Source organism: Brevibacillus sp. FW306-2-1A-C05A (assembly GCF_058781555.1).
Map to the genome: position 1 here is coordinate 1 of NZ_JBYSWV010000018.1, position 87979 is coordinate 87979.

At 54.9% G+C, this 87979-nt stretch carries 87 protein-coding genes, 1 rRNA gene, 1 riboswitch and 1 other annotated feature; of the genes, 13 read left to right on the top strand and 75 right to left on the bottom strand.

The window, feature by feature from the left end:
- A 16S ribosomal RNA gene (locus AC3WJN_RS12785) occupies positions 1-74 on the bottom strand; the annotation flags it as partial.
- Positions 75-376: 302 nt separating this feature from the next.
- On the opposite strand from AC3WJN_RS12785, the gene AC3WJN_RS12790 reads away from it, so the two are divergent.
- Positions 377-1036 (top strand): endonuclease/exonuclease/phosphatase family protein, encoded by a 660-nt coding sequence (locus AC3WJN_RS12790; protein WP_007777617.1) that lies wholly within the window; start codon positions 377-379, stop codon positions 1034-1036.
- Here the strand turns inward: AC3WJN_RS12790 and AC3WJN_RS12795 are convergent.
- The 31 genes from AC3WJN_RS12795 to AC3WJN_RS12945 form a co-directional block, all read right to left on the bottom strand.
- Positions 1011-2495: an alkaline phosphatase family protein gene (locus tag AC3WJN_RS12795; protein ID WP_007777614.1), complete on the bottom strand. Its 1485-nt coding sequence runs from the start codon at positions 2493-2495 to the stop codon at positions 1011-1013. The genes AC3WJN_RS12790 and AC3WJN_RS12795 overlap by 26 nt on opposite strands.
- A gap of 254 nt (positions 2496-2749) precedes the next feature.
- Positions 2750-4249: a S41 family peptidase gene (locus AC3WJN_RS12800; RefSeq protein WP_005833027.1), complete on the bottom strand. Its 1500-nt coding sequence runs from the start codon at positions 4247-4249 to the stop codon at positions 2750-2752.
- The gene (locus AC3WJN_RS12805; RefSeq protein WP_007777610.1) at positions 4246-6246 is read right to left on the bottom strand and encodes an S-layer homology domain-containing protein; all 2001 of its coding nucleotides are present in this window, start codon (positions 6244-6246) and stop codon (positions 4246-4248) included. Before AC3WJN_RS12805 ends, AC3WJN_RS12800 begins: the two co-directional genes overlap by 4 nt.
- 58 nt (positions 6247-6304) lie before the next feature.
- Entirely contained in the window at positions 6305-7420 is a 1116-nt protein-coding gene (locus tag AC3WJN_RS12810) for a Nif3-like dinuclear metal center hexameric protein (protein ID WP_005833031.1), read from the bottom strand.
- Positions 7396-8130 (bottom strand): tRNA (adenine(22)-N(1))-methyltransferase, encoded by a 735-nt coding sequence (locus AC3WJN_RS12815; protein ID WP_035316720.1) that lies wholly within the window; start codon positions 8128-8130, stop codon positions 7396-7398. Before AC3WJN_RS12815 ends, AC3WJN_RS12810 begins: the two co-directional genes overlap by 25 nt.
- Before the next feature lie 141 nt (positions 8131-8271).
- Positions 8272-9411: an acyl-CoA dehydrogenase gene (locus tag AC3WJN_RS12820; protein ID WP_005833035.1), complete on the bottom strand. Its 1140-nt coding sequence runs from the start codon at positions 9409-9411 to the stop codon at positions 8272-8274.
- 139 nt (positions 9412-9550) lie between these two features.
- On the bottom strand, positions 9551-9715 hold the full coding sequence (locus AC3WJN_RS12825; RefSeq protein WP_005833036.1) for a hypothetical protein: 165 nt from the start codon (positions 9713-9715) through the stop codon (positions 9551-9553).
- Between the two features lie 68 nt (positions 9716-9783).
- Entirely contained in the window at positions 9784-10716 is a 933-nt protein-coding gene (locus AC3WJN_RS12830; RefSeq protein ID WP_005833038.1) for a hypothetical protein, read from the bottom strand.
- Positions 10717-10807: 91 nt separating this feature from the next.
- Positions 10808-11935, bottom strand: coding sequence for an RNA polymerase sigma factor RpoD (gene rpoD / locus AC3WJN_RS12835; protein WP_007777605.1), 1128 nt, complete (start codon positions 11933-11935; stop codon positions 10808-10810).
- 34 nt (positions 11936-11969) lie between these two features.
- Positions 11970-13832 (bottom strand): DNA primase, encoded by a 1863-nt coding sequence (dnaG, locus tag AC3WJN_RS12840; protein WP_007777603.1) that lies wholly within the window; start codon positions 13830-13832, stop codon positions 11970-11972.
- Positions 13833-14033: 201 nt separating this feature from the next.
- Complete coding sequence (locus tag AC3WJN_RS12845) at positions 14034-14870, bottom strand: pyruvate, water dikinase regulatory protein (RefSeq protein WP_005833044.1); 837 nt, start codon at positions 14868-14870, stop codon at positions 14034-14036.
- Between the two features lie 11 nt (positions 14871-14881).
- Entirely contained in the window at positions 14882-15526 is a 645-nt protein-coding gene (ccpN, locus tag AC3WJN_RS12850; RefSeq protein ID WP_005833046.1) for a transcriptional regulator CcpN, read from the bottom strand.
- A gap of 123 nt (positions 15527-15649) precedes the next feature.
- The gene (gene glyS / locus AC3WJN_RS12855) at positions 15650-17719 is read right to left on the bottom strand and encodes a glycine--tRNA ligase subunit beta (RefSeq protein WP_007777600.1); all 2070 of its coding nucleotides are present in this window, start codon (positions 17717-17719) and stop codon (positions 15650-15652) included.
- On the bottom strand, positions 17712-18641 hold the full coding sequence (glyQ, locus tag AC3WJN_RS12860; protein WP_005833048.1) for a glycine--tRNA ligase subunit alpha: 930 nt from the start codon (positions 18639-18641) through the stop codon (positions 17712-17714). Before glyQ ends, glyS begins: the two co-directional genes overlap by 8 nt.
- A 37-nt stretch (positions 18642-18678) precedes the next feature.
- Complete coding sequence (locus tag AC3WJN_RS12865; protein WP_157179490.1) at positions 18679-18846, bottom strand: hypothetical protein; 168 nt, start codon at positions 18844-18846, stop codon at positions 18679-18681.
- A gap of 85 nt (positions 18847-18931) precedes the next feature.
- Positions 18932-19705 carry a DNA repair protein RecO gene (gene recO / locus AC3WJN_RS12870; RefSeq protein WP_005833050.1) on the bottom strand — a complete coding sequence of 258 codons (774 nt, stop codon included), beginning with the start codon at positions 19703-19705 and terminating at the stop codon, positions 18932-18934.
- Positions 19696-19851, bottom strand: coding sequence for a YqzL family protein (locus AC3WJN_RS12875; protein WP_005833052.1), 156 nt, complete (start codon positions 19849-19851; stop codon positions 19696-19698). The genes recO and AC3WJN_RS12875 overlap by 10 nt, the downstream gene beginning before the upstream one ends.
- A gap of 119 nt (positions 19852-19970) precedes the next feature.
- The gene (era, locus tag AC3WJN_RS12880) at positions 19971-20888 is read right to left on the bottom strand and encodes a GTPase Era (protein ID WP_005833053.1); all 918 of its coding nucleotides are present in this window, start codon (positions 20886-20888) and stop codon (positions 19971-19973) included.
- Complete coding sequence (gene cdd / locus AC3WJN_RS12885) at positions 20881-21279, bottom strand: cytidine deaminase (RefSeq protein ID WP_005833055.1); 399 nt, start codon at positions 21277-21279, stop codon at positions 20881-20883. The genes era and cdd overlap by 8 nt, the downstream gene beginning before the upstream one ends.
- 177 nt (positions 21280-21456) lie before the next feature.
- Positions 21457-21828 carry a diacylglycerol kinase family protein gene (locus tag AC3WJN_RS12890; protein WP_007777594.1) on the bottom strand — a complete coding sequence of 124 codons (372 nt, stop codon included), beginning with the start codon at positions 21826-21828 and terminating at the stop codon, positions 21457-21459.
- A 9-nt stretch (positions 21829-21837) separates the two neighbouring features.
- Complete coding sequence (gene ybeY / locus AC3WJN_RS12895; protein WP_005833060.1) at positions 21838-22317, bottom strand: rRNA maturation RNase YbeY; 480 nt, start codon at positions 22315-22317, stop codon at positions 21838-21840.
- Positions 22318-22354: 37 nt separating this feature from the next.
- Positions 22355-23326 (bottom strand): PhoH family protein, encoded by a 972-nt coding sequence (locus AC3WJN_RS12900; RefSeq protein ID WP_005833062.1) that lies wholly within the window; start codon positions 23324-23326, stop codon positions 22355-22357.
- A 41-nt stretch (positions 23327-23367) separates the two neighbouring features.
- Positions 23368-24576, bottom strand: coding sequence for a sporulation protein YqfD (yqfD, locus tag AC3WJN_RS12905; RefSeq protein ID WP_007777588.1), 1209 nt, complete (start codon positions 24574-24576; stop codon positions 23368-23370).
- 26 nt (positions 24577-24602) lie between these two features.
- Entirely contained in the window at positions 24603-24899 is a 297-nt protein-coding gene (gene yqfC, locus AC3WJN_RS12910) for a sporulation protein YqfC (protein ID WP_007777585.1), read from the bottom strand.
- 241 nt (positions 24900-25140) lie between these two features.
- Positions 25141-25347 (bottom strand): hypothetical protein, encoded by a 207-nt coding sequence (locus tag AC3WJN_RS12915; RefSeq protein WP_005833066.1) that lies wholly within the window; start codon positions 25345-25347, stop codon positions 25141-25143.
- Positions 25348-25577: 230 nt separating this feature from the next.
- Positions 25578-26090 (bottom strand): hypothetical protein, encoded by a 513-nt coding sequence (locus tag AC3WJN_RS12920; protein ID WP_005833069.1) that lies wholly within the window; start codon positions 26088-26090, stop codon positions 25578-25580.
- Positions 26091-26101: 11 nt separating this feature from the next.
- Positions 26102-27106: a flotillin-like protein FloA gene (gene floA, locus AC3WJN_RS12925; protein WP_007777578.1), complete on the bottom strand. Its 1005-nt coding sequence runs from the start codon at positions 27104-27106 to the stop codon at positions 26102-26104.
- Positions 27107-27121: 15 nt separating this feature from the next.
- Positions 27122-28456: an NfeD family protein gene (locus AC3WJN_RS12930; protein WP_007777576.1), complete on the bottom strand. Its 1335-nt coding sequence runs from the start codon at positions 28454-28456 to the stop codon at positions 27122-27124.
- Between the two features lie 219 nt (positions 28457-28675).
- Positions 28676-29122: a GatB/YqeY domain-containing protein gene (locus tag AC3WJN_RS12935; RefSeq protein ID WP_005833074.1), complete on the bottom strand. Its 447-nt coding sequence runs from the start codon at positions 29120-29122 to the stop codon at positions 28676-28678.
- A 17-nt stretch (positions 29123-29139) separates the two neighbouring features.
- Positions 29140-29313, bottom strand: coding sequence for a 30S ribosomal protein S21 (gene rpsU, locus AC3WJN_RS12940; RefSeq protein ID WP_005833076.1), 174 nt, complete (start codon positions 29311-29313; stop codon positions 29140-29142).
- Between the two features lie 112 nt (positions 29314-29425).
- Complete coding sequence (locus tag AC3WJN_RS12945) at positions 29426-29749, bottom strand: histidine triad nucleotide-binding protein (RefSeq protein ID WP_005833078.1); 324 nt, start codon at positions 29747-29749, stop codon at positions 29426-29428.
- Positions 29750-30004: 255 nt separating this feature from the next.
- On the opposite strand from AC3WJN_RS12945, the gene AC3WJN_RS12950 reads away from it, so the two are divergent.
- The gene (locus AC3WJN_RS12950) at positions 30005-31387 is read left to right on the top strand and encodes a UDP-N-acetylmuramoyl-tripeptide--D-alanyl-D-alanine ligase (protein ID WP_007777573.1); all 1383 of its coding nucleotides are present in this window, start codon (positions 30005-30007) and stop codon (positions 31385-31387) included.
- Positions 31388-31579: 192 nt separating this feature from the next.
- Here the strand turns inward: AC3WJN_RS12950 and AC3WJN_RS12955 are convergent, their stop codons facing one another.
- A complete protein-coding gene (locus AC3WJN_RS12955) occupies positions 31580-32707 on the bottom strand; it encodes a D-alanine--D-alanine ligase (protein ID WP_005833082.1) in 1128 nt (375 codons plus the stop codon).
- A 234-nt stretch (positions 32708-32941) separates the two neighbouring features.
- On the opposite strand from AC3WJN_RS12955, the gene AC3WJN_RS12960 reads away from it, so the two are divergent.
- A complete protein-coding gene (locus AC3WJN_RS12960; protein ID WP_007777570.1) occupies positions 32942-33436 on the top strand; it encodes a hypothetical protein in 495 nt (164 codons plus the stop codon).
- Positions 33437-33552: 116 nt separating this feature from the next.
- Here the strand turns inward: AC3WJN_RS12960 and AC3WJN_RS12965 are convergent, their stop codons facing one another.
- On the bottom strand, positions 33553-34848 hold the full coding sequence (locus AC3WJN_RS12965; protein WP_005833084.1) for a class I SAM-dependent rRNA methyltransferase: 1296 nt from the start codon (positions 34846-34848) through the stop codon (positions 33553-33555).
- Positions 34849-34981: 133 nt separating this feature from the next.
- Here AC3WJN_RS12965 and AC3WJN_RS12970 point away from each other — a divergent pair, with 133 nt between their 5' ends.
- Complete coding sequence (locus tag AC3WJN_RS12970; RefSeq protein ID WP_007777562.1) at positions 34982-35956, top strand: Na/Pi cotransporter family protein; 975 nt, start codon at positions 34982-34984, stop codon at positions 35954-35956.
- Here the strand turns inward: AC3WJN_RS12970 and AC3WJN_RS12975 are convergent.
- From AC3WJN_RS12975 to lepA, 13 genes are all read right to left on the bottom strand, one after another.
- On the bottom strand, positions 35937-36602 hold the full coding sequence (locus AC3WJN_RS12975; RefSeq protein WP_005833089.1) for an LrgB family protein: 666 nt from the start codon (positions 36600-36602) through the stop codon (positions 35937-35939). The genes AC3WJN_RS12970 and AC3WJN_RS12975 overlap by 20 nt on opposite strands.
- On the bottom strand, positions 36595-36993 hold the full coding sequence (locus AC3WJN_RS12980; RefSeq protein WP_005833091.1) for a CidA/LrgA family protein: 399 nt from the start codon (positions 36991-36993) through the stop codon (positions 36595-36597). Before AC3WJN_RS12980 ends, AC3WJN_RS12975 begins: the two co-directional genes overlap by 8 nt.
- 112 nt (positions 36994-37105) lie before the next feature.
- The gene (gene deoC, locus AC3WJN_RS12985) at positions 37106-37771 is read right to left on the bottom strand and encodes a deoxyribose-phosphate aldolase (protein ID WP_005833092.1); all 666 of its coding nucleotides are present in this window, start codon (positions 37769-37771) and stop codon (positions 37106-37108) included.
- Between the two features lie 3 nt (positions 37772-37774).
- The gene (locus AC3WJN_RS12990) at positions 37775-38203 is read right to left on the bottom strand and encodes an NUDIX hydrolase (RefSeq protein ID WP_005833094.1); all 429 of its coding nucleotides are present in this window, start codon (positions 38201-38203) and stop codon (positions 37775-37777) included.
- Positions 38200-39558: a tRNA (N(6)-L-threonylcarbamoyladenosine(37)-C(2))-methylthiotransferase MtaB gene (gene mtaB, locus AC3WJN_RS12995; RefSeq protein ID WP_005833096.1), complete on the bottom strand. Its 1359-nt coding sequence runs from the start codon at positions 39556-39558 to the stop codon at positions 38200-38202. The genes AC3WJN_RS12990 and mtaB overlap by 4 nt, the downstream gene beginning before the upstream one ends.
- 24 nt (positions 39559-39582) lie before the next feature.
- Entirely contained in the window at positions 39583-40341 is a 759-nt protein-coding gene (locus AC3WJN_RS13000; protein WP_005833098.1) for a 16S rRNA (uracil(1498)-N(3))-methyltransferase, read from the bottom strand.
- Between the two features lie 18 nt (positions 40342-40359).
- The gene (prmA, locus tag AC3WJN_RS13005) at positions 40360-41301 is read right to left on the bottom strand and encodes a 50S ribosomal protein L11 methyltransferase (RefSeq protein ID WP_005833100.1); all 942 of its coding nucleotides are present in this window, start codon (positions 41299-41301) and stop codon (positions 40360-40362) included.
- Positions 41302-41372: 71 nt separating this feature from the next.
- Positions 41373-42506: a molecular chaperone DnaJ gene (dnaJ, locus tag AC3WJN_RS13010; RefSeq protein WP_005833102.1), complete on the bottom strand. Its 1134-nt coding sequence runs from the start codon at positions 42504-42506 to the stop codon at positions 41373-41375.
- A gap of 155 nt (positions 42507-42661) precedes the next feature.
- Positions 42662-44491: a molecular chaperone DnaK gene (gene dnaK, locus AC3WJN_RS13015; RefSeq protein ID WP_007777552.1), complete on the bottom strand. Its 1830-nt coding sequence runs from the start codon at positions 44489-44491 to the stop codon at positions 42662-42664.
- Between the two features lie 51 nt (positions 44492-44542).
- The gene (grpE, locus tag AC3WJN_RS13020) at positions 44543-45085 is read right to left on the bottom strand and encodes a nucleotide exchange factor GrpE (protein WP_007777550.1); all 543 of its coding nucleotides are present in this window, start codon (positions 45083-45085) and stop codon (positions 44543-44545) included.
- A gap of 62 nt (positions 45086-45147) precedes the next feature.
- The gene (gene hrcA, locus AC3WJN_RS13025) at positions 45148-46173 is read right to left on the bottom strand and encodes a heat-inducible transcriptional repressor HrcA (RefSeq protein WP_005833107.1); all 1026 of its coding nucleotides are present in this window, start codon (positions 46171-46173) and stop codon (positions 45148-45150) included.
- Between the two features lie 194 nt (positions 46174-46367).
- Positions 46368-47510 carry a radical SAM family heme chaperone HemW gene (gene hemW, locus AC3WJN_RS13030; RefSeq protein WP_005833109.1) on the bottom strand — a complete coding sequence of 381 codons (1143 nt, stop codon included), beginning with the start codon at positions 47508-47510 and terminating at the stop codon, positions 46368-46370.
- Positions 47511-47611: 101 nt separating this feature from the next.
- Positions 47612-49429 (bottom strand): translation elongation factor 4, encoded by a 1818-nt coding sequence (gene lepA, locus AC3WJN_RS13035; RefSeq protein WP_007777542.1) that lies wholly within the window; start codon positions 49427-49429, stop codon positions 47612-47614.
- Between the two features lie 188 nt (positions 49430-49617).
- On the opposite strand from lepA, the gene AC3WJN_RS13040 reads away from it, so the two are divergent.
- A complete protein-coding gene (locus AC3WJN_RS13040; protein ID WP_007777540.1) occupies positions 49618-50094 on the top strand; it encodes an HIT family protein in 477 nt (158 codons plus the stop codon).
- Positions 50095-50100: 6 nt separating this feature from the next.
- On the top strand, positions 50101-50967 hold the full coding sequence (locus tag AC3WJN_RS13045) for a GNAT family N-acetyltransferase (RefSeq protein WP_007777538.1): 867 nt from the start codon (positions 50101-50103) through the stop codon (positions 50965-50967).
- A gap of 119 nt (positions 50968-51086) precedes the next feature.
- On the opposite strand, the gene AC3WJN_RS13050 is transcribed toward AC3WJN_RS13045, so the two are convergent.
- From AC3WJN_RS13050 to AC3WJN_RS13080, 7 genes are all read right to left on the bottom strand, one after another.
- The gene (locus AC3WJN_RS13050) at positions 51087-52070 is read right to left on the bottom strand and encodes a hypothetical protein (protein WP_007777536.1); all 984 of its coding nucleotides are present in this window, start codon (positions 52068-52070) and stop codon (positions 51087-51089) included.
- On the bottom strand, positions 52040-52588 hold the full coding sequence (locus AC3WJN_RS13055; protein ID WP_007777533.1) for a sigma-70 family RNA polymerase sigma factor: 549 nt from the start codon (positions 52586-52588) through the stop codon (positions 52040-52042). The genes AC3WJN_RS13050 and AC3WJN_RS13055 overlap by 31 nt, the downstream gene beginning before the upstream one ends.
- Positions 52589-52646: 58 nt before the next feature.
- A complete protein-coding gene (locus tag AC3WJN_RS13060; protein ID WP_007777530.1) occupies positions 52647-53657 on the bottom strand; it encodes a methyltransferase domain-containing protein in 1011 nt (336 codons plus the stop codon).
- On the bottom strand, positions 53654-54460 hold the full coding sequence (locus AC3WJN_RS13065) for a heme ABC transporter ATP-binding protein (RefSeq protein WP_007777527.1): 807 nt from the start codon (positions 54458-54460) through the stop codon (positions 53654-53656). The genes AC3WJN_RS13060 and AC3WJN_RS13065 overlap by 4 nt, the downstream gene beginning before the upstream one ends.
- Complete coding sequence (locus AC3WJN_RS13070) at positions 54457-55494, bottom strand: FecCD family ABC transporter permease (protein ID WP_007777522.1); 1038 nt, start codon at positions 55492-55494, stop codon at positions 54457-54459. The genes AC3WJN_RS13065 and AC3WJN_RS13070 overlap by 4 nt, the downstream gene beginning before the upstream one ends.
- Positions 55495-55541: 47 nt before the next feature.
- The gene (locus AC3WJN_RS13075) at positions 55542-56576 is read right to left on the bottom strand and encodes an ABC transporter substrate-binding protein (protein ID WP_005833126.1); all 1035 of its coding nucleotides are present in this window, start codon (positions 56574-56576) and stop codon (positions 55542-55544) included.
- Positions 56577-56867: 291 nt separating this feature from the next.
- Positions 56868-57074: riboswitch (cobalamin riboswitch) on the bottom strand.
- A gap of 15 nt (positions 57075-57089) precedes the next feature.
- Complete coding sequence (locus AC3WJN_RS13080) at positions 57090-58181, bottom strand: M24 family metallopeptidase (protein WP_369750380.1); 1092 nt, start codon at positions 58179-58181, stop codon at positions 57090-57092.
- A gap of 125 nt (positions 58182-58306) precedes the next feature.
- On the opposite strand from AC3WJN_RS13080, the gene AC3WJN_RS13085 reads away from it, so the two are divergent.
- Positions 58307-59071: an alpha/beta fold hydrolase gene (locus AC3WJN_RS13085; RefSeq protein ID WP_005833129.1), complete on the top strand. Its 765-nt coding sequence runs from the start codon at positions 58307-58309 to the stop codon at positions 59069-59071.
- 57 nt (positions 59072-59128) lie between these two features.
- Here the strand turns inward: AC3WJN_RS13085 and AC3WJN_RS13090 are convergent, their stop codons facing one another.
- The 8 genes from AC3WJN_RS13090 to gpr all read right to left on the bottom strand — a co-directional run bounded on the left by AC3WJN_RS13090 (position 59129) and on the right by gpr (position 67960).
- Positions 59129-60022 (bottom strand): ABC transporter permease, encoded by an 894-nt coding sequence (locus tag AC3WJN_RS13090; RefSeq protein WP_005833132.1) that lies wholly within the window; start codon positions 60020-60022, stop codon positions 59129-59131.
- 17 nt (positions 60023-60039) lie between these two features.
- A complete protein-coding gene (locus tag AC3WJN_RS13095) occupies positions 60040-61050 on the bottom strand; it encodes an ABC transporter permease (protein WP_007777512.1) in 1011 nt (336 codons plus the stop codon).
- 103 nt (positions 61051-61153) lie between these two features.
- Positions 61154-62815 carry an ABC transporter substrate-binding protein gene (locus AC3WJN_RS13100; RefSeq protein WP_007777510.1) on the bottom strand — a complete coding sequence of 554 codons (1662 nt, stop codon included), beginning with the start codon at positions 62813-62815 and terminating at the stop codon, positions 61154-61156.
- A gap of 126 nt (positions 62816-62941) precedes the next feature.
- Entirely contained in the window at positions 62942-63913 is a 972-nt protein-coding gene (locus tag AC3WJN_RS13105; protein WP_005833137.1) for an ABC transporter ATP-binding protein, read from the bottom strand.
- Positions 63914-63932: 19 nt separating this feature from the next.
- Positions 63933-64901, bottom strand: a complete 969-nt coding sequence (locus tag AC3WJN_RS13110; RefSeq protein WP_005833139.1) for an ABC transporter ATP-binding protein — start codon at positions 64899-64901, stop codon at positions 63933-63935.
- Between the two features lie 313 nt (positions 64902-65214).
- The gene (locus AC3WJN_RS13115) at positions 65215-65523 is read right to left on the bottom strand and encodes a DUF3679 domain-containing protein (protein WP_007777498.1); all 309 of its coding nucleotides are present in this window, start codon (positions 65521-65523) and stop codon (positions 65215-65217) included.
- A gap of 5 nt (positions 65524-65528) precedes the next feature.
- Entirely contained in the window at positions 65529-66710 is a 1182-nt protein-coding gene (gene spoIIP / locus AC3WJN_RS13120) for a stage II sporulation protein P (protein ID WP_007777495.1), read from the bottom strand.
- 149 nt (positions 66711-66859) lie between these two features.
- Positions 66860-67960 (bottom strand): GPR endopeptidase, encoded by a 1101-nt coding sequence (gene gpr / locus AC3WJN_RS13125; RefSeq protein WP_007777491.1) that lies wholly within the window; start codon positions 67958-67960, stop codon positions 66860-66862.
- A gap of 177 nt (positions 67961-68137) precedes the next feature.
- On the opposite strand from gpr, the gene rpsT reads away from it, so the two are divergent.
- The gene (rpsT, locus tag AC3WJN_RS13130; RefSeq protein ID WP_005833151.1) at positions 68138-68413 is read left to right on the top strand and encodes a 30S ribosomal protein S20; all 276 of its coding nucleotides are present in this window, start codon (positions 68138-68140) and stop codon (positions 68411-68413) included.
- A gap of 59 nt (positions 68414-68472) precedes the next feature.
- Here the strand turns inward: rpsT and holA are convergent, their stop codons facing one another.
- From holA to AC3WJN_RS13150, 4 genes are all read right to left on the bottom strand, one after another.
- The gene (holA, locus tag AC3WJN_RS13135; RefSeq protein ID WP_005833153.1) at positions 68473-69513 is read right to left on the bottom strand and encodes a DNA polymerase III subunit delta; all 1041 of its coding nucleotides are present in this window, start codon (positions 69511-69513) and stop codon (positions 68473-68475) included.
- 297 nt (positions 69514-69810) lie between these two features.
- Complete coding sequence (locus tag AC3WJN_RS13140) at positions 69811-70668, bottom strand: hypothetical protein (protein ID WP_005833155.1); 858 nt, start codon at positions 70666-70668, stop codon at positions 69811-69813.
- On the bottom strand, positions 70668-71213 hold the full coding sequence (locus tag AC3WJN_RS13145; RefSeq protein ID WP_005833157.1) for an RNA polymerase sigma factor: 546 nt from the start codon (positions 71211-71213) through the stop codon (positions 70668-70670). The genes AC3WJN_RS13140 and AC3WJN_RS13145 overlap by 1 nt, the downstream gene beginning before the upstream one ends.
- A gap of 53 nt (positions 71214-71266) precedes the next feature.
- Entirely contained in the window at positions 71267-73642 is a 2376-nt protein-coding gene (locus AC3WJN_RS13150; protein WP_007777479.1) for a DNA internalization-related competence protein ComEC/Rec2, read from the bottom strand.
- 215 nt (positions 73643-73857) lie between these two features.
- On the opposite strand from AC3WJN_RS13150, the gene asnB reads away from it, so the two are divergent.
- From asnB to comER, 3 genes are all read left to right on the top strand, one after another.
- Positions 73858-75783 (top strand): asparagine synthase (glutamine-hydrolyzing), encoded by a 1926-nt coding sequence (gene asnB / locus AC3WJN_RS13155; RefSeq protein ID WP_005833159.1) that lies wholly within the window; start codon positions 73858-73860, stop codon positions 75781-75783.
- A 123-nt stretch (positions 75784-75906) separates the two neighbouring features.
- Positions 75907-76659 carry a helix-hairpin-helix domain-containing protein gene (locus AC3WJN_RS13160; RefSeq protein ID WP_005833161.1) on the top strand — a complete coding sequence of 251 codons (753 nt, stop codon included), beginning with the start codon at positions 75907-75909 and terminating at the stop codon, positions 76657-76659.
- A gap of 71 nt (positions 76660-76730) precedes the next feature.
- A complete protein-coding gene (gene comER / locus AC3WJN_RS13165; protein WP_005833164.1) occupies positions 76731-77564 on the top strand; it encodes a late competence protein ComER in 834 nt (277 codons plus the stop codon).
- A gap of 256 nt (positions 77565-77820) precedes the next feature.
- Here the strand turns inward: comER and leuS are convergent, their stop codons facing one another.
- The 9 genes from leuS to AC3WJN_RS13210 all read right to left on the bottom strand — a co-directional run bounded on the left by leuS (position 77821) and on the right by AC3WJN_RS13210 (position 85865).
- Positions 77821-80238: a leucine--tRNA ligase gene (gene leuS / locus AC3WJN_RS13170; RefSeq protein ID WP_005833166.1), complete on the bottom strand. Its 2418-nt coding sequence runs from the start codon at positions 80236-80238 to the stop codon at positions 77821-77823.
- Positions 80239-80386: 148 nt separating this feature from the next.
- Positions 80387-80628, bottom strand: a binding site (T-box leader).
- Positions 80629-80679: 51 nt separating this feature from the next.
- Positions 80680-81417, bottom strand: a complete 738-nt coding sequence (locus AC3WJN_RS13175) for a class I SAM-dependent DNA methyltransferase (RefSeq protein ID WP_007777469.1) — start codon at positions 81415-81417, stop codon at positions 80680-80682.
- A 6-nt stretch (positions 81418-81423) separates the two neighbouring features.
- On the bottom strand, positions 81424-81780 hold the full coding sequence (gene rsfS, locus AC3WJN_RS13180) for a ribosome silencing factor (protein WP_005833170.1): 357 nt from the start codon (positions 81778-81780) through the stop codon (positions 81424-81426).
- Positions 81780-82370, bottom strand: a complete 591-nt coding sequence (gene yqeK, locus AC3WJN_RS13185; RefSeq protein ID WP_221842078.1) for a bis(5'-nucleosyl)-tetraphosphatase (symmetrical) YqeK — start codon at positions 82368-82370, stop codon at positions 81780-81782. Before yqeK ends, rsfS begins: the two co-directional genes overlap by 1 nt.
- Entirely contained in the window at positions 82354-82947 is a 594-nt protein-coding gene (locus AC3WJN_RS13190; protein WP_005833174.1) for a nicotinate-nucleotide adenylyltransferase, read from the bottom strand. Before AC3WJN_RS13190 ends, yqeK begins: the two co-directional genes overlap by 17 nt.
- 13 nt (positions 82948-82960) lie before the next feature.
- Complete coding sequence (gene yhbY, locus AC3WJN_RS13195) at positions 82961-83251, bottom strand: ribosome assembly RNA-binding protein YhbY (protein ID WP_005833176.1); 291 nt, start codon at positions 83249-83251, stop codon at positions 82961-82963.
- Positions 83252-83287: 36 nt separating this feature from the next.
- Positions 83288-84139 carry a shikimate dehydrogenase gene (locus tag AC3WJN_RS13200; protein WP_026558452.1) on the bottom strand — a complete coding sequence of 284 codons (852 nt, stop codon included), beginning with the start codon at positions 84137-84139 and terminating at the stop codon, positions 83288-83290.
- An 83-nt stretch (positions 84140-84222) separates the two neighbouring features.
- Positions 84223-85344, bottom strand: a complete 1122-nt coding sequence (gene yqeH, locus AC3WJN_RS13205) for a ribosome biogenesis GTPase YqeH (RefSeq protein WP_005833179.1) — start codon at positions 85342-85344, stop codon at positions 84223-84225.
- Complete coding sequence (locus AC3WJN_RS13210; protein WP_005833181.1) at positions 85341-85865, bottom strand: YqeG family HAD IIIA-type phosphatase; 525 nt, start codon at positions 85863-85865, stop codon at positions 85341-85343. Before AC3WJN_RS13210 ends, yqeH begins: the two co-directional genes overlap by 4 nt.
- 198 nt (positions 85866-86063) lie before the next feature.
- On the opposite strand from AC3WJN_RS13210, the gene AC3WJN_RS13215 reads away from it, so the two are divergent.
- Positions 86064-86627: a TetR/AcrR family transcriptional regulator gene (locus AC3WJN_RS13215; RefSeq protein ID WP_492329279.1), complete on the top strand. Its 564-nt coding sequence runs from the start codon at positions 86064-86066 to the stop codon at positions 86625-86627.
- A 78-nt stretch (positions 86628-86705) separates the two neighbouring features.
- On the top strand, positions 86706-87926 hold the full coding sequence (locus tag AC3WJN_RS13220) for an MFS transporter (protein WP_197186771.1): 1221 nt from the start codon (positions 86706-86708) through the stop codon (positions 87924-87926).
- Positions 87927-87979 lie beyond the last annotated feature (53 nt).

The window sequence follows — 87979 nt, forward strand, 5'->3', positions numbered from 1 at the left end:
GGGACTCGCTCGACTTGCATGTATTAGGCACGCCGCCAGCGTTCGTCCTGAGCCAGGATCAAACTCTCCAATAAAGTAGAAAGTGAATCTGACATCAAATAAAACACAAGCTTATTTTTCACAGATGATTCTATCCGGTTTTCAAGGTGCATCTTTTTCCATTTTCGCTTCAAGTAGAGGCGACGTTTTTTAATATAGCATAGGCTAAAATCAAATGCAACAGGAAATTATAAATAAGTTGATTAAAAAATGTTTTTCCTCTCCTCTTGAAAAAGGAGGGTTTTTCAATGTACCACAATCCCTCCGACTAGACCACTGGAAAGATCGTCCATACTAGAAAAAGAAAAGCCCAAGTCACACCGAAACGGGAGCCAGCATGCTGCGAGCAGTAAGTTATAACATTCACAGTGGCCGCGATCTCTGGTGGCGCAAACGTCTTGTCCAAATGGCTGACACGCTGTCCTACTTGCAACCAGACATCGTAGGCTTGCAGGAAGTCCACCAAAACTCCAAATACGGCTATCAAGCGAGCTTTTTGGCAGAGCAATTGCAGTATCACCTCGCTTTTGCGCCATCAATCCCGCACGGCGACGGACACTACGGAAACGCGCTGCTCTCGAAATATCCGCTCGAAAACATCCAGACCGTCGCACTCCCTGCGAAGCGCGAGCAACGGACGCTGTTGCAGGCTGCTTTCCAGTGGAGCGGAAAAACCATCACCGCCTGGGTAACGCATTGCAGCTTGAATCAAACAAGCCGTACAGCGCAACTACAGTTCCTCTCCGAACTCCTTTCCCGCCATCAGGGCCCTGTTCTGCTCATGGGGGACTTCAACGCTGCCAACGTGTCCTTCGCCCCTGTCCTGCAAGACTGCGCTCTCGTCTGCGGACAGGAGAAGAAGCACACCCTCCCGGCCTTTCGCCGCCGTCTGGATTACGTGTTTGCCTCAAGCCATTGGGACATTCAGCAGTATGCCGTCTCTAACGTCACCTGGTCAGATCACGTGCCGATCATTGTGGATGCGCGCCTGAAATGACGCCCAGCTCGCGTAAAATAAAATCTTTGACGTCCACCAGCCGCGCCGGCAACGGAAACGATTGAGCCGCGCCCGCGATTACCAAAGGAATCAGCGAATCGCGTTTGTGCAAAGAACCGTGGCTTCCCCCTCCGAGATGGGTAGGTGCGCATTCTGACAAAAATTCGTACCCCGGCGCCGCAGTCAAAATGACAGCCGGACCTTGCTGCGCAAACGCCGCTCCGTACAGCCGGGAAAAAGCATCGGGGTACGTGTCAAAGGTCAGCGTCTCGCCATCGTACTGCACATCGAGCACGGACGGATCGCCAGCCATTCCCCACGAGCGTCCATAAGCGTCGGAATACTCCGCACCGCGCCAAAAACTCAGCTCCTGCTTTGAGCCCCCGCGGCGAACAATCATTTTCTCGCCATCCTTCCAGGCGATCAAGTCAATCCGTTTATCAACGCTGACCGCTTCGACAATCGCCGCCTGCTCTGTCCCGTTCACCGGATACAAAAAGGTCATCCGCTCATTGTTGCAAATGACTACCTCGACTTCGCTGGTCACTTCCTTCCCCAGCGCATGAATGGAAAACCCCTTCAGGAGAGCATCCAATGAAATATTGTGCTCTTCGCCTTCCCCGATTACCGTCTGGCCATGGTCCGAGATCAGGATGCAGACGTTTCGCTCCAGCATTTGCTCCCAGGAGGCGAAGCTGTCCAAAAAGCGCACGAGCTGCTTGTCTACATCGGCGAGGTGCTGGATAGCATTTTGCGGCGAAGCGTGGAGCTTGTGATCGTTTTCCGGGAGGTAGACCAAGGTAAAATGAGGCTGTTTGCCACTGCGAATGACTTCGATCAGGACGTCGATAGCGTACGTGTCGTTGATTCCGTAGCCTTCGAACACGGTCTGCGCCATATTCCACGTCACCGGACGGAATATGTCTGGCCGCACCAGCGTGCCTATGCTCATGATCGTCGGGCCGCTTACCGTCTCGCGAAGCTGAAAAGAGGTGATGGCGTCGAGCAGAGGCGGCATGTGCACCTTGTGCTGCTTATGGCCACGGTGGGCAATGACATTGATCGACCCCGACACGAGCTGGTGCTCTTCCAGCACCTCATGGATCGTCTTCACGTCTTTGCTAAGGTGGCGCTCGTTCAAGTCAAACAGCACGTTGGTTGCACATTGGGCAATGCCCAGCTTGCGCACCGGAACCGCGCCGTTAATGTAATTCACTATTTTTTTCTGCTCCGAATCGTACCAAACCAGTCCCGGAACTTTGTGCTGATCCGGGTACACGCCCGTTATCAGAGAGCAGTCGATCGAAGCCGTCATCGTCGGAAACACGGTCACGCAGTCCGGGATGTACTGGCTATGTTCCAGCAAAAAGCGCAAGCCCGGCGCTTTGTTTGCCGCAATGCAACGCTCCAGCACGTCCGGCATCATGGAGTCGATCAAAAAAAGAAGTACCTTTTTCATCGGTCTGCCATCCTTCGTTCTTCATTAGTATCACCTGATAGTGTTCGGCTTCCAGCAGTCGACTATACTCCAAGCGAAAGAAAACTTCCCCCCTGGCTTTCCGCAAGCCCCGCTCGTATGCGAAAACGAAAGGCTTCGACCGTGTTTTTGGCGAAGCATCTTTGGAGGATAGCCCATGTCAAACAAAAAAGCCTCTGCCGGCACGTGGAATGGACAAATCCCACGGACAGCAGAGGCCTTCTCTTCTCTTTTCGTTAGGAAGTATAAGTCAGGACATGGAATCCATTTTTGCTTTGCACTTTCAAGGCAGAATGCTTATGCAAATAAGGCGAAAGCTCCACATACTCTTTTTCCCCGATCTCAGGATCTTTCAACAAGTGCGACAGGACAGCCGCCCTGATTTGCAATCCGTTGGTTCCTTGCTTGAAAAGCGGTTCCACGGTAGGAAACGGAATGCCGTTGATAACCGTATCGCCATCCTCATCGCTCAATTCCCACTGGCGAACATTCAGGGAGTGGAGAGCTTCGATCACTTGCGCCCCGTAATCCTCTACCAGTATGTCCGGCGTGAGTCCGATGTGATTGACGATCGTATGCTTGGGCGTGAAATACTCGTTCAGCGTCAGCTTCAACGCATCTCCCGCCGATAGCGGGATGACTTGCTGCGCGCTTCCTTTTCCGTACGTTTTAGTGCCGATCAGCTTGGCAATGCCGTGGTCGCGCAAGGCGCCAGACAAAAGCTCAGAGGCGGAGGCTGTTCCTCCATTCACCAAAATCCGCACCGGAACGTTGATATCCCGTCCGTTTCTCACCCATGTCTCCACTTCCACGCCATTGCGGTTCGTCGTGTACATGAGCAGGCCCTCTTCCATAAACAGGCTCGCGATGTCTCGCGCAGTCGCCAAATAGCCCCCGCCGTTGTCGCGCAAATCGAGCACAAGCCCGGTCAACGGTTTTGGTGAGCGAGCAAATTCCAGCAGCTTGTCGCGCATTTGCAAAGCGCCCTCGGAGCCAAATGTTTCGAGGCTGATGTAGCCAATGGACCCATCGGAAAAAAGCTGTCCTTCAGCTTCCGGAAGGGTCATCATCGCCCGTTTCAGCTTGACCTGAAGCTCGCGTTTTTCAGCGGGACGATAGACGGTCAGGACCGCTTCCGTTCCTTCCGCCCCTTTCAGGTAGGCGTACGACTCCTCGAAGCTTTTGCCCACAAGCGAAACCTCATTGACCTTTTGCAACTGGTCGCCGCGCTTGAGGACTGAGGCCGCAGCCGGGGAGCCGGGAACGATTTCGCGAATAATCAAATGATCGTTTTGCATCCGCAGACGAAAGCCGAACCCGACGAACTGATTCTCCACATCGGACTGGAACAGCCGCAGTTCGTCTGCTGTAAAAAAGACGCTGTGCGGATCATCGAGGGTCGAGAGCATGCCGTCGATCGCCCATACGTTCATCGAAGCCGCATCGAAGCCGCCTTTGCTTTGCCATTCCACAAGCCGCTGCTCCAGCTCGTCCCATGTGTCGTCCTCAGGAGAGACGGCAAGCTGCAGCTTTTTGCGTTCCTTTGCCTGCTCGCTGACCGCTTGCAGCGCGCCTTTTACCAACTGCGCCGCTTGCGGCTTGCTCAGATGACTTTCCATGACGTGATAAAACACTTCTTCTGTTTCCACGTACGGATTTTCTGCTGCCTGGACTGGCGCTTGCCATGCCGATACTGCCAACAGGGCAGCCGCTAGCCATTGACTAAACCGCTTCATGGAGTCACCCCTTTTCGCACTTCATCAGGAATTGATAGTTTCACGTTTGCGGCGTAATCGTACCGATCCGTACCGGAATACGCGACATATTCATCGCTGCTGTAAATCTCTTCATAGCGCCACGTATGCTTGACGACGCGATCGCTCGCCCGGTCAATGTAATACTTGTTCATGAACAGCGGCACGTGTTTGACTTTGCCGCGCTCAAGCATGAGCGAAGCGGATTTTTCTTCGAGAGCGGCACCGGGTATCCACTCCGTAATCACGTCAATCTCCCCGAACGACTGCTTGAAGTAGCGGGCATGCAAAGTTTTGGCACGTTCCGCTACCGGAAGGGCACTGACCCATTCATGCAAAAAGTCGAGCTTGTCCGTCTTGTGCTGCTCCCATTTTTGCGATTCGGAGTCGTAGGAGTATTGGATATGTTTGCGACCGTCTGTATAGGTAGACAGCTTGTCGGACACGAGCTTTTGCGGCGATTGGTAAAATCCGTTGAGCTTGCTGATCTGGCTGCGCTGGTCGATCTCCTGCGTGTACTTGAAGGTGAACCCGCTGAGCACCGCTTCGCCCTTGACCTGATAGGACTCCGTGCTGTCCAGGCGGCGCAGCGAATAGCCGAGGTCGCTCACAATCGCCGTTTGCTCCTGCAAGGAAGCCAGCTCCTGCTGCAAAAGCTTGCCGAGCTGCACCATCCGGGTGTCTGCGGCGTTCGGCTTGACCGTTGCCAGCAGCGCTGCCGCTTCTTCCAGCCGTCCATCCTGATGCAAATAGTAGCAGGCGTTGAGCAGTGCTTCCGGATTGGCGGCGGCAAACTGCTTGTAGCGGCTCAGCGCTTTTTCCGTCTGTCCGCTCCTGATTTCCAGAGCCCCCAGGTAGATGGCAAGCGCCTCCCATTCTTTTGAATCCGGTTTGACTTTTGCTTCATACGTGCTCAAACGGTCCAGCACCTTGGCGAATTGCTGCGGGTCGTTTGCCCCGAGCTGCAGCGCCAGGTCATATACATTGGCGCTCAACAGCCGCAGCGTATCCGGCGCGATGACCTTGTCGGCGAAATAAGCGTCGATAGCACTCATCGCTTCATCGAGGTTGGCGGAAATCTCCGTCTCCGGGTCCCAGCTCAAATAAAAATGCAGCCCGATCCGGTTGTCAAACGAGGTCCCCAACAGCTTGCGCAGCACCTGAAACGTCTGATCCGTGTCTTCGTGGTTGCGAATCGCGTCCACGGCCTCCACGTACGCCTTTTCCTCTGTTGTTGACCAAATCGTATACGTTGCAAAATAAGGGAAAAGCTCCTCAATCTCCGGAACCATCGGAAACTTTTGACCATCGTAGTCCAACAGCGGCAGGATCGTGTCCTGCACCAAATACGTAATCATGCGATCGGCTGCTGCCGCCGCCTCGCCCCGCTTCAGCTTGTCTGAGCGTTCGCCTTCCAGCCAGCCCCAAGCCTTGACTTCTTCCCACGCTTTTGCGCTGTCCGGCGACATCGTGAACATTTGCATGAGCTTTGCCGCTTCTTCGCGGGTGATCGGCTGGTTCGGGTTCATCGCCTCGCCGGGAAATACTTCCTGGATGGCATTCGGGCCGTACAGCCTGTCCAAAATGACTGACACGCGCAACGTCGGGTTGTACATCCACGTCAGCCGATCGACGTCTTTATAAGGAAGGTACGGCTCATCGAACCCTTCTCCTTTTGACCATTCGGCATGTTCGGATAAAAACGTCAGCGGATACAACTGATACTGCCCGCCGTTGTACAAGCGATCCATCAAGGCCACAAATTCGGCGCGGGTCATCTCCCGATTCGGGTAAAACATCGGCGCATCCGCACCCGCTGCAAACAGCCCTGCCTGTACACCGCGAATAATGGATGCTTTCGCCCAATGCGTGCCAATGTCTTTGTAAGGCAGAAAGCCCCCAGCCGCTGAAGCGACGCCGGGGGTGAGCAGAGCAGCGACAAGCAGTCCGCTAGAGAGCGTTCGAATTAGTTTTTGCACACAAAATCCTCCTACACTTCAACTGGACGGCAACCGTTCTTTTTTGCCGACATGTTCCTTACACAAATTGAAACGGATCCGTGTGCACAGCAGAGGCGATGACTTCGGTTTCGTAGCCGTTTGCTTTCAACTGCTCCAGCAAGTATTCCGCCAGTTTTTGTTTCATGATCTTTTCGATATTGTGGCCCGCGTCAATGATGGAAAGCCCGTCGGCCTGCGCATCGTGTGCAGTATGGTAGCCGATGTCTCCCGTCAGGAACACATCTGCGCCTTTGAAAATCGCCTTGGAAGCGAACGAGCTGCCATCTCCGCCGACGACCGCTACTTTTTTGACCGTGGCATCCAGATCGCCTACCACGCGAAGCCCTTGCAGCGAAAAGCGCTCCTTGACCAACTCAGCCATTTCCCGCAGCGTCATGGGAGCAGGCAAATAGCCAATGCGCCCGATTCCGTAAGCCTGGCCGGACTGTTCCAGGCTGATGATATCGTAGGCAACTTCTTCGTACGGATGAGCCGCGAGCATCGCTTTCAGCACCGCCGTTTGCTTGGAAGCCGGAATCACCATTTCGATGCGAACTTCCTCGACCGTCTCCAGCTTGCCTTGCGAACCGATATGCGGGTTGGTGCCTGCGCCCGGCAAAAAGGTTCCGGTTCCCTCCACCTGGAAGGAGCAGTGACTGTAGTTGCCGACATGCCCGGCACCCGCCTCAGACATGGCCTGGAAAACAGCGTCCTTGTGCGTGGCCGGTACGAAGACGACGAGCTTTTTCCACGCTTCTCGCTGCAGCACATCCAGCACGTCCACATCGACCAGCCCGATCGCTTCTGCCAGCCAGTCGTTCATGCCGCCCACCGCGACATCCAGATTCGTATGTGCCGTATAGACGGCAATGTCGTGCTTTATCAGCTTTTCAAAAACCCGTCCTGCTGCCAGATCGGTCCGCAAATGCTTGAGCGGGCGATAAATGACGGCGTGGTGTGCGACGATCAGGTCGACGCCTTCGGCAATCGCCTCGTCGACCACCGGTTCGAGCACGTCGAGTGCGACCATCACTTTTTTCACTTTCTTTTGCAGCGTCCCGACATGAAGGCCGATTTTGTCGCCTTCCATCGCCAAAGCCTTTGGCGCCAAACGCTCTACGTGCTGGATTACGGTTTGTCCGTGCGCAAGCATGCTATCACCTCATTGATCCATTTCACTTCTCGTTCGATTTCCGCAATTCGCTGGGCAACTTCCGGCTTGTCCGAGCGCTGCAACTGGAGCAGGACCTTTTGCCATTTTTCAGCTTCGCTACTCCATTTTTCCAGGAGAATTTCTGATTTTTCTTCCCAGAGGAACGGACCGATCCTCAGGAGATCTTCTTGCGGACGATCTTTGTTTTCATAAGGAACAGTGGGAACGCCTCGTTCGGCCACCAAAATTTCGTAAATAATGCCGTCTTCCTTCAAAATGGTTTCGGCTACGAGCTGCCAGCCCTGATTCAACAGCCAGCGGCGCACCGCCTCTTCCCCGACATTCGGTTGCAGGATCAGGCGCTGTACGCCTTCCAGCTTGGACAGTCCCGCCTCCAAAATGGAGACGATCAACTGTCCGCCCATTCCGGCGATGCAGACGACGTCGGCTTCGCCCGGTTCCAGCACGGCCAGTCCGTTTCCTTTTCTGACGGACGCGCGGTCTTTCACCTGCAAAGTATGTATTTGCTTTTTCGCTGCCTGAAAAGGTCCTTCGTTCAGCTCGCCGGCAATGACGAAAGAGGCGATTCCTTTCACAAGCAAATAAGAAGCCAACAACGCATGATCCGACCCGATGTCGGCGACGCGGGCTCCTTCTGGACAGTAGCGGGCAATCGTTTGCAGCCGCTTGGAAATCGTTAATGATGTCATCTTTGTTTTCACCTTCCGTTGCCTCTATTCTACCCTATTTGGCAGCAATTGCGAAATGCAAATTACGTGACAACGCCCGCGCAAAGAACGACAAAATCCCCGCTGATCTGGCAGCGAGGATTCCAAATGTTCCAAAATTTGTTAGCAGCCGATTTCCCTGGCGATGACATTGCGCAAAATTTCCGAGGTGCCCTCGCCGATTTCCAAAAGACGCGCATCGCGGAAAAAGCGTTCCACCTGGTATTCGCGCATGTAGCCGTATCCGCCGTGGATTTGAATGGCCTGGTGGGTAGCGGACATGGCGACTTCCGAAGCGTACAGCTTCGCCATCGCGGCTTCTTTCGTAAATTTGCGCCCGTGGTCTTTGAGCCAGGCTGCCTTGTACACCATCGTCCGAGCCAGATCAATCTGCATGGCCATGTCAGCCAGCTTGTGCTGAATCGCCTGGAACTGACTCAAGGAATTGCCGAAAGCCGTGCGCTGCTTGGCGTATTGCAAGGCCTTGTCGTAAGCGGCCTGTGCGATTCCGACCGCCATCGCCCCGATGCCGATGCGCCCGCCATCGAGCGTAATGAGAAACTGCTTGAAGCCTTCGCCGCGTTTTCCGAGCATGTTTTCTTCCGGCACCCGGACATTTTCCAGCACCAGCTCTGTCGTATTGGAGCTGTGCAAGCCGAGCTTTTCGTAATTGGCCAGCACGGTAAAGCCCGGCGCATCGGTCGGGACGATAAAGGCGGAGATCCCTCTCGATCCTTTGTCTTTGTCCGTCACGGCGGTCAGGGCCAGAAACGACGCGTAAGAAGCGTTCGTAATAAAACATTTGGAGCCGTTGATGAGCCACTCCGAATCGGACAAGACGGCTGTCGTCTTCGTCCCGCCTGCATCCGAGCCGGCGTTTGGCTCCGTCAGGCCGAATGCCCCAAAGCTTTCACCGGAACAGATTTTGCTCAAATATTTTCGCTTTTGCTCTTCCGTGCCAAAAAGGTGCAGCGGAGCGCCGCCGAGCGAAATGTGCGCCGAATACGTAATGCCCGTCGAGCCGCAAGCACGGCTAAGCTCCTCGACAACGATGGCGAAGCTCGTGGAGTCAGATCCGCCGCCGCCGTACTCTTCCGGAAACGGCAAGCCCATCAGGTTCAGTTCGCTCATCTGCTTGAATATTTCGACAGGAAATTGCTTGGTGCGGTCACGTTCATCTGCGCCAGGTGCCACGACTTCATCGGCAAACTCCCGCATCATTTTTTTGAGCATTTGCTGCTCTACCGTCAGATCAAAATTCATCTTTTGCTACCCCCTTGAAAACGCTTTAGTAGTGAATAGGCAAGACTTGTACCGTTATGACTGAGCGTTTGTTCAGAATACTCCTTCCATTATACACCATGAAAGGCTTGTTTGTGTGATTTCCGCAAAAAAAACACGCCTAACGTTGGCGTGCTCCCACGAGGATCGCTCCCAAAAAGGCCAGAGCGCCCAGTATGTACCCGATGCTGTATGTTTTGACTCCCATAAGCTGTGCAGCCGTCTCTCCACCCAAAAAGACGACAGCCAGCAAGATTCCGATCAATACTTTCCACTTGCTCTCCATTTCCCTCACCTCTTTTTCTCTCTCCCCTCATTGTAGCAAATCGGACAGGCGAAAAAAATGGGGCTGCCTTACAGTCTGAGCCATGTGTACCAGTAGCCGCGCGTAAAGAAAAACAGCGCCGAGGCTAAAAACACCTTGATGAACAGCAGCAACTGGATCATGTCTCTTTTCGCTTCGGCAATATACAGCGCCTGAATCTCCGCGCCAAAAAAGGAGATGAGCCCGCACACTGCGAAAACCCCTGCCCACTTCGGGTTGCCGTTGTTCATTAAAAAGCCGAGTCCCGTCAAAAGGCAAGCGAGAGGCACCCAGTACAGCTCCGATTTCCACCACGTGTAGTCCTCCCCTACTCGCTGCACAGTCGCAAATCCGTACAGGAGCGCCAGGCCGAGCATCCCGCAATAAAGCAAGTAGGCGTAGCCAAACAGGAAAGCACTTACGCACAATAGCACGCAAATGAAGCCCAAATACAAGAGGACCAGCGGCATGGAACCGTTCAGCTTTTGAATGCAATATATTCCACCCGCAATTAACAGAATAAAGGAAATCATGAGAAACAAATGCGTCAATGGCGGGGCTTGGCGGCGAAAGCCGAGTCCTAGAATATAGAAAATGAGAGCGAAACAGGCAAAGATGGCAATTTGCATTGGGGTCGTAAAACGGTTAAAATGAAAAGCAAGTAAGATCAAACCAGCAATAACAAAGGCGCCAAGGAGCCAGGTCATCACCATTTTTCCCGTAATCGGAGCTACTTGTCTGGTTGCGTAGGCATAAGCGGTGGATGGTGACGAGTTGCCTGTCGCAACCCCTGCTCCCGTTCCCAACGTCGCATCCGTTCTCTTCTTTTCTCCCCTGCCCGCGGATGCCGTAGAACTCGTACTCGGCCGATCCCCTTCTGTGTACAGGTTTAACAGGAAAATGCAGTAATGTTCAGGCAGCAGGTGATTGCGCCGCCAGTTTTCAATTTCGGCTATGATGGTTCGCTTGCGCTGGTCGTCCAACGCGGCCCCTCCTTACTCGTGAAAGAAAATGATGGTGGAAAACGAAAAGCCTACGTCGGCTAAAACGTAGGCCTCATACTCCTTATATCGGCTATTCCAGGAAATCTTTTAAGCGTTTGCTTCGGCTTGGATGACGAAGTTTTCGCAGCGCTTTTGCTTCGATCTGACGAATGCGCTCGCGCGTTACGCCGAACACTTTGCCAACTTCTTCCAATGTGCGCGTGCGACCGTCGTCGAGGCCAAAACGCAGGCGAAGAACGTTTTCTTCCCGATCAGTCAAGGTGTCCAGAACGTCTTCGAGCTGCTCTTTCAACAGCTCATACGCCGCTGCATCCGAAGGCTCCAGCGCGTCCTGGTCCTCGATGAAATCGCCCAAGTGAGAGTCGTCTTCTTCCCCGATTGGCGTCTCCAAAGAAACAGGCTCTTGAGCAATCTTCATGATTTCTCGAACCTTTTCCGGGGTCAAATCCATTTTTTCCGCGATTTCCTCTGGCATCGGCTCACGTCCTAGCTCCTGGAGAAGCTGCCTGGAAACGCGTATCAGCTTGTTGATCGTTTCCACCATATGCACCGGAATCCGAATGGTCCGCGCCTGGTCCGCAATTGCACGGGTAATGGCCTGGCGAATCCACCATGTCGCGTACGTACTGAACTTGTAGCCTTTGCGGTAGTCAAACTTTTCCACCGCTTTAATCAGACCCATGTTCCCTTCTTGAATCAGGTCGAGGAACAGCATGCCGCGGCCTACATAGCGCTTGGCAATCGAAACAACCAGTCGCAGGTTGGCCTCAGCCAGTCTTCTTTTCGCTTCCTCGTCACCCTGTTCAATGCGCTGCGCCAATTTAATCTCCTCTTCAGCGGAGAGCAGAGGAACACGACCAATTTCTTTCAAGTACATCCGTACAGGGTCATTGATCTTAATTCCAGGCGGAACGGAGAGATCGTCAAAGTCGAATTCTTCGTTGTCCTCGTCCTTCATAATCATTTCGTCGACTTCATCGTCGTCGTCGTTCTCGTTGTTGTTGATCTCGATACCTTGATCGCCCAGGTATTCGAAAAACTCATCCATCTGATCCGAATCCTGCTCGAAACCTGCCAGGCGATCCGTAATTTCCTTGTACGACAAAACGCCGCGTTTCTTGCCTAATTCGACCAACTGCTCCTTCACTTGTTCGATGGACATTGCTTCCATGTCAGAAGTGATATTTTGCTTGTTCATCTACTTTCCCTCCTTCCCCGGGAATGATCTGAAGCTACCCTTCTTTTAAAGCATTTTCCAATTCAAGAATCTTCATCCCTGTTAAGGCAGCTTGAATTTCCAGTTGTTTGCGCGCATCCTCGCTGTCCGCTGCGGCCGCTTGGAGGTGTAAGCTCCGCTGCTCTTCGCGCAATCGTTCCAACTCGGCACGCTTCGGGTAGTTATTCACTTGTTTGATGTAGTCACCGATCTCTAAATCAGATACGTCTTCCTTGCACTCCATCATGGCCAATCCCGAGGCTAATTGCTTTAACAAATCGTCTTGCACGTAATGTATGAACCCTCCAGGGTCTTCCGGGTTTCCCTCTGCGTAGTAGGCGTACAGGTAGGCAGCCAGCGCGTCGTGTTCGTCCACTTGAAAGTGGGCGCTGCATTCCTCCTGGACGCGGGCGGCTATTTCTTGATTCCGCATCATGTAGTACAGCAGCATGCGCTCAGCCGTATGGTAAGCGGGCGGCAGTGTTTTCGCGAGCGTAACTTTGCCATTATTTATACTATTATTCCATGCTGGCGACACTTTATCCCTTTGCCGTTCACTTTTTTGCTGTTTGTAAACGCGCTTGGCCTCCCACTTGAGATCGCTGAGCGTCAGGGAGTATTCATCCGCCAATTGCCGCAAATACATATCCCGTTCGACCGGGCTTTCCAGCTCGTTGATGATTTCAACGGCCTTGGCAATCAAGCGGGCCTTGTCCGTCTCATCATTTATTACGATCTGGCTGCGTAAATGTTTCAAGCGAAAAGCCGTAACCGGCATCGCCTGCAGCAAAACCTGCTGAGAAAAGGCTTCAGCTCCGTACTGGCGGATGTAATCATCGGGGTCGACTCCCTGCGGCAAAGGAGCTACCCGAACGATGAGACCAGCCTGCTGCAGTATGTGGATCGCCTTGCTTGTCGCCTCCTGACCGGCAGCGTCTCCGTCATAGCAAAGCACAACCGAATCGACATTGCGCCGAATCATTCTGGCCTGCTGCTCCGTCAGGGCGGTGCCCAGCGTGGCGATTCCTTGGGGAAAACCCGCCTGCCATGCCGAGATGACATCGACATATCCTTCAAACAACAGTGCCTGCTTCCTCTTTCTAATATATGGACGGGCACGGTGAAGGTTGAACAGGGTAGCGCTTTTGTTAAACAAAAGGCTTTCCGGGCTGTTTAAATACTTGGGTTGAGACTTCGGCTTTGAGCCGTCCAACAGGCGGCCGCCGAATCCGATGACATTTCCCTGGGTGTCGTGGATGGGGAACATGATCCGTCCCCGAAAGCGATCGAATACTTTTCCTCCATCGCTTTTCGCCAAGAGTCCGGCCTCCACCATCAACTCCTGGGAAAACTCCCGCTTTTTTAAAAACTGCGTCACAAAATCCCAGGAATCGGGCGCAAAGCCGATCTGAAACTCGGCAATCGTCTGCATAGACACTCCGCGCCGTTCGAGGTACTTCATCGCCTCCACGCCATATGGCGTCTCCGTCAGCACGTAGTGGTACAGCTTTGACACAAGCTGATGCGCTTCCTGCATGGCTTGCTTGGCGCGTTTTTCAGGAGATTCCTCTACTTGCTGTGTCTTGGGCATCTCGATCCCGGCACGCTCCGCCAATTTGTGCAGTGCCTCTGGGAACGTCAGTTGCTCCAGTTTCATTAAAAAGGAAAAGACATCCCCACCTGCCCCGCAGCCAAAGCAATGGAAAAACTGTCGCTCTGCATTCACATTGAAGGAAGGGCTCTTTTCAGAGTGAAACGGACATAGACCGAGAAAGGCACGACCGCTTTTTCTCAGTTGAACGTACTCTCCTACAACGTCTACGATGTCGACAGCGGCACGCACTTGATTCACAAATTCATCTGAAGTGGGACCTGTCATGTCTTTCCACCTTTTTAGGAGAATCGCACGATGAGATTATTTAGTTCGTCAAAATTCGTCAAATTCCTTCTTTGTCTCGAACTTCTTTTCTTCTTTTCTACTTTTCCACATTTCCGCAAGCAATAAACGCTGTTGCGCTCCATGTATGAAAAGCTTTCGCTACTCGTTTTCTACAAAAGTCGCCAAATCCCTTCTTTTGGCCTATTTTCTTTCGTTGCGGAGGTTGTTTTTGCGAATCATCTCCAAAATGATGTTGGCCGTTTCCTCCACAGCCTTGTTCGACACGTCGATCACCTTACAGCCCAGACGGTCGATAATCCGCTTGGAGTAGGCCAGCTCTTCCGCAATCCGGTCGAGATTGGCGTAGTTGGCTTGCGCCGTCAATCCGAGCGCTTTCAGTCGCTCGGTGCGGATGCCGTTCAACTGCTCCGGATTAATGGTCAACCCGACACACCGTTCTGGCGGGAGCTGGAACAGCTCTTCCGGCGGCTCCACCTCCGGAACGAGGGGAACATTCGCCACTTTCAGGCGCTTGTTCGCCAAGTACATGGAGAGCGGTGTCTTGGAGGTGCGCGATACCCCGATCAAAACGACGTCCGCGCGCAAAAGCCCGCGCGGGTCGCGGCCGTCGTCGTATTTGACGGCGAACTCGATCGCGTCCACCTTGCGGAAGTACTCCTCGTCCAGTCGACGCACAAGCCCTGGCTTGCCTGTCGGCGGCTCCTTGAGCATGCCCTGTAGCGTGTGCATGAGCGGGCCCATCACATCAATCGCAGGAATGCCGTGCAGGGCCGCTTGCTGGGTAATGTACGCGTTCAGCTCCGGGATTACCAGAGTAAAGACGATCATCGCTTTCGATTCCTTGGCGGAAGCGATGATTTCGTCGATGGATTCCTTGTCTTCTATGTAGGGATACTTTTGCACATCAAACAAAAAACGGTCAAATTGGCTGGCTCCAGCGCGAACGACCAGCTCGGCCGTTTCGCCGATGGAGTCTGAGACCACGTAGATGAGCTGTCCTTGTTGGTTACCTTGCATCCATTCTCCTCCTACACTTTCGGCTCGCTGCCCAGTTCTACAAATGCTTTGGCGATCGTCGTCTTCGTAACCCGTCCCATCAACTCCATCTGCTTCGGATCTTCGTCACTGGGTCGCACGACAGGCAAGGAATCGATCTGGAAATCAATCAGCTTTTTCGCTGCCGCGTACAAGGTTTCCTCTGGCCCGCAGGTGATGATGTTCGGCATCCGCGACATGATGATGCTGACTGGCACATCCTCCAGCGTCTTGTTGCCGAGGGAAGCGCGCAAAAGGTCCTTGCGTGAGATGACGCCAGCTAAATACCCTTTTTGGTTGACAACGAACAACGTCCCGACATCCTCCAGAAAGAGGGTCACGATGGCATCGTAAGCGGAGGCGGACTCGGAAACTACGATTGGCACTGCCTTGTAGTCATTGACAATAAGCTTGTGAAGCCGTTCACTAATGACGGAGCTTGCAGGTCGGCCGGCATAAAAATACCCGACCCGAGGTCTGGCTTCTAAATATCCTGACATCGTGAGGATGGAAAGATCAGGGCGCAACGTAGCGCGAGTCAGATTGAGACGCTCCGCGATATGCTCCCCTGTAATCGGTCCGTCATCCTTCACTATCTGTAAGATCTGCTCTTGACGCTTGGTAAGCTCGATGACCAATCACCCCGGTTCTGTCTTTACCTCTTCCTAGTATTACTCTATTCGACCGGATATTCCTTCTTTCGCGCGGAAAAAAGGTGCCCCCGTCTCATTTTAAGACGGAGGCACCAGCCTATTTGTTTTTTACGCAAACACAATTTTTGCAAAGTCGGCGTAGCCGTTCAAAAGACGGGAGATGCGAAGCAGCAAGCCCAGGCGATTGGCGCGAACCGCCTGATCTTCCGCCATGACCATCACCTTGTCGAAAAAGCCTTGAATCGGCTCGCGCAGCGTGGAGAGCGTCGCCAAAATTTTCTCCTGATCGGCGAGTCCCTGCACTTCGCTTTCGACGGACTGGTAAGACTGATACAGGTTGCGCTCGGCTTCTTCGGCAAACAGCGCTTCGTCCACGCTGTCCGCTTCCGCTTTTTGCGCCAGGTTGTTCACCCGGTTAAACTGCTCGACGATCAGCTTGAAGTCTTCGGCCGAGACAGTCGCCATCAATGCCTTCGCTTTTGCCAGCACGTCAGGCACCCGCGTCAAATCTGCGCTCAGCACGGCATCCACCACATCGTAGCGGACTCCGTTTTCCTGCAGGACGTTTTTCAGGCGCAGAGCGAAGAAGTCGACCAAGTCCTTTTTCACTTCTTCCACGGTACGTTTGCTTACGCCCTGTGCCGCATAGCCTTCCAGCGCCGCATCCCACAGTTCGTCCAAAGACAGTTGCCAGTTGCGTTCCAGCAAAATGGCGACGATTCCCGCCGCCATCCGGCGCAGGCCGTACGGGTCTTGGGAGCCTGTCGGCACGATGCCGATGGAGAAGCAGCCGACGATCGTGTCGAGCTTGTCAGCCATGCTCGCGATCGCGCCTTGGGCAGAGGCAGGCATGAGGTCCCCGGCAAAGCGCGGCAAGTAGTGCTCGAACACGCCGCGCGCCACGAGGTCGGACTCGCCTGCCTTGCGGGCGTAATCTTCACCCATGATGCCTTGCAGCTCAGGAAACTCGCCGACCATGTTCGTCACGAGGTCAAACTTGGCGATTTCGGCGATGCGGTCTACTTGCTTGGCTTCTTCGGCAGTGACGCCGAGCTTGCTTGCGATCAGTCCCGCCGTCTTGCGGACGCGGCGCACCTTGTCGCCGATCGTTCCCAGCTCTTCATGGAACACGATCGTCTCCAGGCGCTTCAGGCAGCTTTCGATGGACAGCTTCTGGTCCTCTACATAGAAGAAGCGGGCGTCAGAGAGACGGGCACGCAACACTTTTTCGTTTCCTTTTGCGACGTTCTCCAGCGCGCGGCTGTCGCCGTTGCGCACGGTGACAAAGTGGTTGAGCAGTTGGCCTTGCGCGTTTTCCACCGGGAAGTAGCGCTGATGCTCGCGCATGGAGGTGACCAGAACCTCACGCGGAATCGTCAAAAACTCCGCTTCGAACGTGCCGTAGAGTGCGGTCGGATACTCCACGAGGTGAACGACTTCATCGAGCAGCCCCTCATCCATCGGAATCGTCCAGCCGTGCTCCTGCTCCATACGGCGGATTTGCTCCACGATCAACGCCCGGCGCTCTTCCGGATTGACAATGACGTGCTGCTCGGCCAGCTTGCTCACGTACTCGCCCGGGTTGTTCAACGTCACTTCTGTGCCCAGGAAGCGATGGCCGCGGGAGACGCGACCGCTTTTGACGCCTGCGATTTCCAGGTCAATCAGCTCTTCGCCAAACAGGGCAACGAGCCAGCGAATCGGACGAACGTATTTCAAATCTCTTGCGCCCCAGCGCATGTTTTTCGGGAAGCTCATGCCCGCGATCACATCGGCGAGCTGCGGCAAAATTTCCGTCGTCGCCTTGCCTGCCTCCGCTTTTCTTGCATGTACATACTCCACGCCGTTTACTTCCTTGAAGTACAGGTCGTTCGGGTCGACGTTGTTGCTGCGCGCAAAGCCGAGCGCTGCCTTGGTCCAGTTGCCCGCTTCGTCCTGGGCGATTTTTTTGGCCGGACCTTTCGCTTCATCGTTGCGATCCGGCTGCTTTTCCGCAAGGCCGTGGATCAGCAAGGCAAAGCGGCGCGGCGTTTCCAGCGCCGTAATCTGGTCAAATGGCACGCGTTCTGCCGTCAGCCATTTTTCCACTTTTTCCTTGAATTGCGATGCTGCCAGTGCCACAAACCGCGCTGGCATTTCTTCCAGACCAACTTCTACGAGCAAATCGCGTTTACTCATTTGTATCCTCTCCCTTCACCTGTGCCGTCTGTTCCTCTTGTCCGCCTGCTTTTTTCAGCAGCGGGAAGCCGAGACGCTCGCGCTCCGCGTAGTACGTTTGCGCTACTTCACGCGACAGATTGCGGACGCGGGCGATATAGCCTGTACGCTCGGTCACGCTGATCGCGCCGCGGGCGTCCAACAGATTGAACGTGTGCGAGCATTTCAGCACATAGTCGTACGCCGGGTAGACGAGACGCTCCTTCATCAGTCGTTTTGCCTCTGCTTCGTACGTGTTGTAGAGGGTAAACAGCATGTCTGTGTCAGACAGCTCGAACGTGTATTTGGAGTGTTCGTACTCCGGCTGCAGGAACACGTCTCCATACGTGAAGCCGTTGCACCATTCCAGGTCGAACACGTTTTCTTTTTCCTGAATGTAGGAAGCCAGCCGCTCCAAGCCGTACGTCAGCTCGACCGCTACCGGCTTGCACTCCAGGCCGCCCACTTGCTGGAAGTAGGTGAACTGGGTGATTTCCATGCCGTCCAGCCAAACTTCCCAGCCGAGCCCCCACGCGCCCAGACCCGGGTGCTCCCAGTTGTCCTCCACGAAGCGGATGTCGTGCTCCAGCGGCTCGATGCCGAGCTCACGCAGACTTTCCAGATACAGCTCCTGGATGTTGTCCGGCGACGGCTTCATGATGACCTGGAACTGGTGGTGCTGGTACAGGCGGTTCGGGTTTTCGCCGTAGCGGCCATCCGCCGGGCGACGGGAAGGCTCCACATAAGCGACATTCCACGGCTCAGGGCCGATGGAGCGCAAAAATGTCATCGGGTTGAGTGTCCCCGCCCCTTTTTCCACGTCGTACGGCTGCACGATCAGGCAATTTTGCTTCGCCCAAAAGTTTTGCAGCGTCAAAATGATGTCTTGAAATGTCATTTTCATGCTTTTTCCTCCTCCAAAAATAAAAACCTCCCGCCCGCTACACTGTCGCAAAAAGCAACAGTGTAGGGACGAGAGGATTCTCGCGGTTCCACCCTACTTGGCGAAAAAGTTCTTCGCCCACCTTGTCAAGATCAAATTGCTCCGGAACGCCCTTCATCAGCATGGTGACCGGGCTTGCACCGTCCCCGGTTCGCTTCTGGCACACAGTGGCCGACTACTCTTTTCCTTCATGGCAACATTCGGTATGTAAGTTTGCTACCTATCATAACGAAAAGAAAATCGGATGTCAATCAGTCACTGTCCGGCTGCGCCATCCTTTCCATTCGCTCAAGCTGTTCCAGAAAGGCGCGACTTTTCAGCCGCAGATCGAGGTGCTCATCCATGAAGCTGCGGATGACATGCTTGAGCTGGCTGCGCGTCGCCGGCTTCACCTCGATATCGCCGAGCCGCTCCAAATCAAAGACCTGGAACAGCCGCAAAAGCTTCCAGGTAGAGGGCGTAACCGCCAAAGCATACGGATCAAAAGGCTGACAGGACGGACACAACAGTCCCCCCTGCGACACGCTGATCGCGTACGGCTCCCGCTGCTGTCCGCAGTTCGCGCAAGCTGACAACTGCGGGGAGATTCCGGCCACGCTCAACATCTTCATCTCGAAAATGCGGCAAAGAATTTCCGGGTCCACCCCTTCATCCAAGTAGCGAAACGTCTGAAGGAGCAACTGGAACAAAAAAGGATTCGGCTCCCTCTCGTGTGTCAATCGATCCAAAAGCTCCGCTATGTAAGCGGCATAAGCCGTCGCCGTGAGGCCCTGCCGCATATCCCGAAACGAATCCAGTATGTCCCCCTGTGACAAATCAGGCATTCCTGCTCCGGGTCCTGCTTTGCACAGAAAGTAGCCGTGCGAAAACAACTGGGAGACGGCGGCAAGACGGCTCTTGGTCTTTTTTGCACCGCGCGCCATCACGCCAAGCTTGCCGTTCTCCCGGGTAAACAACGTCACCACTTTGCTGGACTCGCCGTAGTCCACGCTGCGAATGACAATCCCTTCCCACTTTACAAGCATGCCTGCGAGTCACCCAATTCTTCCTGGGCGAGATCAAGCAGCGCGTCTTCCGAGGAGCCGTCTGCCTGATGGTGATCGCGGTAGAGAAGGTAAGCATGGATGTCACCGGTTAAAGCGAAAACTCTCCAAGAAAAGTCACGAAGCATGGAGCATCATCCTTTCCTGTATCGGGTCTCTCCACTTCCTTCTTAGAATCACCTGCGCCCGTTATTCTATGCCTTGGAAAAATTAACACGAATGAAAACGAAGGACACTGACCCGGCTGTTATTCCTCGTCAAAAAAGCCGAAGTTGCGCAACATGCGCTCCTGGTTGCGCCAGTCCTTTTTCACCTTGATCCACAGCTCCAAAAACACTTGATCGCCCATCAAACGCTCGATGTCCTTACGCGCCCGTCGGCCGATCTCTTTGAGCATCTGGCCTTTTTGCCCGATCAAAATGCCGCGCTGCGAATCGCGCTCGACGTAGATCGCAGCGTAAATGTACAGCGTTTTCCCGTTTTCGCCGCGCTTCATTTCTTCCACGACGACGGCGATCGAGTGCGGCACTTCCTCGCGTGTCAGGTGCAGCACTTTTTCCCGAATCAGCTCCGCTACGACAAAGCGCTCCGGGTGATCGGTCACCTGGTCGGCCGGGTAGAACATCGGGCCTTCTTCCATTTCGCCCATGATCGCTTCGGTCAACGAACTGGTGTTGTTGCCCTGAAGCGCCGAGATCGGAACGATCTGCTTGAAATCGTACAGCTTGCGGTAGTCGTCGATGATCGGCAGCAAAGCTTCCGGATGCACCTTGTCGATTTTGTTGATGACCAAAAATACCGGGGTCTTGACTTGCTTCAGCCGCTCGATGATGTAGTCGTCACCTGCGCCGCGCTTTTCGGTCGCGTCGACGACAAACAGCACGAGATCGACTTCGTTCAGCGTGTTTTCCGCAACCGAAACCATGTAGTTACCGAGCTTGGATTGCGGCTTGTGAATGCCCGGCGTATCGAGGAAGATGATCTGCCCGTCTTCCGTCGTATGCACGGCGGTAATTTTGTTGCGCGTCGTTTGCGGCTTGTTCGACATGATCGCGATCTTGTGGCCGACGATGTGGTTCAAGAGCGTCGATTTGCCCACGTTCGGTCTGCCGACAATCGAGACGAACCCTGATTTGAATGACTTTTTGGTCTTGCGGTTATCCACGTAAATCCTCCTTGGAAAATGCCCCTGGCAACAGGGCAGATACTGTCGTTTCCTCCACGTCCCCTTTGAGGTTGGTCAAATACACCGGCATGTCCTGCGGGCACAGCTCGGCGATCACCTGACGGCAAGCGCCGCACGGAGACACCGGCCCTGGCGTATCTGCTGCCACCGCCAGCGCCTTGTAGGTGCGATCCCGCTCGGAAAACGCCTTGAACAGGGCGGTACGCTCCGCGCAGTTGCACAGCGAGTACGCCGCATTTTCGATATTGCCGCCGAGGTATACGTTGCCGCTCTCGCACAACAGCGCCGCTCCTACCTGAAACTTGGAGTACGGCACGTACGCCAGCTCCCTTGCTTCGATGGCTTTCGCCAGTAACGCTTGTTTATCCATTCTCATCATTCCTCTTATACGTAGTCTCTACCACGATTTTTCGCGAACCGGAAAAAACGCGCCTGCCCCCTGACGAAGAGACGCCAAGAGACCAGACTTCATGGCCTCCCAAAAAGGCTCGTCCGGTCAGTCGTCTATTCGGGGCCTGTCAAACGTCTGGCTGGGACATGCCGCAGGCTAGCCCGCTATTTTTTGCAGCAAAGGCGGCCCGAAGACAGCCATGCCGATAATGACAGACAAAATCGCCGCCACCAGCACAGCCCCTGCGCACGCGTCTTTGGCGATTTTCGCTTTTTCGTGCCAGTCTGGAGAGGCGAGGTCGACGACTGCCTCTACAGCCGTATTCGCCAGCTCCAGCGAAAAGACAAGGCCGATAGAAAAAAAGACCAGCAAAACATCGCTGCGCGGGATGTGCAGCCACCAGGCCGCCGCCAGTACGATTACAGCAGCGGCTACGTGGATTTGCATGTTTCGCTGTGTCTTTACGGTGTGCCCGATTCCTTGCAAGGCGTAGCCGAAGCTTTTCGCCATTCTCCGGAATTCCTTCAATGTGATCTCCTACCTCGTCAAGCCGATTTGCTCCAATACTTTTTCTTGACGGGAAAACATTTCTTTCTCCTCTTCCGGCGTACCGTGATCGTAGCCGAGCAGATGGAGAAAGCCATGCACAGCGAGAAAGCCCAGCTCTCTTTCGAAGGAGTGGCCGTAATCCTCAGCTTGCTCACGCGCTTTTTGCACGGAGATGATAATGTCTCCAAGCATATTTGGAACTTCGTCCGCTTCGCTCTCGTCGAAGAAGATTTCCATTTCGCCCTCACCCGGTTCGTTCATGGCGAAAGACAAAACGTCTGTCGGACGATCCACGCCGCGATAGTCGCGGTTCAGCTCGTGAATCCGCTCGTTGGTGACCAGCGTAACGACTACTTCTCCCTGTACGTCCTCCAGCTTTGCGCATGCTTCGAGACAGTCGGTCAGCAGTTTTTGCAGGCTTTCATCAAGCGGTTCGATTTCTTCATGGAGGATTTCTACAGATAGCACAGATGAACAATCTCCTTTTTTTTGCAAACGCGATTTATCAATAGCCGTGATCGGCTTCTTCCTTGGCATAGGCCGCGATAATTTTTTGCACCAGGCTGTGTCGCACGACATCCCCTTCTTGGAAATGGATGAAGGCTACGTCCGGTATCCGGTTCAAAATCCGCTCCGCTTCGCGCAGTCCGGACTTTTTGCCTTTGGGCAGGTCAACCTGTGTCACGTCACCCGTAATCACCATTTTGGACCCGAACCCAAGCCTGGTCAAAAACATTTTCATTTGCTCGGGAGTGGTGTTTTGCGCCTCGTCCAAAATGACGAACGAGTCTTCTAGAGTACGACCGCGCATGTACGCCAGCGGAGCGACTTCAATCAGTCCGCGCTCCATCATCTTGGCCACCTGCTCGGTGCCAAGCATGTCATACAAGGCGTCATAGAGCGGACGCAAATACGGGTCTACCTTTTCCTGCAGATCGCCAGGCAAAAATCCAAGGCTCTCTCCCGCTTCCACAGCCGGTCTGGTAAGAACGATCCGTTTGACACGTCCATTTTTCAACGCGGTCACTGCCGTAACCACCGCCAAATACGTTTTTCCCGTTCCGGCAGGCCCGATTCCGAAGACGATGTCGTGCTTCTTGATCGCCGACAAATAGTGCCGCTGGCCGAGCGTTTTGGCCCGGATCACCTTTCCGCGCTGGGTGCGTGCCACTTCCTCATCATAAACATCCAGCAGTTGCGCTGCTTCTCCCCGGCCGACGAGCATCATCGCATACGAAATGTCGCGCTCGGACAGTGCAATTCCTCTGCGGATTAGCTGCAGCAAAATGCCAATCAGCTCCGTCAGCTTATCCACTTCCGGCTTGTCGCCGCTAATGACCAGTTCGCCTTCGCGGGTCATGATTCGGGCAGGACTTTTTTCCTCGATCAGCTTTAGGTACGCGTCGTGCGGTCCAAACAACAACAAGGCCTCAGATGCGTCTGAAAACGGGATTCTTACCTCATCTTGTACGTGCAACAGGCTTCCATCTCCTTGCAACGGTTATCAGCAATATGACGTCACGGATTGCCATTGTTCACGGGTGCCTGGGGGATGATCGGCTGTTCAACGGCAATTTCTTCAATGACGGAAAAATGAATGCTTACGTAAACTTTACCATTCTCTGCGGTGACGTGCAAAACTTTTTCGTCCTGAATAAACGCATCTTTACCAGCTTTTTGCAAAATGTCTGCTCTGGCGAATTTTTTCGCTATCTCCGTCGCCTCTTCTGCGCTCAATTGCTTCGTAATCGGCTCGATTTGCGTGTACGTGACCGTTTTCCAGCCGATCGGCGACGTGTACCCGGCGTAAGAGGGGACGTACCGTTTTTCTTCGGTCTGGGCGTCGGCAAACCCTTCCTTGTTGAACGGCCACACCTGGATCGCGTACGGCCCCACCAGCAAGTACTGCTGCTCCTGGCGCTCTCCGGTCAAGCGGTAGAGCGTTTGCTTCAGCGGCACCGAGGTGTTGCTGACATACCAGACCTCCCCTTGCACCTTGCCGCGCGCCGAAACAGCCTGCTGGCGCTCTTCGTTGCCGATAATGCCCGAGATAAGCACCTGGCCTTTTTCGACGAGCTGGTTGTTCGTCACCTGGCTTTTGCCCACTTCGGGGAGAATTTTGTGGATGACCGCGCGCTTTTTCGCCACGAGATGGCGCGGCCCCGTCGCTAGCGGCTTGACAGGCGCTTCCTTCTCCACCACTTGCAGCCTGACCTTCGTGCCCTGGATGTCGATGCCGACCCAGGCCGCTTCCGGCAGCAGGCTCAGCAGCTCTTTTTGCAAAAGCAGCGGTTCCTTTAGTTTGACCTTCCAGGCCCCTTCTTTAATCCCGATCTGATCGGCGGCTTTAATCACCCGCGCCGGATCAATATGCTTGGTTCCGGTCACCTCGACGCTCCAGACAAACGAGGAGAGCATGTACAATCCGATAAAAAACAAAACCGCGCCAATAGCCAGTCCCGCGCGCCTGCGCACGCGCAAGAGCCAAAAAGGCAGGCCGTCCCTGTTTTCCACATGGCTGCGACAGCCTGTCTCCTTCAACAGCGGCCGCAGGCGAAAATAGTCGCGAATCAGTATATCGCAGCGGCTCACCTCCGAACCGACCCTGCGAATATTCCAGATTCGGATGCCATCCCGTACGGCCATATTCAGCAAACGCTCAAAACGCTTACCCCGTACGGTGATGGTGATGTGTCCATCTACCCATTCCTTGAGTCCGTTTCGCATATGTGCCGTCTCCACCTTTCTTTGTGCTACGAGCCCTGCGGCCCCGTCTCCAAAAATTTGACCCCGCCAATTCTTCCTTCGAGTAGCACTTCTTCCGGCAAAATCGCTCTTATGACAAGCTGTTCGCCTGAGACAATCATCTGCCCGTTTGTCAACAGCAAGCGCAGCTCATGTTCGCTGAAATGCAGAACACCGCGATGATTCTCTATGTACATTTGCAAGTGACCGATCATCGTAATGCGCGGGACTTCCAGGACCACATCTTGCGGCAGATCCAACACACCTCCGGCCAACTGGCGCAGACGGCGGCTCCAACGCTTCATGGATAAGCCCCCCTTCTACTGGCGCACGCGCCTTGTTTTCTACAACGGGTCATGCCAAAATCGCTTCCGGGCATCTGGTGCAATATCATTCTTACCTATGCGTATGCGAGCGAACTGTGCGGCATTCATACGAAAACCTGCGCTTTCGCATTTCCAAAGAGGGGGCAGATTTTTTTGCGAAAAGGGGCGTGGACAACCAAAAAAAGACCTCCGTCACTCGGGAGTCCCAAGTGCCAGAGGCCTATCGCTGCTGTTCTTTCTCAAGGAAGGCGGACAACTGTCGTTCGCTTCGTGTAAGCACCTTCCATTTTTTCAAGACGCGCTTTACTTTTTCCGCGGAGCACCCGCAAGCAATGGCCGTTTCGTAGATGGATTTCTTTTCAAAAATGGCAAGCCGAATCACTTTTTGGCGAAAGCGCCCCATTTGCTCAAAGATTTGCTGATTCATTGCTTGTCCACTACCCCTTATCTTTATTGGAACAAATTTCTATACTTTCAGGATAGTCAACCGCCTTGATGGACACAAGCCCAAGTTTTCGACAAACGCAATTAGAAAACTTGGCTGCGCCAATGGCTTGGCGCAGCCTTAGTTGCCCTTATACTGGATAAGAATCTTAGAAATTTTTATCTGTACAAAAAAACAGGCGAACATGACGTTCACCTGTTTTCGCTTGGCCGCTACTTGGCCGATTTGCGAGAGCGCTCGGCGAAGTATGGCGCTTTGGAGCGCGGCTCGCCGAAAATCAGCGCCCACTTCATGCCTTCACGCGGATCGACGGTGCTGGCAGGCTGCGGCTTCGCTCGCTGTGGAGCCGACTGTGCCGCCGCCGCGGACAGGCGAATCGCGGAGCCTGTCGAAGCGCGTACAGGTTCCGAAAATGCCCATTCCTGCTCCACTCCGACGCCTTCCATCGATTCTGTGTCTCGGTCCATCGGCTCGTATTTGGCGGAGGCTCGCACCGTTTTCCGCTCCTCCGTCACAGCAGGCTCTTGCCTAGCCCATGGCGTCTCGACAGGCGTAAGGGGGCGGTTCGGTCTCCCTTGCGACATCTTCTTCCCTTTGCCATTTCCTTTGCCGCCCAATCCAAGCAGCTTGTAGCCGATGTAGCCCAAAATGATAAACCAGTACTTTCCAATCAGAGGCAGAAGCCAGCCAAACAAGTCAAAGAGGAGATCCAAGAGATCGTCCATGGCGATCGCCCTTACTCTTTCTTGTCAGGCGAGGCAGGGTCCTGTTTGTCTCCTGGATGCCCGAACGATTGACGCATTTGCGTATCGGCTGCAATGTTTTGCAGGTTGTAGTAATCCATGACGCCCATTTTGCCGCTGGTCAGCGCTTCTGCCAAAGCAAGTGGAACCTGTGCCTCTGCCTCTACTACTTTCGCTTTCATTTCCTGTACGCGAGCGATCATTTCCTGCTCTTGGGCAACCGCCATCGCGCGGCGCTCCTCCGCTTTTGCCTGGGCGATGCGCTTGTCGGCTTCGGCCTGGTCGGTTTGCAGTTGCGCCCCGATGTTTTTGCCTACATCGACGTCCGCGATATCAATGGAGAGAATTTCGAATGCCGTTCCTGCATCCAGACCTTTGTTCAGTACGGTTTTGGAGATGAGGTCCGGATTTTCCAATACGTCCTTGTGGCTCGCGGACGAACCGATTGTCGAAACAATCCCTTCCCCGACGCGGGCGATGATCGTTTCTTCCCCCGCACCACCGACCAGACGGTCAATGTTGGCGCGTACCGTTACTTTTGCTTTTGTGCGCAGCTCGATACCGTCTTTGGCCATGGCTGCTACGACTGGCGTTTCGATAACTTTCGGGTTCACGCTCATTTGTACCGCTTCCAAGACGTCGCGCCCTGCCAGGTCAATCGCTGCGGCGCGCTCAAAGCCGAGCGGAATATCTGCGCGCTGCGCGGCTACCAATGCGTCCACGACACGGTCTACGTTATCGCCTGCCAAGTAGTGGCTCTCCAACTGGTTTGTATCCAACTGCAAGCCAGCTTTGCGCGCCTTGATGAGCGGATTTACGATGCGCGACGGAACGACGCGGCGAAGGCGCATGGCGACGAGCGTAATAATCCCGATGTTCACGCCCGAGGCGAGCGCGGAAATCCAGAGCATCACGGGAACAAACGAGAAGAAAATCGAGAGAGCTACGATGGCGACCGCCACCATAAATATGAGAGGTATCAATCCACTTTCCAACATGTGCAGTTCACTCCTTTATTCTTGTTCGGCTACGACGACGCGCGTGCCTTCCACTTGCACGACGACAATCGCCGTTCCGGCGTCGATAAAGCCTCCGGCCGAAACCGCATCGACGCGTTTTCCATCCACTTTCACGACACCAGCCGGACGCAAAGGCGTCAGGGCAACACCTGTTTTCCCTGCGAGGTCACGCTGGTCCTTCGGCGCCACATATCCTTCCTCGTTGCGCTGCGCGTCGCCGAGAACGAATTTGCCAAGCAGACCTTTGACGCCGTACCGTTTGATGAGCAGAAATGCCACCAGAGCCGTGACGATTGCCGCGAGCCCCAGCGAGGCGAGCCCTTGCTGCGTGTCGTAGGCAGCCATCACCAGGCCGGTCACGATGCTGATAAACCCGATCGCTCCGACGATACCGCCTGGCAGGAATATTTCCAAGATCATGAGTAAAATTCCGATGACAAACAGACCGATGTGCAGCCAGTTTGCAAAGCCTGCCACATAATGACCGAAGAAATACAGGCCGAAGGAAACCAAAGAGATCGTACCCGCGACCCCAAAGCCGGGTGCAAACAGCTCAACCACAATTCCTACCAGGCCGATGACCAACAGCAGGCTCATGACGTACGGGCTGGTCACCCAGCGCGCGACCTTTTCCCCGCCTGTCGGCTCGATCACCTGAAGGGAATCGCCCGGAACACCAAGGCTGGCCAGCAGCTCTTCCTTGCCGGAAACGACGCGGTCCGCGTAGCCCAACGTTTTGGCTTGCTGGGCGTCGAGCGAGAGCACCGTTCCTTTCGGCTTCAAGCCGGGAAACTCCGTATCCATTTCGACCATGGCCCGCGCCACATCAGGGTTGCGATTGTTCAAGCTGGCGGCCGCCGACATTTTTTTGCTCCATCCGGAGATGAACTTGATATCGGCTGCGTTGCCTGCCAGGTCAATCGGAGTCGCCGCCCCCATGCTGCTGCCTGGCGTCATAATGATTTCATTGGCATTCAAAGCGATGTAGGTACCCGCTGAAAAAGCTTGATTGTCAATGTAGGCAATGGTATGCATGGGAGATTGGCGGATGAGCTGCCCAATCTGGTCGGCAGCATCCACTTCGCCACCTGGCGTATTAATATGCAAGATGACAAGGTCTGCCTGCTGCTCCTGCGCGTCCGCGAAAGCTCTCTCCAAGAAGCTCTCCAGGCCGCGCTCAATCGTGTTGTCTACCGGAATCCAGACGGCTTTTTGATAAGACTGTGCAAACGTCCCTGGCGCTGCCAAAAACATCGAAAGCCCCATCATCAGGCAGAGAAACGAAAAGAGCAATCGCACACGGCGTAAAGCTGGCCTTGTTGCAGTCATTGCATTTACCTCCTTCCTCGTATCAGCTTCAACTTATGCCCAATAAGGTATACGAAGGAGAGGGAAGATTGTTTCAGATTTTTGTCAATAAGATGACCGCTCAAGCACCTTGACACGCCGCAAGCCGTATGTACCGCAAATTCCTCTGGGGGAAAAGAAAAAACCCAGCCATCATCTGGCTGAGTTTTCTCGTTCGTATCTATATGAGGTGTTGCTTGTCTACGATGGTAGTTCCTCAGATACAATCTTTTGCACGAGGGTTCCGTCTGCTCTGCCTTTCACTTTCGGCATGATTGCCCCCATCACTTTGCCCATCTCTTTTTTGGAGGCGGCATTTGTGGCGGCAATTGCTTCCCGAACGATATCGCGAATTTCGTCTTCGCTGAGCTGAGCGGGCAAGTAAGCGGAGAGCACGTCGATCTCTTCGCGCGATTTTAAGGCAAGTTCCTCACGGCCTGCCTTCTCGAATTCGTGGAGGGATTCACGGCGTTGTTTTAACTCACGAGTCAAGATGGTCAGCACTTCGTCTTCAGACAAAGTTCTGCCTTTGTTAATCTCTTCATTCTTTAAAGCGGCTTTCACCATGCGAATAACAGAGAGTTTTAGAGCAGCTTTGTCTTTCATTGCTTGCTTCATATCTTGATCGAGTCGCTCCATTACACTCATGATGGGCCCTCCGTCCATTAATACTTACGTTTGCGAGCTGCTTCGGATTTCTTTTTGCGCCTAATGCTAGGCTTCTCAAAGTGACGACGTTTACGCAGTTCCGCCATCACCCCGGATTTGGCGCTCTCACGCTTGAAGCGGCGAAGTGCGCTATCCAAAGACTCGTTTTTCTTGACTCGAATTTCTGCCATTTGTCTTCCCTCCCTCCGCTAAAACCGTGGGACGCCTGAATCGTGGTACGAACAGACTGTCACACTTCATTATAGGATAGATGACTAATGAAGGTCAACCTTTAGTTCATTTTTATTCGTGAAATCCTGACAAGAGGTGGTAATGAATGTGGAAAACTTCTTGTCCGCCTTCTTTTCCGCAGTTATTTACCAGGCGAAAACCGGACAGCTCCAGCTTTTTCGCCAACGTCTGCGCCACCCGGTGAATGTGGCCGATCAGCGGCAAATCTTCCTCCGTCACATCCATCAGTGTCGGAATCGGCTTGCGCGGGATAATCAGCAGATGGACGCGCGCCTTTGGTGCGATGTCATGAATGACGATGACCTGTTCGTCTTCGTATTCCACGCGGGCTGGAATTTCGCCCTCCATAATCCGGGTAAAAATGCTCTTCTCCATTTTGGCAACCCCTTTCAGCTATGTATATGGCTTCGACGATTTCAAGGCACAGACAGTATCATGATAGCGGACGGCACGCGGCAAATGCAACGGCCAGTCCCGCACTTTTGTCTTGCGGCCTTCCCGGGCGCGTGGTAGCATGACTTCGAGGATTCACGAGTTCGTGAACAACACGACTTCGCAGCTTCACGTTCGCGTTGTCGGCTTCCCGGTGGAGATAGATCCATGGATCAATAGAAAAAGGAGTTCGTGCACATGAAACCAATTGCACTGGAACAGGCCACAATCAATGCAGAAGGACTCTTGCTGGCAGGCTCCCCGCATCTTGTCTTGTCATCCGTTCACTTTGACACCCGCCAACTGAAAGCGGGTTCTTTATTCGTGGCGCTGACTGGCGGCGTTCGGGACGGCCACGACTTTTTGCTGCAAGCAGCCGAGCAAGGAGCAGTCGCGGCGCTCGTATCCAATCAGGAAAAAATTCCTGCGGGCTTGCCCGATGAGTTCGGGCTGATTCTCGTCAACGACACGTTGCGCGGTTTTCAAAAGCTGGCAGCCGCCTATCGGAAAGACTTTTCGATCCCGCATATCGCGATTACGGGCAGCATCGGGAAAACGACGGTGAAGGACATCGTAGCCCACGTACTCGAAGCGCGCTCCCCTGTCTACAAGACATATAAAAACTTGAACAATCATTTAGGCGTGCCGCTTTCCTTGCTACAAATGGAGCCGGAACATCAGGCCGCCGTCCTGGAGCTGGGGATGAACCACGCCGGGGAAATCGACTTGCTCGCCAGCCTGGTCAAGCCGCAAATCAGCGTGATTACGTACATTGGCGAATCGCATCTGGAGTTTTTCGGCACGCGGGAAAAAATTGCGCTCGCCAAGGCAGAGCTGCTGCCGCATACAGCCCCGGACGGCCTCGTCCTGCTGAACAAGGATTCGGAGTACTTGCCGCGCATTGCCCACCTGTATTCCGGCGAGATCATGTACTACTCGGTCAAGGAGCCTTGTGACCTGTGGGCAGAGCAAATCGAGCCGACCGACAGCGGGACGCAGTTTGACGTCTGCTTCGCTTCTGGGGAGCGCTTTTCCGCCTTCCTCCCGCTGCACGGCAAGCATAGCGTGCTGAACGCCCTGCCAGCTGTCGCCATCGCTAGACGCCTTGGCATGAGCGCCGAGCAGATCGTCGAAGCATTGTCGACTGTCAAGCTGTCCGCCATGCGCTTTGAGCAGGTGCCCTCCAGGCACGGCGCGCTGTACATCAGCGACGCCTACAACGCCAGCCCGTCGTCGATGGAAGCTGCTGCGCGCACGTTTGCCGAGCTGTTTTTCGCCCGCAAAAAAGTGCTCGTGCTCGGCGACATGTACGAGATGGGCCCGCAAAGCGCACAGATGCACGCGGGGGTCGGCCAAGCGCTCACAGACATTGCGGACCGCATCGAGCTGCTCGTCACCGTCGGCGAAGACAGCCGCCACCTGCACGATGCCTACGGCGGCCACAAGCTGCATGTTGCCACGAAGGCCGAGGCGCTTTCCGCTCTTTTGCCGCTGCGCGACGAGCGCCACGCCTTTTTGTTCAAAGCGTCAAAAGGCATGGAGCTGTGGACGCTGCTCTCCGATCTGGAAAATCGCGATTAAAAAACAGCGCCTCTCGTCCTGTACGGGAGGCGCTGTTTCATGTGCGGCAGCGGCTATGGCTCCTGCGGCTCGCAGCGTGCCGGGGGCGTGCTCGGGTCAAGAGCCCGGTGTGCCTGCTGTTCGCTTTTGGCTTTTTGCGGGCGGCGTGGCGAAAAAGAAAAAGGCGCTATTTGCTAGCACCTTTCCTTTTGCCTATTCCAACCCTTCCGCTTCGACGATGTTGCGCTGCTTGTCAGCGTGGCGCTCGAGCGCGAGCTGCACCAGGCGGTCAATCAGCTCGCTGTAGCTGACACCCGCTGCCTGAAACAGCATCGGGTACATGCTGAACGGCGTGAAGCCTGGCATCGTGTTCACTTCGTTGATGTACAGTTTGTCATTTTTCTCGTCCCAGAAAAAGTCGACGCGGGAGAGCCCGGAACCATCCAGCGCCTGGAACGCTTTTTTCGCAATGTCGGCGATCCCGTCTGCGACATGCTCGGGAATGACGGCAGGAATGGACAACTCTGTGCCCGCTCCCTTGTACTTGGCTTCGTAATCGTAAAATTCCTTGGCGGCGATGATCTCGCCCACCACAGACGTCACAAGCTCCTCGTTGCCGAGTACGCCAATTTCCAGCTCCCGCGCCTGGACAAACTCTTCCACGATCAGTCTGCGGTCAAAACGGGCAGCCAGATTGAGCGCTTGCACCAGCTCCGCACGGTTTTTCGCCTTGCTGATCCCGACGCTAGAGCCCATGTTCGCTGGCTTGACAAAGCACGGATAGCCGAGTTTGCGCTCGATGTTTTCCGCGACTTCCTCGGGGTTTTTCTCCCATTGCGAGCGCAAAAGACCGACGTACTTGACCTGCGGCAAACCTACTTGGGCGAAGACGGTTTTCATCATCCATTTGTCCATGCCGACCGCGGAGGCCATGACGCCCGTGCCGACATAAGGCAGGTTGGCAAGCTCGAGCATCCCCTGAATCGTGCCGTCCTCGCCGTTTGGGCCGTGGACGACCGGAAAGATCACATCTACCTGCTGGCCGATGGAAAACAACGATGCCGGCTTGCTCGCCGGGATGAGTTCCTGTCCCGATCCGGTTGCCTGGTTGATCGCCTGGTCGCCTGTCGTCAAGCGCAGCGCGTCGATTTTTTCCGGCAGTTGGCCTGCCAGCGCCTCTCCTTTTACCCAGGAGCCGTCCAATTGCACGTAAATTGGCGTTACCTCGTATTTATTCGCATCCACAGCCTTCATGATCGACAAGGCCGTCCGCAAAGAAACCTCGTGCTCCGAGGATTTTCCCCCATAAATAATTCCCAGACGGATTTTTTCTGTTCCCATCCGTGCCATGCTCCTTTCCTCTGTGGCAGGCAAAGAGTCTACCTTAGTTTCATCTCTCTCCTATGCTATGCACGCGCCCAGCATCTGCACTTTGTACCGTGCAAAAGCTCGTCATTTAGCATACACAAACCGACCGACAAATACAAGAGAAGCAAGTATCACCCACCGCGAAACTTCGTCATATCATGGGAAGTAAAAACCCTGTCATGGAGCTATTTTGCTGGAGGGATGTCCATGAGAGACTACTTGCTTTACTGTACGTATTGCTCCACGTACACGCTGCTGCACAGCTATGACAAAGACAACGGCGCCTTTTTGGGGGAGTACTCGCTCCTTCACAACGACTACACGCGGGACAGCATCGTCCTGAACAAATTTTTGCTCGCTCACCTCGGTCACACCATCCGGCCGATTCCCTCCCAGACGGATGACTATCGGCAAATTATTTGCAACGCCTCCCATTTTCTCGAGGATGACATCGACAAATATGTGGAGGAAAGCCAGCAACGGGCGAAGTTCCGGGAGCGGAACCGCAAGAGCGAGCGCGAAATCGGCCAGGTCCAGCTCTACCTCATCGAGCATTTGCTGACCCACGAGCTGCAAACATTAAGCCAGGCCCGCGCCGCTACCCCCGCCGAAGGACAAGTCTTGCTCGGAAAAGAGCTCGGCTTCAAAAAAGCTCTCGACCTCGTCCGGCAGGTGAAAAACGACAAGCAGTTTGCGCAATAAGCCTGGCAGGCTGGCGAAATCGGCGCGCGGATGTCAGCCAGCTAGCGCGAGCAGCGACCCCATTCCACGTGAACGCAAAAACAGCGCCAGATACGCTTCGGCGCTGTTTTCTTTTTCTACTTGCGATCGCGCACTTCAAAAATGGCGAACTTCAAGTAATGCGCTTCGTCGGCCCCGCTGATTTGCGGGTGGTCTTTCCCGGCTCCGCGCCACTCGATCAGCCGCAAGATTTTTTTCGCATCGACGGCCGCTTCCTGGATCGTTTCCAAAAACAGCTCCGGCGACATATGGTACGAGCAGGAGGCAGTGACCAAAAAACCGCCCGGACGGACGAGCTTCATCCCGTTCAGGTTGATATCCTTGTAACCGCGGCAGGCGCCTTTGACTGCGCCACGCGACTTGGCGAAAGCTGGCGGATCGAGAATGACCACGTCCCAGCTTTTGCCCGCCTCCACGTTTTCCCGCAAATAGTCAAACGCATTGGCTACGACAAACTCGACGCGGTGCAAAAAGCCGTTCAAGGTGATGTTGCGCTTCGCCGTTTCGATGGCGTGCTCGGAGATGTCGAGCGCCGTCACTTTTTTCGCCCCGTGCTTGCAGGCGTTCAGCGTGAACGAGCCTGTATGCGTGAAGCACTCCAGCACCTCTGCCCCGTCCCAGAACGGATTTTTGACTACTTTTCCCCGCTTGTCGACGGGCATGAGCTTTTGCTCGCCATCTGTTTCTACCTGCTGTAGTGTAATGCCGTGCTTTTCGCCCCAACCTTTCATCAATGGCGCGATCGAAGCGCGGTTTTCCCGCTGGTCGTAGAAAAATCCGGTTTTTTGCCCCTCGACGATATCCACATAGTACTTCAGACCGTTTTCCTCGATCAATACTTCACGCGGACATTCTCCGTACAGAACGCCTTTTCCTTCCGCCAGCCCTTCCAGCTTGCGCACAGGCACGTCGTTGCGCAAATAGATGCCCGTCGGCGCAAACACTTCCACGAGCGCATCGGAAATCCAGTCGATCCGCTTTTCCATGCCCAGCGAAAGAACTTGTACGACCAGCGTATCCTCGTAGCGGTCCACGATCAGCCCAGGCAAAAAATCGGCCTCGCCGTAAATGACGCGGCAGGCGCGAGGGTTGTCCACAAATCTGTCGCGAAACTGTGCAGCTTGTCTGATTTTGCGCAAGAAAAACGCATAGTCGATCGCTTCGTTCGGGTCGTAGCTCAAAATGCGCACGATCATTTGCGATGCTGGGTTGATGTAGCCTTTTGCCAAAAAGTGTCCTTTGTGGTTCGTCACTTCGACGATTTCACCCGGCACGACCTCGCCCTGAATTTCCAATACTTCCGACTGAAAAACCCACGGGTGGCCCGCTTCTAGCCGCTTTTTCCGATGCTGATTCAGTAGCACTCTCGCCATGCAGTCAGTCCTCTCCTTGTCATGCTTGCCCCTGTACAGGCATAGCGTTATAGTAACTTCCTTTACGGTTGGCCCCGCGTTTTTAACGGCCAGCCTCGCTTGCTATTGTAATCAAGAAGGAGGAACCCAACTTGTGATGTTCTCCATCCTCGCCCCGTTTACGCTCGGGCTCTGTTTTTTTCTGCTTGGTATGTATGCGATGCGGACCGGCTTTCAAAATCTGGCAGGCAAAAAAATGGAAGAATGGATGTCGCGCTTCACCCGCACGCCCTACCATAGCTTCTGGGTCGGACTGATCGCCACGTTTGTCCTGCAAAGCTCCAGCGCCGTAACCGTCCTGACCATCGGCCTGACCAATGCGGGCATCATCCAGTTCGCCCAGACAGTCGGCATCATCCTCGGGACCAATCTGGGCACAACGGTGACGACAGAGCTGGTCGCATTGAAACTGGAGTCGTTTGCCATCCCGATGTTGCTCGTCGGCGTGGCTCTCTGGCTGATGCCCCGCCCGAACGTTCGCTGCACAGGGCTTGTCATTGCGGGCTTCGGCCTGATCTTCCTCGGGATTGATACGTTGAAGCTGATGGCAAAGCCGTTGGAACAGTCCGAGACGTTCCGCTCCCTTTTCCTGGAAAGCAGCCACTCCATCTGGATCGGGCTTGTCACCGGGATCATTTTCACCGCGCTCATCCACAGCGGATCAGCGACGACCGTCATTACGATGGGGCTGCTCACCCATCAGATTTTGTCCATGGAGACAGCGCTTGCCATCGTGCTTGGGGCCAATATCGGCACATGCTTCACCGCTGTCATTGCCGCGATCGGAACGAATACGGCCTCGAAGCAGGTTGCCTGGTGCCATACGCTCTTCAACGTCGCAGGCGCGATTGTCTTTTTGCCTTTTTTATCCCAGCTTGCCCAGGTCAGCGCCTTTTTAACGGCAAGCCCTTCGATGCAAATCGCCCATTCGCAGACGCTCTTCAATCTGATCTGCTCCATGGCCGCCTTGCCGTTTGTGCCCCAGATTGCCCGCTTCATCCAGTGGATCATTCCAGATAAGCGGCAGCCGCCTACACCGACCGTATGGCTTAAAAAGAAAACGGGATGAGGTAGAGCGAGGTGACGACGCCCGCAACGATCATCGCGACGCTCGAAGCCGCTGTCTGGACAGGGGAAATCCGGTTCAAGCTGGCTGTTCCAATCGCATGCGCGCTCGTTCCCACGGCGATCCCGATTGCCCAGTCATCTGTAATCCGGCCCCATTTGAGGACAGGTCGCGCGATCATCACTCCGACCATGCCTGTCAGTGCGGTAAAAAAGGCAGCGAGAGCAGGCACTCCGCCAATCGAGGCAGCCAGCTCCAACGCAATCGGCGTCGTGACCGATTTGCTCAGCATGCTTTTCAGCAGCATATCGTCTGAGCCAAAGCACCAGTGGATCGCATACACAGACGCAATCGCCACGGCACACCCCGCGCAGACTCCGAGCAAAACGCCGCGCCAGATGTGGGCAAACTCTCTGATTTGTCTGGCGAGCGGAACCGCCAACGCGACGGTAGCCGGACCGAGCCAGAACGAAATCCACTGTCCTCCGGCAGAAAAAGCTTCCCAGTCACCGCTTGCGGCCCACCAGATGACCCAGACGAGCACGACCGCCACAATCAGCGGCTGCAAGCGGGGAAAGCGGGCGTTGACCAGCATCGCCCCGCGATAGCCCGCCAGCGTGACCAGGATCGCGAACCATTGGCTAAGCATCCAGCGTCCTCCTTCCTTCCGGCACGGAAGCTTGCGTCTTCTTCTGCTGCTGGCGGCGCAAATAGCTCTGGACGACACGGCCAGTCACGAGCATGACGAGCATCGGCGCTACAATCATCGACAGCGCAATCGACCATGGAGCCTGGGCAAACAAATTCAAATAGCTGGCCACCCCGACGATAATCGGAACGAAAAACAGCATCATGTGGCGAACGAGAAACGTGCTCGCCCGCTCTACCCACTCCATCCGAACCCAGCCCGTGACAAGCCCCAGCGTCAACAAGAGCATCCCGACCAGGTTGCCAGGCAAAGGGATATGCAGCCACTTGCTCGCAAGCACCCCCACTCCATAAAAAGCAAGAAGAATACCGATCCCCGTGACCATTTTCATCTGCCACACCCCTCTCCCGCTTTCTCCTCTCGTCTTCTTTTGTTTCGGTCGTTTCATGCAAAAAAAGTAGGAAAAAGCCCGGCCTTACTTGGCCAGGCTTTGCTTGTGCATGCTAGTATCCGCTGCCTGTTGCTTTTGCGCCCGTCACAATCGAAATGCCGGAGCTTGTACCGATACGGCTCGCCCCTGCCTCGATCATCGCGAGAGCTGCCTCGCCGTCGCGCACGCCGCCGGATGCTTTTACCCCGATATCAGGGCCGACGGTTTTGCGCATCAAAGCAATGTCTTCTACCGTTGCTCCACCTGGTCCAAAGCCGGTGGACGTTTTCACGTAATCCGCGCCTGCTTCCACGCAGAGCTTGCACGCGATTTCTTTTTCCTGGTCCGTGAGAAGACCTGTCTCCAAAATCACTTTCACAAGCACGTCTCCCGCCGCTTGCTTCACGGCAGCCACATCCTGCTTCACGGTTTCCAGGTCACCGGATTTCAGGGCGCCGACGTTCAGCACCATATCGACTTCTGTTGCGCCGTTGGCAATCGCGTCGCGCGTTTCCGCCACTTTTGCCGCCGTCGTGTTCGCTCCCAGAGGGAAGCCGATCACGGTGCACACTTTCACATCTGTACCCGCCAACAGCTCGGCAGAACGCTTCACCCAGTATGGATTGACGCACACAGACATGAAATCGTGCTCTTTCGCTTCCGCGCAGAGCTTGTCGATCATCTCCTGCGTAGCTTCCGGCTTCAAAAGGGTATGGTCGATAAATTTGTTCAATTGCATAAACTACACCTCAATCCCGAGTTTTTGGAAGGCAAGGCGAAAAATGTCGTCGTTGTTCCGGTATCCGCGCTGCAGTTGCAGCTCCCAGGCCTCTTTGGCAGGATGCCAATGAACATCGTTGATTTCTTCCAGTTGCACTGTAATCTCTGTATTGTAGGCTTCCACCAGATAATAGTGGACTTCCTTGTCGACGGACTCCCCCGTCACCGGATGCGTGTAGACGTAGGTAATCATGTCCAGCTTGGCGTCGAGACGCCCTGCGACTCCTGTCTCCTCCAACACTTCACGCAAAGCGGTTTCTTCAATCGTCTCGCCGATTTCCTGCTTGCCTTTTGCCAGCGTGACTTTGCCATAGCGGTCTTCGATCAAAAGAAGCATGTGCTGTCCGTCTTGCAACTGATAGACTACGCCTCCTGCCGATATCTCCTTCATATGGCTCGCTCCTTCAAATAAGGCAGCAGCTCCGTCTCAACGACGCGGACAAAAGTCCCTTGGCAATATTCAGAGCCTGGTTTGTCCAGTCTGACCTTGCAAATTTTTCCGATCATGCTCTCGTCGCCAGGGAACACGACGTTCAGGTAGTTGTCAGAGTAGCCCATCAACAGGCCGCTGTCCGGCGCATCTTTGAACGGGCGCTCTGGAATCACTTCCAGCACGTCGCCGACGAATTGCTTGGAGTACGCCATGGTCAGCTCCTGGTTCAGCTCAAGCAATTTCGTTACGCGCTCGTGTTTTTCCTCTTCCGGAATCTGATCGGTCATCCGGGCGGCTGGCGTACCTGTCCGCATCGAGTACGGGAATACGTGCAGCTCCGCAAAGCCGATTTTTTTGATGAAGTTGTAGCCGTTCATGAACTGCTCCTCGGTCTCGCCCGGGAAGCCGACAATGACGTCTGTGGTGATCGCCGCACCCGGCAGCGCTTCACGCACTTTCACCATTTTTTCGTAAAACTCAGCCGTTGTGTACTTGCGGCGCATGCGCTTCAACACTTCGTCGTCGCCCGCCTGCAGCGGCACGTGCAGATGGCGTACGACGCGGTCGGAATTGTTGATGACTTCGATGACTTCATCGGTAATCTGGCTCGCCTCGATCGAGCTGATGCGGATGCGCTTGAGCCCATCCACCTGATGCAAGTCGACCAGCAACTTGGCCAGGTTGTAGTCTTCCAGGTCTTCGCCGTATCCGCCTGTATGAATCCCGGTCAGAACGATTTCCAGGTAGCCTGCTTCCACAAGCTTTTTCGCCTGCTCGACAACGCTCTCCGGCTTGCGGGAGCGCATCAGGCCGCGCGCCCACGGAATGATGCAAAACGTGCAAAAGTTGTTGCAGCCTTCCTGAATTTTCAGCGAGGCGCGGGTTCTGTCCGTGAAGTTCGGGACGTCCAGCTCCTCAAACTCGCGAGCTTTCATGATGTTGCCAACCGCGTTGATCGGCTTGCGCTCGGCTTGAATTTGCTTGACGTATTCGGTCAGCTTCTCGCGGCCTTGCGTTCCCACGACGATATCCACGCCCGGGATTTGCGCGATCTCGCTGGGAGATGTTTGCGCATAACAGCCGGTTACCGCGACAATCGCGTCCGGGTTGCGGCGAATCGCGCGGCGGATGACCTGACGGCTCTTTTTATCACCTGTATTCGTAACGGTACAAGTATTAATCACGTAAACATCTGCGTCGTCCTGTTCAAAGTCGACTCGCTCGTAGCCTTCTGCCTTGAACAGTTGCCAGATCGCCTCTGTCTCATAGCTGTTCACTTTGCAGCCTAATGTATGAAAAGCAACGGTAGACATTGCCATTCCTCCTTTCGCTTGCGCTCATCCTTTGCGATGCGATGAAGCTTTTCGTTCAAACTGGTAGGAAGCGGCGGCGAGCACGTATTGGCTTGCCGTTTCCGTGCGCAAAATGCGGGGGCCAAGCGACACTGTCAAAAATCCTTTGCTCTCCGCCTGGGCTACTTCCTCCGGGGAAAAGCCCCCTTCAGGGCCAATCAGGACGAGCAGGGAATCGCCAGCCGACATCTGCTCCAGCACCTCATGAACGGTCGTACTGCCTTCCTTTTCATAGGCGATGGCCACATGCGTATAGGCTTGCCCTGCCGCAAGCGCCTCGCGAAACGAAACAGGTGCGAGCAGCTCAGGCAAAACGGCCCTGTGCGACTGCTCGGCTGCCTCCTTGACGATTTTGCGCCAGCGCTCCAGCTTTTTCGCTTCTTTTTTGGCGTCCAGTTTTACGATGGTCCGTTCAGAGGAAAACGGAAAAAAGGAGTACGCTCCGAGTTCCGTCCCCTTTTGCAAGATCCACTCCATCTTCTCGCCTTTTGGCATGCCTTGCCCAATGGTAACGCGGATCGGCAGTTCGCGCTCTTCCTGGAGCAGTTCGATCACTTCTGCCTGGACTTCCTTGGCAGACAAACTGACGAGCCTGGCTCGCGCCGATCTACCCGCTCCGTCAGAGACGAGGATTTCGTCCCCGATCCGCGCTCGCATCACGTTTACGATATGGTGAACATCGTCTCCGATAATCGTTAGCTCATGCTCATGAAAGAGATGTGGCTCGACAAAATATCGTTGCATCTCGCCAACCTCACTATTCTATCGTTTTTTTGCGACAATTGCTACCCAGTCGTCGATGAAAATGGTTTCCACGACTTCAAGCCCGGAAGCGACCAAAGCGGCTTTGACGTCCGCTTCCCGCGCCGCGATAATGCCGGATGCGATGAACGTGCCGCCTGGCTTCAGCACGCGGAATACATCGTCTGTGAAACGCAAGATGACTTCCGCCAAAATGTTGGCGACGATGACCTCCACCTGCTCCTCGATGCCATCCAGCAAGTTGTTCTGTCTGACGGTGATGTGCTCGCTCACGCCGTTCAGCTCGGTGTTGGCCTGGGCGGAGCGCACCGCCACCTCGTCCAAATCCATCGCAATCACGTCTTTGGCCCCCAGCTTGATCGCAGCAATGCTCAAAATCGCCGTTCCGGTTCCCACGTCGTACACGCGATCGCCTTTTGTCAAATACTTTTCCAGCGCGCGCAAACAGAGAATCGTCGTCGGATGCGTCCCTGTCCCAAAAGCCATTCCCGGGTCCATCTCGATGATGATTTCTTCCGGGTGGCGCGGCTCATACTCTTCCCAGACAGGCTTGATCGTCATCCGGTCAGAGACGTGCACAGGCTTGTAATACTTTTTCCAGGCGTGGGCCCATTCGTCCTCGTGAACATCGTTTACGGCGATCGACGCCTTGCCGATGTCCAGGCCGTAGTCGGTCAGTTGCGCCAGTTGCTCTTTCAATTCTTCCACGACATCAATCAACTCGCTGCTGTCAACGGGCAAATACGCTTTGACGAATACGCCCTCGGCCGGAAAATCGTCAGGAGAGAGCTGGTAGATTTCGCCAAAGGGGGTATCCCACTCGCGATAGAGCACCTCCGGGTCTTCGATGACGACACCGTTAGCCCCCATTTCATAGAGAAGGCTGGACACCGCCTCCGTAGCCTCCGCTGTTGTATGGATACTGATTTCTGACCATTTCACGAATCTACCACTCCCCACTTTTGCTTTCCTGATGAACTTGTTTAACTGCAAGCGGACAAAACCGCGACCGATTACTCGCCGCGGAATGCCCGTTTCATTTTTTCAAAAAAGCTTTCGTCTTCTCCGCCTGCGCCATGCTGTCCCGGCTTCTCTCCGGACAGTTCAGCCAACTCGCGCAGAAGCTCTTTTTGCCTGTCGCTGAGCTTCGTCGGCGTGATGACGCGCACTTTGACGTGCTGATCGCCACGGCCGTTGCCGCGCAGGTGCGGCACACCTTTTCCACGCAAGCGGAAGAAGGTTTCTGTCTGTGTTCCCGCCGGGATTTTCAGCTTCACGCGGCCATCCACGGTTGGCACCTCGATCTCGTCGCCGAGCGCCGCCTGTGCGTAAGTGAGCGGCACTTCGCAGTAAATATCGTTGCCTTCGCGCTCGAAAAACTCGTGGCTTTTCACGCGCAGCACGACGTACAAATCACCTGGAGGCCCTCCGTTGGCTCCCGGTTCCCCTTCGCCCGAGACGCGCAATTGCGCTCCGTCATCGACACCTGCCGGGATGTTGAGATGAATTTTGCGGCGTATCTTGACGCGTCCACTGCCTCGGCACGTGGAGCATTTTTCTTTGAAAACTTTTCCTTTGCCTTCGCACGTGGAGCAGACGCGACGGTTGACGATGCGGCCAAACGGCGTGTTCGCTGCCACTTCCTGCTGCCCGGTACCGTGACAAGTTTTGCACGTCTCGACGCCTGTTCCCGGTTTGGCCCCGGAGCCGAGGCACGTATCGCACTCCGCTTCTTTCGGGATTTCCACATCGGTTTCTTTTCCAAAAATCGCGTCGATAAAATCAATGCTCAGGCCGAATTGCAGATCGGCCCCTTTGCGCGGCGCGTTCGGGTTCGCGCGTCTGCCGCCGCCACCGAAGAACATGTCAAAAATGTCTCCGAAGCCGCCCATGCCCGACGTGTCAAACCCTCCGCCGCCAAAGCCCTGATTCGGGTCCTGATGGCCGAAACGATCGTACTGCGCGCGTTTTTGCGGTTCAGACAGGACATCGTAAGCTTCCTTGACTTCCTTGAACTTTTCTTCCGCATCAGCGGCTTTATTTACATCCGGATGGTACTGGCGGGCAAGCTTCCGGTACGCTTTCTTGATTTCTTCCGCGTCCGCGTCCTTGGCTACTCCCAGAACCTCGTAGTAATCGCGTTTCATCTCCTAATATCACTCCCATGACAGTCAACTGTTATCATAGCATGTGACAGACCCGAAAAAAAGTCAAAGTCAGCTTTTGCGTGACTTTGACTTCCATGGGGTCACATCGCGGGGAGCGAGGGGAGAATCGCTCTCCCCTCCCGCTTCCTTCGTGATTACTTTTTCTCGTCTACCACTTCATAGTCAGCATCAACGACATTGTCCTTCTTCGGTTCTTGACCTTCTGCTGCGCCCCCTGCATTTTGCTGCGCTTGTGCAGCCTGCTCATAGAGCTTCACGGAAATTTGTTGGATGATCTCGGACAGTTCGTCTTTTGCAGCTTTGATTTCGTCGATGTTGCCGCCTTCCAGCGCTTTTTTCACTTTGTCCTTGGCAGCGTTCGCACGGTCGATCTCCGCCTGGTCTACCTTGCCTTCCACTTCTTTCAGCGTCTTCTCGGTAGTGAATACGAGCTGGTCAGCTTCGTTGCGGATTTCGACTTCTTCCTTGCGCTTTCTGTCCGCTTCCGCATTCAGCTCGGCTTCTTTTACCATGCGTTCGATTTCTTCATCAGACAAACCGGAGTTGGACGTGATGGTGATGCGTTGCTCTTTTCCTGTACCCAGGTCTTTTGCACGCACGTTCACGATACCGTTTGCGTCGATATCGAAGGAAACTTCGATTTGCGGAACACCGCGCGGCGCTGGCGGGATATCGGACAGCGTGAAGCGGCCCAGCGATTTGTTGTCGGCAGCCATCTGGCGCTCGCCCTGGAGAACGTGGATTTCTACAGAAGTCTGGTTGTCAGCGGCTGTAGAGAACACTTGGGATTTGCTGGTCGGGATCGTCGTGTTGCGATCGATCAGCTTGGTGAATACGCCACCCAAAGTTTCGATACCGAGGGACAGCGGAGTTACGTCGAGCAGAACGACGTCTTTCACGTCACCAGTCAGTACCCCTGCTTGCACGGCAGCACCCAGCGCTACCACTTCATCCGGGTTCACGCCTTTGTGCGGTTCTTTGCCGATAAACTTCTTGATCGCTTCCTGTACAGCCGGAATGCGTGTAGAACCACCGACAAGGATGACGCGGTCAATATCGCTTGGCGTCAAGCCTGCGTCTTTCAGCGCCTGACGGGTTGGACCCATGGTGCGCTCTACGAGTTCAGCGGACAGTTCTTCGAATTTGGCGCGAGTCAGGTTCATCTCCAAGTGTTTTGGACCTGTCGCATCTGCTGTAATAAACGGCAGCGAGATCGTCGTAGTCAGTACGCCGGACAAGTCTTTTTTCGCTTTTTCCGCCGCGTCTTTCAAACGCTGCATCGCCATGCGGTCTTTGGACAGATCAATGCCGTGTTCTTTTTTGAACTCGCTGACGAGGTAGTTGATAATCACATCGTCGAAGTCGTCTCCACCCAGCTTGTTGTCGCCGGAGGTCGCTTTTACTTCGAAGAAGCCGTCGGACAGTTCCAGAATGGAAACGTCAAACGTACCGCCGCCGAGGTCATATACGAGGACGGTTTGGTCTTCGGTCTTTTCCATACCGTATGCAAGGGCAGCTGCGGTTGGTTCGTTCACGATGCGCAGCACTTCCAGACCGGCGATTTTACCAGCGTCTTTGGTTGCCTGGCGTTGGGCGTCGTTGAAGTACGCAGGCACCGTAATCACCGCCTGCGTCACAGGCTGGCCCAGGTAAGCCTCGGCGTCTGCTTTCAGCTTTTGCAAAATCATCGCAGAGATTTGCTCAGGGGTGTACTGGTTGCCTTCCAATGTTTCCTTGTGGGTAGTACCCATGTGACGCTTGATGGAAATAACGGTGTTGTCAGGGTTGGTGATCGCCTGGCGTTTTGCCGCTTCCCCTACGATGCGCTCGCCGTTTTTGAAAGCGACGACAGAAGGAGTGGTGCGGTTTCCTTCGGCGTTGGCGATGACGACTGGTTCGCCGCCTTCCATTACCGCTACGCAAGAGTTAGTTGTTCCAAGGTCAATACCAATTACGCGACTCATACAATATGTCCTCCTAACACTTTCTCATCGAATGAATGGGTGAAATCAAGCTTACTTGTTCACTTGAACCATCGCCGGACGAACGACGCGGTCCTTGAACATGTATCCTTTTTGCAGTTCGGCCACTACGACGCCCGAATCAAATTCAGGGTTCTGGGTCTGCATGACAGCCTGATGAACGTGCGGGTCAAACGGCTTTCCTTGTGCCTCGATGGCGCTCAAGCCTTCTTTTTCGAAAACTTGCACCATCTGGCGGTACACCATGTTGACTCCTTCCAAAAGCGATTCTACCGTCATGGATTCCTTGTCGGCAGCAAGCGCGCGCTCGAAGTTGTCGAGAACCGGCAGCAGCTCTTCCACGATTTTCAGGGAAGCATACTTGGCCAGATCTTCCTGCTCCTTGCGCACACGGCGTCTCAGGTTATCCATGTCAGCCATGGCGCGCAGCATGCGGTTTTGATGTTCCTCCGCCTGCGCTTTCCACTGGGCTGCTTCCTGCTCCCAGTTCACCTCGGCCGTCTCTTGCTCTCCGGCTGCCTCATTGACTTGCTCTTCTGCGGCAGACGGATCTTGGGTCATTTTTTCTTCGCTCAACGTCGATACCTCCTGGGGGCTCTTTTCCTGATTGGCAAAAAATCAGCGGAGCCGTCCTCCATTTATTTCTCAAACTGCGAAGTCAGCATGCGCGATAAGCCTTCTGCCAAATAATTGAGTACGGAAATGACTTTGCCATATTCCATTCGCGTCGGGCCAAGTATTCCAACCATCCCTGCCGGCTTGCCTCCAAGCGAGTAGGACGTGGTAATAATACTGCATTGCTTGATCGCGTCTAGCTGGTTTTCCTGACCGATACGCACCGTAAGTCCCTCTCCCGGCATCCCGATCAAGTGCAAAAGCTGATCGTTTTGCTCCAGAAGCTCCAGAATGTCCTTGACCTTATCTACGTCGCGGAATTCCGGCTGGTTCATGATCTTGGTCGCACCGCGTAAGTAAACGCGCTCCTCTTCGTGTGTCAGCGACTTGTCGAGAATCTTCAGCATTTCCTCGTACTGCTCCGCATAGCGGCGCATCTCGCCCGATATTTCCTGATAGACGCGCTGTCTCAACTGCCACAGCGGCACATCGGTCAATTTGGCATTCAACAGGTTGACGAGGCGCTCGATTTCGCTTACGCCAATGCCTTCGGGAAGATCGATCAGCTTGTTCTCCACACGCCCGGTATGCGTAACGACAATCGCAACCGCCTGTGTCTCGTTCAGAGGAACGATTTGAATATGTTTTAACCGATGCTCAAAAATCTCCGGCCCCAGGACAATTGCCGTGTAATTGGTCAACTGGGAAAGAATTTGAGCCGTGTACTCTACCACCTGTTCGGAATGGAGAATACGCTCGGCAAACAACTGTTTCAGTTTGCCCAATTCGGCCTCGCTCAAGTCCTGCGGCTGAATCAGATTGTCGACGTAAAAACGGTATCCTTTTGTAGAAGGAACTCGCCCTGCCGACGTGTGGGGCTGCTCCAAGTACCCCAGCTCTTCCAAGTCGGACATCTCGTTGCGAATGGTCGCCGAAGAAAACCCGATGTCCTCCCGTTTGGAAATCGTCCGGGAACCAACCGGTTCGGCAGAATGAATGTAATTATCGACAATCGCGTTCAAAATCAATTGTTGACGGTCAGATAACATGGATGTCGCTCGCCTCCCCGTTGAGCATGAAAAGAAAGATGTTGTCGCTCACTGTTTCGGAGCGTTTGTTAGCACTCATACTTAACGAGTGCTAAATCTATTTACTAAGGTATCAATAGTAGAAGGATTTGTCAACGGACTTGAGCGAGATACACGGTCAAAATCTCACATATTTCGCCAGCAATGCCCTGATTTTAGCGCAAAAAACGCGCGAATACCTCATTTCCGAGTGGAAGTCCCTGTTTGGTCAGCTTCAGACAGCCGTCTTGCTCTTCCAGCATGCCTTTGGCAATCTCTTCTTCTATTATCGTCCCGAAAACGTCATGTGCAGACACGCCAAATCGCGAGGCGAACCCGGCCAGGTCGACCCCTTCCCGCAAGCGCAGCCCCAAAATCATCTGCTCCTCCATCGCATCTTCCTTCGGCACCGCAAACTGCTCGACGCGCGGCAAGCCTTCCTTGCATTTTTGCATGTAGATCGTAAGCGGCCCGGCGTTGACATGTCTTTGCCCGCACACGTAGCCGTGGGCACCCGCCCCCAACCCATAGTATTCACGATTGAGCCAATAGGTTTTATTATGTTTGCTCGCAAAGCCCGGCTTCGCGAAATTGCTGATTTCGTACTGCGGATAGCCGTGGCGCTCCATCTCCTCGATCAGCACCATGTACATCGCAAGCTCCGTCTCTTCCGACGGGAGCGGCAACTGGTCTTTTTGATAGAGCGTGTGGAAAAGCGTATTTTCCTCGACCTTCAGGCTGTACGCGGAAAAGTGTGTCGTCCCCAGCTCGAAAGCCTTGTGCAGCGTCTCGCGAAAAATTTCCATCGTCTGGTCCGGCAGGCCGAACATCAAGTCGATGCTCACGTTTGCAAACCCGACTTGCTTCGCGTTCTCGATGCTACGGTACACGTCGTCCCGGTCGTGAATCCGCCCCAGCCGCTTCAACAGGGCATTGTCAAACGACTGCACGCCGAAGCTGAGCCGATTGACGCCAAGCTCGTGCATGATCCGCAGCTTTTCCACGTCGGTCGTCCCCGGATTGGCTTCCATCGTAAATTCGATGTCGTCCGTCCAGTATGCGCCGAGGTGAGTCTGGACGGTCTGCAAAAACTTTCGCATCTGGGCGTGGTCGAGAAACGTAGGCGTGCCTCCGCCGACGAAGATCGTCTTGACCTCCTGGACTGGCTGCTCGCGAAACGTCAGCTCCATCTCCTTGTCCAAGGCGTCCAGGTAGTCCCAGACCAGTTGCGGGTTGTTCGTCACAAACGAGTTGAAATCGCAGTAATAGCATTTATTTGTGCAAAAGGGAATGTGGATGTACACCGATTGCGGCATCATGACGCTTCCCCTCCTTCGTGTTTGAAATACAGGTGAAAAACCCGGTCGCGCCAGGCTGCGCGCTTGTCGACGAATGGAAAAGACCTGACACAAGGTCAGGCCTACTTCTTATCATCCATGCGCAATACAGCCATAAACGCTTCTTGCGGCACCTCGACGGAGCCGACGGACTTCATGCGCTTCTTTCCTTCTTTTTGCTTTTCGAGCAGCTTGCGTTTCCGCGAAATGTCCCCGCCGTAGCACTTGGCGAGAACGTTTTTGCGCAGGGCGCTGATCGTTTCGCGAGCCACGACCTTGTGCCCGATGGCCGCCTGAATCGGCACCTCGAACTGCTGACGCGGAATCAGCTCCTTGAGCTTTTCGCAAATGACTTTTCCGCGGGCATATGCCGTGTCCTTGTGCACGATAAACGACAAGGCGTCGACCATTTCGCCGTTCAGGAGGATATCCATCTTCACCAGCTTGGACGGCTTGTAGCCTGCCAGTTCGTAGTCAAAAGAGGCGTATCCGCGCGTACCCGACTTCAACATGTCGAAGAAGTCGTAGACGATCTCGGAAAGCGGCATGTCGTATTTGAGCTGCACGCGGTTTTCCCCCATGTACTGCATGTCGAGGAACTCCCCGCGCTTGCCCTGGCAAAGCTGCATGACGTCGCCCACGTACTCTTTTGGCACCATGATGGTGGAGAGCACGTACGGCTCCTCGATCATTTCGATCTTTTGCGCTTCCGGCATTTTCGACGGGTTGTCGATCTCGAACACTTCCCCGTTTGTCCGGGTAATGCGGTAAATAACGCTCGGAGCCGTCGTAATCAGGTTGATGTTGAACTCGCGCTCGATGCGCTCCTGGATGATCTCCATGTGCAAAAGTCCCAGGAAGCCGCAACGGAAGCCAAAGCCAAGCGCTTGCGACGTCTCCGGCTCGAATTGCAGCGACGCGTCGTTGAGCTGCAGCTTTTCCAATGCTTCGCGCAGGTCGTTGTACTCGTTCGTCTCGATCGGGTACAGGCCGCAGAATACCATCGGGTTGATCTTGCGGTAGCCTGGCAGCGGCTCGGCAGCAGGACGGGCCGCATCGGTAATCGTATCCCCGACGCGCGTGTCGCCAACGGTTTTGATCGAAGCAGCCACGTAGCCTACGTCGCCGACAGTCAGCTCTTCCACTTGCGTCTGGCGCGGCGTCGAGGTACCGATTTCCGTCACCTCGAACGACTTGCCGGTCGCCATCATTTTGATTTTCATGCCTTTTCTAAGCGTACCGTTGATGACGCGGATCGAAGCGATAACCCCTCTGTACGCGTCAAAATACGAGTCGAAAATCAGTGCCTGCAGCGGCGCGTCCGGATCTCCCTCTGGAGCCGGCACCTTTTGCACGACCGCTTCCAGCACTTCCTTGATCCCGATGCCTGCTTTGGCAGAGGTGAGCACCGCTTCGCTGGCATCCAGCCCGATGACGTCCTCTACCTCTTGCTTCACGCGCTCAGGCTCCGCGCTTGGCAGGTCGATCTTGTTGATGACCGGAATGATCTCCAGATTGCTGTCCAGCGCCAAATAGACGTTGGCAAGCGTCTGGGCTTCGATCCCCTGAGCGGCGTCCACGACGAGAATCGCTCCTTCACAGGCAGCCAGGCTGCGGGAAACCTCGTACGTAAAGTCTACGTGTCCAGGTGTGTCGATCAGGTGGAGAATGTATTCCTCTCCGTCCTCTGCTTTATAGTTCAAACGCACGGCATTCAGCTTGATTGTAATCCCGCGCTCTTTTTCCAGCTCCATCGTATCCAGAAACTGGGCTTCCATCTCACGTGCAGTCAACGCTCCGGTCAGTTCCAAAATTCGGTCTGCCAGCGTCGACTTTCCATGGTCAATGTGGGCGATGATGGAAAAATTTCGAATCCTTTTTTGTCTTTCACGGCGATCCATGTGCTGTTCGTTCCCTCCCACGCGAATCCATTCAAACGTACAGATTGCGCCTCGAAAAAATACACTAACGGTAATTATAACAAACGCTTGATATAAAGAGCAACCAAAGAGAATACGGCGCTTGTCACGTTTTTGCTCGTCACCAAAACTTTCTTTTTATGATAAAGTGATGGAAAAAGGAGATTGGCATGCAAAAGCAACGCGTGTATTCGGAGCAAATCGACTGTCTGGGCTGCCGTTTGGCCCTTTCTCTGGCGCCCGCCCACGTCGTCTATGAAAACGAGTGGGTGACGTGTCTGCTCGATATCGAGCCTTTTTCGGAGGGACACACGCTGATTCTCCCCAAGCAGCACCTCATCGAATGGACAGATTTGGATGCGCGCACGATGCAAAACGTTACGGAAGCGGCGACTCTCCTCTCCCGTGTCTTGCGCCGTGTGTATAAGCCTGACGGGATTACGCTCTGTCAAAACGGCGGAGCTTTCAACGAGCTGACCCATTTTCACCTGCATGTCATTCCTCGCTTCCACGGCGACGGCTTCGCCTGGAGCGAGCCGCAGCACGAGCACGGAGCCGCGGCTCGCCTGCCGCAGACACGCAAGCTTCTGGCCGATGCGCTACAAGCGAGAAGCGACAAAGAGCAACTACAACGAAACGGAGACTGATCCAACGTGAAAAGCACGACCCACCGCCTGCACAGCTTGTCTGTCGCAGACATTCCCGATCTGATGGCGCTGTCCGACTCAGTGGGCTGGGACTATGACGAAGCGGAAATCCGCACGATTTTGTCTATCGGCAAAGTATTCGGGCACAAGGATGACGGCGACCGGGTCGTCTCGTCTGCGGCGATCATCGCCTATGAAGACAGACTGGCTACGGTCGGCATGGTGATCGTGCATGAATCGTGCCGCGGCCGCGGATACGGGCGCGACCTGATGCAAGCCTGTCTGGCTGCGGTGCCGGGCGATACGACCATCATGCTCATCGCTACAGCCGACGGGGAGCCGCTCTACAAAAGCCTCGGCTTTGCCACCGTCGAGCGCATCCACAAGTTTGTGCGCCCGGGCGGCAAGCTCGCAGCACCGCCGCACCCTCCAACAGCGACGTATCAGATCGTCCCGATGAGCGAAGCGGACTTCGCAAGCGTCGCCTTGCTGGACCAGCAGGCACTCGGCAGCCGCCGCGAGCATTTTCTGCAAGCACGCATGCGGCAAGCAGCAACCTGTCTGGTAGCGAAAACCGAATCCGGCACGATCGTCGGCTACGGCTTTGCCATCCAAGGGCCAGTCAACCTGATCGCCGGGCCGATTGTCGCGCAGGATGCCGACATGGCGATCCAGTTGCTGGGCAAGCTCACGGAAAACCATCCGGGCCAGGTGCGCATCGACGTACCGGATGGACAGCCTGCCTTCCTTGCTTTTTTGGAGCAAAACGGCTTCCAAAAGGCGTCCCACCCGCCTGTCATGGTCGCGAATGCAGATCGCTTGCCGCCCCGGGCCGGCACGTACTTCGCCATCGGCGCGCAAATATACGGCTGAGTGCTGTGGGCAAGCACATGCCTCGCCAATTACCTTGCAGCAACGAACAACCGGACCTTTTCCTCGTGACGGGAAAAGTCCGGTTGTTTTTTTGAGAACGCCACGCCGACAGCCGTGCGTCACTCGCGATAGCGAATTTGCTCGAGCACGTTTGGCGGAAACAGCTTTTGCAGGCTGCTATTGTAGCGGCTCCCGTCTTCTGGCATCTGCATGTCTTGCACGCGGTACGTTTGTCCGTCGTAAGCGAGATAAAAGACCATCGGAGCGCTGACGCCGGAGGAATGCGCCGGATTTTTGCTCAATACTTTCACCCAGGCGTACACGACCCTGCGCTCTGCATTCGGGGCCTCCACTCCCAACAGCTCCAGACTGACCTCTCTGTCATTCGGCAGCCAGCCCAGCTTGGTTTCTTCCGTCTCCAAATAGCTGCGGACGATCGGCTCGACCAGTTCGCGGTTCGCGGGGGAAATGCCTTTTTTCACCTCGACGAACACATGTCCGAGCTGCTTGCCTTGGGACAGCACCTGCAGCTTCCAGACACCCGGATCGGGCAATGCGATGCCGGATGGAAAATGCCCGGACGCATCGTGCAGCGGCCCCATCACCTGATAGCTGCCCAGCTCGATGCGCTTGCCCGCACTGCTGTAAGCGACAAGCTCCACCCGAGACAACTCGCTTGCGTTCAACAGCCAGATGAAGCGCTGTGTCTGTCCTTCGTACAGGCCGTCGGGATCGGTCATCGCCCGGACAGGCTTTTCCCCTACATAGGAAAAAGATTGCTGCTCGTACGTAGCCGAAATGAGCGGCATCGGCTTCCACAAATCCGGCGCGAGAAGTTGGCCGCCCGGCAGCAGCTCTGGCACGGGCGGTTGGGGATGGGCGGCATGCTCGGCTGGCTGTGGCAGCGGCAAAGCCGTCCAGATGAGAAAGCCTAGGACGAGGACAGTCGCTGGCATGGCGAGCCTTTTCCAGCCGCTCCTTCTCGCTTCCCGGCTTATCCGCGTTCTTACCTGATCCTTCATCGCTTCGGTAAAGCGGACGTCGCGAAAAGCGGTTTGATCGGCCCTGTCCTTCAAATCTGCGAGCCATCTGTTCTCGTCCATTCCCACTCACTCCCTTCCGCCAGACTCTGCTTCAGCCGTTGTCTCGCCCTGTGCAACCGGGTTCTGACTGTTCCCTCTGACACTGCGAGCACAGAGGCGACCTCGCTGATCGTCAAATCGGCATAGTAGTGCAGGACGATGACCTGGCGATACAGCGGAGGAAGCTGCAGCACTTCCGTCACAAGCTGATCCCGCTCTGCCTGGTCGAGCACGAGATGCTCCGTGGACAGCTCGCCGTCTTGCCTGATCCACGAGCAAGGCAGGATATTCCGAAACGACCAGGAGCGCAAATGGCCTTTGCATTCGTTGACCGCAATCCGGTACAGCCACGTATGAACCGTGCTCTCCCCGCGAAACCGGGGCAGATGCCGATACACTTTGACAAACACTTCTTGAGTTATATCTTCAGCCAGACTGTGATCCTTGACCAGAAAAGTGACCAGCCGAAGGACCCGCGTCCCGTACTCTTGCATGATCTGTTCGAATGCAGCGTCTGCCGTAGGCTGCAACGTATCCAAGGGCGCGACCTCCTTCACGCAAATCCTTTACTGGTTAGATGCAGCCGCGTAGATTTTGTTACAGGGAAGGGGCGGAATTTTTTTTGGCAATGATCGTCCAGCGCGTCGCCGCCCCCGGAGCGCCCGGTGGTTCCGCAAACGGATAGCCGCCGTGCTGCCAGCGATCCGGCTCGTACTCTTCCGTTTGCTCTGGCGGCTGGCTGTGGTGGCAAACGACGTTTTCCCTGCTTTGCACGACGTTGTAGCCCGAAGATTCCAGGAGCAACTCCAGCTCTCCCGGCAACAGCAATGCCAGCTCGCGCTCCACTCGGTAGCGCGGCTGCTCCATCTGCTCCAAAAACGTCTCATAGGTCAGCGTATAGCGGAACTTTTGCTCGGCAATGAGCGTTTCTCCCTCGACTTTTTGGTACACCATCCGGTCCGGAAAAACAAACTTGCGCTGCATGAGCGACCATTTGCGGTTCACAGGCGGCAGGAGCAAGTCAATCGCCACTGTTCCGCCTTCTGTCAAATGCCGGGCAACGACCGAAAGCAACTGCCGCTGTTCCTCTCTACAGGTCGCCTGCTGAAAAATGCCTTCGGGCAGCAGCACATGGGTAAAGCGGGAAGCAAGCTGCAACTCCTGTACATTTTGCTCGATCAGCTCAAGCAGTTCCTCGTTGTCCTTGAGCATGCGCCGCTTCTTTTTCGTCGCGATTTCCAGCATGTCAGGGCTATGGTCCACGCCGCAGACGGACAAGCCGCAGCACGCCAGCTCAATGGCAATGCGCCCTGTGCCTACGCCAAGCTCGAGCACGGACACCGGGGCTTGCTCTGCTTCTTGCAGCAGCCAGTCGCGGTAAAAAGCGATGCCCGCTTTTCCGGCAAACTGGTCGTAATAGGTGGCTTCCAATCCCGCGAATTTGGCTTCCGGGAGGCGCACATGCCGCCCTTCCCCTTGCATCCCACAGGTCGTACAGACCGAGCCTGCCAAATGCAAAAAAGGCACCCCTGGTGGGACGCCGTTTTTTGTATCGCCTAGCCATTCGTCGTAGCAGAACTTGCATACTTGGCAACTGTACACACTCATAATGCTTTGACCTCCTGTCGCGATTGCTGGACGCGGACCGCTTCCGAAAAGAAATAAACGTGTTTTTTCCCCGTGATCGGATGGGTGACCACCTCTGTCTCTACCCCGAAAACGTCGCGAATCAACCCGGGTTCAAACACTTCCTCCGGCGTGCCGGAAGCAACCAGCTCCCCGTCGCGAATGACGTACAGCCGATCGCAGTACATGGCGGCGATATTCAGATCATGCAGCGAGGAAAACACGGTAATCCCGAGCGTCTTGACCAGATCCATCACCTGTAGCTGGTACCGGACGTCCAGATGGTTGGTCGGCTCGTCCAATACGAGAAACTCGGCTTGCTGGACCAGCGCTCTTGCAATCAGCACGCGCTGCTTTTCTCCGCCAGACAAGGAAAAAAAACTGCGCGAGGCGTACGCCTGCATGCCGACCCGCTCCAGCGCCTCTTCACAGATGCGGCTGTCCGCCGGGGTATCGGTTTGAAACAGCCTTTTATGGGGTGAGCGCCCCATCATGACGATTTCCATGACGGTAAAGTCAAACTCGATCGACGACTCCTGGCGCACGACCGCCATGCGCTGCGCATTTTGCCGGGCGGTAAGCTCGTACACGTCAGCCCCGTCCAGGGAAATGAATCCGCTGCGCGGCTCGAGCGCCCGATAAATGCTTTTGAGCAGGGTGGACTTTCCGCTGCCATTCGGCCCGATCAGCCCCACAAATTCGCCGGAGCGAACCGTCAGGCTAACGTCGCGCAAAATCGTTTTTTTCTCCAACTCGACCGAAATGTTCTCCACATGCAGATTCATCGCCCGCTACCTCCGAAAGAATATGAGCTGCGCATCATCAACCAAATAAAGAACGGACCGCCGCACAGCGCCGTGATAATCCCGATCGGCAGCTCTTCCGGCGCAAACGCAAGCCGGGCGATCACGTCCGCCCAGATCAGGAAAATGGCCCCGAACAAGGCGCTGACAGGCAGGACGCGACGATGGTCCGAGCCGACGATGACGCGAACGATATGCGGCATCATCAAGCCGACAAAGCCGATAGACCCGCTGATCGAGACGATGACGCCCGTCAAAAGCGCGGTAATGACCAGCAGCAGCTTGCGAAATTGCACCGTATTGACGCCCAGCGTCCCCGCCGCTTCTTCGCCCATCAGCATCGCATTGAGCGAACGGTATTGTGTCAACAGGACAATCAGACAGATGACGACGATCAGCGTCGGTATGGTCAAATACTCCCACTTCCCTCCGGCCAGACTGCCGCTCATCCAGAACAGGACAGAGCGGATGCCGTGCTCGTTGGGCGCGGAAAAAATAATCAGGCTGGTGATCGCAGACAGGATGGCGGAAATCGCGATGCCGGCCATGAGCAGACGCACCGTCGAGTTTTGCCCGCCGATGCGGGACAAGGTAAAAATAAGCAGGATCGAGACGAGCGATCCGGTGAAAGCACCGAAAGAAAGCGCGAATTGTCCGTACATGCTGAATGCTCCGAACAAAATGACCAGCGTCGCTCCGGCCGATGCGCCCGAGGAGACTCCCAATATGTACGGATCTGCGAGGGAGTTGCGAACCAGAGACTGGATCGCCACCCCCACAACAGACAGGCCGGCCCCGACGACAGCCCCCAGCAGGACGCGGGGAAACCGAATGTCCCAGATAATGGTCTGTTCTCCTTTTGACCAATCCACTTCCACCCATTGATTGACCAGCGGGAGATTCGCCAAGGCAATTTTCCATACCGTCGCTGGTTTGATTTCCACCGAGCCGAGTGTCACCGCAAACGTAATCGAGACGACAAGCCCGATCAGCAGGGCAACGATGATGAAGGGCATCTTGATCTTGTGCAGGGCCGTTCCCTCCTTGTCTAAGCAGCCGTTTCTTATTTGAATGTATCCGGGTGCAGACCTTCCGCGAGAATTTTCAGCGCGATCGGTGCGCGTACCCCTTCGGACGCTGCGGACAATGGCAGCACGACCAGACGTTTGTTCTGGATCGCTGGCACGTCAGCCAGTTCCTTTTTGGACAACAGGAAGTTTTGTTTTTGCTCGATCGTCTTGTCGCCGTAGTCGACCACGACGATGACGTCTGGCTTGCGGTTCACGACTTCTTCCCAGCTTACGGTCGCCCAGCCTTTTTGAATGTCGTCGAACACGTTTTTGCCGCCTGCCGCTTTAATCAGAGAAGTCATGTAGTTGTTGGCAGCGGTCAGCGGCTGGTCTTCTCCGCTGTCGTACACGAACACGTTCAGCGGCTTGTCCACCGTGCCGATTTTGCTCACGGTTTGCTCGATTTCCGCTTTCATTTTGCCAATCAGTTCGTTCGCCTTATCTTCTACGCGGAAAATGCGGCCGATGTTTTGGATATCCGCGAACACGTCGTCAATGGTCGGGCCTGGCTTGTTCGAAGACTCTTGCAGGTACGATTTGATTCCCGCCTTTTCCAAGTCCTCCATCGAGCCTACGCCTTTGTCGCCAAATGCGCTTTTCCAGCCTGCGTAGACGAAGTCAGGGTTTGCGGCCAAAAGCACTTCTTTGGTCGGATACTTGTCAGACAGGACTGGTACCTTGTCGTAGTCGGCTTTCAGCTCAGGCAAAATGTGATCGTCCAGGTACGCGGTTCCGACCATTTTGTCAGCCAACCCCAGCGCGAGCATGACTTCGGTTACGTGCTGGTTCATTGTCACAGCGCGTTTTGGCGCTTCCGGGTACGTCATCTCGATCCCGTTGGTCACAATCGTGACGGGCTTGTTGTCAGCAGCAGGCTGGGCCGTTTGCTCCGAGCCAGCATTCGCCACCGTGGATTCGGTCGTAGCAGGTGCTGCCGAGCTGCATGCGGACAAAAGCAGCATAATCGCTGCCAGCGCTGCCATCCAGAAACCGTGGAAGGCTTTTTTTCTCTTACGGATTGAACTCATCTGGTAACCCCTCTTCTTTTGTTGTTGGCATGATGAAAATGAAGTGTTATGTAAATCGTAATGATTACGAATTACACCTTTACTATACAGAGAGCCTGTTTGTTTGGCAACACAGGAAATGCATCACCCCTTTCACAGCCTCGACCGCCACGGCGATGTTCATAGAAAAAAGCACCCCCCCAGTTTCCAATCGGGAGGTGCTTGACATACGTAGACATGCCTATAGATTCGGCGTTGCCAATGACGCCTGTTCCTAGTCTGCTTCCACATCTGTCCCATCCTCGTGGGTCGATTGTAAATCATCTCATGGCAGGTCTCCTGGCTTACGAATCATCATCCCCAGCGCCCTTCCCATTTTTCGTCGCGCGAAAAACAGTGGCTTTTTTGCTGGACACTCCTCGTTACAGTGGCGGGACCGCGCCGGATTTTCACCGGACTTCCCTATTAAGCTGGCGGAACCAAACGATTCCGGGCAGCACCATCAGATTCATATAAAATTGTGAGTTTGAAGCCTTATCCGATCACCGTCAGTTTTTTCGGGAACTTGCTCAACACTTCTACGCCTGTTTCGGTTACGAGCACATCGTCCTCGATGCGCACGCCGCCTGCTCCCGGCAAGTACACCCCTGGTTCAATGGTGAACACCATGCCTGGGCGCAGCGTTTCCTGATTTTGCCCATGCACGGACGGATATTCGTGCACATCCATGCCGAGGCCGTGCCCCAGACGGTGAATGAAGTAATCGCCGTAGCCTTTTGCGGCAATGACGTCGCGAGCGGTCTGGTCGAGATGGGCAAACGTCACCCCTGGACGAACTTCGGCAATCGCCGCCTCGTTCGCTGCCAGCACCGTTTCGTAAATATCGCGCAGTTGCTCGCTGATCTGGCCGACAGCAAACGTACGGGTAATATCGGAAACGTAGCCGTCCGCTGCTACCCCGATGTCAAACAGGAGCAAATCGCCTTCCTGCACTTTGCGCGAACCAGGCGTTCCGTGCGGCAATGCCGATTTTTCCCCCGCCAAAACCATCGTGGAAAAAGACGGGCCGTCCGCTCCCAGACGCTTCATCTGGTATTCCAGCTCCGCGACGATTTCCATTTCGGTCTGGCCGATTTTGAATGTTTTCAACGTCCCGCCGAGTGTATCTTCAATCAGTTGGACAGCCTTTTGCAAACGAGCCACTTCGTCTGCCGATTTAATCAGGCGCATTTCGCGCAGCGGCTCTTCCACATCCGCGTAGCTCTCTGCACAGATGACTTGTCCCAGCGCCTCGTAACGCTCTACGGTCATGTGGCTTTTTTCGATGCCCAGCTTCTTCAGGTTCGCTGGCAACACTTGCTTGAGAAGCTCGTAAGGATTCTCAATATCCGTATGCGTGTGAATCGTCTGAACAGTCGAAGCCGCTGCTGCCGCTTCGCGGTCAAGGGCGGGAACGATCAGGGATGGCTCGCCCTGGGCTGGAATAATCAGACCCATAAAGCGTTCATGCGGATCGGTAAAAAAGCCGGTCAAATAGTAAACGTGCTTGGGAGAGGTGATGACTACCGCGTCGAGCTCTTGTTTGGTCAAAAATTCGTGCAGTTTCGAAATGCGCTCCAAATACACCTGCGTCACCTTCGCTTTCGACAAGATTCTTCCTCGAGAATACCATTTCCCTGTCCAAAAAAGAAGAGCGGAACGGAAAATTCTCTCTTGAAACGGACACCATATGCTAGGGGTGAATAACCAACATGGAACCAACCATCGTACAACTGGACAGCCACCGCATCGCCTGCCACCTGTCAGGGCGCGGCACGCCACTCGTGTGCATTCACGCCCCGTGCATCGGCTCTGTCAACTTCGACTATCAAGAGCCGCTTGCGGATGTTTGCCAACTCGTCGTGCCAGACCTCCCGGGGCATGGCGACAGCTCCCCGCTGGCTGGACCTACGACCATGCGCGAGCTTGCCAGCGTGATTCACGGGCTTTGCCAGTCGCTCGGACTTGAGCGTCCGTTGCTTTTGGGGTACTCGCAGGGGGCTTCGCTCGTCCTCGAATACTGCCTCCGCTTTCCCGAAAACGTGCGCGGCGCCATCCTCGTCAGCGCCTTTTCCGAAGTAACCGACTTTTCGTTGCACAGCCGTTTTCTGCTCGCCCAATCGCTGTCCTGCCTGCACGCCGCTCCGCTGATTGCCAGGTCGATCGCCGCCTCTCATCTCGACGATCCGCTTGCTCGCTCCCGCTGGATTGAGCATGGCAGCCAAACAGATGCAGCGAGCCTCCGCCACCTGTACGCCGCCGGGCACCGCTACAATTGCACGGATCAGTTGAGCCAGCTCAAGCTGCCGATGCTGCTCGTCTATGGCGCAGACGATGCGAACATGTTGCCGTATGCCAGGCTACTGGAAAAAAAGCTTCCGCAAGCGGAACTGGTGATGGTGCCGTCGGTCAAGCACCAGGTCGTCACGCGCGCCGCAGCAACGTTCAACCAACTATGCCGCCAATGGCTGAACTGAACAAAAAAAGAGGCGAAAAGGACTGCCTGCGTCCCTTTACGCCCCTTTTGCTGCGTATCAGTTTTTCATCCGCGGGTCAAGCGCATCCCGCAATCCGTCCCCGATCAGGTTGAAGCCGAGAACCGTCAGCATGATCGACAAGCCCGGGAAAATGACTGTCCACGGCGCCTTCTGGATGTACTGGCGAGAATCGGAAAGCATTTTCCCCCACTCCGGCTCCGGCGGTTGGGCACCAAGCCCGAGGAAGCCGAGCGCTGCCGCTTCGATAATCGCTGTCGCAATCCCCATCGTCCCCGTCACGATGATCGGCGCCAGGCTGTTCGGCAAAATGTGCTGCATGAGAATGCGCGAGTCTTTCATCCCGATTGCGCGGGCCGCCATGACGAACTCCTCTTCCTTCAGGCTCAACACGCGCGAGCGCACCAGACGCCCAAAGGTCGGAATGTTGATGATGGCAATGGCCAGTAGCGCATTTTGCAAGGATGGCCCCAGAATGGCGACAATCGCAATCGCCAGAAGAATGCTTGGAAACGCCAGCATGATGTCAAAAACGCGAGAGATGACGGTATCAATCCATCTGCCGTAAAAGCCCGCCAAGAGGCCCAAAATCGTGCCTGCCACGACGGAGCCGATGACCGAGAAGGTCCCGACCCACAAGGAAATGCGCGCACCGTAAACGACGCGGCTAAACACATCCCGCCCGTTGTAATCTGTTCCAAACCAATGCTCTTCGGACGGCGGCTTGTTTTTCATCACCAGCTCCCCCTCGTCATACGGGTACGGAGCAATCACTGGCGCAAAGACGGCAACTGCCACGAAAAACAGAATGATCGCCAGCCCCACCATCGCGAGCTTGTTTTTCCGCAAGGCTCTCCAAGCTTCCCGCCAAGGAGAGACAACTTCTTCCTCTTTTACTCTCAGGGATACCGTCTGTACTTGTGTCTCTGCCATGTCTCTTCGTCCCTCCCCTAGCGGTATTTAATGCGCGGATCGATATAGGCATACAGAAGGTCGACCAGGAGATTAATCAAGACGAAAATCGTAGCGATCACCAAAATGCCGGACTGGATCACCGGATAGTCGCGGTTGCCGATCGCTGTGAAAATGTAGCGGCCGACTCCTGGCCAGCCAAAAATCGTTTCGGTCAGCACCGCTCCGCCCAAAAGCAAGCCCGTTTGCAGACCGATCACCGTCAGCACGGGAATCATCGCGTTTTTCAGCGCGTGCTTGTACACGACCCAGAACTGCGCCAAGCCTTTTGCCCGAGCGGTCCGCACGTAATCGGCACGCATGACTTCCAGCATGCTCGAACGGGTAATCCGGGCGATAATCGCCATCGGAATCGTCCCCAAAGCCACGCCAGGCAGGATCAAATGCTTGATGACCTCCCACAACTGATCCCACTGTCCAGCCAAAATCGTGTCCAGTATATAGAACTGCGTAATGGCCTCTACAGGATTACGCGAATTGTCGCGACCAACGGATGGCAGCCATTTCAGTTCTTGCGCAAAGAACCACTGCTCCATCAACCCTAGCCAAAAAATTGGCATCGAAACACCGATCAAGGCGATCAGCATCGCACAGTAGTCAAACCAGGAGTTTTGCTTCCACGCAGACAAAATCCCTGCGTTCACTCCGATAATGACAGCGAAAAGCATGCTGACAATCGTCAGCTCGGTGGTGGCGGCCAAATACGGGCCGATTTCTTGCGTGATGCTTGCCCCGGAATGCAGGGAAACGCCCAAGTCGCCGGTAATAATCTGCTTCAAGTAGTCAAAATATTGAATGTACCACGGATTGTTCAAGCCTAAAACTTCCCGTAAATCTTCAATCGCTTTCGGACTTGCTTTCTCTCCCAATATGGTCAGAGCCGGATCACCTGGGATGGCACGAATGATGGAAAATACGACGATGGACATGCCCAGTAGAACGGGGATGAGCATAAGAATTCTTCGGATGCTGTAGGATAGCAATGCCATCTCCTCGCTTTCCTTACCAAAAAATAATGACTGCGTGCAAGAAAGAAAGGGTAAGAAGAGGGTCGCTCCTCTTACCCTGCTTGCTCATCGGATCAATCCAGTTTTACTTGAGGTCAACCTTCTCCAAGCTCTCGGAGCCTTTTGGATGCGGCTTGTAGTTGATGATGTTGGCCTTGGCAGCAAGCGCAGGCGTCGAGTGCGCCAGTGGCACCATCGGCACGTCCTTGAAGATGATTTCCTGAACTTGCAGGTACAGCTTCTCGCGTTCTTCCTTGGTCGTCGCAGACTGGGCAGCCATCAGCAACTTGTGCGCTTCTTCATTTGCCCAGCGCGTGCGGTTGTTTCCGCCGATGTTGTTTTTATCCAGCAAGGTCGCCAGGAAGTTGTCCGGGTCGCCGTTGTCGCCAGTCCAGCCCAGCATGAACATTTCCTGCTCGCCTGCTTTTGTTTTTTCCAGGTACGTCGCCCATTCCATGGTGACGATTTCCGCTTCTACGCCGATCTTTTTCAGGTCTTGCTGAATCGCCTCGGCAATTTTCACGCCATCCGGCATGTACGGACGAGCAACCGGCATCGCCCAGAACTTGATTTTGAAGCCGTTCGGGAAGCCTGCTTCTGTCAAAAGCTGCTTTGCCTTGTCAATGTTGAATTCGCGGTCTTGGATGTTGCTGTTGTGCCCCCAGATGGAAGGCGGCATCGGATTCACAGCCGGTTGTCCCAGTCCTGCGAAGAAGGCGTCGATGATCGCCGGCTTGTTGACCGCATACGCGATCGCTTCACGAACTTTCGGGTTGTCCAGCGGCTTTTTCTCTACGTTAAAGCCGACAAAGCCGATGTTCATGGACGGGCGCAGGATCAGTTGCAGATCGCTGTTGCCTTTCACCGTTTCCGCGTCATCCGGGTTCAGACCGTCCATCATGTCGATCTCGCCGGAAGTGAGCGCTGTCAGACGAGCTGTATTTTCAGGAATGACCTTGAACACGAGCTTGTCGAGCTTAGGGAAACCAGCGTTCCAATAGTCCGGGTTTTTCTCCAGCGTAATGGTGTCGTTGCGCTTCCACTCTACGAACTTGAACGGTCCTGTTCCGACCGGTTTTTCGTTGAACTTCTCAGGGCCCATCTCCTGTACCGCTTTTGGCGATGCAATCGCGAAGCAGGACATGCCCAGGTTTTGAATGAACGGGGCGAGCGGGCGGTTCAGGGTGAATTTCACCGTTTGCGCGTCTACCGCTTCTACACTCTTGATGACGTGTGTTTCGTCGCCTTTGTAGCCGCCGAACATGTCGTTGTAGTATTCGAAGCCTTCCTTGTTATGCTGCGGATGGTTCTTGTCGCTCCAGCGCTCGAAGTTCCATTTTACCGCCTCGGCATTGAAATCCGTGCCGTCGTGGAACTTCACGCCGCTGCGCAGATGGAACGTGTACGTCAAACCATCCGGAGAGATTTCCCACTTTTCAGCAAGGGAAGGCACTACTTCTGTGCTTTCTTCCGCGTAGCCTACCAGCGTATCGAATATGTTTTCCGTCACCTTGAACGATTCGCCGTCGGTTTGCGCGATCGGGTCGAGGCCCACTGTGTCGCCGCCGCGGCCGACGATCAGTTGCTTGGGTCCCGTTTTTGCCGGCTCTGGTGCCGAAGTCGCCGGAGCTTCTGTTTTTGGCTGTTCTGCCGGCGCCTGTGTCGTCTGAGAACCGCTGCATCCGGCAAGCAACATAGCCAGCGCCAACAGGCTGGTCATGGCTGCGGAGAGAACTCTCTTCTTCATGAAAACATCCCCCTCTACTAAAGTGAAAACATGTTACTTGGATAGGTGGTCATTCATGTCGCTCCTGCCTCGCATCCCCCCTTTAACAAGGCAACCTTTTCAGCAGGCGGACATCCTACGTGCGGCTTACTGCTTGTACAGATGGCAAGCCACGAAGTGTCCGTCGCCCACATCCTGAAAAGCGGGACGAACAGAGCGGCATTCCTCTGTCACGTGCGGACAGCGCGTATGGAACGTACAGCCGCTGGGAGGATTCGCAGGACTTGGCACGTCGCCTTGCAAAATCACCCGCTCCCGCACAGCGTCGGGGTCCGGAGTCGGCACGGCAGACAGCAAAGCTTTTGTGTACGGATGAAGCGGATTCGTGTAAAGCTGGTTGCTCGTGGTCAGCTCCACGATCCGGCCGAGGTACATCACGCCCACCCGGTCGCTGATATGCCGCACGACACTCAGGTCGTGGGCGATAAACAAGTAGGTGAGGCCCATATCCCGCTGCAAATCTTGCATGAGGTTGAGCACTTGCGACTGAATCGACACGTCGAGCGCAGATACAGGCTCGTCGGCCACGATCAGCTTCGGATTGAGCATGAGCGCCCGGGCGATCCCGATCCGCTGGCGCTGCCCACCGCTGAACTGGTGCGGGTAACGCCTGGCGTGATAGCTGCTCAGCCCCACGACCTCGAGCATTTGCTGCACTTTTCGTTTGCGCTCGGCACTCGTTCCGATCCCGTGAACGATCAGCGGTTCTTCCAGAATCTTCTCAATATTGTGACGAGGATTCAGGGAAGCGAACGGGTCTTGGAAAACAATTTGCATATCGCGGCGCATTTTGCGCATCGCATCCGTTGAAAGCGCGGTTACATTCACACCGTCAAACGTGACTTCACCCGCAGTCGGCTCGATCAGCCGCAAGAGCGAGCGCCCGGTCGTCGACTTGCCACAGCCGCTCTCTCCGACCAGTCCCAGCGTTTCCCCGCGCTTAACCGTAAACGAAACATCGTCTACTGCTTTTACGACGCCTACTTCCCCGCCCAGGATGCCACCAGTGATGGGATAGTACTTTTTCAAGTTTTTTACGACGAGTAGTTCTTCTGTCAACGGGCATGCTCCTCTCGGGTTATTCGCTCAGCCAGCAGCGGGACAGGTGATTTTCCCCTACTGCTTTTAGCTGCGGCATTTCGCTGCGGCAAAGATCAGTCGCCTGATCGCACCGGGGCGCAAAGCGGCATCCGACCGTAAGCGAGCCGGGAATCGGCACATTCCCCGGGATGGAGTAGAGCCTCTCCTGCGACTCTTCCAGCTTGGGCAAGGAGTTGAGCAATCCTTTTGTGTACGGATGCTTGGGCTTTTTCAGGATCGTGCGAACGTCTCCCTCTTCGATGACGTTGCCCGCGTACATGACCACGACGCGGTGGCACATCTCCGCGACCACGCCCAAATCGTGCGTGATGAGCAAAATGGCCGTCTGCGCCTCCTGGTTGAGTTGGCGCATCAGATCGAGAATTTGCGCCTGAATGGTCACATCGAGCGCCGTCGTAGGCTCGTCCGCAATCAACAGCTCCGGATTGCAGGCCATCGCCATGGCGATCATGACGCGCTGCCGCATCCCGCCGGAAAGCTGGTGCGGGTATTCATCGACAATCGCTTCCGCTCGCGGAATCCCTACTTTTTTCAGCATGTCGATCGCGCGAGCCCGCGACTCTTTTTTACTGGCTTTCGTATGTAAGCGAACCGCTTCGCCGATCTGATTCCCGATCGTAAAAACAGGGTTCAGGGACGTCATCGGCTCTTGGAAAATCATCGCGATTTCATTTCCGCGTATGTCCCTCATCCGCTTTTCATCGGCTGTTACGAGGTCTTCCCCTTTGAACTTGATTTTTCCCCCGACGATTTTTCCAGGTGGATTGGGCACCAGCTTCATGACTGACAAGGAAGTAACGCTTTTCCCGCAGCCTGACTCGCCTACGATGCCGACTACTTCTCCTTTGTTAACCGTGATCGTCACGCCATCAACGGCAGGGATTTGGCCGCGGTCCGTGAAAAAGTGCGTCTGCAGGTTTTCGATTTGAAGGACAGGATCTGACACGTGGCTCACCTCTCTTACCGATATATTCAGTAGAAAAAGATCTATCAGTAGACATTATGCCATTAATACAATTTTTTGGCAACACAATAAATTCTAACTATTATATTTTTGCTGACTATATCGAATATTCCTCTTTCCTCCCCCAATTTCATTCAAAAATTTTCGCTTGCGGCACGGAGCGCAGGCGCCATCTGCGTTGCACAGTTTGCGGCAAATCGTTCCCCGCCCGCCTGACACGCAAAAAAGACCCGCTCTGACGGGTCTTTTGTCACTGAGGCTTTGTACACCCCTTCTTTTTGCGCGTAAACAAAATCTACGGCTCGAAAAAACTTCCTACCCAATCGACAAACATTTGCGCGCCATTTTTGATGCTGTCGCCCAATGTCAAGCCCACACGGCTCACGTAGTTGACCATTTTCTCCGGCCCTGCCGTCTGCACCTGCTTGCCCATCACTGCGATTTCCATCTGACCTTGATCGACTTTTTTGATGTAAAAGGTCTGCGCTTTTTCTTCGGGCACTCCGCTCACCTTGGAGATTCCCCGCTCCGCCGTTTGCAGACCAATCACCACGCCGACCAGCAAAATGATTAACAGACCTGTCAGCTTCACCGTCACGTTCATGCCCATCACCTCTTCGCAGGCTCTTCCGCTACTGTTTTGCCTACTTTTTCGGCCTGCAGGTAATAAGCGGCAAAGACATCGGCCAATGCCTCCGCCGTATTCAAGCTCTCCTGCAAGGTGTTCTCCGTGCCACCTATTTCCATTAACAGGCTTCCCGGAGAGATGGACTGATTATACTCGCCATGATCGGTTTTTGCCCCTTTTTCCATCACGCCGCGGGACAGCTCGGGATACATCTTTTCCATCAGCTCGTGCAGTTCGGTCGCGAACGCCTCGTTTTTCTCGTGGCTTTTGTTCCGCTTGCCAATGACGAACATGACGCGTGCGTACGTTTTTCCTTTGATCGTCACGGTCGTGCGATCACGCGGAGCCGTATCGCGGTGCAGGTCGAAGAAGTAGTGCAGCTCCCGATTTTTTTCGACAGCGGCTTTCACTACTTGCAACGATTGGGCGTACGACAGCGCGTAATCCATCTTTTTGTTCAGAAGCTGCTGGTAAATGTCGTCCTTGCTTACATCCGCACCGATTCCCCGCTCGTTCAGCGCCTCGCTCAGATGTTGGCTGACGAGGGAGATGTTTCGGGTCGGATGATCGACAGAAGTGCCGACCGGCTTTGTTTCACTAAACCACGATTCGCGGTTGTGCGAATTGTAGACGAAGACGACTTTTTTGCCGTTCGTCGTGGCTGGCTTTGCCACAGGAGCGGGCTTTTCCTCTGCGGGCTTTGCCGCCGCCTGCTCTTGCGGCTCCACGACGGGCACGAGCTGGGACGTATCTGCCACCTGCTTCGGATGGGCGGGATACTCGACGTAAAAGTCAGCGAGCGTAGCTCCTTTTCCCTGGACGACAAACCGCGCATCCTCCGTCGTCACCATCCCCGGCAGCTCTCTGCCGAGCAGGCTGCGCAAATCGCCTGGCTGAATATTGGTCGCCAGTTGAAAAAGAAAGCCCGTCACGCTATTGGACCTGGCATCGGACGAAGCCTGCACCGTAGCGGAGAGAGCCGGAATCTCCTGCCCCATCCAGTTCAAAATCGCCAGACTCGATATATGCGACGCCGCCTGCTGGATGGCGGAGGAGGTGATCGCGACGCGATTTCCTCCCAGCGACAACACACCCGTCATGACGAACAAAAACGCGGTTATGAATGAAAGAACTGCGAATTGGCGTTGGATTAGGGTCGCCATCTGTCTCACTCCTCTGGCTGTTGCGTGGACGAAGCGCGACGCTCTCTCTCACGCTTGTCTATGCTTTAGCCTATGAGCCTCATAGAGACGATAGAACCCTTTTCTAGCTGTTCTCTCACAATCTAGCGCTTTGCGCGCAAGCTCCTTGGCTAGTGCGTGTAGGCGGCGCTGTTGTCCCCGTCCACGGCCTGATGCAGCGAGCGGTTCAGCCCGGTTGCGATCACGTTGGCTACGCCTTCGATGAAGTCGTCCACCTCTTTTGGCGTGACGACCAAATCTTGTCCAAGCGGCCGGAGCACCTCGTGGATCAGTTGCCGCTTTTCCTCTTCCGGCAGCGAGCCTACCAGCCCCATAAACGTTTTGCGCGATTCCATGTCAGGCAAATCATCCTCGGTGTACGGCTCGCTACGCTCCGGCACCGTGCTCAGCGCCAGCTTGTTGAACGCCCGCTTGCTCTCCACCATGGACTGCCCAAAATGCCCCAGCAAATACGTAATCGCGTCATTGACGATCGTGGAGGCAAAAACGACGGTCGGCACGCCGACTGCGATCACCGGAATCCCGAGCGTCGCCTGGTCGATCGCCTTGCGCTTGTTCCCTACCCCGGATCCGGGATGAATGCCTGTGTCCGATATTTGGATCGTCGTATTGACGCGGTGCAGAGCGCGGGAGGCGAGAGCGTCGATGCAGATGACGAAGTCTGGCTTGCTTTTTTCCACGACGCCGAAAACAATTTCGCTCGTCTCAATCCCGGTAATGCCCAACACGCCCGGCGAGATGGCACTGACCTCGCGATAGCCTTCCCCGACCGTTTCCGGGGCCAGCTTGTACAGGTGGCGCGTAATCAGCAAGTTTTCCACCACCATCGGCCCGAGCGCGTCCGGGGTCACGTTCCAGTTGCCAAGCCCCACGATCAGCGCCTTTTGGTCTTTCGTGATTCCCATTTGCTCCAGAAAAGCGGCAAATTCCACAGCGAACCGCTTTGCGACTTGTTCTTCTATAGAAGTATCGTTTTCGCGCAGCTTGGGTACTTCTATCGTCAGGTAGCGTCCCGGCAGCTTGCCGATTTGCTTGCCTGCCTCTTCCGTCTGTACGTGCAGTCTCGTCACCTTGATATTCGGCTCCCGGTCGTCAGCTTGCAGCCAAATGCCTTCGATATTGCTTTCGTTTTGCTGCTGGGCCAGCTCATGCGCCTCTACGGCCAAATCGGTCCGAATCGAGTAGCCTGACAAATCAATGTTGTGCGCCATGTTCCATCGACTCCCTTCTCGATGAGAAAAACGGTCGTGACCGTTTTCTTCCTGCTACTAGGTTGCTTGAATCCTTTATTTTTATTCCGAATCCTTTCTTGCAAATGGTCTTTGCCCATGCTAGAATTACTTTGTTGTATGACTGTATGTCTATGGTCGTCTAAGGAGGTGACACACATGCCAAACATTAAATCCGCGATTAAACGCACCAAAACAATCGAAAAGCGTCGCGCACACCGTGCTTCTCAAAAGTCTGATCTGCGCACTTCGATCAAGAGCTTTGAGAAAGCTGTCGCCGCTTCTGATGTAGCATTGGCGAAATCCACTCTTCTGGTGGCTGTGAAAAAGCTGGACAAGGCCGCTTCGAAAGGTCTCATTCATAAAAACGCAGCAAACCGTCAAAAGTCTCGTTTGATGAAAAAGCTCAACGTTCTGAGCGCTCCTGTAGCGTAAGAGACCAACCGAAAAAACCCCGCGAACGTCACGTTCATGGGGTTTTTTTATGTTTGGCGCTAGCTCGTCGTTGCTTGCCGCTCGGCATGGGCCCGCGCCACAAACAGCTCCAGCGCAAGACGCTTGTCCACCTGGCCGGACTTCATGCGAAAATCTTCTTCTGCCAGAATCCCCAGCAGCCTTTTCAACGAATCCTCGGAAAAATGGCGCGCCTGCTCCATCGCTTTTTTCACGGCGTAGGGATGCATTTTTATCATGCCTGCCATCTGCTGCTGCGAATAACCGCGCGGCGAGAGCTGCTTGACGTGCAGCAGCATGCGAAACTGTCTCGCCAACAGCGCAATCAGCTTGATTGGCTCCTCGCCTGTCTTCATGCAGTCGTACATCATCCGCAACGCCCTGTCCAACTTCCCTGACGCGACCTGCTCGATCAGCCCGAAAACATCCTGCTCCAGCGTCCGTGCGCCGAGCGTTTCGATCACCTCATCCGTAATGCTGGCCCCCGCTCCTACGTACAAAGCGAGCTTCTCCACTTCCTTGTCCAACAGTCGCAGCTCGTGGCCGACGCGCTCCACCAGCTTCATCGCCTGCGGGCGCCCGATCCGCGCCTGGTACTTGTCTGCCTGCCGCTCTACCCAGCCGTACAAATCCGCGTCCTTTAACAGCGGAAACGGAATGACCTTCGCTTTTTGCTGCAGCGTCTTGACGAGCTTTTTGCGCTCGTCCAGCTTTTCGGCTTCTGTATGTAAAATCAGCGTCGTGTACGGAGGCGGATTTTGCAAATAGGCAAGCAGCGCATCCGGATCGCTCTCCACTTTCGTCTGCGGCTTGCTCCCCGTCAAAAAATACGCGTGTTTGGCAATCACGAGGCGATGCTCTCCCAAAAACGGCAAAGTTTCCGCGTCTTGCAATATGTCCGCGAGTCCCGTCTCCGTACAATCGTAGACACTCATGTTGAGATCGCGAAACTGCGGGTCAATCATTTCGTTTTTGGCCAGCGACAAAAATTCTTCGGCTAAAAACGATTCCGGGCCGAAAAGCACGTACAGCGGCGAAAAGTGCTTTTGCCGGATTTCCCGAATGGCCGACAGGAGTGGCATGCGTTTTCTCTCCCTTTCCTTGCAACTTATCTGCGTCATTATAGCATTAGAAAACTTGACTTGCCCATCTTTTTGCCTGGTCAGCGACCAAAAAAACCGCTACCGATTGAACAGGTAGCGGTTTTTCCATCCGTTGGCACCTCTATGTAAACGTTTAGGGAAAAGCCCCGGGATTCCTCCTCCCCAAACGGTAAGCAGGGGGTGCTTGATAATGTACTTTACGCAAGAACCCCCTTAGTGGTGCCAGTCCACATTTGAAAAACACGTTTGCCCTGAAACAGGAAAAAAGCTGGATGATTATTCATCATTCTCTTGCTGGTTTTCCTGCTCCTTCTTTTTGTCTTGTTTGCTGTCTTTCTCCTCGTCTTCATCCCTGTCTGCTTTATCAGGCGCATGTTTGTTGTCATCTTCGTCCGTTTTCTCTTCCAGTCCGATCGGAAATGACGGCGGCTTATCCTCTGTCACTACAGGCTTTGGAGCAACTGCGGGCTTCGAAGCTGGCGGAGTCGTGTTTTGGGCAGGCGGCTTGACCGGTGGCTTTTGATCGGTTTGCGCAGGCGGCTTGGACGTTTTTTTCTTAGGCGGAGTTTCCTCGGACTTCTTCCCCACTTCCTTTTTATTCGATGGAGATGGATTAGTGCTTGGAGTAGGAGCTTCTGGTCCGTACACCACCGTTTTGTCCTCCACGACGGGGGCTGGAGCACTGTCTGTACCTTGGCTTAACGGATCTGGCTCCGGATGCTTCCCGTCGCCGCCTGTGAACAGCATGCCGATCAGCAGGCAGGCTGCAACAGCCGTGCTGCCAAGTCCGGCGAGCCATACTTTCATTCGCTTCCATTTTTTCGATTCCGACAGCGAAGACGACTTGCGCTTAACTTCAAGAGTAGGCAAGGATTCCTCAATCGTTGCAGATTTCACAGCTACCGGCTTTGCTGCCGCTGATTCCAACTGTGGCAAAATCGAATCTACAATGCTGAATGAGGGTACGACAGGGGGCAACTGCTCTAGTTTTTGCGACACAGTTTTCAAACGGTTGTACATAAGTTGCAGGTCAGCATCTTTTTGAATAAGGGTGTACAGCACTTGCTGCTCTTGTTCGGACAAGTCCCCATCCAGATCCCTCTGCATGCATTCCCAAATCTCTTCGTTAGTCATCAACCGATTCCCCCTTTCTGGTAGTCGTACAACAGTTCTTGCAACTGTTGCCTAGCCCGAAACAAATACGACTTGACCGTGTTAAGCGGCAAATCCAACGCTTCCGCTATTTCCTGATAGGATAAATCCTCCAGGTAGCGGAGTACTACAACCATCCGGTACTGCTTGGGCAGCTTCCCGATGGCTTCCTGGATGTCATTTGACAGCCCGGTGAGAAGGATCTCATCTTCTACGTTGTTTCGATCAGGTATTATCAGCTCATGCTCGTCGATTGAGACCGTTTCCTTCTTCGCGCGAAATTTATCCATACAGACATTGCTGACAATGCGTTGCACCCAGGTGGAAAACTTTGCCTTTTCCTGATAGGTGTCCAACTTGCGATAAATGCGAATAAGCACTTCCTGAGCAGCATCGAGCGCGTCCTGTTCATTTCCCAGAATATAATAAGCGCTTCGGTAAACGGAGGTCTCAACGGATCGAAGCAGCTCGACAAGCGCATCATGATCCCCGGATTGCGCCAGCCTGATCAGTTCTGCTTCCTGCATAATCTCCTCTCCCCCCTACAGACGGGTCGCTCATGAAAAAGGTTGCAACCATATTATGTATCCAATTGTTGGGTATTCCAAGACAGTCCGGCAGGCGAGATAATCAACGTAATCGCACCGTGCCGATCTGTCCGGTAAATCGTGGTGCCGTATTTCCCCAAACGCTGCAGCACCTGGACGGCAGGATGTCCATACCGATTGTTCACCCCTGCCGAAATGACCGCTGCTTTGGGAGCCGTCGCCGCCAGCAGCTCCTCGGTACTGGAAGTATTGCTGCCGTGGTGGGCGACCTTCAATACATCTACGGGTGACAGGCCGTTTTGGACGAGCACTGCTTCTCCGCTTCGTTCGATGTCGCCTGTGAACAAAACCGTTTTGTTGTATGCGGTAAGCTGAAGAACGACGGAGGCGTCGTTGCCGCGGAGTGTCGTTTCTCCAGGATGAAGCCATTTCCATTCGATTTCCGGTCCATCTGACCATACCTGACCGGGAGTGCCAGTCGTGATCGGGACGCCTCTTTCGCGAAAAAGCTCGCGAATCTGTGCTTCCTTTGCTTCAGGTACTTGTCCGTTCACCAGTACCTCCCCGAAAGAAAAGCGGGAAACCAGCGCTTCCATTCCTCCAATGTGGTCCAGGTCGCCATGCGTCATGATGGCACGATCAATTTTTTCGATCCCACGCGCCATGAGAAACGGGAGAACGACGTCCTTGCCTACTTCAAAAGGGTCGCGCTTCTCCATCCACGGTTCCGCTGCCGGATGGCGCATTGTCCCACCTGCATCCATTAAGTATACCTTCTCGGTGCCAATTTCGACAACGATGGAATCCCCTTGCCCGACATCGAGGAAGGTAATCCGCACTTCATCGCTGCCTGCAAGCGGCTGGCGTGCCGCGACCAAAAGCCCGAGAAATAAGGCCAAACAAAGCGCAACGTCTTGTTTGCGGTGGTAGCCGCGATTCCATAATATGGGCAGCATCCCGAGAAAACAGGCGTACAGAAGTAGCCACCACCACTTTGGATGCGGCCAGTAGGTAAATGGAATCACCTGTTGATCCAGCGCGTACAGCGGCTCGTGAATCCAGCCGAGCAGGCGGGTCGTAAGCCAGACAGGAACGGCCGCAAGCGCCGGATGGACGAGAGCAAGCACGATCGCGATGTAGCCGAGCGGCAGGACGAGCAAGGAAAGCACAGGTGTAGCCAGGAGGTTGACCAGCCAGGACAGCGGCGAAAACTGATGAAAGTGATAGATGAGAAACGGAAAAGAGACGAGTTGGGCGGAAAACGTGACCGCAACGAGCGTCCTGATCCAGACAGGTACCCGCTCAAACACGTGCAGGCTGTACGGGACAAACAGAATAAGCCCCAGCGTGACCGCAAAAGACAGTTGAAACCCGACATGCCACAACTGGTACGGATTTACCGCAAGCATGACCAGCAAGGCACCTGCCCAAACTTCTTTTCCATCCAGCCTTTTTCCTGCCACCTGGCAAACAAGCCCGACACCGCCCATCAAGCCGGAGCGGACAGCCGATGCGCTCGCCCCGACCAGCAGGACATATCCGACGAGCAAAGAAACAGTCGCAAAAAGCCCCCACCTGCGGCTTACTCCCAGCCTGTCCAGACACCACATGAACATCGAGGTGACCAGCGTCACATGCAAGCCGGAAATCGCGAGAACGTGGCTGAGTCCCAAATTGGCGTACATCGATTCCAGCTCAGGCGTCACGTCTTGGCCAAGCCCCAGCAGCAATGACTTCATATAACCGGCTGTTTCCCGATCGGCAAACAAGCTTTCGATCCGCTCGGCCCCCGCCTTTTGCCACTCCTGAAAACTCCCTTGAATGCTCGCTGCCGCCTCTACCCTCGCGTCCCGGAAGGCTGTCTCCGCCACGACGTGTACCCCTTGCCAGTGCAGGTAGCGCGCATAGTCAAAGGCGTGCGGGTTGCGCGCTCCTTGCGGCAGTCCGAGCCGGGCAAGTGCCACAAGCTCGCTGCCTGTGCGCCACTTCTCGACTGCTGCCGCTTCCTCCGCTGCACTCAATTTGACGCGCAGAACGATCGTTTCGTTTAGGCCAAGCTGCTGCCAGCTTTCGCCCTCTTCGCGCCACTGGCCCACATCCGCAAAGAAGCGGGCGACATCGCCGTCCCGTTTGACGCCAGAAGCGATTTCTCCGCGCACCCATACGGTTCGCTCCTGTGCCGCCAACGGTTTCATTTCCGACTGCTGGAGAATCTCGTACCCATAAAAATAGAGACCTGCTAGAATAGAGAGGAAGGAGTAAACAGCGAGGCGGCCTCGATAGGCGCGCGGAACAAACGCAGCCGCTGCCGCCCACGCCCCGGCCGCTCCGAGCAGCCAGACGGGATGCGCATACGCCGACAGGAGCAAGCCGCTCATCACGGCCAAGCTCGCATTCCAAAGTGACATCGTCTCCCCCTCCGTCCATTTGTCGAACTGTTCTTTTCCTGCGGAGAGTATATCCCCTGACAGGCGGACAAAAATAGAAGAGACGAGGGTCCTTTTTCCCCCTGGCTGTGCAACCGTTTTGCGCACAGGACCGGGCATCCAGAAGAGATTGCGCCAACTTGCGATACGTGATAGAGTTAGCAGGAGCAATCCAGTGAGAGGAAGAGTCATTTCATATGTGTGGAATCGTAACACTCTACAACAAGCGGCAAATGCCAGTTAGACAAGAAGCGATCAGCGCGATGACTGGTGTCATCCTGCACCGTGGTCCAGATGACGATGGTTTTCATCTCGAAGACAACATCGCCCTGGGCTTTCGTCGTTTAAGCATCATCGACGTGGAAGGCGGGCATCAACCGCTGTTTAACGAAACGCGTGACATCTGGATTATTGGCAACGGAGAAATTTACAACTACAAGGAATTGCAGCAATGGTTAAAGGACGCCGGTCACGTATTCCATACCGATTCTGATATTGAAACCATCCTTCACCTCTATGAAGAGGTAGGGACGGACGCGCCCAAGCACTTGCGCGGGATGTTCGGCTTTACCATTTACGACTCGCGCAAAAAACGGCTGTTTGGCGCGCGCGACCATTTTGGGATCAAGCCGCTCTACTATGTGGAAACGAATGATTCCATCGGCGTCGCCAGCGAGATCAAAAGCCTGCTGGAGCTACCCGGCTTTACGCGCGAGGTGAACCACAACGGCTTTTACCACTATTTGACTTTCCAATACGTTCCTGATCCCGAAACGATGTATCAGGGCATATACCGCATCCCGCCAGCCCACTCGTTCATCATCGAGAACGACCAGATCAAGCTGGAGCGTTACTGGGACGTGGAGTTCAAGCCAGACGAGAGCAAGCCGTTCTCGTACTTCGTGGAAGGGACTCGCAGCGTGATGCTGGAATCCATCGACAAGCACCGGATCAGCGAGGTTCCGCGCGGCGCTTTCCTTTCCAGCGGCGTCGACTCCAGCAGCATCGTCGCCATGCTGCGCACCTTTGAGCCTGTGAAAACTTTTTCCGTCGGCTCGGACATTCCTGGTTACAGCGAGCTGGACTTCGCGAAGCGGACGGCTGCCTTTTTGGGCACCGAGCACTTCGAGCGGGTCGTCAACGCCCAGCAGTACATGGATGAACTGCCACGCCTCATCTGGCACCAGGACGAACCGGTAGCGGACCCTTCCGCCATCCTGCTCTACTTCGTCGCGCAAATGGCGAGCGAGCACGTCACCGTCGTCTTGTCCGGCGAAGGCGCCGATGAGTTTTTCGGCGGGTACAACATTTACCGGGAGCCTAGCTCGCTCAAGATGTTTTCCGGCATGCCTGGCTGGATGCGCCAGTCGATCGGTTACATGGCACAGCGCCTGCCCGATCAGGTAAAAGGGAAAAACTTCCTCATCCGCGGCTCGAAGACGGTGGAACAGCGCTTTTTCGGCAACGCCCTGATCTTCAGCGAAGAGATGAAAAGACGCGTCGTGATGGACGACATCGCCCGTTCCGAATCGTACGTCTCGCCGTTTACGATCACAGAAGAGATTTACAAGCGCGCTTCCCAGTACGATGACGTGACCAAGATGCAGTATTTGGACATTCACACCTGGCTGCGCGGAAACATTTTGATGAAAGCCGACAAAATGACGATGGCAAACTCATTGGAGCTGCGCGTTCCTTTCATCGACCTGAAAGTGTTCGAGTTCGCCGCTACCATTCCGACGAAGTACAAGATCGCCAACGGCACGACCAAGCACGTGCTGCGCGAAGCGATGAAAGACTTCCTGCCGCCGGAAATCAAGTCGAAGAAGAAGCTTGGCTTCCCGGTTCCGACTCGCCATTGGCTGAAAAACGAATTTTACAAATGGGCAAAAGAGATCATTTTCGAATCGAAGGTAGACAATTTGATTAATAAGGCCTACGTGCTCTACATGCTCGACGAACACCGTGAAGGAAATGCCGACTATAGTCGCAAAATCTGGACGATCCTCGTTTTCATGCTGTGGCACCAAATCTTTATCGAGCAAAAATATACGTTCGATCCGTACGTCAGCCCGAATGTAGACATTCGCCGCAAGAAAAATTCGCTGCAGCATATCGGCTAAAAGCCGGTAGCGTGCCTACGCAAAAATATTTGCAGACCCTCTTTTACTTTTCGTAGATTGTGACTAGAGAATGCTTTCGCTCTATTCCACAAGCACACGCGAGGTAAGGGAGGGTCTTTTGCTATGCTGTTGGATTGGTGGGAACGTCATCGACGCCTGGTCCTGATCGTGGCGGCGACCTTGTTTGTGGCCGTCAGCTTTTGGCTCTACCAGGGGGAGCAGCGGGCAGAGACCGTCGGTGTACCGCTCGTTTCCTCTGCCTATGCGGAAAGGGAGCGCGTCGGGCAGCCGGAAACTGCCCTACAGAAACGGGAGCCTGTCCTTGACCAACCATCTGATGCGCACGCCCGCAGCGAAGCGGAAGCCGCAGTCGAACGAAAGCCCGCCCCTCCGCCTCTCTACGTCGACGTAAAGGGCAAGGTGAAACAGCCGGGACTGTACCGCTTCACGCCGGGCATGCGCGTAGCGGACGCGATCGAACAGGCTGGCGGCGCCCTGCCCGAAGCGGACCTCGATCAAATCAATCTGGCTGAGCCGTTGGCAGATGGGACTGCGCTTTTGGTTCCGGCAAAAGGCAGCGCGACTGGCGGGCCTGGATCGGCAGTTGGCGCGCCTCCCCTTTCGCCAGTGCCCGCGAGCGTGACCCGTGCTGCGGGGACTGGCGGCGCTGTGCCAAAAGCCAAGCTGCTCAATCTCAACACAGCGACCGTCGAGGAACTGACGAGCTTGCCAGGAATCGGGGAGGCGCGGGCAAAAGCGATTTTGGACTACCGTTCGCAAGTCGGCCGCTTCCGTTCCGCCGACGAATTGAAAAAGGTTTCTGGGATCGGGGCAAAGATGTTCGAGCGGATCAAAGACCAAATCGTTGCGCAATAAAGCACTGTCCGGTCATGATTGCCGATCTTCTCACATAGAATGGGGAAAGAATATCGGAGGGAGGTATGCCCATGGATAAAATCGGGTTCATTGGTACGGGCAGCATGGGCAGTATCTTGATTGAAGCATTGCTGTCCGCCAAAGCGCTGTCTCCCAGCCAGATCATCATCAGCAACCGCACGATCGAAAAAGCCGAACAGCTCGCTAAGCGGCTTGGCGGGCTGGCGGTCGCCCATAGCAATGTGGATTTGGCCAGAGAAGCCGACATGATCCTGCTGTGCGTCAAGCCGCTGGAGTACAGCGTGCTGCTCGAGCAACTCGCCCCTGTCCTGACGGCGGAACAGCTTATCGTCACGATCACCAGTCCGATCAAGCTGGAGCATCTTGAGTCAAAAGTACCTTGCGCCATCGCCCGGGTCGTTCCGAGCATTACCAACGCGGCGCAGAGCGGCGTGAGCCTGTGCGAATTCGGTGCGCGCGTCGACGAAGAGCAGCGCCATTATATTCGCAACCTGTTTGCCCACATCAGCACGCCTGTCGAGATCACCGCGCCTTTCTTGCGAATCACTTCCGACATCGCCAGTTGCGGCCCTGCCTTTTTGAGCTATATTTTGCAGCAGATGATTCAGGATGCCGTCGAAGAGACAGGCATCTCGACAGAAGCCGCTACTTATTTGACCTCGCAGATGCTGATCGGAGTGGCCGATCTGTTGCGCGAAGAAAAATTCACGCTCCCTTCCTTGCAGCAGCGCGTCTGCGTCCCCGGAGGAATCACCGGCGAAGGGCTGATTCCTTTGCAAAGCAAGCTGCCCGGCATTTTTGCAGAGGTATTCCGGCGCACGCGCGCGAAGTTCGCCGAGGATCAGGAACTGCTCGACCGTTATTTGAACGAACAGCCGCAGTAGCTGCGAGAGCGTGGGTTGCTTGCAGTTGCGAGCCTTGCAGAGCGACGACAAGCACGCTGTCAGTATCAGAAAACTGGCAGTACGAAAAAAGGAGCGGAAACCTGTTATTCAAACAGGCTCCACTCCTTTTTCCTTTCACCTCTCACCCGCTTGCCATCACGAGAGGATGACAAGCCGACGGTGAGCGATAGACGCTTTTCGTGCGACTAGCGAGTCGTTTATCTGGCCCGCCTTCTGGATCGTGCGTCTAATCCGACTAACGAACCACAATATTAACCAGCTTGCCAGGCACGGCGATGATTTTGACGATTGTCTTGCCTTCGATCAGTTCCTTAATCAGCTCGTTGCCGAGTGCCAGCTCCTCCATTTGTTCCTTGGTCGAGTCGGAGGCAATGAGCATTTTTTCCTTGTTTTTGCCGTTGATCTGGATGACGATTTCCACTTCGTCCTCGACCAGCTTCGACTCGTCGTAGGTTGGCCATGGCTCGTAAGCGATTGTATCGTTGTGGCCGAGTTTTTCCCACAGTTCCTCGCCCAAGTGCGGGGCGATCGGGGACAGCATTTTCACGAAGTCTTCCATGTATTTTTTCGGCAGGACGTCTGCTTTGTACGCTTCGTTGACGAATACCATCAACTGGGAGATCCCTGTATTGAAGCGCAGGCCCTCGTAGTCTTCCGTCACTTTTTTCACGGTTTGATGGTAGACGCGCTCCATGCTGGTCGGTTTGTTCGTATCGACGATTTTCGGGTTCAGCTCGCCGTTGTCTTGAACGAACAGGCGGTACACGCGGTCCAGGAAGCGGCGCGCGCCATCGAGACCTTTTGTCGACCAGGCGATGGATGCATCCAGCGGCCCCATGAACATTTCGTACAGGCGGAGCGTGTCGGCACCATGGCTGTTGACGATATCGTCCGGGTTGACGACGTTGCCTTTGGACTTGCTCATTTTTTCGTTGTTTTCACCGAGAATCATGCCTTGGTTAAACAGCTTCTGGAATGGCTCCTTGGTTGGCACGACGCCGATGTCGTACAGGAATTTGTGCCAGAAGCGGGAGTAGAGCAAGTGCAATACAGCGTGCTCTGCACCGCCGATGTAGATGTCGACTGGCAGCCATTGTTTCAGCTTTTCCGGATCGGCCAAAGCTTTGTCGTTGTGCGGGTCGATAAAGCGCAGGAAGTACCAGCAACTGCCCGCCCATTGCGGCATGGTGTTCGTCTCGCGGCGCGCTTTCTTGCCGGTTTCCGGATCGACGGTGTTCAGCCAGTCGGTGATGTTGGCGAGCGGCGATTCGCCTGTGCCGGACGGCTTGATTTCTTTTGTTTTAGGCAGCATGATCGGCAATTCGGATTCTGGCACAGTTTTCATTGTGCCGTCTTCCAGATGCAGGATTGGAATTGGCTCGCCCCAGTAGCGTTGACGGCTGAACAGCCAGTCGCGCAGACGGTAGGTCACTTTGCGGCTGCCTTTGCCTTCTTTCTCCAGCCATTCGATCATTTTGTTGATCGCCTGTTCTTTGTTCAGGCCATCGAGCATGCCGGAGTTGATGTGTTCTCCGTCGCCTGTGTACGCTTCCTTGGAAATGTCTCCGCCTGCGATGACCGCTTTGATTGGCAGATCAAACGTCTTGGCGAACTCGTAGTCGCGCTCATCGTGCGCCGGTACAGCCATGATCGAGCCTGTTCCGTAGCTAATCAGCACGTAATCGGCAATCCAGATCGGCAGACGTTCGCCGTTAACCGGGTTGATCGCATAGGCGCCTGTGAATACCCCTGTCTTTTCTTTCGCCAGGTCGGTACGCTCCAGATCGCTTTTGTGCTTCGTCTGCTCCAGGTAAGCTTCTACCGCTGCTCTCTGCTCTGGCGTCGTAATCTGTTCCACCAGCTTGTGCTCGGGAGCGAGTACCGTGTAGGTGGCGCCGTAGAGCGTATCCGGACGGGTCGTGAAGACAGTAAAGGTCTGGTCGTGTCCCTCAATGGCAAACGTAACCTCTGCCCCTTCGGAACGGCCGATCCAGTTGCGCTGCATTTCCTTGATGCTCTCCGGCCAGTCCAGCTCTTCCAGGTCTTCGAGCAGTCTTTCCGCATACGCGGTAATTTTCAATACCCATTGTTTCATCGGGCGGCGTTCGACCGGATGGCCGCCACGCTCGCTTTTGCCGTCAATGACTTCTTCGTTGGCCAGAACGGTTCCCAGCGCCGGGCACCAGTTCACGGCTACTTCGTCAACGTAGGCCAGGCCGTGCTCATACAGCTTCGTAAAAATCCACTGGGTCCATTTGTAGTAGTGCGGATCGGTCGTGTTGATCTCTCTGTCCCAGTCGTAGGAGAAGCCGAGCGACTTGATTTGGCGGCGGAACGTGTTGATGTTTTTTTCTGTGAACTCCGCAGGGTCATTCCCCGTATCGAGCGCGTACTGCTCGGCTGGCAAGCCAAACGCATCCCAGCCCATTGGATGGAGCACGTTGTAGCCTTGCATCCGCTTCATGCGGGACAAAATATCGGTAGCCGTATAGCCTTCCGGGTGTCCGACGTGCAGCCCGGCACCAGATGGATACGGGAACATATCGAGTGCGTAAAACTTTTTCTTGTTCGGGTCCTCAGAAGTTTTGAAGGTCTTGTTTTGCTCCCAGTATTGTTGCCACTTTTTTTCAACATCACGATGACTGAAAACCATGGTAGAGCACTCCCATCTTGAAATAGGTAAAAAATGAAAACTCGGCTACACCGAGCCATTGGCGTAGCCTTCGTTGCACTTATACCGGATAAGAATCTGTACATTCCGGTCCAGTATAAAGAAAACCCCACGTCCCCAGTCGTTCTACGAAAGGGACGAGAGGTTTGTTTATATTCCCGCGGTACCACCCAGATTGGCGAATGAAAAAGCATTCACCCACTTGAAATCCGTAACGGGGATGAGCCGCCTGCCCTTACGCAACCATGTACACATGGCCTTCGGGGCAAGTGCTGGGAGGCGAGTTCAGATAGTCCCGGGTTGACTTGCACCTGCCGTCAACTCTCTGTATCCGCGGGGCATATTCCTACTATTCCTCTTAAACGCGTCGAAATTTGTAGTTATAACGCCATTATAGTCAATATAAACCAACCGTGTCAAACCCTACGGCTTGCGAGCGGCAAAAAATAAGCGTTCGCTCGCTTCCTGCGGCGGCAAATCCGAATAGTCTGCCGTAATGACGATGTCCGTGAAGCCCGCGTCGGCCAGCCAGCGCATCAGTTGGACCGGCTGGTAGGCTCTTTGCCAATGCTCCTCCTCCAGCCGCTCGTACAAGCCGTTTGGCTGGCGGACGAAAAAGGTGAGCTGGTGCTCTACCTCCAGGCGCAGCGGATCGCAAAAACATTGCCAAATGTACGAAACCTCATCGTCGACGTAGGTGAATGTCTCGTCGCCGAAAATATGCAGCATTTTGTACGGGCTGTGCACATCGAACAAAAAGCTTCCCCCGGGAGCAAGGTGAGCGAAGACGCGCCGAAACGTCTCCTGCACGTCCGCTTCTTCTGTCAGGTAGCTGAGAGAGTCGCACAAGGAAATGACCGCGTCCGCCTCCGGCAAGGAAAGCTCGCGCATATCCTGCTCGACCCACGCCACCTCTACTTGCTCCTGCCGCATTTTGTCGTAGGCAATCGCCAGCATCTCGGCGGACAGATCGACGCCCGTGACCCGATAGCCGCGCTTGGCCAGCGGAATCGCAATCGATCCCGTCCCGCAGCCCAGATCAATGACTCGTTTTGGGGCCTCTCCCTTTTGCCAGGTGCGCTCGACCCAGTCCAGCCATTGATCGTAGGGGGTGTCCGCCATCAGCCTGTCGTAAACTGCGGCCATGTGTGCGTACGCCATCCGTTTTTACCCTTGCGCAGCGAAGGACACTTCTTCTGCATCCTTCCACAGTCGCTCCAGATTGTAAAACTCGCGATCTTCGCGGTGGAAGACGTGAATCACGATATCGCCGAGGTCGACGAGCACCCAGCGTCCCTCATCCGCGCCTTCAATGCCGCGAACGTCAAAACCGTTTTTGTGGGCTTGATCGCGAATTTCGCGCACGATCGCCTGCACCTGACGCTCGTTGTTTCCGTGGCAGATCATGAAGTAGTCTGCAATCACCGAAAGCTTGCTGATGTCCAGCACCTTCAGATTTTCTGCCTTTTTGTCTTCTGCTGCCTTCACTACCAAGCGAGCCAACTCTTCTACTGTTTTAACCATCAAAGCCCTCCTTCTTTCCCTTTGCGGGATACCAGATCGTTATAAGCGGTAAGCGTCAGCGGATAGACCGTCTTCTGCTTTTCTATCAAAAACTGGATCGTGCCTCCCAAAGCGAGAGCCAGGGCGGCATCAAGGTCTTTCTCGGCCAGCGTGCGAATCTGCTCCACGCCAGGAAAATTCCGGTTCGGTTCTATATAGTCTGCCACACAAACCACTTTTTCTAACAGGGACATCCCGGCTCGCCCGGTCGTATGGTAGCGAACGGCTTGCAAAATATCCGGGTCCGTCACTCCCAGGTCGTTCTGAATGACGATTGCCCCGGCAAAAGCGTGCCACAGCTCTTTTTCCCCTTCCAACAGCTCTGTCGGCATATCGTGGCGAACGAGAATTTCGAACATTTTCTCCACGGGCCAGCATTTGCAGTAGTCGTGCAAAAGTCCGGCAAGCTCGGCTTTGTCAGGGTCAGCGCCGTATCGCTGTGCAAGCTCGCGGGCAGACTGGGCGACCCCCAAAGTATGCTTGTAGCGCTTCTCGTGCATTTGCGCCCGGATGCGCGCAAACAGTTCCTCCCGATTAGACAAGAGTTTCATAGAATCGGTTCTCCTTTATATAACGCTCCACAGCATCAGGTACCAGATAGCGGATGCTTTTGCCCGCCGCCGCCTTTTCCCGGATTAACGTGGAAGAGATGTCCCAGACCGGCATCTCCACGAAGGTGACGTACTCGCACGCCTCCCGCTCCAACTCCGTGCCCGGTCGCGCCAGACCTATAAAGCGTACCATGCGGATCAACTGTTGGAACTGGTACCATTTGGGCAAGATTTTTACCATGTCTCCCCCAATAATAAAAGAAAACTGACAATCAGGAAACTGCTGCGTGAGCAGAACCATCGTATCGTACGTGTAAGAGGGGCCTTTTCGGGCCAGTTCGATATCCGTCACGCGAAACGACTCGTGATCGGCTATGGCGAGCTGAACCATTTGCAGGCGATGATGCGCCTCTGTCAGCCCCTCCCTGCTCTTGTGCGGCGGAATGTGCGATGGCATAAACCAGACCTCGTCAAGTCCAGCCTGCTCTCTGGCCTGTTCAGCCGCCAGCAAGTGGCCGCAATGGATGGGATCAAACGTGCCGCCCATGATCCCGACTTTTTTTCGTGCGTCCTTCATGGTGTTCGATCACTTACGGCAGCTTGATCGTCTTGTGCTCCCGGGACTCTTTGTACAAGACAACCGTATGGCCAATCAGTTGCACCAGCTCGGCACCCGCACCTGCTGCCAGTTCTTCTGCTACTTCATGCTTGTCGTCGCTGTTGTTTTGCAAAATCGCGACTTTAATCAGCTCGCGCACTTCCAGCGCTTCCTTGATCTGGGTAATCATATTTTCGTTAACGCCGCCTTTTCCTACCTGGAAAATCGGGGTGAGATGATGAGCTTCTGCGCGCAAAAAGCGCTTTTGCTTGCCGGTCAACATCGGCATGCCTCCTTTAGTTCCTGCAATCATGTTCGATCAGGTTGTTTTCGTCAGTTGCTGCAAGACGACTTCGCGCATGACTTCCGTCGGTGCGTCGGTTCCCGTCCACAGCTCAAAAGCAAGGGCGCCCTGGTTCACAAACATGCCGACGCCGGAGTGAACAGTCGCGCCGATCGCCTGCGCTTCGCGGAGCAGTCTTGTCTCCAGCGGGTTGTAAATCAGGTCGCTGACAATCAGCCCGGAGTGAAGCCAGTCTGCTGGCACCGGGGTGTCCTGCACGTTTGGCAGCATTCCGATGGACGTCGTATTAATCAAAAGCGAAGAGTCCGCGATCGCGTCTTTGCCTTCGCCCTGCTCGACGATTCGCGTCGGAACGATCGTGCCTACATGCTCGGCCAGCATGGCGGCTCTTTCCCGCGAGCGATTGATGATGCGGATTTCCTTTACGCCTTTTTCGGCGAGCGTAAACGCAACGGCACGGGCAGCACCGCCCGCGCCCATCATGGTGACAATTTGCTTGTCCAGCACGATTCCCGTCTCTTCCACAAGGGAGCGGACGTAGCCCATGCCATCTGTATTGTAGCCGATCAGCCTGCCATCTTTGCTCACCACGGTATTGACGGCGCCGATTCGCTTCGCCAGCGGATCAATTTCATCGAGCATCGGCATGATCGCGACCTTGTGCGGGATCGTGACGTTAATCCCGCGAAGGCCCAATGCGCGAATCCCCGCTACCGCGTCCTCCAGCGCTTCCGGTTCGACGTCGAAAGCCGAGTAGGCAAAGTCGAGTCCGGTCTCAGCAAAAGCAGCATTGTGCATCATCGGAGACTGCGAATGGGATACCGGATGTCCAAACAGGCCGACCAACTGTGTTTTGCTTGTAATCATGGAGCTTTTCCTCCCCCGTAGCTTCTCTCTCTAGCATATGGCGCAAAGCAAAAGACGCCATCATGCGCGTCGCTGGCAAAAGGCTAGATCAAACCTCTGCGCATGCCCACGCTTACCCCTTTTGGCGCGTGAACGACGACGTTCGCTTCGTACTTGCCTTGAATCGTCACCCAGCCCAAGCCGGAAATGACGATATCCGTAGGGATTTGCGACTGCTTGACCTTGAACGAATGCTTCACAAACGGCGGCAATGCTTTGGCCGCTTCCTCCCCGGTAGGGGGCACGAGCAATGTGCCGTGATGCTTTTGCAGCACCTCGTCCGCCTTTTCCAGCTTCGTGCGGTGAATGTACAGGTCGTTGTCGACATAGACGACAAACGGCTGCTTCGGTCCGCGTACAAAGTCAATGCGGGCAAGTCCGCCCAGGAACAAGGTTTGCCCATCTTCAAGCTGGTACACCTTGGAGTTGATCCGGCTTTTCGGCGTGATTTTCCGCAGATCGGATGGAGAAATCATGTGCCCGATCTGATCGCGGTTGATAATGCCCGGCGTATCGAAAATGGAGCGTCCGTCTTCCAGCGGGATTTCGATTTTGTCCAGGGTCGTGCCTGGAAACGGCGAGGTCGTAATCGTAAGCTCTGCCGCTCCGTAGTCGTGCAGGATGCGGTTAATCATCGTCGACTTGCCGACATTGGTCACGCCGACGATGTACACATCGCGTCCTTTGCGCAGTTCCCCGATCCGGTTGAGCAACTCGTCGATATGCTGCCCTTTTTGCGCACTGATGAGCACGATGTCTTCCGGGCGCAGGCCGCGTTCCTTCGCTTCGTGCTGCATCCAGTTGCGTACACGGTTCAGGTTGATGTTTCTCGGCAAAAGGTCCACCTTGTTGCCGACGAGCAAAATCGGGTTGTTGCCGACGAAGCGCGGCAAGCCTCTGAGCCAGGAGCCCTGGAAGTCGAAAATATCGACGACCATGACGACCAGAGACTGTGTCGAGCCGATGCCGTCCAAAATTTTCAGGAAGTCGTCATCGCCCATCGCCACTGGCGCGACTTCGTTGTAGTGCTTGATGCGATAGCAGCGCTGGCAGATCACCACTTTGCGGCCCAGCGCCGATTCAGGCGCATAGCCGGGCTTTTTCGCATCCTCGGTCTGAAGCGCAATACCACAGCCGGCACAAGTGCCGATTGTTTGTTCCGTCATGCTTTTCTCCTCCACGAAACCATTCCTTTCCTTTCCATCCAGCTCAAAGCCACGCGCTCCATCTGACGGTTAAAGCGCGTCCAGAAACCGTCCGTCTGGGCCACAGGCACGACCAGGATCGTATGAAACCCCAGCCGATTTCCTCCCAGCACATCGGTAAACAATTGATCGCCGATCACGACCGTCTCGGCAATCGTCACATTCATTTGCCGAACCGCCTGCAAAAAGGCACGGTTTGTCGGCTTTCTCGCCGCACAAATAAAACCGAGATCGAGCGGTGCACAGAAGCGCTGGACGCGCTCCTTGTTGTTGTTGGACACGACCGTGACCTGGATGCCTGCATCGTGCAAGCGCCCGAGCCAGCTTATTACTTCCGGGGTAGCTTCTGGCCTGTCCCATTCTACAAGGGTGTTGTCCAAATCTGTAATCACCGCGCGGATTTTATTTCGTTTCAATTGATCTATATCAATGTGATGGATAGACTCCACGAACTGACTGGGCATCAGCTTGTTTAAAAACACGGGGCACCTCCATATGATGTGCAGCCATCAACCGCGATTTCGGCACCTACTATACCATAATCGACCACCCTGTTGCAAAAGAAAAACATTAGCTGCCGCTTGCCGTGGACAACGGCTTTGTGCCATAATGGAAACACTAAGAAAACTACTTTTGTTTATCCGGTTTTCAACCGGTGGTTAGGCAGGGGGGCGATGGCGATGAAAGACCGGATCATGAAAGGTTTTATTGATGAGATCAGAGACAAGGGCATGAAGTTTTCCATGGACGACCTGGCTCGCAGGCTCGGCATCAGCAAGCGGACGCTCTACGAGCACTTTTCCTCGAAGGTGGAGATTCTCGAGGTGATCATCTCCCAAACGTTTGCCGAGGCCGATGAAAAAACAAAGCAAATTCTCGACGACGACAGTCTTTCCCTGATCGAAAAAATCAAAGGCGTCATGATGGTTTTGCCGACACACTACGAGTTTTACGATTTGCGCATTCTCGAACAGATGAAGCGCTACTACCCGGAGCAATGGGCCTTGGTCGACTCCGCGCTCTCGGATGACTGGCAGACGCTGCGCGGACTGATCGAGCAAGGAATCAAGGAAGGGCTGATCGTCAACATGAATGTCACGCTGATGATGAAGCTGATCGTGGACGCGGTCAATTCGACGCTCGACCAGCGTTTCTACATGCAAAACCAGATTACCGTATCGGAAGCTTTGGCCGCGATTGTAGACGTTCTGTTGTACGGACTCGTGCCAGTGGATAAAAGGTGACCCCTTTTATTCCCTTTTTTTGCGAAAACTAATAAAACAAAAATAGTTTTTTGAGTTAGATGGGATGAGGTGTTGATGATGTCTTTTTTCACGCAAATGACAAAGCCGCAACGTACCGGTTTGCTTTTTGTGATTCTGATTTTGTTTATCGACATGCTGCTTTACAGCCTGTTGATCCCGATCGTTCCTTATTTTTCCGAGACGCTGCAGCCTTCCTCGACGATGATGGGCGTCCTGTTCAGCAGCTATGCGGTCGCGATGTTGCTCGCCACGCCGATCTTCGGGCCGATCTCTGACCGCTTGGGCAGACGGACAGTGCTGCTCGTCGGCTTGGTCGGGCTTGCCGCTTCGACGCTGCTATTCGCTTTTTCCGAAACGATGGCCTTGCTGATTACAGCCCGCTTCGTGCAAGGGATTGCGGCGGCTGCGACGTGGCCGACGGCGCTCGCCCTGCTCGCCGACCTGTTCCCGCCGAAAATGCGCGGAGCGGTCATGGGCACCGCGCTGACGGCCATCTCTACAGGCACCTTGCTCGGCGCGCCGATTGGCGGCTGGCTGTTTGAAATTAGCGATCACCGGACGCCGTTTCTCGCGGCTGCGGCCTTTACGGTCATCAACATCGTCTTGGTGTATTTGTTCCTCAAGGAAGAAACGGCGCGCACAGCGAGCGAAAAGCTTTTGGTCGGCAAATTTTTGCGCAATCCGCAAGTCGTCTTCATCGCCGGGATCGTCCTGCTCGCGGAAGTGTCGCTCTGCCTGCTGGAGCCGACACTGCCCGTCTTTTTGACGCAGAAGCTCAGCATTACGCCGACCGTGATCGGGCTGTTGTTTGGCGCGATGACGCTGGCATACGGATTGATTGCCCCCGTGGCAGGCTCGCTGTCCGGCCGGTTTAACCCGTACAAACTGATGTTTGCCGGAGTCGTTGCACTCGCTGTCTTCATGCCTTTCCTGGTCTGGGCCGACTCGCTGTGGCAAGCCGGAATCGCGATGGCGCTAGTCGGCGCGAGCGTCGGCTTCACGCTGTCCCCTACTCTCCCGACACTCGGGGGGATCATCGACCAAGGGGGAAGCGGCGCTTACGGAACAGCCTACTCGCTGTTCAACATGTTCCACGGAATCGGCATGGTTGCGGGCCCACTGGCTGGCGGGATTTTGACGGATCTCTTGCCTGTGTCCTCGGCTCTCCTCGTCGTCGCGGCAGCGGTGCTCGGCTTTGGCATCTTGCTGTTCATCCAGTTGAAAGCGAGCAAGGCGGTGCGGTATTCCGCACAAAAAGGCGAGATGCACACGCCTTGAGGGGTTGCGATCAAAGCAGGCGACGGTGATGATTTGGCGGCGGTTGGCGGGAG

Bases quoted from the DNA above. Each gene is read 5' to 3' on its own strand.
- AC3WJN_RS12790 (WP_007777617.1), top strand. From the start codon at position 377: ATGCTGCGAGCAGTAAGTTATAACATTCACAGTGGCCGCGATCTCTGG.
- AC3WJN_RS12795 (WP_007777614.1), bottom strand. From the start codon at position 2,495: ATGAAAAAGGTACTTCTTTTTTTGATCGACTCCATGATGCCGGACGTG.
- AC3WJN_RS12800 (WP_005833027.1), bottom strand. From the start codon at position 4,249: ATGAAGCGGTTTAGTCAATGGCTAGCGGCTGCCCTGTTGGCAGTATCG.
- AC3WJN_RS12810 (WP_005833031.1), bottom strand. From the start codon at position 7,420: ATGCTTGCGCACGGACAAACCGTAATCCAGCACGTAGAGCGTTTGGCG.
- AC3WJN_RS12815 (WP_035316720.1), bottom strand. From the start codon at position 8,130: ATGACATCATTAACGATTTCCAAGCGGCTGCAAACGATTGCCCGCTAC.
- AC3WJN_RS12820 (WP_005833035.1), bottom strand. From the start codon at position 9,411: ATGAATTTTGATCTGACGGTAGAGCAGCAAATGCTCAAAAAAATGATG.
- AC3WJN_RS12825 (WP_005833036.1), bottom strand. From the start codon at position 9,715: ATGGAGAGCAAGTGGAAAGTATTGATCGGAATCTTGCTGGCTGTCGTC.
- rpoD (WP_007777605.1), bottom strand. From the start codon at position 11,935: ATGAACAAGCAAAATATCACTTCTGACATGGAAGCAATGTCCATCGAA.
- dnaG (WP_007777603.1), bottom strand. From the start codon at position 13,832: ATGACAGGTCCCACTTCAGATGAATTTGTGAATCAAGTGCGTGCCGCT.
- AC3WJN_RS12845 (WP_005833044.1), bottom strand. From the start codon at position 14,870: ATGCAAGGTAACCAACAAGGACAGCTCATCTACGTGGTCTCAGACTCC.
- glyS (WP_007777600.1), bottom strand. From the start codon at position 17,719: ATGAGTAAACGCGATTTGCTCGTAGAAGTTGGTCTGGAAGAAATGCCA.
- glyQ (WP_005833048.1), bottom strand. From the start codon at position 18,641: ATGAAAATGACATTTCAAGACATCATTTTGACGCTGCAAAACTTTTGG.
- recO (WP_005833050.1), bottom strand. From the start codon at position 19,705: ATGCTTGTAAAGTGGGAAGGGATTGTCATTCGCAGCGTGGACTACGGC.
- AC3WJN_RS12875 (WP_005833052.1), bottom strand. From the start codon at position 19,851: ATGCTTCGTGACTTTTCTTGGAGAGTTTTCGCTTTAACCGGTGACATC.
- cdd (WP_005833055.1), bottom strand. From the start codon at position 21,279: ATGGATAAACAAGCGTTACTGGCGAAAGCCATCGAAGCAAGGGAGCTG.
- yqfD (WP_007777588.1), bottom strand. From the start codon at position 24,576: ATGCGAAACGGACTCAAGGAATGGGTAGATGGACACATCACCATCACC.
- yqfC (WP_007777585.1), bottom strand. From the start codon at position 24,899: ATGAAGCGTTGGAGCCGCCGTCTGCGCCAGTTGGCCGGAGGTGTGTTG.
- AC3WJN_RS12915 (WP_005833066.1), bottom strand. From the start codon at position 25,347: ATGAATCAGCAAATCTTTGAGCAAATGGGGCGCTTTCGCCAAAAAGTG.
- AC3WJN_RS12920 (WP_005833069.1), bottom strand. From the start codon at position 26,090: ATGGACGATCTCTTGGATCTCCTCTTTGACTTGTTTGGCTGGCTTCTG.
- floA (WP_007777578.1), bottom strand. From the start codon at position 27,106: ATGTTGGAAAGTGGATTGATACCTCTCATATTTATGGTGGCGGTCGCC.
- AC3WJN_RS12930 (WP_007777576.1), bottom strand. From the start codon at position 28,456: ATGACTGCAACAAGGCCAGCTTTACGCCGTGTGCGATTGCTCTTTTCG.
- AC3WJN_RS12935 (WP_005833074.1), bottom strand. From the start codon at position 29,122: ATGAGTGTAATGGAGCGACTCGATCAAGATATGAAGCAAGCAATGAAA.
- rpsU (WP_005833076.1), bottom strand. From the start codon at position 29,313: ATGGCAGAAATTCGAGTCAAGAAAAACGAGTCTTTGGATAGCGCACTT.
- AC3WJN_RS12945 (WP_005833078.1), bottom strand. From the start codon at position 29,749: ATGGAGAAGAGCATTTTTACCCGGATTATGGAGGGCGAAATTCCAGCC.
- AC3WJN_RS12950 (WP_007777573.1), top strand. From the start codon at position 30,005: ATGAAACCAATTGCACTGGAACAGGCCACAATCAATGCAGAAGGACTC.
- AC3WJN_RS12955 (WP_005833082.1), bottom strand. From the start codon at position 32,707: ATGGGAACAGAAAAAATCCGTCTGGGAATTATTTATGGGGGAAAATCC.
- AC3WJN_RS12960 (WP_007777570.1), top strand. From the start codon at position 32,942: ATGAGAGACTACTTGCTTTACTGTACGTATTGCTCCACGTACACGCTG.
- AC3WJN_RS12965 (WP_005833084.1), bottom strand. From the start codon at position 34,848: ATGGCGAGAGTGCTACTGAATCAGCATCGGAAAAAGCGGCTAGAAGCG.
- AC3WJN_RS12975 (WP_005833089.1), bottom strand. From the start codon at position 36,602: ATGCTTAGCCAATGGTTCGCGATCCTGGTCACGCTGGCGGGCTATCGC.
- AC3WJN_RS12980 (WP_005833091.1), bottom strand. From the start codon at position 36,993: ATGAAAATGGTCACGGGGATCGGTATTCTTCTTGCTTTTTATGGAGTG.
- deoC (WP_005833092.1), bottom strand. From the start codon at position 37,771: ATGCAATTGAACAAATTTATCGACCATACCCTTTTGAAGCCGGAAGCT.
- AC3WJN_RS12990 (WP_005833094.1), bottom strand. From the start codon at position 38,203: ATGAAGGAGATATCGGCAGGAGGCGTAGTCTATCAGTTGCAAGACGGA.
- mtaB (WP_005833096.1), bottom strand. From the start codon at position 39,558: ATGTCTACCGTTGCTTTTCATACATTAGGCTGCAAAGTGAACAGCTAT.
- AC3WJN_RS13000 (WP_005833098.1), bottom strand. From the start codon at position 40,341: ATGCAACGATATTTTGTCGAGCCACATCTCTTTCATGAGCATGAGCTA.
- dnaJ (WP_005833102.1), bottom strand. From the start codon at position 42,506: ATGAAACGCGATTACTACGAGGTTCTGGGAGTAGCCAAGGACGCGGAC.
- dnaK (WP_007777552.1), bottom strand. From the start codon at position 44,491: ATGAGTCGCGTAATTGGTATTGACCTTGGAACAACTAACTCTTGCGTA.
- hrcA (WP_005833107.1), bottom strand. From the start codon at position 46,173: ATGTTATCTGACCGTCAACAATTGATTTTGAACGCGATTGTCGATAAT.
- hemW (WP_005833109.1), bottom strand. From the start codon at position 47,510: ATGATGCCGCAATCGGTGTACATCCACATTCCCTTTTGCACAAATAAA.
- lepA (WP_007777542.1), bottom strand. From the start codon at position 49,429: ATGGATCGCCGTGAAAGACAAAAAAGGATTCGAAATTTTTCCATCATC.
- AC3WJN_RS13040 (WP_007777540.1), top strand. From the start codon at position 49,618: ATGCAAAAGCAACGCGTGTATTCGGAGCAAATCGACTGTCTGGGCTGC.
- AC3WJN_RS13050 (WP_007777536.1), bottom strand. From the start codon at position 52,070: ATGGACGAGAACAGATGGCTCGCAGATTTGAAGGACAGGGCCGATCAA.
- AC3WJN_RS13060 (WP_007777530.1), bottom strand. From the start codon at position 53,657: ATGAGTGTGTACAGTTGCCAAGTATGCAAGTTCTGCTACGACGAATGG.
- AC3WJN_RS13065 (WP_007777527.1), bottom strand. From the start codon at position 54,460: ATGAATCTGCATGTGGAGAACATTTCGGTCGAGTTGGAGAAAAAAACG.
- AC3WJN_RS13070 (WP_007777522.1), bottom strand. From the start codon at position 55,494: ATGCCCTTCATCATCGTTGCCCTGCTGATCGGGCTTGTCGTCTCGATT.
- AC3WJN_RS13075 (WP_005833126.1), bottom strand. From the start codon at position 56,576: ATGAGTTCAATCCGTAAGAGAAAAAAAGCCTTCCACGGTTTCTGGATG.
- AC3WJN_RS13085 (WP_005833129.1), top strand. From the start codon at position 58,307: ATGGAACCAACCATCGTACAACTGGACAGCCACCGCATCGCCTGCCAC.
- AC3WJN_RS13090 (WP_005833132.1), bottom strand. From the start codon at position 60,022: ATGGCAGAGACACAAGTACAGACGGTATCCCTGAGAGTAAAAGAGGAA.
- AC3WJN_RS13095 (WP_007777512.1), bottom strand. From the start codon at position 61,050: ATGGCATTGCTATCCTACAGCATCCGAAGAATTCTTATGCTCATCCCC.
- AC3WJN_RS13100 (WP_007777510.1), bottom strand. From the start codon at position 62,815: ATGAAGAAGAGAGTTCTCTCCGCAGCCATGACCAGCCTGTTGGCGCTG.
- AC3WJN_RS13115 (WP_007777498.1), bottom strand. From the start codon at position 65,523: ATGAACGTGACGGTGAAGCTGACAGGTCTGTTAATCATTTTGCTGGTC.
- spoIIP (WP_007777495.1), bottom strand. From the start codon at position 66,710: ATGGCGACCCTAATCCAACGCCAATTCGCAGTTCTTTCATTCATAACC.
- gpr (WP_007777491.1), bottom strand. From the start codon at position 67,960: ATGGCGCACAACATTGATTTGTCAGGCTACTCGATTCGGACCGATTTG.
- rpsT (WP_005833151.1), top strand. From the start codon at position 68,138: ATGCCAAACATTAAATCCGCGATTAAACGCACCAAAACAATCGAAAAG.
- holA (WP_005833153.1), bottom strand. From the start codon at position 69,513: ATGCCACTCCTGTCGGCCATTCGGGAAATCCGGCAAAAGCACTTTTCG.
- AC3WJN_RS13140 (WP_005833155.1), bottom strand. From the start codon at position 70,668: ATGACTAACGAAGAGATTTGGGAATGCATGCAGAGGGATCTGGATGGG.
- AC3WJN_RS13145 (WP_005833157.1), bottom strand. From the start codon at position 71,213: ATGCAGGAAGCAGAACTGATCAGGCTGGCGCAATCCGGGGATCATGAT.
- AC3WJN_RS13150 (WP_007777479.1), bottom strand. From the start codon at position 73,642: ATGTCACTTTGGAATGCGAGCTTGGCCGTGATGAGCGGCTTGCTCCTG.
- asnB (WP_005833159.1), top strand. From the start codon at position 73,858: ATGTGTGGAATCGTAACACTCTACAACAAGCGGCAAATGCCAGTTAGA.
- AC3WJN_RS13160 (WP_005833161.1), top strand. From the start codon at position 75,907: ATGCTGTTGGATTGGTGGGAACGTCATCGACGCCTGGTCCTGATCGTG.
- comER (WP_005833164.1), top strand. From the start codon at position 76,731: ATGGATAAAATCGGGTTCATTGGTACGGGCAGCATGGGCAGTATCTTG.
- leuS (WP_005833166.1), bottom strand. From the start codon at position 80,238: ATGGTTTTCAGTCATCGTGATGTTGAAAAAAAGTGGCAACAATACTGG.
- AC3WJN_RS13175 (WP_007777469.1), bottom strand. From the start codon at position 81,417: ATGGCGTACGCACACATGGCCGCAGTTTACGACAGGCTGATGGCGGAC.
- rsfS (WP_005833170.1), bottom strand. From the start codon at position 81,780: ATGGTTAAAACAGTAGAAGAGTTGGCTCGCTTGGTAGTGAAGGCAGCA.
- yqeK (WP_221842078.1), bottom strand. From the start codon at position 82,370: ATGAAACTCTTGTCTAATCGGGAGGAACTGTTTGCGCGCATCCGGGCG.
- AC3WJN_RS13190 (WP_005833174.1), bottom strand. From the start codon at position 82,947: ATGAAGGACGCACGAAAAAAAGTCGGGATCATGGGCGGCACGTTTGAT.
- yhbY (WP_005833176.1), bottom strand. From the start codon at position 83,251: ATGTTGACCGGCAAGCAAAAGCGCTTTTTGCGCGCAGAAGCTCATCAT.
- AC3WJN_RS13200 (WP_026558452.1), bottom strand. From the start codon at position 84,139: ATGATTACAAGCAAAACACAGTTGGTCGGCCTGTTTGGACATCCGGTA.
- yqeH (WP_005833179.1), bottom strand. From the start codon at position 85,344: ATGACGGAACAAACAATCGGCACTTGTGCCGGCTGTGGTATTGCGCTT.
- AC3WJN_RS13215 (WP_492329279.1), top strand. From the start codon at position 86,064: ATGAAAGACCGGATCATGAAAGGTTTTATTGATGAGATCAGAGACAAG.
- AC3WJN_RS13220 (WP_197186771.1), top strand. From the start codon at position 86,706: ATGTCTTTTTTCACGCAAATGACAAAGCCGCAACGTACCGGTTTGCTT.